The 114894-nt window shown below is 67.1% G+C and carries 104 protein-coding genes and 1 tRNA gene (2 of these 105 only partly in view); 45 read left to right on the forward strand and 60 right to left on the reverse strand.

Going from position 1 to position 114894, the window contains the following annotated elements; all coding sequences use genetic code 11:
* Positions 1 to 127, forward strand: the end of a protein-coding gene (flgE, locus tag WS96_RS30135) for a flagellar hook protein FlgE (protein WP_059837486.1). It extends 1118 nt beyond the left edge of the window; the window shows 127 of its 1245 coding nt (coding positions 1119-1245); its start codon lies beyond the left edge, outside the window; it ends in the stop codon at positions 125 to 127.
* A 99-nt stretch (positions 128 to 226) separates the two neighbouring features.
* On the opposite strand, the gene asd is transcribed toward flgE, so the two are convergent.
* From asd to WS96_RS30175, 8 genes are all read right to left on the reverse strand, one after another.
* On the reverse strand, positions 227 to 1348 hold the full coding sequence (gene asd / locus WS96_RS30140; RefSeq protein ID WP_059783982.1) for an aspartate-semialdehyde dehydrogenase: 1122 nt from the start codon (positions 1346 to 1348) through the stop codon (positions 227 to 229).
* A gap of 85 nt (positions 1349 to 1433) precedes the next feature.
* Positions 1434 to 1553 (reverse strand): hypothetical protein, encoded by a 120-nt coding sequence (locus WS96_RS30145; protein ID WP_006756675.1) that lies wholly within the window; start codon positions 1551 to 1553, stop codon positions 1434 to 1436.
* Positions 1554 to 1672: 119 nt separating this feature from the next.
* Positions 1673 to 2740 carry a 3-isopropylmalate dehydrogenase gene (gene leuB / locus WS96_RS30150; protein WP_011548096.1) on the reverse strand — a complete coding sequence of 356 codons (1068 nt, stop codon included), beginning with the start codon at positions 2738 to 2740 and terminating at the stop codon, positions 1673 to 1675.
* 75 nt (positions 2741 to 2815) lie between these two features.
* Positions 2816 to 3466 carry a 3-isopropylmalate dehydratase small subunit gene (leuD, locus tag WS96_RS30155; protein WP_059501150.1) on the reverse strand — a complete coding sequence of 217 codons (651 nt, stop codon included), beginning with the start codon at positions 3464 to 3466 and terminating at the stop codon, positions 2816 to 2818.
* 65 nt (positions 3467 to 3531) lie between these two features.
* The gene (locus WS96_RS30160) at positions 3532 to 3678 is read right to left on the reverse strand and encodes an entericidin A/B family lipoprotein (protein WP_034205173.1); all 147 of its coding nucleotides are present in this window, start codon (positions 3676 to 3678) and stop codon (positions 3532 to 3534) included.
* Between the two features lie 3 nt (positions 3679 to 3681).
* Positions 3682 to 5091, reverse strand: a complete 1410-nt coding sequence (gene leuC, locus WS96_RS30165) for a 3-isopropylmalate dehydratase large subunit (RefSeq protein ID WP_059837487.1) — start codon at positions 5089 to 5091, stop codon at positions 3682 to 3684.
* Between the two features lie 214 nt (positions 5092 to 5305).
* Positions 5306 to 6064 carry a hypothetical protein gene (locus WS96_RS30170; RefSeq protein WP_059837488.1) on the reverse strand — a complete coding sequence of 253 codons (759 nt, stop codon included), beginning with the start codon at positions 6062 to 6064 and terminating at the stop codon, positions 5306 to 5308.
* Between the two features lie 35 nt (positions 6065 to 6099).
* Positions 6100 to 6921: a hypothetical protein gene (locus WS96_RS30175; RefSeq protein ID WP_059837489.1), complete on the reverse strand. Its 822-nt coding sequence runs from the start codon at positions 6919 to 6921 to the stop codon at positions 6100 to 6102.
* A gap of 15 nt (positions 6922 to 6936) precedes the next feature.
* Between WS96_RS30175 and WS96_RS34680 the strand changes: the two genes are divergently transcribed.
* From WS96_RS34680 to WS96_RS30185, 3 genes are all read left to right on the forward strand, one after another.
* Positions 6937 to 7470, forward strand: a complete 534-nt coding sequence (locus WS96_RS34680; protein ID WP_257128081.1) for a hypothetical protein — start codon at positions 6937 to 6939, stop codon at positions 7468 to 7470.
* A complete protein-coding gene (locus tag WS96_RS34685) occupies positions 7467 to 7643 on the forward strand; it encodes a cupin domain-containing protein (protein ID WP_257128082.1) in 177 nt (58 codons plus the stop codon). Before WS96_RS34680 ends, WS96_RS34685 begins: the two co-directional genes overlap by 4 nt.
* 135 nt (positions 7644 to 7778) lie before the next feature.
* Complete coding sequence (locus WS96_RS30185) at positions 7779 to 8504, forward strand: glutathione S-transferase (protein ID WP_059837490.1); 726 nt, start codon at positions 7779 to 7781, stop codon at positions 8502 to 8504.
* A gap of 27 nt (positions 8505 to 8531) precedes the next feature.
* Here WS96_RS30185 and WS96_RS30190 read toward each other — a convergent pair whose 3' ends face one another.
* Together WS96_RS30190 and WS96_RS30195 are read right to left on the reverse strand one after the other, a co-directional pair.
* On the reverse strand, positions 8532 to 8930 hold the full coding sequence (locus WS96_RS30190; protein ID WP_059783990.1) for a hypothetical protein: 399 nt from the start codon (positions 8928 to 8930) through the stop codon (positions 8532 to 8534).
* A gap of 119 nt (positions 8931 to 9049) precedes the next feature.
* On the reverse strand, positions 9050 to 10450 hold the full coding sequence (locus WS96_RS30195) for an MFS transporter (protein WP_059837491.1): 1401 nt from the start codon (positions 10448 to 10450) through the stop codon (positions 9050 to 9052).
* A gap of 204 nt (positions 10451 to 10654) precedes the next feature.
* Here WS96_RS30195 and WS96_RS30200 point away from each other — a divergent pair, with 204 nt between their 5' ends.
* Complete coding sequence (locus tag WS96_RS30200; RefSeq protein ID WP_059837492.1) at positions 10655 to 11569, forward strand: LysR family transcriptional regulator; 915 nt, start codon at positions 10655 to 10657, stop codon at positions 11567 to 11569.
* 83 nt (positions 11570 to 11652) lie between these two features.
* On the opposite strand, the gene WS96_RS30205 is transcribed toward WS96_RS30200, so the two are convergent.
* From WS96_RS30205 to WS96_RS30225, 5 genes are all read right to left on the reverse strand, one after another.
* A complete protein-coding gene (locus tag WS96_RS30205) occupies positions 11653 to 13215 on the reverse strand; it encodes an amino acid permease (RefSeq protein ID WP_059837493.1) in 1563 nt (520 codons plus the stop codon).
* Between the two features lie 103 nt (positions 13216 to 13318).
* Positions 13319 to 13783, reverse strand: coding sequence for an Lrp/AsnC family transcriptional regulator (locus tag WS96_RS30210; protein WP_034205181.1), 465 nt, complete (start codon positions 13781 to 13783; stop codon positions 13319 to 13321).
* A gap of 97 nt (positions 13784 to 13880) precedes the next feature.
* Complete coding sequence (locus WS96_RS30215) at positions 13881 to 14639, reverse strand: dimethylarginine dimethylaminohydrolase family protein (protein WP_059837849.1); 759 nt, start codon at positions 14637 to 14639, stop codon at positions 13881 to 13883.
* A 209-nt stretch (positions 14640 to 14848) separates the two neighbouring features.
* Entirely contained in the window at positions 14849 to 16099 is a 1251-nt protein-coding gene (locus WS96_RS30220) for a DUF1479 domain-containing protein (protein ID WP_059837494.1), read from the reverse strand.
* Positions 16100 to 16209: 110 nt separating this feature from the next.
* Positions 16210 to 16599, reverse strand: a complete 390-nt coding sequence (locus WS96_RS30225; protein ID WP_059837495.1) for a VOC family protein — start codon at positions 16597 to 16599, stop codon at positions 16210 to 16212.
* A 72-nt stretch (positions 16600 to 16671) separates the two neighbouring features.
* On the opposite strand from WS96_RS30225, the gene WS96_RS30230 reads away from it, so the two are divergent.
* Positions 16672 to 17658: a helix-turn-helix domain-containing protein gene (locus WS96_RS30230; RefSeq protein ID WP_059837496.1), complete on the forward strand. Its 987-nt coding sequence runs from the start codon at positions 16672 to 16674 to the stop codon at positions 17656 to 17658.
* 90 nt (positions 17659 to 17748) lie between these two features.
* Here the strand turns inward: WS96_RS30230 and gltA are convergent, their stop codons facing one another.
* The 7 genes from gltA to WS96_RS30265 form a co-directional block, all read right to left on the reverse strand.
* Positions 17749 to 19050, reverse strand: coding sequence for a citrate synthase (gene gltA, locus WS96_RS30235; RefSeq protein WP_034205185.1), 1302 nt, complete (start codon positions 19048 to 19050; stop codon positions 17749 to 17751).
* Between the two features lie 54 nt (positions 19051 to 19104).
* Positions 19105 to 19377: an FAD assembly factor SdhE gene (locus WS96_RS30240; protein ID WP_034205186.1), complete on the reverse strand. Its 273-nt coding sequence runs from the start codon at positions 19375 to 19377 to the stop codon at positions 19105 to 19107.
* Positions 19378 to 19383: 6 nt separating this feature from the next.
* The gene (locus WS96_RS30245; RefSeq protein WP_006479352.1) at positions 19384 to 20085 is read right to left on the reverse strand and encodes a succinate dehydrogenase iron-sulfur subunit; all 702 of its coding nucleotides are present in this window, start codon (positions 20083 to 20085) and stop codon (positions 19384 to 19386) included.
* A 21-nt stretch (positions 20086 to 20106) separates the two neighbouring features.
* Positions 20107 to 21882 (reverse strand): succinate dehydrogenase flavoprotein subunit, encoded by a 1776-nt coding sequence (gene sdhA / locus WS96_RS30250; protein ID WP_034205187.1) that lies wholly within the window; start codon positions 21880 to 21882, stop codon positions 20107 to 20109.
* Positions 21883 to 21885: 3 nt separating this feature from the next.
* On the reverse strand, positions 21886 to 22254 hold the full coding sequence (gene sdhD / locus WS96_RS30255; RefSeq protein ID WP_059837497.1) for a succinate dehydrogenase, hydrophobic membrane anchor protein: 369 nt from the start codon (positions 22252 to 22254) through the stop codon (positions 21886 to 21888).
* Positions 22255 to 22258: 4 nt separating this feature from the next.
* Complete coding sequence (sdhC, locus tag WS96_RS30260) at positions 22259 to 22675, reverse strand: succinate dehydrogenase, cytochrome b556 subunit (RefSeq protein WP_034205188.1); 417 nt, start codon at positions 22673 to 22675, stop codon at positions 22259 to 22261.
* Between the two features lie 168 nt (positions 22676 to 22843).
* Positions 22844 to 23668, reverse strand: coding sequence for a GntR family transcriptional regulator (locus WS96_RS30265; protein WP_080747666.1), 825 nt, complete (start codon positions 23666 to 23668; stop codon positions 22844 to 22846).
* Between the two features lie 288 nt (positions 23669 to 23956).
* Between WS96_RS30265 and WS96_RS30270 the strand changes: the two genes are divergently transcribed.
* From WS96_RS30270 to acnA, 5 genes are all read left to right on the forward strand, one after another.
* A complete protein-coding gene (locus WS96_RS30270) occupies positions 23957 to 24943 on the forward strand; it encodes a malate dehydrogenase (protein WP_006487742.1) in 987 nt (328 codons plus the stop codon).
* A 183-nt stretch (positions 24944 to 25126) separates the two neighbouring features.
* Positions 25127 to 26134, forward strand: a complete 1008-nt coding sequence (locus WS96_RS30275; protein ID WP_059837498.1) for an HpcH/HpaI aldolase/citrate lyase family protein — start codon at positions 25127 to 25129, stop codon at positions 26132 to 26134.
* 230 nt (positions 26135 to 26364) lie between these two features.
* Positions 26365 to 26874 (forward strand): hypothetical protein, encoded by a 510-nt coding sequence (locus WS96_RS30280; RefSeq protein ID WP_034205190.1) that lies wholly within the window; start codon positions 26365 to 26367, stop codon positions 26872 to 26874.
* Between the two features lie 22 nt (positions 26875 to 26896).
* Entirely contained in the window at positions 26897 to 28348 is a 1452-nt protein-coding gene (locus WS96_RS30285) for a bifunctional 2-methylcitrate dehydratase/aconitate hydratase (RefSeq protein ID WP_059837499.1), read from the forward strand.
* Between the two features lie 45 nt (positions 28349 to 28393).
* Positions 28394 to 31111 carry an aconitate hydratase AcnA gene (gene acnA / locus WS96_RS30290; protein WP_059837501.1) on the forward strand — a complete coding sequence of 906 codons (2718 nt, stop codon included), beginning with the start codon at positions 28394 to 28396 and terminating at the stop codon, positions 31109 to 31111.
* Between the two features lie 114 nt (positions 31112 to 31225).
* Here acnA and WS96_RS30295 read toward each other — a convergent pair whose 3' ends face one another.
* From WS96_RS30295 to WS96_RS30305, 3 genes are read right to left on the reverse strand one after another with little or no spacing between them, the layout of a single operon-like run.
* Positions 31226 to 31657, reverse strand: coding sequence for a DUF1801 domain-containing protein (locus WS96_RS30295; protein WP_059837503.1), 432 nt, complete (start codon positions 31655 to 31657; stop codon positions 31226 to 31228).
* Positions 31654 to 32085, reverse strand: a complete 432-nt coding sequence (locus WS96_RS30300) for an SRPBCC family protein (protein ID WP_059837505.1) — start codon at positions 32083 to 32085, stop codon at positions 31654 to 31656. Before WS96_RS30300 ends, WS96_RS30295 begins: the two co-directional genes overlap by 4 nt.
* On the reverse strand, positions 32085 to 32408 hold the full coding sequence (locus tag WS96_RS30305) for an ArsR/SmtB family transcription factor (RefSeq protein WP_059837851.1): 324 nt from the start codon (positions 32406 to 32408) through the stop codon (positions 32085 to 32087). The genes WS96_RS30300 and WS96_RS30305 overlap by 1 nt, the downstream gene beginning before the upstream one ends.
* 649 nt (positions 32409 to 33057) lie before the next feature.
* Between WS96_RS30305 and WS96_RS30315 the strand changes: the two genes are divergently transcribed.
* Positions 33058 to 34791, forward strand: a complete 1734-nt coding sequence (locus WS96_RS30315) for a S53 family peptidase (protein WP_059837509.1) — start codon at positions 33058 to 33060, stop codon at positions 34789 to 34791.
* A 63-nt stretch (positions 34792 to 34854) separates the two neighbouring features.
* Here the strand turns inward: WS96_RS30315 and WS96_RS30320 are convergent, their stop codons facing one another.
* The 5 genes from WS96_RS30320 to WS96_RS30340 form a co-directional block, all read right to left on the reverse strand.
* A complete protein-coding gene (locus tag WS96_RS30320) occupies positions 34855 to 36273 on the reverse strand; it encodes an MFS transporter (RefSeq protein WP_082720395.1) in 1419 nt (472 codons plus the stop codon).
* Positions 36274 to 36526: 253 nt separating this feature from the next.
* Complete coding sequence (locus WS96_RS30325) at positions 36527 to 37363, reverse strand: ABC transporter permease (RefSeq protein WP_040141016.1); 837 nt, start codon at positions 37361 to 37363, stop codon at positions 36527 to 36529.
* A gap of 37 nt (positions 37364 to 37400) precedes the next feature.
* Positions 37401 to 38657: an ABC transporter permease gene (locus WS96_RS30330; protein ID WP_059837854.1), complete on the reverse strand. Its 1257-nt coding sequence runs from the start codon at positions 38655 to 38657 to the stop codon at positions 37401 to 37403.
* A 111-nt stretch (positions 38658 to 38768) separates the two neighbouring features.
* The gene (locus WS96_RS30335; protein ID WP_059837511.1) at positions 38769 to 39815 is read right to left on the reverse strand and encodes an ABC transporter substrate-binding protein; all 1047 of its coding nucleotides are present in this window, start codon (positions 39813 to 39815) and stop codon (positions 38769 to 38771) included.
* A 76-nt stretch (positions 39816 to 39891) separates the two neighbouring features.
* Entirely contained in the window at positions 39892 to 40992 is a 1101-nt protein-coding gene (locus tag WS96_RS30340; RefSeq protein ID WP_059837513.1) for an ABC transporter ATP-binding protein, read from the reverse strand.
* 108 nt (positions 40993 to 41100) lie between these two features.
* Here WS96_RS30340 and pdxR (WS96_RS30345) point away from each other — a divergent pair, with 108 nt between their 5' ends.
* Positions 41101 to 42621, forward strand: a complete 1521-nt coding sequence (gene pdxR / locus WS96_RS30345; protein WP_059837515.1) for a MocR-like pyridoxine biosynthesis transcription factor PdxR — start codon at positions 41101 to 41103, stop codon at positions 42619 to 42621.
* A gap of 30 nt (positions 42622 to 42651) precedes the next feature.
* Here the strand turns inward: pdxR (WS96_RS30345) and WS96_RS30350 are convergent, their stop codons facing one another.
* The 5 genes from WS96_RS30350 to WS96_RS30370 form a co-directional block, all read right to left on the reverse strand.
* Positions 42652 to 43686, reverse strand: coding sequence for a lipase secretion chaperone (locus tag WS96_RS30350; RefSeq protein WP_059837516.1), 1035 nt, complete (start codon positions 43684 to 43686; stop codon positions 42652 to 42654).
* A gap of 3 nt (positions 43687 to 43689) precedes the next feature.
* On the reverse strand, positions 43690 to 44784 hold the full coding sequence (locus WS96_RS30355; RefSeq protein ID WP_059837518.1) for a triacylglycerol lipase: 1095 nt from the start codon (positions 44782 to 44784) through the stop codon (positions 43690 to 43692).
* Positions 44785 to 45005: 221 nt separating this feature from the next.
* Positions 45006 to 47138 carry a TonB-dependent copper receptor gene (locus WS96_RS30360; protein ID WP_059837521.1) on the reverse strand — a complete coding sequence of 711 codons (2133 nt, stop codon included), beginning with the start codon at positions 47136 to 47138 and terminating at the stop codon, positions 45006 to 45008.
* A gap of 83 nt (positions 47139 to 47221) precedes the next feature.
* A complete protein-coding gene (locus tag WS96_RS30365) occupies positions 47222 to 47590 on the reverse strand; it encodes a DUF2946 domain-containing protein (RefSeq protein WP_059793920.1) in 369 nt (122 codons plus the stop codon).
* Between the two features lie 155 nt (positions 47591 to 47745).
* Positions 47746 to 48282, reverse strand: a complete 537-nt coding sequence (locus tag WS96_RS30370) for a cytochrome b (protein WP_059825596.1) — start codon at positions 48280 to 48282, stop codon at positions 47746 to 47748.
* A 225-nt stretch (positions 48283 to 48507) separates the two neighbouring features.
* On the opposite strand from WS96_RS30370, the gene WS96_RS30375 reads away from it, so the two are divergent.
* Positions 48508 to 49146 carry a Pr6Pr family membrane protein gene (locus tag WS96_RS30375; protein WP_059837856.1) on the forward strand — a complete coding sequence of 213 codons (639 nt, stop codon included), beginning with the start codon at positions 48508 to 48510 and terminating at the stop codon, positions 49144 to 49146.
* Between the two features lie 66 nt (positions 49147 to 49212).
* Here the strand turns inward: WS96_RS30375 and WS96_RS30380 are convergent, their stop codons facing one another.
* Positions 49213 to 49947, reverse strand: coding sequence for a peptidoglycan DD-metalloendopeptidase family protein (locus WS96_RS30380; protein ID WP_034205206.1), 735 nt, complete (start codon positions 49945 to 49947; stop codon positions 49213 to 49215).
* A 427-nt stretch (positions 49948 to 50374) separates the two neighbouring features.
* Between WS96_RS30380 and WS96_RS30385 the strand changes: the two genes are divergently transcribed.
* Complete coding sequence (locus WS96_RS30385; RefSeq protein WP_011694691.1) at positions 50375 to 50695, forward strand: hypothetical protein; 321 nt, start codon at positions 50375 to 50377, stop codon at positions 50693 to 50695.
* A 112-nt stretch (positions 50696 to 50807) separates the two neighbouring features.
* Here the strand turns inward: WS96_RS30385 and WS96_RS30390 are convergent, their stop codons facing one another.
* From WS96_RS30390 to WS96_RS30405, 4 genes are all read right to left on the reverse strand, one after another.
* Positions 50808 to 51152: a DUF4148 domain-containing protein gene (locus WS96_RS30390; RefSeq protein WP_034205207.1), complete on the reverse strand. Its 345-nt coding sequence runs from the start codon at positions 51150 to 51152 to the stop codon at positions 50808 to 50810.
* A 200-nt stretch (positions 51153 to 51352) separates the two neighbouring features.
* Entirely contained in the window at positions 51353 to 52765 is a 1413-nt protein-coding gene (gene gndA / locus WS96_RS30395) for an NADP-dependent phosphogluconate dehydrogenase (RefSeq protein WP_021160879.1), read from the reverse strand.
* Positions 52766 to 52862: 97 nt separating this feature from the next.
* Positions 52863 to 53504, reverse strand: coding sequence for a DUF938 domain-containing protein (locus tag WS96_RS30400; protein WP_059837523.1), 642 nt, complete (start codon positions 53502 to 53504; stop codon positions 52863 to 52865).
* The gene (locus tag WS96_RS30405) at positions 53501 to 54403 is read right to left on the reverse strand and encodes an NAD-dependent protein deacetylase (RefSeq protein ID WP_059837858.1); all 903 of its coding nucleotides are present in this window, start codon (positions 54401 to 54403) and stop codon (positions 53501 to 53503) included. Before WS96_RS30405 ends, WS96_RS30400 begins: the two co-directional genes overlap by 4 nt.
* Before the next feature lie 1202 nt (positions 54404 to 55605).
* On the opposite strand from WS96_RS30405, the gene WS96_RS30415 reads away from it, so the two are divergent.
* Both WS96_RS30415 and WS96_RS30420 read left to right on the forward strand, forming a co-directional pair.
* Positions 55606 to 56565 (forward strand): LLM class oxidoreductase, encoded by a 960-nt coding sequence (locus tag WS96_RS30415; protein ID WP_059837527.1) that lies wholly within the window; start codon positions 55606 to 55608, stop codon positions 56563 to 56565.
* A gap of 331 nt (positions 56566 to 56896) precedes the next feature.
* On the forward strand, positions 56897 to 59365 hold the full coding sequence (locus tag WS96_RS30420; protein ID WP_059837529.1) for a mechanosensitive ion channel family protein: 2469 nt from the start codon (positions 56897 to 56899) through the stop codon (positions 59363 to 59365).
* A 27-nt stretch (positions 59366 to 59392) separates the two neighbouring features.
* Here WS96_RS30420 and WS96_RS30425 read toward each other — a convergent pair whose 3' ends face one another.
* Positions 59393 to 60226, reverse strand: coding sequence for a CerR family C-terminal domain-containing protein (locus tag WS96_RS30425; RefSeq protein ID WP_059837531.1), 834 nt, complete (start codon positions 60224 to 60226; stop codon positions 59393 to 59395).
* Between the two features lie 91 nt (positions 60227 to 60317).
* On the opposite strand from WS96_RS30425, the gene WS96_RS30430 reads away from it, so the two are divergent.
* The 13 genes from WS96_RS30430 to WS96_RS30485 all read left to right on the forward strand — a co-directional run bounded on the left by WS96_RS30430 (position 60318) and on the right by WS96_RS30485 (position 77711).
* Entirely contained in the window at positions 60318 to 61442 is a 1125-nt protein-coding gene (locus WS96_RS30430) for an HlyD family secretion protein (RefSeq protein ID WP_059837533.1), read from the forward strand.
* A complete protein-coding gene (locus tag WS96_RS30435; RefSeq protein ID WP_059837535.1) occupies positions 61435 to 63021 on the forward strand; it encodes a DHA2 family efflux MFS transporter permease subunit in 1587 nt (528 codons plus the stop codon). Before WS96_RS30430 ends, WS96_RS30435 begins: the two co-directional genes overlap by 8 nt.
* Positions 63022 to 63034: 13 nt before the next feature.
* Positions 63035 to 64522, forward strand: coding sequence for an efflux transporter outer membrane subunit (locus WS96_RS30440; RefSeq protein ID WP_059837537.1), 1488 nt, complete (start codon positions 63035 to 63037; stop codon positions 64520 to 64522).
* A 224-nt stretch (positions 64523 to 64746) separates the two neighbouring features.
* Positions 64747 to 66282, forward strand: coding sequence for a catalase (locus tag WS96_RS30445; protein ID WP_059837539.1), 1536 nt, complete (start codon positions 64747 to 64749; stop codon positions 66280 to 66282).
* A 77-nt stretch (positions 66283 to 66359) separates the two neighbouring features.
* Positions 66360 to 66971 (forward strand): ankyrin repeat domain-containing protein, encoded by a 612-nt coding sequence (locus tag WS96_RS30450; RefSeq protein WP_059837540.1) that lies wholly within the window; start codon positions 66360 to 66362, stop codon positions 66969 to 66971.
* Positions 66972 to 67052: 81 nt separating this feature from the next.
* Entirely contained in the window at positions 67053 to 67517 is a 465-nt protein-coding gene (locus WS96_RS30455) for a VirK family protein (protein WP_059837542.1), read from the forward strand.
* Between the two features lie 559 nt (positions 67518 to 68076).
* The gene (locus tag WS96_RS30460; RefSeq protein ID WP_059837544.1) at positions 68077 to 69234 is read left to right on the forward strand and encodes an efflux RND transporter periplasmic adaptor subunit; all 1158 of its coding nucleotides are present in this window, start codon (positions 68077 to 68079) and stop codon (positions 69232 to 69234) included.
* Positions 69235 to 69254: 20 nt separating this feature from the next.
* Positions 69255 to 72398: an efflux RND transporter permease subunit gene (locus WS96_RS30465; RefSeq protein WP_059837546.1), complete on the forward strand. Its 3144-nt coding sequence runs from the start codon at positions 69255 to 69257 to the stop codon at positions 72396 to 72398.
* Between the two features lie 4 nt (positions 72399 to 72402).
* Complete coding sequence (locus WS96_RS30470; RefSeq protein ID WP_059837547.1) at positions 72403 to 73833, forward strand: efflux transporter outer membrane subunit; 1431 nt, start codon at positions 72403 to 72405, stop codon at positions 73831 to 73833.
* A gap of 101 nt (positions 73834 to 73934) precedes the next feature.
* A complete protein-coding gene (locus WS96_RS30475; protein WP_059837549.1) occupies positions 73935 to 74627 on the forward strand; it encodes a response regulator in 693 nt (230 codons plus the stop codon).
* Complete coding sequence (locus WS96_RS30480) at positions 74624 to 75247, forward strand: hypothetical protein (protein WP_059837551.1); 624 nt, start codon at positions 74624 to 74626, stop codon at positions 75245 to 75247. The genes WS96_RS30475 and WS96_RS30480 overlap by 4 nt, the downstream gene beginning before the upstream one ends.
* A 3-nt stretch (positions 75248 to 75250) precedes the next feature.
* Positions 75251 to 75640, forward strand: coding sequence for a hypothetical protein (locus WS96_RS34690; protein WP_257128085.1), 390 nt, complete (start codon positions 75251 to 75253; stop codon positions 75638 to 75640).
* Between the two features lie 235 nt (positions 75641 to 75875).
* Positions 75876 to 77711 carry a S53 family peptidase gene (locus WS96_RS30485; RefSeq protein ID WP_059837553.1) on the forward strand — a complete coding sequence of 612 codons (1836 nt, stop codon included), beginning with the start codon at positions 75876 to 75878 and terminating at the stop codon, positions 77709 to 77711.
* Between the two features lie 142 nt (positions 77712 to 77853).
* On the opposite strand, the gene WS96_RS30490 is transcribed toward WS96_RS30485, so the two are convergent.
* Entirely contained in the window at positions 77854 to 78504 is a 651-nt protein-coding gene (locus tag WS96_RS30490; RefSeq protein WP_059837554.1) for a pyridoxamine 5'-phosphate oxidase family protein, read from the reverse strand.
* A 236-nt stretch (positions 78505 to 78740) separates the two neighbouring features.
* Between WS96_RS30490 and pdxR (WS96_RS30495) the strand changes: the two genes are divergently transcribed.
* On the forward strand, positions 78741 to 80222 hold the full coding sequence (pdxR, locus tag WS96_RS30495; protein ID WP_059837556.1) for a MocR-like pyridoxine biosynthesis transcription factor PdxR: 1482 nt from the start codon (positions 78741 to 78743) through the stop codon (positions 80220 to 80222).
* A 7-nt stretch (positions 80223 to 80229) separates the two neighbouring features.
* Here the strand turns inward: pdxR (WS96_RS30495) and WS96_RS30500 are convergent, their stop codons facing one another.
* From WS96_RS30500 to WS96_RS30530, 7 genes are all read right to left on the reverse strand, one after another.
* On the reverse strand, positions 80230 to 81780 hold the full coding sequence (locus WS96_RS30500; RefSeq protein WP_059837558.1) for a phospholipase D family protein: 1551 nt from the start codon (positions 81778 to 81780) through the stop codon (positions 80230 to 80232).
* 312 nt (positions 81781 to 82092) lie between these two features.
* Positions 82093 to 82171, reverse strand: a tRNA-Ile gene (locus WS96_RS30505).
* A 138-nt stretch (positions 82172 to 82309) separates the two neighbouring features.
* Complete coding sequence (gene rpoD, locus WS96_RS30510; RefSeq protein ID WP_082720396.1) at positions 82310 to 84727, reverse strand: RNA polymerase sigma factor RpoD; 2418 nt, start codon at positions 84725 to 84727, stop codon at positions 82310 to 82312.
* Positions 84728 to 84815: 88 nt separating this feature from the next.
* Complete coding sequence (gene dnaG / locus WS96_RS30515) at positions 84816 to 86693, reverse strand: DNA primase (RefSeq protein ID WP_059837559.1); 1878 nt, start codon at positions 86691 to 86693, stop codon at positions 84816 to 84818.
* A 70-nt stretch (positions 86694 to 86763) separates the two neighbouring features.
* Positions 86764 to 87210: a GatB/YqeY domain-containing protein gene (locus tag WS96_RS30520; RefSeq protein WP_006479409.1), complete on the reverse strand. Its 447-nt coding sequence runs from the start codon at positions 87208 to 87210 to the stop codon at positions 86764 to 86766.
* 194 nt (positions 87211 to 87404) lie between these two features.
* A complete protein-coding gene (gene rpsU, locus WS96_RS30525; protein ID WP_006479415.1) occupies positions 87405 to 87617 on the reverse strand; it encodes a 30S ribosomal protein S21 in 213 nt (70 codons plus the stop codon).
* A gap of 105 nt (positions 87618 to 87722) precedes the next feature.
* A complete protein-coding gene (locus tag WS96_RS30530; protein ID WP_257128090.1) occupies positions 87723 to 88952 on the reverse strand; it encodes an NAD(P)/FAD-dependent oxidoreductase in 1230 nt (409 codons plus the stop codon).
* 121 nt (positions 88953 to 89073) lie between these two features.
* Between WS96_RS30530 and tsaD the strand changes: the two genes are divergently transcribed.
* A complete protein-coding gene (gene tsaD, locus WS96_RS30535; RefSeq protein ID WP_059837561.1) occupies positions 89074 to 90114 on the forward strand; it encodes a tRNA (adenosine(37)-N6)-threonylcarbamoyltransferase complex transferase subunit TsaD in 1041 nt (346 codons plus the stop codon).
* 91 nt (positions 90115 to 90205) lie between these two features.
* On the opposite strand, the gene folE2 is transcribed toward tsaD, so the two are convergent.
* From folE2 to WS96_RS30555, 4 genes are all read right to left on the reverse strand, one after another.
* Positions 90206 to 91015, reverse strand: coding sequence for a GTP cyclohydrolase FolE2 (gene folE2 / locus WS96_RS30540; RefSeq protein WP_006479422.1), 810 nt, complete (start codon positions 91013 to 91015; stop codon positions 90206 to 90208).
* 155 nt (positions 91016 to 91170) lie between these two features.
* Positions 91171 to 93075, reverse strand: coding sequence for a 1-deoxy-D-xylulose-5-phosphate synthase (dxs, locus tag WS96_RS30545; protein ID WP_059837563.1), 1905 nt, complete (start codon positions 93073 to 93075; stop codon positions 91171 to 91173).
* Between the two features lie 81 nt (positions 93076 to 93156).
* A complete protein-coding gene (locus WS96_RS30550; RefSeq protein ID WP_059837565.1) occupies positions 93157 to 94041 on the reverse strand; it encodes a polyprenyl synthetase family protein in 885 nt (294 codons plus the stop codon).
* Entirely contained in the window at positions 94038 to 94331 is a 294-nt protein-coding gene (locus tag WS96_RS30555; protein WP_006479428.1) for an exodeoxyribonuclease VII small subunit, read from the reverse strand. The genes WS96_RS30550 and WS96_RS30555 overlap by 4 nt, the downstream gene beginning before the upstream one ends.
* 270 nt (positions 94332 to 94601) lie before the next feature.
* Here WS96_RS30555 and WS96_RS30560 point away from each other — a divergent pair, with 270 nt between their 5' ends.
* Positions 94602 to 95708, forward strand: a complete 1107-nt coding sequence (locus WS96_RS30560; protein WP_059825459.1) for an aromatic ring-hydroxylating oxygenase subunit alpha — start codon at positions 94602 to 94604, stop codon at positions 95706 to 95708.
* Between the two features lie 116 nt (positions 95709 to 95824).
* Entirely contained in the window at positions 95825 to 96694 is an 870-nt protein-coding gene (locus tag WS96_RS30565; RefSeq protein ID WP_059837567.1) for a sulfurtransferase, read from the forward strand.
* A gap of 105 nt (positions 96695 to 96799) precedes the next feature.
* On the opposite strand, the gene WS96_RS30570 is transcribed toward WS96_RS30565, so the two are convergent.
* From WS96_RS30570 to polA, 3 genes are all read right to left on the reverse strand, one after another.
* Entirely contained in the window at positions 96800 to 97675 is an 876-nt protein-coding gene (locus WS96_RS30570; RefSeq protein ID WP_059837569.1) for a dienelactone hydrolase family protein, read from the reverse strand.
* A gap of 384 nt (positions 97676 to 98059) precedes the next feature.
* Entirely contained in the window at positions 98060 to 99394 is a 1335-nt protein-coding gene (locus WS96_RS30575) for an NAD(P)/FAD-dependent oxidoreductase (RefSeq protein WP_059837571.1), read from the reverse strand.
* Positions 99395 to 99672: 278 nt separating this feature from the next.
* Positions 99673 to 102426 (reverse strand): DNA polymerase I, encoded by a 2754-nt coding sequence (gene polA, locus WS96_RS30580; protein WP_059837573.1) that lies wholly within the window; start codon positions 102424 to 102426, stop codon positions 99673 to 99675.
* A 1-nt stretch (position 102427) separates the two neighbouring features.
* Between polA and WS96_RS30585 the strand changes: the two genes are divergently transcribed.
* Together WS96_RS30585 and WS96_RS30590 are read left to right on the forward strand one after the other, a co-directional pair.
* Positions 102428 to 103183: a TIGR00730 family Rossman fold protein gene (locus tag WS96_RS30585; RefSeq protein WP_034205239.1), complete on the forward strand. Its 756-nt coding sequence runs from the start codon at positions 102428 to 102430 to the stop codon at positions 103181 to 103183.
* 381 nt (positions 103184 to 103564) lie between these two features.
* Positions 103565 to 103852 (forward strand): hypothetical protein, encoded by a 288-nt coding sequence (locus WS96_RS30590; protein ID WP_059784081.1) that lies wholly within the window; start codon positions 103565 to 103567, stop codon positions 103850 to 103852.
* A 113-nt stretch (positions 103853 to 103965) separates the two neighbouring features.
* Here WS96_RS30590 and WS96_RS30595 read toward each other — a convergent pair whose 3' ends face one another.
* A complete protein-coding gene (locus WS96_RS30595) occupies positions 103966 to 105492 on the reverse strand; it encodes an AMP nucleosidase (protein WP_034205241.1) in 1527 nt (508 codons plus the stop codon).
* A 129-nt stretch (positions 105493 to 105621) separates the two neighbouring features.
* Here WS96_RS30595 and WS96_RS30600 point away from each other — a divergent pair, with 129 nt between their 5' ends.
* From WS96_RS30600 to WS96_RS30620, 5 genes are all read left to right on the forward strand, one after another.
* Positions 105622 to 106017 carry a hypothetical protein gene (locus WS96_RS30600; protein ID WP_006479446.1) on the forward strand — a complete coding sequence of 132 codons (396 nt, stop codon included), beginning with the start codon at positions 105622 to 105624 and terminating at the stop codon, positions 106015 to 106017.
* A gap of 99 nt (positions 106018 to 106116) precedes the next feature.
* Positions 106117 to 107115, forward strand: a complete 999-nt coding sequence (locus WS96_RS30605; protein ID WP_059837575.1) for a homoserine kinase — start codon at positions 106117 to 106119, stop codon at positions 107113 to 107115.
* On the forward strand, positions 107106 to 107915 hold the full coding sequence (locus WS96_RS30610; RefSeq protein ID WP_059837577.1) for a BPSS1780 family membrane protein: 810 nt from the start codon (positions 107106 to 107108) through the stop codon (positions 107913 to 107915). Before WS96_RS30605 ends, WS96_RS30610 begins: the two co-directional genes overlap by 10 nt.
* A 192-nt stretch (positions 107916 to 108107) precedes the next feature.
* Positions 108108 to 108560: a MarR family winged helix-turn-helix transcriptional regulator gene (locus tag WS96_RS30615; protein WP_006479449.1), complete on the forward strand. Its 453-nt coding sequence runs from the start codon at positions 108108 to 108110 to the stop codon at positions 108558 to 108560.
* A 154-nt stretch (positions 108561 to 108714) separates the two neighbouring features.
* The gene (locus WS96_RS30620; protein WP_048988685.1) at positions 108715 to 109134 is read left to right on the forward strand and encodes an organic hydroperoxide resistance protein; all 420 of its coding nucleotides are present in this window, start codon (positions 108715 to 108717) and stop codon (positions 109132 to 109134) included.
* 109 nt (positions 109135 to 109243) lie between these two features.
* Here WS96_RS30620 and WS96_RS33370 read toward each other — a convergent pair whose 3' ends face one another.
* A complete protein-coding gene (locus WS96_RS33370; protein WP_082720398.1) occupies positions 109244 to 109420 on the reverse strand; it encodes a DUF3563 family protein in 177 nt (58 codons plus the stop codon).
* Between the two features lie 74 nt (positions 109421 to 109494).
* Entirely contained in the window at positions 109495 to 110604 is a 1110-nt protein-coding gene (locus WS96_RS30625) for an extracellular catalytic domain type 1 short-chain-length polyhydroxyalkanoate depolymerase (protein ID WP_059837578.1), read from the reverse strand.
* A 259-nt stretch (positions 110605 to 110863) separates the two neighbouring features.
* Here WS96_RS30625 and WS96_RS30630 point away from each other — a divergent pair, with 259 nt between their 5' ends.
* The 4 genes from WS96_RS30630 to WS96_RS30645 all read left to right on the forward strand — a co-directional run bounded on the left by WS96_RS30630 (position 110864) and on the right by WS96_RS30645 (position 113929).
* Positions 110864 to 111562 carry a phosphatase PAP2 family protein gene (locus tag WS96_RS30630; RefSeq protein WP_059784089.1) on the forward strand — a complete coding sequence of 233 codons (699 nt, stop codon included), beginning with the start codon at positions 110864 to 110866 and terminating at the stop codon, positions 111560 to 111562.
* Positions 111563 to 111680: 118 nt separating this feature from the next.
* Positions 111681 to 112475 carry a molybdate ABC transporter substrate-binding protein gene (gene modA, locus WS96_RS30635; RefSeq protein ID WP_059837580.1) on the forward strand — a complete coding sequence of 265 codons (795 nt, stop codon included), beginning with the start codon at positions 111681 to 111683 and terminating at the stop codon, positions 112473 to 112475.
* A gap of 10 nt (positions 112476 to 112485) precedes the next feature.
* Complete coding sequence (modB, locus tag WS96_RS30640; protein ID WP_059501220.1) at positions 112486 to 113163, forward strand: molybdate ABC transporter permease subunit; 678 nt, start codon at positions 112486 to 112488, stop codon at positions 113161 to 113163.
* A gap of 64 nt (positions 113164 to 113227) precedes the next feature.
* Positions 113228 to 113929, forward strand: a complete 702-nt coding sequence (locus WS96_RS30645; protein ID WP_034205251.1) for a sulfate/molybdate ABC transporter ATP-binding protein — start codon at positions 113228 to 113230, stop codon at positions 113927 to 113929.
* Between the two features lie 159 nt (positions 113930 to 114088).
* Here the strand turns inward: WS96_RS30645 and WS96_RS30650 are convergent, their stop codons facing one another.
* Positions 114089 to 114894, reverse strand: partial view of a TOBE domain-containing protein gene (locus WS96_RS30650; protein WP_059837582.1) — the 3' portion only. 40 nt of this gene lie beyond the right edge of the window; only the last 806 of its 846 coding nucleotides appear in the window; its start codon lies beyond the right edge, outside the window; it ends in the stop codon at positions 114089 to 114091.

Below are 114894 nucleotides of genomic sequence, written 5' to 3' on the forward strand. Positions count from 1 at the left end.
AAACTCGAACGTCAACCTCACGAACGAACTCGTGAACCTGATCGCCGCGCAACGCAATTACCAAGCGAATGCGCAGACGATCAAGACCCAGCAGGCCGTCGATCAGACGCTGCTGAACCTGCGCTGAACCGCGCATGAAAAACGCGCCGCGCCGGCCCCGAATCTCGAGGCCGGCGCGGCGCGTCGTATCGTGCAGCCCGGCCTGCGGGCCGGACAGCGCGCGGGCTTACTTGTCGAGCAGGATGCGCAGCATGCGGCGCAGCGGCTCGGCCGCGCCCCACAGCAGTTGATCGCCGACCGTGAACGCCGACAGGTATTCGCCGCCCATCGCGAGCTTGCGCAGACGGCCGACCGGCACCGACAGCGTGCCGGTGATCTTCGCCGGCGACAGGTCGCGCATCGACGCTTCACGCTCGTTCGGCACGACCTTCACCCAGTCGTTCGCCGACGCGAGGATGCCGTTGATCTCGTCGAGCGGCACGTCCTTCTTCAGCTTGATCGTCAGCGCCTGCGAGTGGCAGCGCATCGCGCCGATTCGCACGCACAGGCCGTCGACCGGGATCGAACCCGGCTCGCCCATCGCCGGCTTGCCGAGGATCTTGTTGGTTTCCGCGCCGCCCTTCCACTCTTCCTTCGACATCCCGTTGCCGAGATCCTTGTCGATCCACGGAATCAGCGAACCGGCGAGCGGCACGCCGAAGTGGCTCGTCGGCATCGCATCGCTGTTCATCGCGGCCAGCACGCGGCGGTCGATGTCGAGGATCGCGGAAGCCGGATCGGCGAGCTGTTCCTGCACCGCGCCGTTCAGCGTGCCCATCTGCGACAGCAGCTCGCGCATGTTCTGCGCGCCCGCGCCCGACGCGGCCTGGTACGTCATCGCCGTCATCCAGTCGACGAGGTTCTCGCGGAACAGGCCGCCGAGCGCCATCAGCATCAGGCTGACCGTGCAGTTGCCGCCGATGAAGTTCTTCGTGCCCTTGACGAGCGCGTCCTTGATCACGTCGAGGTTGACCGGATCGAGGATGATGACCGCGTCGTCCTTCATCCGCAGCGACGATGCCGCGTCGATCCAGTAGCCGTTCCAGCCGGCCGCGCGCAGCTTCGGGAACACGTCGTTCGTGTAGTCGCCGCCCTGGCACGTGATGATCACGTCGCACTTCTTCAGCTCGTCGACGTTGGTCGCGTCCTTGAGCGTGGTCTCGTTTTTCGCGAACGACGGCGCCTTGCCGCCCGTGTTGCTGGTGCTGAAGAACACCGGTTCGATCAGGTCGAAATCGCCCTCTTCCTGCATGCGCTGCATCAGGACGCTGCCGACCATGCCGCGCCAACCTACGAGACCTACGTTCATGACTAACCCTTTGCTTTGAATGGAGCTTCCCCGCCATTTCCGTCCCCGCGTGACCGCGCGGGGAAACAGGCGGGCACGACGGCGATCAGCGTTTAATGATCGTTTTCGTGGTAATGGTTTTCGTGATGACGATGGCGCGCGCACCCGCACGGGCAGTGTTGCCGTGGAGTTTCAGGACCGGGGAGATCAGGGAAATCAGCGCCATCGTTCGAGTCTACACAAAGCCGGTGGCCCGCACAACGGCCAACCGCGCGCGAACCGGCCGATTTTGACGGCCCGTTCGCGCCCTTTTCATCTTAATTGCCGGACTTCATTTCCGTCCGCTTACAGCGCGGCGACCACCGCGTCGCCCATCGCAGCCGTGCCGACCTGCTTGCAGCCCGGCGTCGCGATGTCGCCCGTACGGTAACCCTGTTCGAGCACCGTTTTCACCGCGCGCTCGATGCGATCGGCCTGCTCCGCGCGATTCAGCGAGTAGCGCAGCAGCATCGCGGCCGACAGGATCGTCGCGAGCGGATTCGCGATGCCCTTGCCCGCGATGTCCGGCGCCGAGCCGTGCGACGGCTCGTACAGGCCCTTGTTGTGCTTGTCGAGCGACGCCGACGGCAGCATGCCGATCGAGCCCGTCAGCATCGACGCCTCATCCGACAGGATGTCGCCGAACATGTTGCCGGTGACGATCACGTCGAACTGCTTCGGCGCCTTCGCGAGCTGCATCGCCGCGTTGTCGACGTACATGTGCGACAGCTCGACGTCCGCGTACTCCTTCGACACGTCGATCATGATGTCGCGCCAGAACTGCGACGTCTCCAGCACGTTCGACTTGTCGACCGACAACAGCTTCTTCGCGCGCTTTTGCGCGGCCTGGAACGCGACGTGCGCGATGCGGCGCACTTCCGGCTCCGAATAGCGCATCGTGTCGAAGCCCTCGCGCTCGCCGGCGAACGGGCCGTCCGGCGCCGCACGCACGCCGCGCGGCTGGCCGAAGTAGATGTCGCCGTTCAGTTCGCGCACGATCAGGATGTCGAGGCCCGCGACGAGCTCGGGTTTCAGCGGCGACGCATCGACGAGCTGCGGATAGCAGATCGCCGGGCGGAAGTTCGCGAACAGCTCGAGGTGCTTGCGCAGCCCGAGGATCGCCTGCTCGGGGCGCAGCGCGCGCTCCAGCGAGTCGTACTTCCAGTCGCCGACCGCACCGAACAGGATCGCGTCGGCCTGCTTCGCGAGCGCCAGCGTCGCGTCGGGCAGCGGATGGCCGCTCGCCTCGTAGCCCGCGCCGCCGACCGGCGCCTGTTCGAGTTCGAACTTCTCGTCGAGTGCGTTCAGCACCTTCACCGCTTCATTGACGATTTCCGGACCGATGCCGTCGCCGGGCAGCACTGCAATCTTCATGCGAAATTCCTGACTGGGTAGGGTATTGGGGAAGCAGGCGGGCGAGCGCACGCGCGGCGCGCCCGCAACGCGCGATCAGCCGACCAGCTTGGTGTCGAGCCACGGCTGCTTCACGAGCCGCTCCGCTTCGAACTGGCGGATCTTGTCCGCGTAGCGCAGCGTGAGGCCGATGTCGTCGAAGCCGTTCAGCAGGCAGTACTTGCGGAACGCGGCGATCTCGAACGGATACTCGCGGCCGTCGGCCGCGCGCACGACCTGCGCGTCGAGGTCGATCGTCAGTTGATAGCCGTTGAACGCGACCGTCTCGTTGAACAGGTGATCGACCTGCTGCTCGGTCAGCACGATCGGCAGCAGACCGTTCTTGTAGCAGTTGTTGAAGAAGATGTCCGCGAAGCTCGGCGCGATGATCGCGCGGAAGCCGTACTGCTGCAGCGCCCACGGCGCGTGCTCGCGCGAGCTGCCGCAGCCGAAGTTCTTGCGTGCGAGCAGCACCGATGCGCCCTGATAGCGCGGCTGGTTCAGCACGAAATCCGGGTTCAGCGGACGCTTCGAGTTGTCCTGGCCCGGCTCGCCGTGATCGAGATAGCGCCATTCGTCGAATGCGTTCGGACCGAAGCCCGTGCGCTTGATCGACTTCAGGAACTGCTTCGGGATGATCGCGTCGGTGTCGACGTTCTCGCGATCGAGCGGCGCCACGACGCCGGTATGTACAGTGAATTTTTCCATGATCCGTCTATCCGGTTGAAGGGCCGGCACGCGGCCGGCACCCATCGACAAATTCTCGGGTGGCGTCAGTCCGCGGCGCGCTGCAGCGCGTTGCCGGCGGCATGGACGTCCTCGCCGAAGCCTCGGACGGTATTGCAGCCGGCCAGGCCGACGCCCAGCCCCGCGAGCGCCAGCGCGGCAACCAGCCGCGCGATGAGCTTCGATGCCGTCACGCGTTACCCCAGCTGGCGAATGTCGACGAAATGGCCTTCGATCGCCGCGGCTGCCGCCATCGCGGGGCTCACGAGGTGCGTGCGGCCGCCCGCGCCCTGCCGGCCCTCGAAGTTGCGGTTCGACGTCGACGCGCAGCGCTCGCCCGGATCGAGCCGGTCGGCGTTCATCGCGAGGCACATCGAGCAGCCCGGCTCGCGCCATTCGAAGCCCGCATCGGTGAACACCTTGTCGAGCCCTTCGCGCTCGGCCTGCGCCTTCACGAGCCCCGAGCCCGGCACGACCATCGCGAGCCGCACGTTCGGTGCGACGCGGCGGTTCAGCTTCTTCACGACGTACGCGGCCGCGCGGATATCCTCGATCCGCGCGTTCGTGCACGAGCCGATGAAGATCTTGTCGACCTTGATCGATGCGATCGGCGTGTTCGGCTCGAGCGCCATGTAGGCCAGCGCGCGCTCCATCGCGTCGCGCTTGACCGGATCCTTTTCGCGCTCGGGATCGGGCACGCGACCGTCGATCGACGTGACCATTTCCGGCGACGTGCCCCACGTGACCTGCGGGACGATCTCGGCCGCGTTCAGCTCGACCACGCGGTCGAACTGCGCGCCTTCGTCCGACTTGAACTGGCGCCAGTATTCGACGGCCTGATCCCATTCCGCGCCGGTCGGCACGAACGGACGGCCCTTCAGGTAATCGATCGTCGTATCGTCGACGGCGACCATGCCCGCGCGCGCGCCGGCCTCGATCGCCATGTTGCAGACGGTCATGCGGCCTTCCATCGTCAGCGCGCGAATGGTCGAGCCGCCGAATTCGATCGCATAGCCCGTGCCGCCCGCGGTGCCGATCTTGCCGATGATCGCGAGCACGATGTCCTTCGCGGTACAGCCGCGCGGCAGCGCACCCTCGACCTTCACGAGCATGTTCTTGCTCTTCTTCTGCAGGAGCGTTTGCGTCGCGAGCACGTGCTCGACTTCCGACGTGCCGATGCCGTGCGCGAGCGCGCCGAACGCGCCGTGCGTCGACGTATGCGAATCGCCGCACACGATCGTCATGCCCGGCAGCGTCGCGCCCTGCTCCGGCCCGATGATGTGGACGATGCCCTGGCGCACGTCGTTCATCTTGAACTGCGTGATGCCGAAGGCGTCGCAGTTCGCGTCGAGCGTGTCGACCTGCAGCTTCGAGACGGGATCGGCGATGCCGTGGCTGCGGTCCGTCGTCGGCACGTTGTGGTCCGACACGGCCAGGTTCGCGCTGATGCGCCACACCGGACGCTGCGCGATCTTCAGCCCTTCGAATGCCTGCGGGCTCGTGACTTCATGCAGCAGCTGACGGTCGATGTAGAGCAGGGTCGTGCCGTCTTCCTCGGTGTGGACCACGTGGGTGTTCCACAGTTTGTCGTAGAGCGTCTGTGCCATGGGTATGCGGGGTCGTTGTGACTACAAGCCTTGCGGATGCGGTCGATTATGCCACGCACAACGCGCGACGGCGCAGGCCGGACGCGAAAAAACCCATTAAAAACAGTGGTTTGGCTGGTAGTGCCAATACCTGTATCGGCATTACCAGCCAAAACGGGGCACGCACGGGCCGGCGCGCGGCGCGCGCGTGCGGTACCCGTATCCGTGCCCTCGCCTAGCCGTTCGGATATTCGCGATTGATCAGATCGAGCCGCAGCATCGCGAGCTGCATGCCGGCGTTGCTCATCAGATAAAGATCGCGCCGTCGCATCGCCGCCTGCTGCGCCGATGCGTCGTAGACGCCCGGCAGCGACAGTCCCGCCGGCACCGCCGCCTGCATCCCCGCCGCGTTCGATACGCGCACGGCAATCGACGCCTGATCGCGATGGGTGACCACGCCGACCTTGCCGAGCGCCGCGGCCGACCCGGCCTGCCTGACGATCGCGGCGGCCACGCCATCGGGCGTCGGTATCGGGCTGCCGGCGACCGCGGCGGGCGTCGCGATCGACGTCACGCCGGCCGTCAGTCCGTACTTCGACGCGAGCACGCTCGCGACTTCCTGCTGCGCGAAGATCGGCGCCGCGACTTTCTGCCGAAGCTGGAACACGGCATCGGCGATCGCCTCGTTCACGGGCCCCGACACCGGCGCGGCGGCCGATGCCCCGGCGCGATTTCCGAAGCCGAACGCGACGATCGTGTTGATCGCGGCGGCGTCGACGGTCGGCGGCGTCCATGAGAAAAACGTGTCGAGCAGGTAAGCGGTTTCGTCGGCGGCGGTCGCGCGATCGTTCAGTTCGTGGGTCAGCTTGCCGAGCATCTGGCGCTGCAGTTCCGCATCGGAAACGGGGGCGTCGCTCGCGAAGGCCGGTGCGGCGGCGGCACACGATGCGGCGAGCAACGAGGTAGAGGCCAGGAAATGGCGGCGGTTCGTCATGGTCACGGGATTTGAATGAAAAACAACGGAAAACATCAGCCCTTCGGGAAAGCCTGCGTCGTCGCGGCCATCGCGTGCGTCAGCATCTGCGCATACATGTCGTGCACGAGATAGAGGCTGCGGTTGCGCGTCCACGGCTGGCCCGACTGCGGGTCGTACGTCGTCGGCAGCGGTACCTCGGCAACCGCCGCCGCTTGCATGCCCGCCTGCTGCGAGGTCTGGATGCAGCGCTTCGCATGATCGCGATGGCCGACCACCGCTACCGTGCCCATCGCCGCCGCACCGCCCGCGCGCGATACCGCCACGGCCGCGACACCCGCGGTACTCAGGTACACGATCGACCCGTCGCTCGCGATCACCGGCTCGATCGACGACAGCACGTCGGCGCCCAGCCCGTATTTCGACACGAGAAAGCGCGCGATTTCCCACTGCGCGTAGACCTTGACGGGTTTCAACTGGCGGATGCGGTACACGGCGTCCGCGAGCGCTTCGTTCACCGGCCCCGGATCGGGCAGCGCCGACTGGTTGCCGCCGGTGCTCGACGTATTGCCGCTCGCCGCGTTCGGACGATTGCCGAAGCTGTACGCGACGATCGCGCCGATGCTTGCGGCCGGCACCGTCGGCAGCGCCCACGTGAAGCCGACATCGGTGATCGCCGGCACGATCGCATCGACCGTCGCCGCATCGCCGAGCTGGGCGTTCAGCTTCGCGGACATCTGCGCGGCGAGTGCGCCATCGGTAACGGGTGCCGACGTGACGTCGTCGCCACCGCATGCGCTCAGCAGCGGCGCTGCCGCGACGGCGGGCGCGACAGCAAGAAATTTTCTTCGTGAAGAAGCCGGCGGGTTCAGATTCATAACAGACAGGAAACGATGCGAACGACGCCGGCAGCAAGTCGCGGCGTTGCAAATCGCGGGTTCAGGGAAATGACCATCGGGCACGTCGCACGGCTGGAAAGCGGGCGACAGGATCGACGCGCGGATCGGATCGCGGCACCCCGTCGATCGACGATGCTGGATCGTAGTGGGCGTTTATTAAATGGCGGTGAACCTGTCGATCGAAGGCTGACGATCGCCATGCCGTTTCATCGGCGGGCGCGTACGTTTCATCCGTGGCGAGCGAACGCAGCCGCCGTTTCACAGGTGGCGAGCACCCGATGCGCGGGCATCGTCGCGCGTCGCACGGCCCGCTTCGGATTTCGCGATACGAGGGCGCAACGCGCGTTCCCACGATCCGATCCGGAGCACGCGACGATGGCGTTCGGCCTGAACGAATCGCTTGCTCGGCTCGATGAAGAAGGCACGCTGTTCACGACGCCGTTTCGGCCCGGCACGCACGAGCCGAGCGGTACCGGCCGCGCATCGAGGACGGGCAGAAGCCGCATACGCGCGGCGAGATTGACGTGATCGCCGCCGGCACGTCGCGCTTCGTCGTCGTCGACGGACGCGAATGCGACGTCGCGATCGGCGACGCGCTGTTCGTTCCCGCACACGCCGGGCATCGCTTCTCCGGCTTCATCGACGATTTCTCGACATGGGTGTTCTTCTACGGCCCCGAAGGCAGCGAACGCGGCACGTGACGCGTGACGCACGACGCACGACGCACACGGCACTTTTCCGGCGATCTCCTAGACTGTCTATTCGCAGCGGGCGCCGCATGGCCGCCCCACCGTCAAGCAGCCGGCAGCATCCGGTGCAACGAACAGGAGAACAGCATGCGATACGAACTCTATTACTGGCCCGAGATCCAGGGACGCGGCGAATACGTGCGGCTCGCGCTCGAGGCGGCCGAAGCCGACTATGTCGACGTCGCGCGCGAATCGGGGCGCGGCATGGGCGTGTCGGCGATGATGCGCATGATGGACAGCACGAAAGCGGAATGCGTGCCGTTCGCGCCGCCGTTCCTGAAGTCGGGCGACGTAGTCGTCGGGCAGACCGCGAACATCCTGCTGTTTCTCGGCGCGCGGCTCGGGCTCGCGCCCGACGACGAAGCCGGCCGGCTGTGGGTCCACCAGATCCAGCTGACCGCCGCCGATTTCATCACCGAGATCCACGACACGCACCATCCGATCGGCAGCGGCCTGTACTACGAGGATCAGAAAGCGGAAGCGGCCGAGCGCGCGGCCGATTTCCTCGAGAATCGGCTGCCGAAATTCCTCGGCTACTTCGATCGCTTGCTCGAACAGAATCCGCACAAGAGCGGCTATATCGCGGGTAACGCGCTCAGCTATGCGGATCTGACGATGTTCCAGTTGATCGAGGGCCTACGCTATGCGTTTCCGAAAGCGATGAAGCGCGCGGAGCGCAAGGTCGCGGCGCTCGTCGCGCTGCACGATCGCGTCGCGCAGCACCCGCCCGTCGCGCGCTACCTGGAATCGGAGCGCCGCATCCCGTTCAACGACATGGGGATCTTCCGGCACTATCCGGAGCTCGACAAGTAACGGCCCCGCGGGCGCGCAGCTCGCCGTCTACGCGGCGACCGGCGTCTCGTGCAGGTGGCGCCATACGATCACGCCGTCCGCTTCGCGCCGGAACAACGCCGTCGAGCGTCGCACCGTGCGCCGCCCTTCCATGTCGGTCTGCGTCTCGCGATAGCCGATCACCGCGCCGTCGGACCACACCGCCAGGGCGCGCAATTCGTCGATGCCGATCACGAGCCCGGGCCGCGCGCCGTGCCCGCGTGAAAACAGCGCATCGACGCCCGCGTAATCGAGCACCGTGCCGGACGTCGTGATCATCGAAAATCCCGGCGAAAAACGCGCCATCAGCATCGCGAGCCGCCCGGGCTCCGCACGGCCCGACAACCAGCGTTCGATGTCGACGTGCGTGTCGACGACTTCATTGAAAAACGGATTCGGCAGATTCATGGGTCTCTCAGGTTCTCAGGTTCTCAGGTTCTCTGGTTCTCAGGTTCTCAGGTTCTCTGGTTCTCAGGTTCTCAGGTTCTCAGGTTCTCAGGTTCTCAGGTTCTCAGGTTCTCAGGTTCTCAGGTTCTCAGGTTCTCAGGGCGGGATGAAACGGCTTGCACGGCCGGCGTGCGATGCGCGGGAAGCCGCACGACGCAGCCGAGCGGCAGCAACGTCAGCAGCACCGCCAGCCCGAAGCACCAGCGGTACGGGGCCGGCGACGGCGGGCCTGCGTCGAGTGCCAGCAACGCGTTCAGCGCGCTGCCGAGCACGGCCACGCCGACACAAAAGCTCAATTGGCGGTTGATGTTCCAGAGCGCGCTCGCATCGCCCATCCGATCGGGCGGCACGTCGGCGAATGCCGCGCTTTGCGACGCACTCGTGCACAGGCTCGCGCCGAATCCCATCGCGACGAACGCCGCGACGCGCAGGGCTTCGACGCGCGCCCACGGCGTCGCGAGCAACGCGATGCCGACACAATCGATCGTGATTCCGCACGCGAACAATGGCTTCGCGCCGTGGCGCGGAAAACAGCGGCGTGTCGTCGCGATCGCGAGGAACGCCGCGATCGCCCACGGCAGCATCAGCGCGCCGACATGCGCGGCGCTCAATGCGAGGGCGTTCTGCAGATACAGCGACGCGACGAGATTGACGCCGGTAAAGACGCCCGGCACGCAGAGATAGATCACCACGCCGGTCCGCAACCACGGTTGCGCGAGCAGACGCAGGTCGAGCAGCGGGGAAGCTGCACGGCGCGCGTGTCGCACATAACCGATGCCGGCTGCCGCCGCGGCCGCCAGCATCGCGCACGGAAATGCCGTTCCGCCGGGCTGCCCCGCCGCGGTGAGCCCCAGCAGCAGCGCGACCAGCGCCGCCGCGCTCAGGCCGAGCCCGCGCCAGTCGAGCCGCGCAGGCCGCTCGCGTGCGCCGTCGCGCGGCAGCCATGCCAGCGCGAGCGCACCGGTCGCAGCCGCAATCGGCACCATGGCGAAGAAGATCGCACGCCACGATCCGCGATCGACGATCGCGCCGCCGATCGCGGGCGACAACGCCGGCACGAGCAATGCGACCATCATCACGATCGACGTAAGCCGCGCGTGGGCGTGCGGCGGATACGCGCGATAGGCGATCGTCTGGCCGACCGGAATCAGCAGCCCGCCGCCCAGCCCCTGGACCAGCCGCCACACGAGCAGCGCGTCGATCGACGGCGCCGCACCGACGCCCGCGCTGCCGAGCCCGAACAGCAGCAACGATGCGCCGAACACGCGCCGCTCGCCGCAGCGACGCGCCAGCCACGTGCCGAACGGAATCACGACGGTCAGCCCGAGCACGTACATGTTGCCGACCCACGCGAGCTGCGCGACCGATGCGTGCAGCTCGCGCTGCAGCGCCGGATACGCGGCGTTCAGCATGAACATGTTCGCGAGATCGATCGCGAATCCGAGCAGATAGACGGCGGCGATTCTGGAGCGGTCGGGCATGGCGGCGGCCGGGGCATCACGAAACGCCGCAGTGTAGAGGCCGGCAGTCCGGCCGGTAAGCAGCCGGATGCGACCGGTCCGGTCGAAAAATTTTGACAATCGGATCGTGTGCGGCCACGCCGCAATGCGCGACGCATCGCACGCGACCGCACATTCGGGTACCCTTCGGGCGATTCCATACACCGACAGGACCGCACCCCGACCATGGTGAGCCTCGATCGTTTCGTCGTCTTCCGCGCCGTGGTCGAGGCGGGCTCGTTCACGGCCGCCGCGACCGCGCTGAACCAGGCACGCGCGGCCGTCAGCTTCAACATCAAGCAGCTCGAAGCCGAGCTCGGCGTGACGCTGCTCACGCGCACCACGCGGCGCGTCGAGCTGACCGATGCCGGCGAGCGGTTCTACCGACGCTGTCTGCGCGTGCTCGACGAAGCCGAAGGCGCGATCGACGAGGTGCGCAGCGAACATGGCGGGATGGAGGGCATCCTGCGCGTGACGTCGACGGTCGAATATGCGGCACGCATCCTCGCCCCGGCGCTGCATGCATTTACCGCGCGGCATCCGGCGTTGCGCGTCCGGCTCGAAACGCATACGTCACAGGCGGACCTCGTGCGCGACCGCTTCGACGTCGCGATCCGGCTCGGCCGCCACGAGCACTTTCGCGAGCTGCCGTATCGCGGCGTCTGCCTCGGCACGTACGACGTGCTGCCCGTGATGGCGCCCGACCTGCCGGCGCGCGCCGGCGTTCCGCAACCGGCGTCGCCGGACGCTTTGGCGCGCCTGCCGCAGCTCGGCCACAGCCGGCTCGAACGAATCGCGGAATGGACGCTCACCGATCGCGCGGGCAACGAGCATGCGTTCCGGCCGCACGCGAAACCGCGCATCGTCGTCGACAACGCGTCGGTGCTGTGCGAACTGGCGCGCCAGGGCAGCGGCGTCGCGCTGCTGCCCGAATGGCTCGTGCGCGACGATCTCGCAAGCGGTGCGCTGGTCGACGCGCTGCCCGCATACCGTTTTCCGCGGCAAAACGTCTACGCGTTGTACGTCGCGACGCGGCACGTGCCGCAGAAAGTGCGCGCGTGGGTGGATTTCATGAAGGCGCAATTGCAGCAGACGCACTGAACGCGCGGGACGGCGCGACGCGTTTCAACGGCAGCCGGCCACCCGATTCGGCCGGCTCCGCCACTGCGCGGCGCGGCTGGCGATCAGTGCGACTGCCCATGCTGCGCGGCCGCCGCGTCGACGGCCTCGACCGAGCGCGTGAGCCACGGCCCGATGTCCATCTCCTCGTAGCGCACGAGCCGGCTCTTGCGCGCGCGGCGATACGCCCACCAGATCGCGACGAACAGCGGAATCCACACATAGATCGACACCACCTCCATCCAGTCGATGCGCGTCGCGAAGAACGCCTGGTAATCCTGGCCGAGCGAAATCACGATGCAGACCGCGATCGCGAACAGCGGCCCGAACGGAAACCATTTCGCGCGATACGGCAGTTGATCGAGCCGATAGCCCTGCTTCAGAAATCCCTTGCGGAACCGGTAATGGCAGACCGCGATGCCGAGCCACGCGATGAAGCCGGTGATGCCGACCGTATTCAGCAGCCACAGATAGATGCGCTGGTTGTTGGTCAACGACGTGAGGAAACACAGCCCGCCGACGGCCATCGTCGCGTACAGCGCGTTGCGCGGCACGCCGCCTGGCGACAGCCTCGCGAACATGGCCGGCGCGCGCCCTTCCGATGCGAGGTTGTACAGCATCCGCGTCGCCGCGTAGGTGCCGGAATTGCCGGCCGACAGCACGGCCGTCAGGATCACCAGATTCATCGCGCCGGCGGCGAGCGGGAACCCCGCGTGGCTGAACACCAGCGTGAACGGGCTCACGCCGATGTCGGTCACGTCGCTCTTCAGCAGGTTCGGATCGGTGTACGGCACGAGCAGGCCGATCACGAAGATAGCGAGCACGTAGAACAGCATGATCCGCCAGAAGATCTGCTTCACCGCGCGCGGAATCGTCGTGCGCGGGTTTTCCGATTCGCCGGCCGTGATGCCGACCAGCTCGGTGCCGAGGAACGAAAAACCGGCGATCAGCGCGACGCTCATCATCGCGTGCACGCCGCCGACGAACGGCGCGTCGCCGGTCGTGAAGTTGCGCCAGCCGACCGGATGTCCGGTGCCGGTATGCCCGGTGCCGGTATGCCCGGCGCCGAGCACGCCGGCCGCGATCAACAGCCCGGCCGCGATGAACGCGATCACGGTGACGACCTTGATCAGCGAGAACCAGTATTCCGATTCGCCGAAGCCGCGCACCGACAGCGTATTGAGCAGGAAGATCAGCACGAGGAACCCCGCGCCCCACCACACGCCCGGCACCGCCGGAAACCAGTAGCGCATCACGATCTGCGCGGCGACCAGCTCGATCGCGATCGTCACCGCCCAGCTGTACCAGTAAGTCCAGCCGAGCGCGACGCCGAAACCTTCGTCGACGTACTTCTCGCCGTAGATCGCGAACGAGCCCGATACCGGCATCAGCGCGGCCATCTCGCCAAGCCCCGTGACGACGAAGTAGACCATGATCCCGATCGCGAGATACGCGGCGATCGCGCCGCCCGGCCCCGCCTGCGCGACGGACGCGCCCGACGCGACGAACAGCCCCGTGCCGATCGAGCCGCCGATCGCGATCATCGCGATGTGGCGGCCCTGCAGACGACGCTTCAGCGTCGCCTCGGACGGCGCGGCCGTCTCCGCTGCCGCTTGCATAGCATCCATAGTGTTCATCCTGATTGTGGCCAGGCCAATCCATTTTGATTTGGAATGCAAATCGATTGCCCCGGTCATTCGCGTTGAAAACGGCCCTGTCGGGCCGGTCGCCTCACACGACGCTGCGCTTGATCGCCTGCAGTTCGGCCGTCGTCACGATCTTCTCGATCCGGAACCGCGGGCTTTCCAGCCACGCGTTCGCGATTCGCCGGTATTCGTCGAGATCCTCGCACGCGAGCCGCACGAGAAAATCGAACGTGCCGCTGACGAGCCAGCAATCGAGCACGGCCGGATTCGCGCGCATTTCCTCCTCGAACGGCGCCTGCGAACGCCCATGATCGGCCAGCACGATCTGCGCGATCACGACGATCGGCTTGGTCGCGCGCGGCGCGTTGATCACCGCGCGGTACCCTTCGATCACGCCGAGCGCCTCGAGCCGCTCCACGCGCGCCTGGCAGGGGCGCGGCGTGAGGTTCACGCGTTCCGACAGCTTGCGGTAGGAAATTCGCCCGTCGGTCCGCAGGATGTCGAGGATCCGGAGATCGATCTTGTCGAGCTGCATCTTCTTGTCGGTCATCCGCGTTCGCTCCGGTCGGGTCGTGGCTCATGCGCGGAACGTCTGCCGTTCCGCGCGGGGCCACATTATCCGGCCGAAGCGCTCGCGCGCCAATCGGCTAGAACCGCAGCGACAGGCAGGTCAGGCCGCCGTCCATCTTGCGGAACTCGCTCGTGTCGATCACGTGCAGCGGCATGCCGAGCGACGCGATCGCGTCATGCACGCGCGGATAACCGGCCGGCGTGATCAGCGTGCCGTTCACGCGCAGCGTGTTGCCCGCGTATTCGTCCTCGGCCGCGATCGCGATCCGACGATAGCCGGCGAACGCCGGATGCGCGGCGAGCGCTTCCGTGACGAGCAGCGTGTCGTCGCCGAGCGCGTTGACGACCGATTTCAGGTGCAGGCCGGCGCCGACCGGCACCGCGACGACCGAGTAGCCATGGCGCGACACCAGCGCGTCGAACGCGGCGATGCCTTCCGCGTCGGTGCGGCTCGTCAGGCCGATGAAGAAGCGCTTGCCGACCTGCATCACGTCGCCGCCGTCGAGGCGGCCGGACTGCATCGGCAGCAGGTCGCGATGGGCGGCGAGCGCCGCTTCGACATGAACCGTCTCGCCGCGCCGGGCAGGCGCGCCGGGGCGCGTGATCACCGCGAATTCCGGCGTGACGACGGCGACGTCCTCGACGAAGTGCGCATCGGGAAACGCATCCAGCGGCGGCAGTTCGGTCAGCTCGACGCCGAGCCCGCGCAGCGCGTCGCAGTACGCGCGGAACTGCGTGAGCGTCTTGTCGTAGTCGGGCGCGCCGAGCGCGGCGGTGGTGAGACCCGCGCCGCAAGACGGCGCGGGACGGCGAACGATCGCTTGCGTGAATTGCATCGACTCCTCCATGGTCTGCGCCGCGTCCGTGCGGCGCACGGGCCAGCGGCGTGATGTCCGGACCATTATCGGAAGCCAAATTGCGCAATTCGCGTCGATTTCGGCGGCACCGACAGCCGATTGCGTCGAATTGCGCGCACCCCGCAGCGGATTCGGCAGACGGGCCGCTCGCCGTCTCGCGCACGGCCGTTTCGTCTGCCGCCCGCGCGTCACGCGCCGGGCTCGAATCCCATCTGCGCGCGACCGAGCGCCGTCAGCTCGCCCTCCCCCGCGCGCCCGTCGAACTCGACCTCGAAATGATCGGCCGGGAAATCGGGCGGGCTGTCGCCCCGCAGGAACGCGGTACGCTGGCGTTGCAGGTACGCGTCGTTTTTTGCGCAGCCGGGCGCGGCGGCGATGTACATCACGTTGCTGTCGCCGCTGCCGCGATGCGCATCCTCGACCGCATGCACGACGTCGCCGTGCCAGAACACCGCGTCGCCCGGCGCCATGTGCGGGATCGGCACCAGCGCGTCGAGCAGCAGCGCATGCCATTCGGGCCGGATCGACAGCGCGCGGCCGGGACGCGCACCGCACAGGTCGTCGTCGGCGACGTCGTCCTGCAGCGCACGCAGCACGACATAGGCCATCGCGTTCGCGACCGGGATCAGCTGCAGCGTGCCGTCGCCGGGCCCCTGCGGCGTCAGCGCGGTCCAGCCCTGGAACGTGCGGAACATCGAGCACACGGCCGGCGACGGAATCTCCTCGACGTCGGGACGGAACGCCGCATCGAACGGATCGTAATCGCGCCAGCGGCCGGCCAGCACGTGGCGATAGACCTGGCGAAAATTCGCGCCGAGCCAGCGCTCGACGGAGCCGCCGTCGACATGCGGCGACAGCCCGAGCGACGTCGAGCCGGGCGGCCGGCGGCGAATCCGGTCCGCATAGGCGGGCACTTGGGCGGGATCGAAATGCGTACGTGCGCCGTCCGCATGCCGCCACAGGCGATTCAGGAACACTCGCGCCTGCGTAAGCGCCGGCGACTGGCGCGCAGCGACCTGCGGCTTCGACCAGTAAACGCCGTAGATCTGCGGCTTGCTCGACGCGAGGTTGCCGAAATAGCGGTCTTCCGCGCGCGCGTGCAACCGGTCGGCGAAACGGTTCGCGTCCAGATACGCGCCGATCTCGTCGTTCCAGTCGCGCGCCTGCCGCGCATCGAACACGCCGCGGATCACGACCGCGCCATGCGTGCGGATCGCGGCAATCGCCCGCGGATCGACCTTTCCGCCCGCGATATCCGCGAACGGCACGACCGGAATCACGTCGCGGCCATGCGCGTGCGCGCGGCGGATCGCGTCGACCTGCCGCGCGATGTCGCCTTCCAGCTCGCGGAACGTGGCCGCATAACCGGGCAAGTCGGCGCGCAGCGCCCGTTTGGCCGCGCGGATCGCGGCCGGCAGATCGTCAATCGTCAGTTGCATCGTCGTCTCCTCGCTGAAGCGTGTCGTGATGTGCTGTCAGCGTACGGTCGGCGCAGGGTCGCCATCACCACTATCCGGCCAATGATCGATACAATCCTGACAATCGTGCGTCATTCGCGACGATGGCAGACCACGCAGAGCTTGTTGCCGTCCGGGTCGCGGAAATAGGCGCCGTAGTAGTCGCGGTGATAGTGCGGCCGCAGGCCCGGCGGCCCTTCGCAGACGCCGCCCTGTCGCAGCGCGAGTGCGTAACAGCGATCGACGTGGGCCCGGGTCGGCGCATCGAACGCGATCGTGTGGCCATTGCCCGGTTCGGGCGGCCGGCCATCGAGCGGCTTGCCGAAGAAGAACAGCGGCCGCTCGGCATCGGCGGGCATCCAGCCCGACCAGCCGTCCGGTTCGCGGAATTTCAGGCGCAGCCCGAGTTCGGCGAACAGCGGCGCGTAGAAATCGTAGGCGCGCGCCGTATCGCCGACGCCCACGCAAACATGTGAAAACATGGCATCGCTCCGTGGTGACGATCGCTCACGATCATGCCACGGCGCGCTGCCCGCCCCCTACCGGAGGCCGCGATGAAACCGCAATACGAGCACGTGACGTTCGCGCCCGGCTGTTCGATCCGCGTCTATCACCGTCAGCTCGCGCGCATTCCGTTCGAGTGGCATCGCCACCCCGAATACGAACTGACGCTGACGCTCAACAGCCGCGGCCGACGCTTCATCGGCGATCATGTCGCGCGCTACGCGGACGACGATCTCGTGCTCGTGCCGCCCAACCTGCCGCATACGTGGTCGTCGAACGCGCGCATCGATCGCGACGCGCCCGAGGTCGCGCTCGTCGTCTGGTTCGACGGCGACTGGGTGCGGCGGCTGGCCGACTGCTGCGTCGAATACGCGCCGCTGCGCTCGCTGCTGCGGCGCGCGGCGCCGGGCCTGCGCTTCGACGTGGAGACGGCTCGCGCGATGCGCGCGCGCCTGCCGCTGCTGCTCGATCCGTCGCCGCGCGCGAGGCTCGCGGCCACGCTCGACACGCTTGCCGATCTCGCGGAAGCCGGCGGCGAACCGCTCGCCACCGCGCACGCGTACGGCCAGCCCGACGGTGCGCCATCGCCGGCCGACCCGGCCGACCCGGCCGCGCCCGAAGCCGAACGCCTCGATCGCGTGCTCGACGCGATCGACCGGCATTTCCACGAACCGCTGCGCATCGACGCACTCGCCGCTGTCGCGCACCTGTCCGAACGCACGCTGCAACGGCTGTTCGTCCGGCATCTCGGCGAAAGCGTCGGCCGCTACGTGCAACGGTTGCGGCTCGCGCATGCCTGTCGCCATCTCGTCGGCACCGACTGGCCGATCGCGACGGTGGCCGCGCGCTGCGGCATTCCGAATGCCGCGAACTTCAATCGCCAGTTCCTCGCCGCGCGCGGCACGACGCCCGGCGCGTACCGGCAGTTCTTCAAGCAGCACGGCCACGCACCCGACGACGATGCGCTCGCGCTCGACACACGGCCGCCGTCGCTGGAGCGCCGCGCCGGATCGGGCCGGCGTCGGCCGCGCAAATGAAAACACCCCGACGGGCTGACCCGTCGGGGTGTCGTGGCGTTGCGATTGCCCGACGCGAGCGGCCTGCCGGCCGTTCGCGTCGCACACGGTTCAACGTGCGTTGAGCGGCTTCGCTTCGCGCGGCGTGTCGCCGATGAACAGCTGGCGCGGACGGCCGATCTTCTGTTCCGGATCGGCAATCATTTCGTTCCACTGTGCGATCCAGCCGACCGTGCGTGCCATCGCGAAGATACACGTGAACATCGACGTCGGGATGCCCAGCGCGCGCTGGACGATGCCCGAGTAGAAGTCGACGTTCGGGTACAGCTTGCGCGACACGAAGTATTCGTCTTCCAGCGCGATCTTCTCGAGCTGCATCGCGAGCTTGAACAGCGGGTCGTCGTGCAGGCCCAGTTCGTTCAGCACTTCGTAGCACGTTTCGCGCATCAGCTTCGCACGCGGGTCGTAGTTCTTGTACACGCGGTGACCGAAGCCCATCAGCTTCACGCCCGAATTCTTGTCCTTCACCTGCTTGATGAATTCGGGGATGTTGTCCGGCGAACCGATCTGCTCGAGCATGTTCAGCGCGGCTTCGTTCGCGCCGCCGTGCGCCGGGCCCCACAGACAGGCGATACCGGCCGCGATACACGCGAACGGGTTCGCGCCCGACGAACCGGCCAGGCGGACCGTCGACGTCGATGCGTTCTGCTCGTGATCGGCGTGCAGGATCAGGATACGGTCGAGCGCGCGGACCAGCACGTCGTTGACCTTGTACTCTTCGCACGGGTTCGAGAACATCATGTGCATGAAGTTCGCGCTGTACGACAGTTCGTTCTTCGGATAGACGAACGGCTGACCGATGCTGAACTTGTACGCCATCGCGACGAGCGTCGGCAGCTTCGCGATCATGCGGATTGCCGACACTTCGCGGTGACGCGGATCGTTGATGTCGAGCGAGTCGTGATAGAACGCCGACAGCGCGCCGACGGCCGCCACCAGCACCGCCATCGGGTGCGCGTCGCGACGGAAGCCGCGGAAGAAGAAGTGCATCTGCTCGTGCACCATCGTGTGCTTCGTGACGGTGTCGACGAATTCCTTCTTCTGAGCCGCGTTCGGCAGTTCGCCCTTCAGCAGCAGGTAGCAGCTTTCGAGGAAGTCGGCGTTTTGCGCGAGGTTGTCGATCGGGTAGCCGCGGTACAGCAGTTCGCCCTTGTCGCCGTCGATGTACGTGATCGCCGAATTGCACGAAGCCGTCGACATGAAGCCCGGGTCGTACGTGAACTTGCCGGTCTGGCCGTACAGCTTGCGGATGTCGATCACGTCCGGGCCCATCGTGCCCTTGTAGATCGGCAGTTCGACGCTCGGCGAGTTGTCGCTGAACGATAGCGTGGCTTTAACATCAGACGGAGTCATGGCACATCCTCAATCGAAATAAAGAAACGGGATTCGATAACGGGCGGAACGTGATTACACGTTGCGCAGCATCTCCAACAGCCGGTGAACATCCGGGCTGTCTAGGTCGCCTTCTGGTTCCTTGCGCGCGAGGAGCAAGTCCATCAGGTCGTTGTCGCTCAGATCGAGCAGGCGCGACAACGCGCCTACGTCTGCATCGGTGAGGTCATGCTCGTATCTGCCGAAGAAACGCTCGAACACGATGTCGTTCTCCAGCAGACCCCGCCGCGCACGCCAGCGAAGGCGTGCGCGACGGTGCGGGTCGGATTGATGCGAATCGTCGCTCATCAAACTTTATACCGCGCGGCGAACCATCAGTTCCTTGATCTTGCCGATCGCCTTCGTCGGGTTCAGGCCCTTCGGGCACACGTCGACGCAGTTCATGATCGTGTGGCAACGGAACAGACGGTACGGGTCTTCGAGGTTGTCCAGACGCTCGCCGGTGGCGGTGTCACGGCTGTCCGCGATGAAGCGGTAAGCCTGCAGCAGGCCGGCCGGGCCGACGAACTTGTCCGGGTTCCACCAGAAGCTCGGGCACGACGTCGAGCAGCTCGCGCACAGAATGCACTCGTACACGCCGTCGAGCTCGTCGCGCTCTTCCGGCGACTGCAGGCGTTCCTTCTCCGGCGGCGGCGCGTCGTTGATCAGGTACGGCTTGATCGAGTGGTACTGGTTGAAGAAGTGCGTCATGTCGACGATCAGGTCGCGCACGACGGGCAGGCCCGGCAGCGGGCGCAGCACGATCTTCTGCGGCAGGTCGTTCAGGTTCGTCAGGCACGCGAGACCGTTCTTGCCGTTGATGTTCATCGCGTCCGAGCCGCACACGCCTTCGCGGCACGAACGGCGGAACGACAGCGTCTCGTCCAGGGCCTTCAGCTTGACCAGTGCGTCGAGCAGCATGCGCTCATGCTGGATCTCGAGCTCGTACGTCTGCATGCGCGGCGCCGCGTCCTTGTCCGGATCGTAGCGGTAGACTTCAAAAATGCGTTTTGCCATTTCGGATTCCTTTGACTCGGCTTAGAACGTGCGCGGCTTCGGCGGCACGGATTCGACCGTCAGCGGCTTCATTTGTACCGGCTTGTAGTCGAGGCGATCGCCTTCGCTGTACCACAGCGTGTGGCGCAGCCAGTTCTCGTCGTCGCGGTGCTCGTAGTCGCTGTGCGCGTGCGCGCCGCGGCTTTCCTTGCGCGCTTCCGCCGACACCATCGTCGCGCGGGCGACTTCGATCAGGTTCTCCAGCTCGAGCGCTTCGACGCGCGCGGTGTTGAACACCTTCGACTTGTCCTTCAGGTGGATGTTTTCCACGCGCGCCTTCAGGCCGGCCATCTGGTCGACGCCTTCCTTCAGCAGTTCCGACGTGCGGAACACGCCTGCGTGCTTCTGCATCGTCGAGCGGATGTCGTTCGCGACGTCCTGCGTGTATTCGCCCGACGTCGACTTGTCGAGCTTCGCGAGGCGCGCCAGCGAGAATTCGCCTGCGTCGGCCGGCAGCGGCTTGTGTTCCTTCTGGTTCTTCACGTGCTCGACGATGTGGTTGCCGGCCGCACGGCCGAACACCACGAGGTCCAGCAGCGAGTTCGTGCCGAGGCGGTTCGCGCCGTGCACGGACACGCACGAGCATTCGCCCACTGCGTAGAAGCCGTTGACCGGTTCCTTGTGATCGCGCGACGTGCCGACGACCTGACCGTGGATGTTGGTCGGGATGCCGCCCATCTGGTAGTGGATCGTCGGGACGACCGGGATCGGCTCCTTGATGCAGTCGACGTTCGCGAACTTCAGCGCGATTTCGCGGATCGACGGCAGACGCTTCATGATCGTCTCGGCGCCGATGTGCGACAGGTCGAGCAGCACGTGATCCTTGTTCGGACCGACGCCGCGGCCTTCCTTGATTTCCTGGTCCATCGAACGCGACACGAAGTCACGCGGCGCCAGATCCTTCAGCGTCGGCGCGTAGCGCTCCATGAAGCGCTCGCCGTTCGAGTTGCGCAGGATGCCGCCTTCGCCGCGCACGCCTTCGGTGATCAGCACGCCCGCGCCGGCCACGCCGGTCGGGTGGAACTGCCAGAACTCCATGTCCTGCAGCGCGATGCCCGAACGCGCGGCCATGCCGAGGCCGTCGCCGGTGTTGATGAACGCGTTCGTCGACGCCGCGAAGATCCGGCCTGCGCCGCCCGTCGCGAACAGCGTCGTCTTGCCTTCCATGATGTAGACGTCGCCCGTTTCCATTTCGAGCGCCGTCACGCCGAGCACGTCGCCGTCCGCGTCGCGGATCAGGTCGAGCGCCATCCATTCGACGAAGAACTGCGTCTTCGCCTCGACGTTCTGCTGGTACAGCGTGTGCAGCAGCGCGTGACCGGTACGGTCGGCGGCCGCGCAAGCGCGCTGGACCGGCTTCTCGCCGTAGTTCGCGGTGTGGCCGCCGAACGGGCGCTGGTAGATCGTGCCGTCCGCGTTGCGGTCGAACGGCATGCCGAAGTGCTCGAGCTCGTACACGACGTTCGGCGCTTCACGGCACATGAATTCGATCGCGTCCTGGTCACCGAGCCAGTCGGAGCCCTTGATCGTGTCGTAGAAGTGGAAGTGCCAGTTGTCTTCGCTCATGTTGCCGAGCGACGCGCCGATGCCGCCTTGCGCGGCGACCGTGTGCGAACGCGTCGGGAACACCTTCGACAGCACGCCGACCGACAGGCCCGCGCGCGACAGTTGCAGCGCTGCGCGCAAGCCGGAGCCGCCTGCGCCGACGATCACGACGTCGAACTTGCGGCGCGGGAGGGAAGTTTTGATTGCAGCCATTCTTTACACTCTCCAGAGAATCTGCGCGGCATAGCCCGCACATGCGAGCAGCCAGACGATGGTCAGCGATTGCAGCAGCAGGCGCACACCGACGGGCTTCACGTAGTCCATCCAGATGTCGCGCACGCCGACCCATGCGTGGTAGAAGAGGGAGAGCAGCATCACGAAGGTCGCGAGCTTCATCCATTGCGCGGCGAAGATCGATGCCCAGCCTTCGTACGAGAAATCGTGCGCGCCGAAGAAGAGGGCGAGCAGAATGACCGTGTAGACCGCCATGATCGTGGCGGTGACGCGCTGCGCGAGCCAGTCGCGCAGGCCGTAGTGTGCGCCGACGACGAGGCGCTTCGAGCCGATTCGGTTATTGGCTGCCATTTTCTTAGAATGCTCCGAACAGTTTGAGTGCCATGGCGATCGTCAGCGCGATCGAGACGACAAAGACGACGACGGCCGTCCGCTTGCCGCCTTCCTTCGAGACGGCGTCGTGGTTGACGTCCATCAGCAGGTGGCGAATGCCGGCGCAGAAATGGTGGAAGAAGGCCCACGACAACGCGAGGACGATCAGCTTGACGACGATGTTGGAGAGGAAAGCCTTGAAGACTTCGAAGCTGAGCTCGGAGGTGAGGCTCTGGTCGAAGAGGAACAGCAGGAACGGCAGGAACAGGAACAGCAGCGCGCCGCTGATACGATGGAGAATCGACAATGTCGCCGCCAGCGGCATGCGATATTTCAACGTGATGTCGCCGATTCCGATGTTCCGGTATTCCGGCCTCGGCTTTCTTACTGCGTCAGTCATGCTAGACCCCTACTATGTTGTCACACTAATCCGCGATTTTAGCGCCTTTTTATATCGCGCTGCAGCGAAAGTCTGCTCTGGATAATTGCGCGAACAAGAACAAAGGCGGCCCGAAACGTGCTTCGCGAGCGTGGGAAACGCGAAGGCACGCGGCTGAGCCGAACGTCGTCAGCTCAAGTCATTCTGATAGTAGTACCCGGTTGTGACATACCAGCCGCGACGCACCTCCACCGGCCGGTCCCCGTACGTATAGGACACGCGCTCGACCGACAGCAGCGGGAAACCCGCCGGCACGTGCAGCAGGTCGGCCACCGCCGGATCCGCCGCCACCGCGCGGATCTTCTCCGTCGCGCGGATCATCCGCGTACCGAACTCCGTCTCGAACATCGCGTAGAGCGGCCCCTTGTACTCGCTCAGCCGCTCGAACGTGAGCCCGCGGAACATCGCGCCCGGTAGCCAGATCTCGTCGAGCACCGTCACTTCGCCGTCGAATTCCAGCAGGCGGCGCACCTGCACGACCGGATCGGCGGGCTTCAGGTCAAGCTGCCGCGCGATCTCGGCCGGCGCGCGCAGGCGCCGGCATTCGAGCAGGCGGCTCACGTGCGGGTGCTCGGCGCCGTCGTCGGCCAGCAGACGCAGGAAGCGGAATTGCGCGCGATCCTCGTTGTGCGTTGCAACAAACGTACCCTTGCCCTGCCGCCGGACCACGAGGTTTTCGGCGGCCAGCTCGTCGATCGCCTTGCGCACGGTGCCCTGGCTGACCTTGTAGCGGGCCGCGAGCTCCACTTCGCTGGGGATGATCTCGCCGGGCTTCCATTCGCCGGATTCGAGACTTTGCGTGATCAGTGACTTGATCTGCTGGTATAACGGGCTGAACGTCGGCGACGCGGACGCCGCGGGCGACGCTGCGGCATCGCCCGCGCCCGGCTGCCCTGGGCCGCCTGCGCCGGTCTGATTCGCGGTGTTCGCCTGGTTCGATGTCATGGCGCGCATTTCATCACAAACCGCACTTTTTCGTCCACTCAATTTCCGCAAAACATCTGTCTTATATAAGACATATGATACCGTTTGACTTTGCGCGTGACGGCTCCTACACTCCCGGTCGAGCAAGGGTTCGCGGGTGCAACAGCGCGTCCCCGGCTACGTGCCACGGCCGTCTCCAGGTTCACCGCGTCCGCCATCGCGAGTCCTCCGCCCTGCTTCAATGCAACGCAACGCACAACGCGCATAGAATGGCGTTTTCGCTCGCGTCCAACGCTTCACCCGTCCTGGAGATTTTCAATGGCTAAGCCCGCAAAGCGCGTTGCCGTCACCGGCGCCGCAGGTCAAATCGCTTACTCCCTGCTGTTCCGCATCGCGAACGGCGACCTGCTCGGCAAGGATCAGCCGGTCATCCTGCAACTGCTCGACCTCCCGCAAGCCCAAGCCGCCGTCAAAGGCGTCGTGATGGAACTCGACGACTGCGCGTTCCCGCTGCTCGCAGGCGTCGTGATCACCGACGATCCGAAGGTGGCATTCAAGGATGCAGACGTCGCGCTGCTGGTCGGTGCGCGTCCGCGCTCGAAGGGCATGGAGCGCAAGGACCTGCTGTCGGCGAACGCCGAGATCTTCACGGTTCAGGGCGCCGCGCTGAACGAAGTCGCCAGCCGCGACGTGAAGGTGCTGGTCGTCGGCAACCCGGCGAACACGAACGCGTACATCGCGATGAAGTCGGCGCCGGATCTGCCGAAGAAGAACTTCACGGCCATGCTGCGCCTCGACCACAACCGCGCGCTGTCGCAGCTCGCGGCGAAGTCGGGCAAGCCGGTCGCGTCGATCGAGAAGCTCGCCGTGTGGGGCAACCACTCGCCGACGATGTACCCCGACTTCCGCTTCGCGACCGCCGAAGGCGAATCGCTGCTGAAGCTGATCAACGACGACGTGTGGAACCGCGACACGTTCATCCCGACCGTCGGCAAGCGCGGCGCGGCGATCATCGAAGCGCGCGGCCTGTCGTCGGCCGCGTCGGCGGCCAACGCGGCGATCGACCACGTCCGTGACTGGGTGCTCGGCACGAACGGCAAGTGGGTCACGATGGGCATCCCGTCGGACGGCTCGTACGGCATCCCCGAAGACATCATCTACGGCGTGCCGGTCACCTGCGAAAACGGCGAGTACAAGCGTGTCGAAGGCCTGGAAATCGACGCGTTCTCGCGCGAGAAGATGGACGGCACGCTGGCCGAGCTGCTCGAAGAGCGCGACGGCGTCGCCCACCTGCTGAAGAACTAAGCCTCACGCATCGCGCCGGGCGGCCTTCGGGGCGCCCGGCTTCGGTACGGGCCGGCACGCCGCCGGCCCTGCCGATCGATCCGATTCGCGCACGTTTTGCCGCCCGCGCCCGCCGCGCGCCGGCCCAGAACCTGCCCGAATCCGATTTTCTCCACGTTGACCCGCTTCCCTGACGTAGACGAGATGGCCGCGCTCACTCCTGCACAAGTGCTGTACGACGGGGCGTCACCGCCCGCGATCCTGCCCTGCTGCGATCACTACGCGGGCAGCGAGAAGCTGATGCGCAAGTCGCTCGCGCTGCAGGCCGAGCTGGGCCCCGTGTTCGACGTCACGCTCGACTGCGAGGACGGCGCGGCCGTCGGCCAGGAAGCCGCGCACGCGGCGCTCGTCGCCGACCTGCTCGGCAGCGCCGAGAACCGCTTCGGCCGCGTCGGCGTCCGCATCCACGACTTTTCCCACCCGCACTGGCGCGACGACGTGCGCATCGTGCTGCGCGCAGCGCGCGCACCTGCCTACATCACACTGCCGAAGGTCGCGAACGCCGCCGACGCGGCCGAAATGACCGCGTTCATCGAAGGCACGCGCCGCGAGCTCGGCATCGCGCAGCCGATCGCGGTCGACGTGCTGATCGAGACGCACGGCGCGCTCGCGCAGGCGGCCGCCCTCGCCGCGCTGCCGACGGTCGGCACGCTGAGCTTCGGGCTGATGGATTTCGTCTCCGCGCACCACGGCGCGATCCCCGATACCGCGATGCGCTCGCCCGGCCAGTTCGACCACCCGCTCGTCCGCCGCGCGAAGCTGGAAATCGCCGCGGCCTGTCACGCGCACGGCAAGACGCCGTCGCACAACGTGACGACCGAGGTGCGCGACATGGGCGTCGTCGCCGGCGACGCACGCCGCGCGCGCGACGAATTCGCCTTCACGCGGATGTGGAGCATCCACCCCGCGCAGATCCGCCCGATCGTCGACGCGTTCGCACCGCGCACCGACGAAGTCACGCTGGCCGCCGAGATCCTGCTGGCCGCGCAGGCCGCCGACTGGGGCCCGACGCGCCACGGCGATACGCTGCACGATCGCGCCAGTTATCGTTATTACTGGTCGGTGTTGCGCCGCGCGCGGGCCACCGGCCAGCCCGTACCGGACGACGCCGCGCCGCTGTTCGGCCCGGCCGCCGCGGGCGCCGCGCGTTGAGTGCGCGCCGCCGGCCGATACACGAGTTTCATGCATTCGCGGTTTCGCGAACCGGACAGACGTTTGCGAAACGACAAAAAACGTAACGGAGCCCGAAAACCTGATGTATGCGCGGCCAAATAGGTGAAAATAGCGGCCGCTGCGCGCTTTCGGGGCGCGTGCAGTTTCAAACCGGCCGGCAGTTTCGATTGCCGGCCCTTGTCAACTGATTATCGAAAGGTTCTGACTCCATGAAGAAACTCCTGATCGCTACCGCCATCGGCGCCTTGTCCGCCACGATGCTGGTGTCGGCTCCGAGCGCGTTTGCCCAGGGTACGGCCACCACGAAGAAGGCCACGGCCAAGCGCCCGGCGCCGGCCAAGCGCATCATCCCGCGCAGCAAGAAGGCGCAGGCGCGCGCGGCCGCCAAGGTCGATCCGGTACCGGACGGCGCGGTCAAGTGGTCCTGCAAGGAAGGTCTGTCGTTCGACCTCGCCGGCGACATGAAGCGCGACCAGGTCGTCACGGTTCACTGGGCGAAGAAGAACTACAAGCTGCCGCGTCAGGCCACGACGACGGGCGCCGACACGTTCTACGATCCGGCAGCCGGCTTCAAGCTGGTCGTGATCCCGAGCAAGGCGATGCTGTTCTCCGACGCAAACGGCGGCGAGCGCCTCGCTGACGAATGCGTGACGCCGGAAATGGCACAAGGCGGCGCAGCGCCGACGCAGGCGAACGAGCTGAAGCCGGCAACGAACTAAGCACGTTCCTCTCGGCCCCTCGATGTCCGCCCCGGTCTCCAACGTCCGCCCTGCTCCGGATACGGTACTCGTCGACATCGTCGACTACGTGCTGAACCCCGGCATCGACAGCGCGCTCGCGCTGGAGACGGCGCGTCATTGCCTGATCGACACGCTCGGATGCGGACTCGAGGCGCTGTCCTACCCTGCCTGCACCAAGCTGCTCGGCCCGGTCGTGCCCGGCACGATCGTGCCGAACGGCGCGAAGGTGCCCGGCACGTCCTTCCAGCTCGATCCCGTCCAGGCCGCGTTCGGCATCGGCGCGATGATCCGCTGGCTGGACTTCAACGACACCTGGCTCGCCGCCGAATGGGGTCATCCGTCCGACAATCTCGGCGGGATCCTGGCGACGGCCGACTGGCTCTCCCGCACGGCCCGCGCGGCCGGCCGCAAGCCGCTCGCGATGCGCGACGTGCTGGTCGCGATGATCCAGGCCCACGAGATCCAGGGCTGCCTCGCGCTCGAGAACGCGTTCAACGCGGTCGGGCTCGACCACGTGCTGCTCGTGAAGGTCGCGTCGACGGCCGTCGTCGGCCGGCTGCTCGGGCTCACGCGCGACGAGCTGATCAACGCGGTTTCCCATGCGTTCGTCGACGGGCACGCGCTGCGTACCTATCGCCATGCGCCGAACACCGGTTCGCGCAAGTCCTGGGCGGCCGGCGACGCCACGTCCCGCGCGGTGCGCCTCGCGCTGATCGCGAAAACGGGTGAAATGGGCTATCCGTCGGCGCTCACCGCCAAGACCTGGGGCTTCTACGACGTGCTGTTCGACGGCAAGCCGTTCCGCTTCCAGCGCCCGTACGGCACGTACGTGATGGAAAACGTGCTGTTCAAGATTGCGTTCCCCGCCGAATTCCATGCGCAGACGGCCGCCGAGGCCGCGCTGCAACTGCACGCGCAGCTCGCCGCGGCGGGCCGCACGACCGACGAGATCGCCCGGATCACGATCCGCACGCATGCGGCCGCGATCCGCATCATCGACAAGCAGGGCCCGCTCGCCAATCCAGCCGACCGCGACCACTGCATCCAGTACATGGTCGCCGTGCCGCTGCTGTTCGGCCGGCTGACCGCGGCCGACTACGAAGACGCGGCCGCGGCGGACCCGCGCATCGACGCGCTGCGCGCGAAGACCGTATGCGTCGAGGATCCGCAGTTCACGAAGGATTATCACGATCCGGACAAGCGATCGATCGCGAATGCGCTGACGATCGAGTTCACGGACGGATCGAAGCTTGCCGAAGTGGCGGTCGAGTACCCGCTCGGCCATCGGCGGCGCCGTGCGGACGGCATCCCGCTGCTGGTCGACAAATTCCGCACCAACCTCGCCCGCCGCTTCCCGGCCAAGCAGCAACAAGCGATTCTCGACGTGTCGCTGGACCAGGCAAAGCTCGAAGCGATGCCGGTCGATGAGTACGTCGACTTGTATGTGATATAGCTGCAGGACACGTTGTTTCCTAGCCTCAAACCCAGGAAAATCACCATGGCCCACAATCTCCACAAGACCCTCAAGGAATTCGACAGCGGTTCCGGCAAAGGCAAGTTCTACTCGCTGCCGCAACTCGGCAAGGAACTGAAGACGAAGATCGAACGCCTGCCGGTGTCGATCCGCATCGTGCTCGAGTCCGTGCTGCGCAACTACGACGGCAAGAAGATCACCGAAGAGCACATCGAGCAGCTCGCGAACTGGAAGCCGACCGCGAAACGCGTCGACGAGATTCCGTTCGTCGTGTCGCGTGTCGTGCTGCAGGACTTCACGGGCGTGCCGCTGCTCGCGGACATCGCGGCCATGCGCGGCGTCGCCGAACGCACGGGCAAGAACCCGAAGAAGATCGAGCCGCTGGTGCCGGTCGATCTCGTCGTCGACCACTCGGTCCAGATCGACTACTTCCGCCAGAAGGACGCGCTCGACCTGAACATGAAGCTGGAATTCCAGCGCAACAACGAGCGCTACCAGTTCATGAAGTGGGGCATGCAGGCGTTCGACACGTTCAAGGTCGTGCCGCCGGGCGTCGGCATCGTGCACCAGGTGAACCTCGAATACCTCGCGCGCGGCGTCCACAAGAAGACCGACGGCGCCGACACCGTGTACTACCCGGACACGCTCGTCGGCACGGACAGCCACACGACGATGATCAACGGCATCGGCGTGGTCGGCTGGGGCGTGGGCGGCATCGAGGCGGAAGCCGGCATGCTCGGCCAGCCGGTGTACTTCCTGACGCCGGACGTCGTCGGCGTCGAGCTCAAGGGCAGGCTGCGCGAAGGCGTGACGGCCACCGACCTGGTGCTGACGATCACCGAAATGCTGCGCAAGGAGAAGGTCGTCGGCAAGTTCGTCGAATTCTTCGGCGAAGGCACGCAGTCGCTGTCGCTGCCGGACCGCGCGACGATCGGCAACATGGCGCCGGAATACGGCGCGACGATGGGCTTCTTCCCGGTCGACGAAAAGACGATCGACTACTTCGAAGGCACGGGCCGCACGAAGGCCGAGATCGCCGCGTTCGAAAACTACTTCAAGGCGCAGAACCTGTTCGGCATCCCGAAGGCCGGCGACATCGACTACACGAAGACGGTGACGCTCGACCTGGCGACGGTCGCCCCGTCGCTGGCCGGCCCGAAGCGCCCGCAGGACCGCATCGAGATCGGCAACGTCAAGTCGACGTTCACCGACCTGTTCTCGAAGCCGGTCGCGGAGAACGGCTTCGCGAAGAAGGCGGAAGACCTGAACACGCAGTACACGACGAGCAACGGCGTCGACGTGAAGAACGGCGACGTGCTGATCGCCGCGATCACGTCGTGCACGAACACGTCGAACCCGAGCGTGCTGCTGGCCGCCGGCCTGCTCGCGAAGAAGGCGGTCGAGGCCGGCCTCACGGTCGATCCGAAGATCAAGACCTCGCTCGCGCCGGGATCGCGCATCGTCACCGAATACCTGACGAAGACGGGCCTGCTGCCCTACCTGTCGAAGCTCGGCTTCGAAGTCGCGGCCTATGGCTGCACGACCTGTATCGGCAACGCGGGCGACCTGACGCCGGAACTGAACGAAGCGATCACGAAGAACGACATCGTCGCGGCGGCCGTGCTGTCGGGCAACCGTAACTTCGAAGCGCGCATTCACCCGAACATCCGCGCGAACTTCCTCGCGTCGCCGCCGCTCGTCGTCGCGTACGCGATCGCCGGCAACATCACGCGCGACCTGATGACCGAGCCGGTCGGCAAGGACAAGGGCGGCCGCGACATCTACCTCGGCGACATCTGGCCGACGAGCGACGAAATCCACGCGCTGCTCAAGTTCGCGCTCGATCCGAAGAAGTTCGAGGACAACTACTCGAAGCTGACCAAGAAGGGCGACCTCTGGAGCAAGATCGAGGGCGAATCGGGCGAAGTCTACGACTGGCCGAAGTCGACCTACATCGCCGAGCCGCCGTTCTTCGGCAACGACTTCTCGATGGAGCCGGCTGCGTCGATCCCGACGGTCAAGGGCGCGCGTGCGCTCGGCATCTTCGGCGACTCGGTCACGACCGACCACATCAGCCCGGCAGGCTCGATCAAGGAAGATTCGCCGGCCGGCAAGTGGCTGAAGGAAAACGGCGTGCAGAAGGCCGACTTCAACAGCTACGGCTCGCGCCGCGGCAACCACGACGTGATGATGCGCGGCACGTTCGCGAACGTCCGGATCAAGAACCTGATGATCCCGGCGAAGGCCGACGGCACGCGCGTCGAGGGCGGCCTGACGATCCACCAGCCGAGCGGCGAACAGCTGTCGATCTACGACGCAGCGATGAAGTACGTCGACGCCGGCACGCCGACCGTCGTGTTCGCGGGCGAGGAGTACGGCACGGGCTCGTCGCGCGACTGGGCCGCGAAGGGCACGCAGTTGCTCGGCGTGAAGGCCGTGATCGCGCGCAGCTTCGAGCGCATCCACCGCTCGAACCTCGTCGGCATGGGCGTGCTGCCGCTGCAGTTCAAGGGCGCGGACAGCGTCCAGTCGCTCGGCATCACCGGCGAAGAGACGTACGACATCGAAGGCCTCGGCGACGACTTCAAGCCGCAGCAGGACGTCACGCTCGTGATCCATCGCAAGAACGGCGAAACCCAGCGCGTGCCGGTGCTGCTGCGCATCGATACGCCGATCGAAGTCGACTACTACAAGCACGGCGGGATCCTGCCGTTCGTGCTGCGCTCGCTGCTCGCAGCGTAAGCGCACGGCTGTTGCAGGCGCCGCAGCCGCCTCGCGGGCGGTTGCGGCCGATTTGGATGCCCGACCTCGTGTCGGGCTTTTTTTCGCCCGGGCTTCACGTGGCTTTACGCGGCCTTAAGCCGCCTTGTCTGCGCGCGCTTTCGCGCCCGAGCCTCGCGCGTTCTTCTTCAGGTGCGTGCGGTTGTATTCGATCGCCGCGCGCACGAGATTCTTCAACGCCCGCCTGTCGAGCTTGTCGCCTTCGAACAGATCGATCGCGCGTCGCGCATTGCCGTCGAGGCCGTCGTTAAACAGCTTGTCCGGATCGGGGAGCTGCGCGCCGTGCATGAACGTCACTTTCACCTTGCCCTTGTGCGCGTTCGCCACCGCGATCATCCCGTCGCACGACCAGACGGGGCTGCCCATCCATTTCCATTCCTCGACGATGCCCGCTTGCGCCGCGAGGATCGTCTGGCGCACGTCGGCCAAGGTCTTGCCGCGCCAGTCGGCGATGCCTGCGATCAGCGCATCGATGCGCGCCGACGGTGTGAGCTCCGGTGCACTCATGCGCGGGCCTCCGTGCCTTCGTCGGGACGCGACAGCACCTGTTCGAGCGTGTCGAAGAACCGTACCCAGCCGTACTGCGCGCCGCGGTATGCCTGCTCCTGGTCGCGGCGAAAGCCGACCTGCTCCATGCGCAGGTGCGTGCCGGCCGGCGTCGGCGTGAGCGTCCACGTGACGATGCTGTCGAGCCCGTGGGCCGCCCACGTATAGGACAGCGTGCGGGGCGGCTCGATCGTGAGGACCGTGCAGTCGACCGAGCCCCAGTCCGCGCGGAAACGGAAGGCATGGCCCGCGACGGGCGCGAAGTCGCTCTTCATGAGCCACGCCTCGATCAGGTGCGGTTGCGTGAGCGCGCGCCAGATCTTCTCCGGCGGATGGGGCAGCTCCCGGTCGACGACGACGGAGCGCGTTTCGGTGGTGGCGTGGTTCATTACTGATCCATCCTTTTGAGCAGATCTTCGAGGGCATCGAACCGGTTCTGCCAGAAGCCTGCCATCTGACTCGTCCAGTCGATCAACGGGGCCAGCGCTTGCGGCTGCGCGCTGTAATGCGTCTGCCGGCCTTCGTGACGGTCGTTCACGAGCCCGGCCTGCTTCAGTACGCCAAGGTGCTTCGACACGGCCGGCTGCGAGACGCCCGCATGGGCCGTCAGCGCGGCAACCGTCAGCTCCCCTTCCGCGCACAGCCGCTCGAAAAGCGCGCGGCGCGTGGGATCGGCAAGCGTCCTGAAAAGCGTGTCCTGAGCGTTTTGCATATCGTCCTTCAATCCATAACCGATCGGTTATGGATTGAAGGATATCCGCTGATCGGCGTGCGTCAAGGCGGAATTTCGCGCACAACGCGGATCGATCCTGCGCGACCGGCGCGTGCGTCGCCTCGGCTCGCGCCGACGCCGGATTCGAGTCTTTCCTCTAATCCGCGATGACGACGTGCGATCCGAAAGCAGCCTGCAAGACTGGCCGATGCGCTGTTCCACAGTTCGGGAAACGTTCGGGGTCGCCCGGCTCCGTTCGCGTCCCTGCGCGAATCGGTTCCTGACGACTCGCTTCCAGTGACCACATAGTGCGATCCGACGGGCGGCCATTGACACGGAAACGCCATGCACCCGCGCGGCGCGCGCGTCCACGCTCGCGCATATTCCGATGCTGCAACGAACGACGCGTGCGTGCGAGCGACACGCATTGCCGCGCCGTCGCACCGCGAACCGGTTCCGCTCACCGGCGCTGCTGCCGCCGGCGCGCACTGCGCCGCGCACGCCCTCATGCGCCCGCGTTGTCAGAACTGACAGCTATGGAAACTGGCAGCTACCCGAACGGCACCGACGCCCTACGCTCGTCACCGCTCGCGGCCCCACAAGGGCCGGGGGTTCCAGTAACGTCGCCTCTCCTAAAAAAGGACTCCCGATGAAAAGGAACGCCTGGTTTGCCCTTCCCCTTCCGTCGTCCCGCCGCCTCGCGTGCGTGGCACCGCTCGTGTTCGCCGCCGCCGCGGCGCACGCGGCGACGGATTGGGTCGATACCCATACGAAGGCCTTTCTGACCGGCCCGCAGTTGATGGCGCAAAGCGCGGCGCCGTCGCTCGAACTCGCGGCCGGCGAGACGACCGACGTCGTCGTCAGCCTGAAGCTGCGCAACGCCGCGCAGCTCAAGCAACTGGCGCGCGACGTGAACCGGCCCGGCAGCGCGCATTACCGCCAGTACCTGACGCACGAGCAGTTCCTCGCCGACTACGCGCCGACCGACGCGCAGGTGAAGTCGGTCGTCGACTATCTGCACAAGAGCGGCTTCGTGAACGTCGAAGTCGCGCCGAACCGGCTGCTGGTCTCCGCGCACGGCACGGCCGGCACGGTGAAGACCGCGTTCAACACGTCGCTCGTGCACTTCCAGTACGCGGGCCGCTCCGGCTTCGCCAACACGTCGACCGCGCAGGTGCCGCGTGCGCTCGGCGACGTCGTCGGCTCGGTGCTCGGGCTGCAAAGTGTCGCGCGTGCGCGGCCGATGCTGCGCATCGGCAACGTCGCGAAGCCGCAGGCGCTCGCGGCCGGCACGGCGACGGGCCACTACCCGAAGGAATTTCCGGGCCTCTACAACGCGACCGGCGTGCCGACCGCGGCCGGCGTGACCGTCGGCATCATCACGATCGGCGGCGTATCGCAGACGCTGCAGGACCTGAAGCAGTTCACGTCGAGCAACGGCTACGGCACGGTCGCGACGCAGACCGTCAAGACCAACGGCACGGGCGGCAGCTACACCGACGACCAGGACGGCCAGGGCGAATGGGATCTCGACAGCCAGTCGATCGTCGGCTCGGCCGGCGGCCAGGTCGGCAAGCTGGTGTTCTACATGGCGGACCTCAACGCCGCCGGCAACACGGGGCTCACGCAGGCGTTCAACCGTGCGGTGTCGGACAACACCGCGAAGGTGATCAACGTCTCGCTCGGCTGGTGCGAAACCGATGCGAACGCGGACGGCACGCTCGACGCCGAGGAACAGATCTTCACGACGGCGGCCGCGCAGGGCCAGACGTTCTCGGTATCGTCCGGCGACGAAGGCGTGTACGAGTGCAACAACCGCGGCTACCCGGACGGCGCGAACTACACGGTGTCGTGGCCGGCTTCGTCGCCGCACGTGCTCGCGATCGGCGGCACGACGCTCTACACGACGTCGGCCGGCGCGTTCTCGAACGAGACGGTGTGGAACGAAGGGCTCGATTCGAACGGCAAGCTGTGGGCGACGGGCGGCGGCGTCAGCACGATCCTGCCCGCGCCGTCGTGGCAGTCGGGCAGCAATCGCCAGTTGCCGGACGTCGCGTTCGATGCCGCCCAAAGCACGGGCGCGTACATCTACAACTACGGCCAGTTGCAGCAGATCGGCGGCACGAGCCTCGCCGCCCCGATCTTCACGGGCTTCTGGGCGCGGCTGCTCGCGGCGAACGGCACGGGCCTCGGCTTCCCCGCCGCCAATTTCTATGCGGACATTCCGTCGCATCCGTCGCTCGTGCGCTATGACGTCGTGTCGGGCAACAACGGCTATCAGGGGTATGGCTACAAGGCCGGCACCGGGTGGGATCCGACGACCGGCTTCGGCAGCCTGAACATCGCGAACCTCAACCAGCTGATCAAGTCGGGCGGGTTCTGAGCGATGCATGAAGACCGGCGCGCGGCGATGGTTGCCGTGCGCCGGTTGCGATCGTGCCGTGCCCTATTCCGCCGCCGGTTCCTTCGCGCGCTCCGACACGACCGGTGCGCCGGCCCGATGCGACGGCGCGAACAGCCGCAGCCCGCTCGCGACGCTCGCCGCACCCGCGAAGCCCGCCCCGAGCATCAACGCAAGCGTCGGCCCGTGGCGCCCCGCGATCCCGAACGACAGTGCAACCAGCGCCGCGCCCGTCGCCTGCCCGATCAGCCGCGCGGTCGCGATGATCCCGCTCGCGCCGCCGCTGCGCTCGGGCGGCGCGCTCGACATCAGCGCTTTCAGGTTCGGCGACTGGAAGAAGCCGAAGCCCGCGCCGCACAGCATCATCCGCCAGCCGATGTCGACGACGCCCGGCGACACCGGCAGCGCGGCGAGCGACACCATGCCCGCACTCAGCAACGCCAGGCCGATCGCACCGAGCAGCCCGGGCGGATAACGATCCGACAGCCGCCCCGCGATCGGCGCGGCGAGCGCGACGATCGCCGACCACGGCGTCATCAGGAACCCCGTTTCTACCGCGTTGCGATGCAGGACGGTTTCGAAATAGAACGGCAGCGACACGAATGCGAGCCCCTGCGCGGCGAACGCGCACACGGCGGTCAGCGCGGACAGCGTGAACACGGGCCGGCGGAACAGGTCGACCGGCAGCATCGGCGCCGGATGCCCGGCCTGGCGGCGAATCAGCAGCCAGCCGAACGACAACGCCACCGCGGCCGCCGCGAACACGACCGTCAGCGGCCCGCGCTGCGCGAATTCGCCGAGCGCGAAGATCAGCGACGCAAACGTGATCACGTTGAACAGCGCGGCAACCGGATCGAACGCATGCTTGCCGCGCGCCGTCTGCGGCAGCGACGGAATCGCCACGGCGAGCGCGAACACGCCGAGCGGCACGTTCACCGCGAACAGCCACGGCCACGCGGCCACCGACAGGATCAGCGACGCGATCGTCGGCCCTACCGCGAACGACACGCCGACGACGAGCGCGTTGAAACCGACGCCGCGCCCGAGCCGGTGCGCGGGAAACAGGCCGCGGATCAGCGCGACGTTCACGCTCATGATCGCGCTCGCGCCGAAGCCCTGCACGATGCGCGCGGCCGTCAGCGTCGGCAGCGTCGACGCGAGCGAGCAGCCGAGCGACGCCAGCGTGAACACCGCGAGCCCGGCAACGTACACGCGCTTGTGGCCGACGATGTCGCCGAGCGACGCGAACGGCAGCAGCGTCGCGACCATCGCGAGCTGGTACGCGTTGATGATCCACACGGACGCGGCCGGCGATGCATGCAGGTCGGTCGCGATGGCGGGCAGCGCGGTGTTCGCGATCGCGGTGTCGAGCGTCGCGAGCGCGACGGCCAGCAGCACGGCGGACATCGCGCGCCAGTTGACGGCCGGCTCGTGCGCGCCGGCGGGGGAAGCGAATTCGGACAAGATGGGCTCGGCTGACGAGCGACGCGCGGCGTCGCGGATTAAGCGGCGCGACACCGCATCCTCCGTGCAACGGCAACGGAGCGCGCAGCGCCGCGAGCCGTATTGTTGCAGAGCCACATCGAACGTGCAGGCGGCCGCCTCGTCAGTCGGCAAAACGAAAGCTTCGCGACGCCGCGTCGGACGCGCGGCATCGTTGAAGACGCAACGATCGGCAGCCTCGCAGCCCGCCGAACGGCGTGGCCGGCGCCGCTATTTACGACACCGCGCGCCGCGCATTGCGGCCGCGCAGCCATTCGAGCGCCAGCAGCAGGCTCGTCGAGAAGATGATCAGGATCGTCGCGAGCGCGGCGATCGTCGGGCTGATGTTCTCGCGGATGCCCGTGAACATCTGGCGCGGCAGCGTCGTCTGGTCCGCGCCCGCGAGGAACAGCGTGACGACCACTTCGTCGAACGACGTCGCGAACGCGAACAGCGCGCCCGACATCACGCCCGGCGCGATCACCGGCAGCGTCACGCGGAAGAACGTCGTGACCGGATTCGCGCCGAGCGACAGGCTCGCGCGCACCAGGTTCTGGTTGAAGCCCTGCAGCGTCGCGGCCACCGTCGTCACGACGAACGGCACGCCGAGCGCCGCGTGCGCGGCGATCAGCCCCGTGTAGGTATTCGCGAGGCCGAGCGGCGCAAAAAACAGGTACATGCCGACACCGACCACGACGACCGGCACGATCATCGGCGACAGCAGCACGGCCATCAGCAACCCCTTGCCGCGGAAGTCGGCCTTCGTCAGGCCGATGGCCGCGAGCGTGCCGAGCACGGTCGCGACGACGGTCGCCGACGGCGCGACGATGAAGCTGTTCTTCGCGGCCATCCGCCACTCGTCCGATGCGATCAGGTTCTCGTACCAGCGCGTGGAGAAACCCGGAATCGGATAGACGAGGAACGTGCTCGACGAGAACGACAGCGGCACGATCGCGAGCACCGGCAGGATCAGGTACAGCAGCGTCAGCACGACGAGCACGCGCAACGCGACGTACCACGCGCGCTCGACGAACGACATGTGCGGCGCGAACAGCGGCCTGGCGAGTTTCATGGTGGGCATCCCCTTCCCGTTTCCCTGTGCCCGGCGCTCAGCCGAGGCTCACGTTGGTGCGCGTGAAGCGCCCGTACACCGCGTACAACACGAGCGTCGCCGCGAGCAGCAGCCCGCCCAGCGCACACGCCATGCCCCAGTTGATCGTCACGTTCGTGAAATACGCGACGTAGTAGCTGACCATCTGGTCGTTCGGCCCGCCGAGCAGCGCGGGCGTGATGTAGTAGCCGATCGCGAGGATGAACACGAGCAGCGCGCCCGCGCCGACGCCCGGATAGGTCTGCGGCACGTACACGCGCCAGAACGCGGCGAACGGATGACTGCCGAGCGACACGGCCGCGCGCTGGTAGGTCGGCGGAATCGACTTCATCACGCTGTAGAGCGGCAAAATCATGAACGGCAGCAGGATGTGCGTCATCGAGATGTACACGCCGACGCGGTTGAACAGCAGCGTCAGCGGATGCGAGATCAGCCCGCTGCCGAGCAGCGCCTTGTTGACGAGCCCTTCGCTCTGCAGCAGCACGATCCATGCGGCGACGCGCACGAGCACCGAGGTCCAGAACGGAATCAGCACGAGGATCATCGCGAGGTTCGCGCGCCGTTCCGACAGCGTCGAGATCCAGTATGCGAGCGGATAGCCGAGCAGCAGCGCGAACAGCGTGACGGCGATGCCGATCACGAACGTGCGCCCGAAGATCGCGAGGTAGATCGACTGATCGGGATCGGCCTGCACGATGTGGCCGAAGCCGTCCTGCTTGTGGTCGAGCGCCGCGAGCAGGTAGAACGGCGACACCTGGCTGCCGTTCTTCGCGATCGCCTGCCAGTACGCGAGCTCGCCCCAGCGCGCATCGAGGTCGACGAACTTCGCGCGCGTCTGGGCGGGCGTCAGCACCGCGTCGCCGTCGCCTTTCAGCGGCATCGCGCGCGCCGTCTTCGCGACAAGCGAGCGATAGCCGGGAATCTCGGTGTTCAGGCGCCGTGCGAGCGCGCCCATCGCCTCGCTGTCGGCCACCTTCGTCATGTCGGCCGCGAGCGCGGCATACGCGGCGTCCGCCGGCGGCGTCTTGCGGTCCCAGCCCGACAACGCGGCGACCGTGTTCGGCAACGCGGTCGCGATCTCCGGGTTCTGCACCGCGCGCGTGAGCAGCGTGCCGATCGGCACGACGAAAATCAGCAGCAGGAAAATCGCGAGCGGCGCCACCAGCAGCAGCGCCATCGTGCGCTTGCGGGCCTCGGCAGCCTTCAGCTCGCGCTTGAGTGCGGCGGTCGACGGCGAGGAAGGCGCAATCGTCATCGTATTCAACGGTTCTCTCCGGCCGGGCACGCTCCGGCGGAATGCCGCGCGACGCGATCGACGCGTCGCGCGGCCGGTTGCATCACGACATCCGTGAGGATGCCTGACCGGTTACTTCGTTGCCCACGCAGCGAAACGCTGTTCGAGCTCGTCGCTGTGGTCGGTCCAGAAGCCGATGTCCTCCAGCACCGCGTTCTTGCCGTTAGCCGGCGAGTTCGGCAGGTTCGCGAGCGTTTTCGCGTCGAGCGACTTGATCGCGGCGACGTTCGCCGGGCCGTATGCGATGTGCTGCGCATACGCCTGCTGCGGCTTCGGCGTCAGCGTGTACGCGATGTACTGCTCGGCGAGCGCCTTGTTCGGCGAGCCCTTCGGAATCGCCCAGTAGTCGAGGTCGTAGATGCTGCCGTTCCACACGACCTTCAGGTTCTTGCCTTCCTTCTGCGCGGCGTCGATGCGGCCGTTGTACGCGGTCGACATCACGACGTCGCCGGCGACGAGGAACTGCGGCGGCTGCGCACCCGCTTCCCACCACTGGATGTACGGCTTCAGCTCGTCGAGCTTCTTGAACGCGCGATCCTGGCCGGCCTTCGTGCCGAGCACCTTGTAGACGTCCTTCGTCGCGACGCCGTCGGCCATCAGCGCGAATTCGAGGTTATAGCGCGCGCCCTTGCGCATCCCGCGCTTGCCGGGGAATTTCTTCACGTTCCAGAAATCGGCCCAGCCGGTCGGCGCCGATTTCAGCTTGTCCGCGTTGTACGACAGCGCCGTCGACCACACGAAAAAGCCGACGCCGCACACCTGCGGCGATTCCGGGATCAGGTCGGATTTCTTCGCGATCTTCGACCAGTCGAGCTTCTCGTACAGCCCTTCGTCGCAGCCGCGGTTCAGGTCGCCCGATTCGACTTCGACCACGTCCCAGTTGACGTGCTTCGCCTCGACCATCGCCTTCACCTTCGCCTGCTCGCCGTTGTATTCGACGGCCGTGACCTTGTTGCCGGTGGCCTTCTCGAACGGCTGGTTGAACGCGACCTTCTGCGCGTCGCCGTTCGCGCCGCCGAAGTTGACGACCGTGAGCTCGGCAGCCGTGGCCGATGCGCCGAACGCGACCAGTGCCAGCGCGAGCGCCGTGCGGCGCGCCGTGAAGCTTGCTCGTTTCATGATGGTTCCTCTCCTCTCGTGGTGGAAGTGGGCGTTGTTGTTGACGACGTGCTGCGGAAAACCGGGTTAGCCATGCTCACGCGAATACGCGCAAATGTTCGGGCGAGAACGCAAGCGAGACGGGCGCGCCGGGCGAGAACGCGTCGAGCGCGCCGGTGCCGAGCGGCACCTTCACGAAGCATTCGTCCTGGCCCGGCAGCACGCAGCGCATGCGCACGTGATCGCCGAAATAGATGAGGCTGCGCGCCTCGCCGCTCACGCAATTGGCGGCGCCGTTCGCGCCGTTCGCGCCGTGCGCCGCGAGGCTCATGCGCTCGGGGCGGATGCACGCGACGGCCGATGCGCCCTCGGCGGCTTCGCCGATATGGCGGCCGACGAGCTTCGTGCCGTCGTCGAGCCGGAATTCGCAGAATTCGCCGTCGACGCGCGCGATGGTGCCGCGCAGCCGGTTGCTGTCGCCGATGAAGTTCGCGACGAATTCGTTGCACGGCGATTCGTACAGGCGGTCGACGGTGTCGAGCTGCTGCACGATGCCCTTGTCGAACACGGCGACGCGATCGGACATCGTCAGCGCCTCGCCCTGGTCGTGCGTCACGTACACGAAGGTCACGCCGAGCTTTTCGTGCAGCGCCTTCAGTTCGTACTGCATGTGTTCGCGCAACTGCTTGTCGAGCGCGCCGAGCGGCTCGTCCATCAGCACCAGCTTCGGCTCGAACACGAGCGCGCGCGCCAGCGCGATGCGCTGCTGCTGGCCGCCCGACAGTTGCGCCGGATAGCGTTTCGCGAAGCGCTCCATCTGCACCATCCTCAGCGCATGCGCGACGCGCTCCGCGCGCTCGGCGGCGGGCAGCTTGCGCACCGTCAACGGATACGCGACGTTCTGCTCGACCGTCAGGTGCGGAAACAGCGCGTAGTTCTGGAACACCATGCCGATGTTGCGCTTGTGCGGCGGCACGTTGTTCAGCAGCTCGCCGTCGAGGCGGATCTCCCCGCCGGTCGGGAATTCGAAGCCGGCGAGCATCATCAGACAGGTCGTCTTGCCCGAGCCGGACGGCCCGAGCAGCGTCAGGAATTCCCCGCGGCGGATGTCGAGGTCGAGCGATTTGACGACGAGCGTCTCGCCGTCGTAGGTCTTCCGCACGCCGCGAAAACTGACGATCACATCATCGGACTTCATCGTGCTGTCCCCCTGGCTCCGCGACAATTGATTTTGAGATGCGAGTCACTATACGGTGTGCACGGTTCTACAATAGGGAACCATTTCAATATTCCAAGTAGGACCACTTTGGATACCGTGATCGTCGCCGACTGGCTCTCCGCCCGCATCGACCGCAGCTCGCCCGAACCGATGTACCGGCAACTGCTGCAACTGATGCAGCAGGCCATCCTGACCGGAGAATTGGGGCCAGGAACAAAGCTGCCGAGTTCGCGCACGCTGGCGGCCGACCTGTCGATCGCGCGCAATACGGTCCTGCACGTGTACGACCAGCTGACGGCCGAAGGCTACGTGCTGACGACGACCGGCAGCGGCACCTACGTGGCCGACACGCGGCCGGACGCCGCCGCGATCCGCGTGCCGGGCGCCGCGCCGCCGTCGGTCGCGGACGAACCGCCGCCGCCCGACGCGCAGGGCAGCCTGTCGATGCGCGGGCGGCGGTTGATCGAGCATGCGGGCGTCTCGCGGCGTCAGTGGGGGGCGTTCATGCCGGGCGTGCCGGACGTGTCGGAATTCCCGAGCCGCACGTGGAGCCGCCTGCAGGCGCGGCTGTGGAAGGAAGCCAATCCGGAGTTGCTGACCTATGCGCCGGGCGGCGGCTACCGGCCGCTGCGGCGCGCGCTCGCCGATTACCTGCGCGTCGCGCGCTCGGTCAAATGCTCGCCGGACCAGGTGATCATCACGACGGGCATCCATCAATCGATCGATCTCGCGGTGCGACTGCTGTCCGACATCGGCGATCGCGCGTGGGTCGAGGAACCGTGCTACTGGGGCGTGCGCAGCGTCCTGCAGGCGGCCGGCCTCGCGCTCGCGCCGGTGCCGGTCGACCAGGAAGGGCTCGACCCGCGCGCGAGCGACATGCAGCATCCGCCGCGGCTCGTGCTCGTCACGCCGTCGCATCAGTACCCGCTCGGGATGGTGATGAGTCTCGCGCGGCGCCGCATGCTGCTCGAATATGCGCGCCAGCACCGCTGCTGGATCATCGAGGACGACTACGACAGCGAATTCCGCTACGGCAGCCGCCCGCTCGCGTCGCTGCAGGGGCTCGACGACGGCGGCCGCGTGATCTACGTCGGCAGTCTCGGCAAGATGCTGTTCCCGGGGCTGCGGATGGGCTACATGGTCGTGCCCGAGCATCTGGTCGACACCTTCCGCACCGGGCTGTCGGAGCTGTATCGCGAAGGCCAGTTGATGCAGCAGGCCGTGCTCGCCGAATTCATCATGGACGGCCATCTCACTTCGCACGTCAGACGAATGCGCACGCTGTACGGCGAGCGCCGGCAACTGATGATCGACGCGATCCGCGCGCGCTTCGGCGACGCGCTGCCGGTGATGGGCGACGAGGCCGGCCTGCATCTGGTGCTCGGCCTGCCCGGCGCGTGCGACGATCGCGCGGTCACGCAGAGCGCATTCGACGCGGGCGTGATCGTGCGCCCGCTCACCAGCTACTACAGCAACCTCGACACCGCGCGGCAGGGCCTGCTGCTCGGCTATGCATGCGTCGCGCACGAAGGCATCCGCCCCGCGTTCGACACGCTCGCCGATACCATCGAGCACCATCTGCCGCGGGACATCACGCGCGCGGCATGAAGCCCGCCGCATACGGCGGCACCCGATTCGTCAATGCGCGCTGCCCGCTCCACGATCGAGCGATGCCGCGCGCACGGCTTCGCCGGGCTTCGTGAACACGCGCTGCCGCAGCGCGGCAATCTGCGCGTCGCGATCCTGCGGCGACAGGCCGGCCGATTCGATCTGCGCACGCTGCGCCGCGTAATCCGCGTAACGGCTCTGCCACGACGCATCGTCCTGCTGCATCTGCGCGACGCGTGCCGCCGCCTCGGGGCCGAGCATCTGCGTCAGTTGCGCGCGCATCGCATCGGGCGTCGCGCCGCTCTTCTGCAATTGCGCGATCCGGTCGATCGCGGCGCGCTGCCGATCCACCCGCTGCTGCGCGTCGCGTTCGTCGGCCGGCATCTGCTGTTCGAGCGCCGCGAGCCGCTCGGCCTTCTGCGCATCCGTCAGTGAGCGATCCTGAACGATCTTCAATCGCGCCAGGTCGTAGCGCTGCCGCCACTGCTCCGCGCCGAAGAACGGCTGGCTCCAGTCGCCGAGCGTGCGGTACGCGATCGACGCGCGCTGATCCAGTGCGACCTGCAGCGCGCCGAGGTCCGACTTGTCGACCGCTCCGGCATCGCGCAACGTCGCGAGCGCATCGAGATACGCGCGATACCGGTGCCATACGTCGAGCGCCTCGGCCTGCGCGACCGTGCCGTCGAGTTGCGCGGCAATCTCGCGTACGACGAACGCATCGAGCGCGGCCGCGCTCAGGTCGCTCCGTGCGCTCAAGCAATAGTCGAAGAAATCGCGCACCGCGCGCGACTTCGCGAGATGCCCGCCCGCATCGAGCGGCAACCGTGGCGCGCTGGAACCGGCGAGCGACGGCGGCAGGGCCGCACTCGCCGGCACGGCGGGCTGCGGCGCGGCAGCCGCCACACCGCCCACCGCGGCCGTATCCGGCGTGGCGCTCGCGACGCCCGTGCCGCGATGCGATCCCGCACCGCTCCACATCGCGACGCCGGCAATCGCCGCCAGCCCCGCGACACCGTAGATCGCCACGCGCCGCGTCAGCGGCGCGCGCCCTTCACGTGCCGCCATCGATCACACGCCCGCGAGCTTCAACCGGTTCGCATGCGTGCGGATCACGGCGACCGGATCTTCCGCATACGCGCCGCGCACGCCCAACAACTGGTTGATCTCGTCGAGATGGTTCCACTTGTAGCTCGTGCTCAGCACCTTGCCGTACAGCGCGCTGCACTTCGACACGAGCCCGTCGTTCTGGCCCGAGCCGCGGTTGATCATCACCGTGCCCGTGCCATACAGCGCCAACGTCGACAGGTCGAGCGCGTTCGCCGGATCGACGACCGGAACGGTGCTCGTGTCCGTCGCCCCCGTCACGCCGAGCACGGAAAGCGTCGGCTGGATCGCCGTGCCTGCCCACGAATACAGCAGATGCGTGTTACCGCCGACGGTTTCCGTCGACGCACCGGTCTGGCAGCTTCCGGGCGCGCCGAGGCCCGCGCTCGGATAGTTCTGGTTGTAGGTGGCGGCCTGCGCGGTGGTCAGCGTCTTCAACGACGCGAGCGCGTCCTGGTTCGTGTTGTGATTGCTGCTCGTCAGGATGCCGAACACATTGACGAATGCAGCGATCACCGTCGACGACAACCCGGTCGGATCGTACGCGAGCACGCCCTGCACGAAATCGGCGAACTCGGAGCCGCGATGCGGCGTGCCGATCGTCGTCACCGACGCGACGAGATCGGGCGCGACGGCCGCGACATAGCGCGACGCCAACCCGCCCTGGCTGTGACCGACGAGATTGACCTTGGTCGCGCCGGTCGCGGCGAGCACCGTCTTCACGTACGCCAGCAACTGTTCGCCGCGCCCGTTCGGGCCGTCGTCGCTCTGGAAGCCCGACAGGTTCGCGACGTAGACGGTCGCGCCATGCTGCTGCAGGTCTTCCTGGATGCCGTACCAGTACTCGAGTACGCCCGCATACTTGTCGGTGCCGGTCAGCCCGTGCACGAGAATGATCGGATAGCGCGTCGTCGCATAGTCGTCGACGGGCGCGCTTGCCGCCATCGCCGTGCGCGTCGTCACGAGCGTCGTCAGCGCGGCCGTCCCCGCGAACGGCGCGACGCTCATCGCGCATGCCACTGCCCCTGCCATTACCCTGGAACGCATCGATCTGGCCATGCATGTTCTCCTGATTATTGTGCTGCCGGTGCGAATGACACCGGATCGACACGCATGCCGCATCGCGCGCACCGTGTGTGTCGACTGCGGGAGTGAAGCACGACTCGCGAACGTTTGCGCCCCGACTAGATACGGTTCTCTAATCGGTTGACGCGCACCGCCCGTTCGGGCGGTGCGGCGTTCATGCATGCGCATGCTGCGACGCACATGCGCGATGCGCGCTACAGCTTCGCGCTCACGCGCACCCACGCGGTACGCCCCGGCTCCATCACCGGCGCGTTCGCCGGATAGCCGAAGCCCGCGTTGCCGGCAAGGTTCAGATGCTCGGTGTAGGCCTTGTCGAGCACGTTGTCGACGCCCACCGAGATCTGCACGGTCTTGCTGACGTTGTACTGCGCATGCAGCGACAACACGCCGAATCCGGCGCTCGGGCCGAAGTCCGTGCCGACCACGTTGCCCTCGTTCAGTGCGTAGCGATGCTGCGGCGCAACGATGCGCCACAGGCCGCCCGCCGACCATGCGCCGCGCGTGTATTCGACCCCGATGCGCGCTTCGAGCGGCGGCATCTGCGGCAGCGGATCGCCGCTCGCCACGTTGCGCCCCCACGCATACGCAAGCGACGTCTCGACGCGCAGCGGCGCGACCGGCCGCCACGACACGCCCGCTTCGCCGCCCATGATCTGCGCGTTGACGTTGGTTGCCTGCGTGGTCGGCCCCATCATGCCGGTCGCATAGTTGAACAGGATGAAGTCCTGTACGTAGCCCGCGTACGCCGACACCCATGCATCGAACCGGTCGCTCCTGTATTGCGCGCCGATATCGAGCTGGGTGGTCTTCTCCGGCTGCACCGCCGAGAACGCGTTGACCGAGCCGGCCGGCCCGCGCGTCGCCGAGAACAGTTCCCAGTAGTCCGGATAACGCTCCGCGTGGCCGATCCCCGCGTACCACGTGACGGGCAGCGACGCGAGATCGCGCTCGTAGCGCACGAAGCCGCTCGGCAGCACCTTCGTCCGGTCGTCGTCGAAGGTCGGGTTCGGCTTGCTCGTCATCATGCCGCGCGTCATCGCACGCTTGTCGCGCGCGCTCGCATAGTCGACGCGCGCACCGCCGATCACGCGCGATACGTCGCTCGCATACCACGTCAACTCGCCGAACACGCCCGCGCTCCACATCGTCGCCTGCGCATCCCACGGCTGGTCGCGGTAGTTCTGCTGCCCCATCGACGAGCGCGAATCGAGCCGGTTCGATTGCGCATCGACGCCCGCGACGAGCTTGAAGTCGTCGCCGAAGCGGAACGTCGCGGCCGCCCGTGCGCCGACCGTGCGGCGTCGCACGTCCGCGGCCATCCGCATCGGCATGCTGCTCGTCGGGTCGGGTTGCCGCAACGTGTAGTTGTCCATCACATGATCGGCTTCGTTGTAGTACACGCGCGCCTCGATCCGGTCGAGCACGTCGCCGAGATGCCGCTTGTCGAACGACAGGCCGAACGTCTCGCGGCGGAAATGCGCGCCGTCCATCCCGCGGCCCGCGTAGCGCGCATAGCCGTCGCCGGTGCCGGCGGTCAGCTCGACGCGCGTATGGTCGTCGGGGGTCCAGCCGAGCGCCGCATCGGCGTTCCACTTGTCCCACTGCGACGGCACGGTGTTGCCGTTGCCGTCCTCGTAGTCCTGCGAATGCGCGTGGTTTGCGGTCACGCGGCCATAGACGTCCGGCGTGCCGGCGCTCAGGTCGAGGTTCTGGTCGTTGCGGCCGAACGACCCGCCGACGAGACTGCCGTCGAAGCGCATGCCGGGGCGCTCGAAACGCGGCGTCACGCGCTCGAACAGCACGGTGCCGGCCGACGCGCCCGGACCGTACAACACCGTCTGCGGCCCCTTCACGACGGTGACCTTGTCATAGCTTTCCGGCGCGATATACGACGTCGGCGCGTCCATCCGGTTCGGGCACGCGCCGAGCGTCGGCATCCCGTTCGCCAGGATGTTCAGTCGCGACCCGAACATCCCGCGCAGCACGGGGTCGCCGTTCGTGCCGCCGCTGCGGATCGACGTGAAGCCGGGGATCGTCTTCAGGTAATCGGCGCCGTCGCTCGCCGGCAGCGGCTGACGCGGCGCCTTCGGATCCGTGACGACGACGAGCGGCGTCGACAGCGGCGACGCGACGACTTCGACGGGCGGCAACAGCACGGCGGCGGCGTCCGCCGGCGCGCCGGCCGCATGCGGGGTGTCGGCCGCGGCGGCGCTCGCTGCCAGCGCGCTGGCAGCCAGCGCGGGAACGGTGAGTTTCAGCATGCGCGGCAAGGGCCGCGCACAGGCATTGCGTGGCGCCCGCGGCGCACGCAACTGGAAATTGGTCATGATCGAAAGCCCGAGTGACGCCCTCCGCGCGGCCTCGACGGGCCGCACGGATATCGGCGGAAGTAGGAACGGCGGGAAACGCGTCAGGCGCGCTCGGGCGGTGCGCGTGGATAGGCGCGCGGATAGCGGTCGCTGCGCGCCGCGACGGCAGGCGACGCGACGGCGGAAGCGGAAACGACGGGAATGGAGTCGACCGATGCGGCGGCAGGCGCGCCGATGGCCGGGCTATGCGCGAAGAAGCCGCAGTAGCCGCACGCGTCGAGATGCAGTGCATGACCGTGCATGCCGCCCGTATCGGACGAACGATGCGCACCATGCTCGGTACTGCAGACGATCGCATCGGGCGTGGCCGCCTGCGCGATACGCCACTGCGACACCAGCGGCGCCGCGATCGCGATCCAGATCGCGAGCAAGCCAAGCCAGGCAGTCAGGTGACGGTGTCGGTGCAGCATGCGCGGCGACGAGTAAGCGGAATGTAAAGGCAGCCGAGATGTTACAGAATGTTCGACGTGGTGAACAGTGCGGGCGACCGTAAACGAACCGGGGGCGCATGGTTGTCAACGCAACCATGCGCCCCCGCGTGCTGCGCGCGCCGGAAACGGGACGATCAGGGCGCCATGCGCCGCAGCACGTCGTCGCGCCGGATGAAGTGATGGTAGAGCGCGGCCAGCGCATGCAGGCCGATCACGAAATAGAACGCGTTGCCGATCAGCTCGTGCGCTTCCTTGATCGTCGGCCGCAGCGCCTTGTCGGGGCCGAACAGCGTGAACGACACGCCGAGCCAGTCGAGCGACACCGGCTTGCCGCCCATGTTGATCATCATGATGCCGAGCAGCGGCTGCGCGATGATGAACACGTAGAGCGCGACATGCGCGAGCTTCGACAGCCAGCGCAGCAGCGCCGCCTGCGGAATCGCTTCCGGCACGCGGCTGACGACTCGCCACAGCACGCGCAGTACCGACAGCACGAGGACGAACGTACCGGCCGTCAGATGCACATTCATCCAGAACGCACGGCTGTCGCTGCCTTTCGGGCCGCGAATCTCGATGGCCAGGTAGGCCAGCGCGACCAGCACGAAGATGGCCCAGTGGAAGAAGATCGCGGGCGAGCTGTAGCGCGTCTGTTTCGCGAGGATGTTTTTCATGCTTCGTCTCGTGTTGTATTCGGGGAAGGCGCCGGTTGCAACCGGCCGACGCCTGGCAATGCTGTGGCGATTGTAGCCGCACGGGCGTCCGGTTTTGCACGGCGCGATCAAATATCCGACGTATCGTCGACGCACGCCGCACAAGGCCGCCCTATGGAAAATCCGCATCGCGCACGCAGGCGGCTGTGGCACGATGAAGCTTTGGTGCGACGGCGCACGGGCATCATGAGCAAAGCGTTCTTCGTTGCGGCCTACCGGCTGATCGCCGCGTTGCTCGCGGTGTCCACCACGCTGCACAGCGTCGCCGACTACTGGCGCCTGCCGAACTTCCATCTCGGCAACTACCTCAGCTACTTCACGCAACTGAGCAGCCTCTACGCGGCCGCGATGCTGGCCGCGGGGCTATGGCGCATCGCACGCCCCGGCTCGGCCCGCTACGAATCGATGCGCGGCGCGGCGGTGCTGTACGTGCTGATCACCGCGATCGTCTACGAGCTCCTGCTCGCGCGGCTCGATGCGCTGCGCCACGTCACGCCAGCGTTCAACAACTGGGTACTGCACCGGATCGTGCCGCTCGTGATGCTGTGCGACTGGCTGTATGTCGAACCGCGCTCGCCGATTCCGCGCCGCAGCGCATTCGCATGGCTCGGCTTTCCGGTCGTCTATCTCGGCTATACGCTCGTGCGCGGCGCGGTGGAGAACTGGTATCCCTACCCGTTCGTCGATCCGCGGCCGCACGGCTACCTGCCCGTCGCGATCCAGTGTTCGCTGATCGCGTTCGGCGCGGCAGCGCTCGCATTGGGCATTTGCTGGCTCGGCAATCGTGCGAGACAGTCCGGCGCCGCGACGCTCGAGGAAGGATGAAGGCGGAAAAGATGAAAGGGGCGGGAACGTGTGCGCCACCCGGCGCACACGTGGCGATGCCGACGATCAGCCGCCGTTGCGCGGCAGGAAGTTCATCGGATCGACGACCTTGCCGTTCTGACGGACCTCGAACTCGAACGTCGAACGACCGCTCGCGTCGGTGCCCATTTCGGCGACCGGCTGCCCCTGGCGCACCGCGTCGCCCTCGTTGACGAGCAGCTTGCCGTTGTGCCCGTAGGCCGTGATGAGCCCGTTGTCGTGCTTCAGGATCACGAGCGGACCGTACGCCTTGACGCCGGAGCCCGCGTACACCACGCGCCCGTTTGCCGCGGCCCGCACCGAATGGTCGGGCCCGGACGCGGCAATCACGACGCCGCGCGTCTTGCCGGCCGAGAACGGTGTCGCGACGACGCCCGTGGCCGGCCATGCGAGCGAGCCCGGCTGGGCGGCCGCCGCGGGCGGCTGCCCGTACGAGGTCGCGGCCGGCGGCGGCGCGACCCGCAGCACCTGGCCCGGCGACACGGCGTCGGTGGGCGCCATGTGGTTCCAGCTGGCCACGTCCTGCACGCGCTGCCCGTAGGCGCTCGCGATGCCCGCCAGCGTGTCGCCCGGGTTCACGCGGTAATAGCCGGCAATCACGCCCGGCGTCGCCGCCGACGTGGGCGCCGGTTGACGCGTGGGTTGCCAACTGTCGGTCCACGGCGTCATCGTGCAGCCCGCAAGCGCGATGGCCGCGGCAACGAGCGCCGCCTGCGGCAGCCAGCGCGTGAGCGCGTCGTGGATGGGAATAGTTTCTCTCAAGGGTCCTCCCGGATTTGCCGTCGTTGCGCCGCCCACCGCCCCCCGGCACGCGACGCACGATGTCCGGCCGAACGGCCGGATCAACCAGTATCCGACCGCTGTCGCGGCCGTCAGTTTCCACAGCGGGACGTCGGCGCGAATGAGCTCACCGGCCCCTTTTTCGCGCGTCCCGATCGGCAAAGATACCATTTGTGGCGGTCGAGGCTCCGACAGTTGGCGGATCCGGAAACAATCTTGCGGCGTCGCGCGGGCGCGCCGGCGGGCCGCGAACCGCGCCGGGCGGGCCGCCCGGCCGGGGCTTCGGAGATTTCCCTGCGGGGTGCCGCCACCCTCGCCGCCCGTATCGGCCCCGTCATATTCTCCGCTTCGATCGCCGCCTATACTCGGTGATGCGCAGCGCGATCCAACGACAACGAGGAGCATGACAATGAATAACGCGACGTTTCTCTCCGTGCAGCTCGACGCCGACGATTTCGCCGGTTCCAGCGGTCTGGTCGAATTGCTCAACCGGCACCTGCTGTTCGCGACCGACGTCGCCGAAGCGGCCGACGCGCTCGTCCAGCTGGCGAGCGTCACGCACCTGACCGGCGCCACGCGCCACAGCGTCGAGTTGCCGGTCCTCGCGATCGAACGGCTGCGCGACGCACTCGATACGCTGAGCGGTTACGACGAAACGTGGCTGCAGGTACTGGAACCGGCCGAAGCGCTGTTTCGCGATATCGGGCGCGGCAGACGCCCGCTGCACTGAACGGCGGCGCATCGCGCGCCGCCAATGAAAACAGCCCGTCGTACCGCACTAGCGGTACGACGGGCTGTTGTACTACAGGGGGTCGGATCCGGTCGCCAGCGCGGCCGTACCATTAACGACCCTTGTAGACCGGTGCGCCGTCCGAGATGCGCTTGACTTGCCAGCCGGTCTTGGCCGCAGCCGGTGCGCCCGATTCCTGGCCGGCGGCCGGTTGCGCACCGTAGCCGGTCGTGTCGGCCGCAGCGACGTTCTGTTGCGGGTTCACACGGGCTTCGGCAGCCTGGATGCCTTCCGGGTAGTTGGTCCGGTCGCTGCCCAGCTTGTAGCCGGCCTGTTGCAGCTGGACCAGCTCGGCCTTCACCTGTGCACGGGTGACGGGCGCGTTCTGTTGGGCGAACGAGACGGCGGGAACGGCGAGGACAGCAGCAGCAGCGAACGTTGCGATCAGCGATTTCATGATTACCTCCGGGATTTTTTTGCTCCGCCGCACACACCATGTCTGCAGCGATGGAACAAAGTTTAGTCCCGTCAGCACCTAGGGAAAACCATGAAAGAGCGAAAACACTGTTTCCCCGGAGCCAACAATGTCGGCATCCGGGATAGAAAAACCCTATTCAAAGAATAGATTTTCGCAACAATGCGGCCGCCGCCGGCCGGTTACGACCAGTTCGCGTGGAAGCTGCCCGGCTTGTCGGTGCGCTCGAACGTATGCGCGCCGAAGAAGTCTCGCTGCGCCTGCACAAGGTTCGCCGGCAGCCGCTCGGAACGGTAGCTGTCGAAGTACGCGACCGCCGATGCGAACGCCGGGACCGGCACGCCGGCCTTCACCGCGGCCACCACGACGTCGCGCAGCGACGCCTGGTAGTTCGCGGCGATGTCCTTGAAGTACGGGTCGAGCAGCAGGTTCGCGAGCGCCGGATCCTTCGCGTACGCGTCGGTGATCTTCTGCAGGAAGCGCGCGCGGATGATGCAGCCGGCGCGGAAGATCTTCGCGATCGTCCCGAGATCGAGGTTCCAGCCGTACTCTTCCGACGCCGTGCGCAGTTGCGCGAAGCCCTGTGCGTACGAGATCACCTTGCTCAGGTACAGCGCGCGGCGCACCGCTTCGACGAACGCGGCACGATCGCCGTCGAACGGCGCGGCGGCCGGGCCCGACAGGATCTTGCTGGCCGCGACGCGCTCGGTCTTCAGCGACGACAGCACGCGCGCGAACACCGACTCCGTGATGAGCGGCAGCGGCACGCCGAGATCCAGCGCATTCTGGCTCGTCCACTTGCCGGTGCCCTTCTGCGCGGCGCGATCGAGGATCACGTCGACGAGATGCTTGCCGGTCTCCTCGTCCTTCTTGCCGAAGATCTTCGACGTGATCTCGATCAGGTAGCTGTCGAGCTCGCCCTGGTTCCATTCGGTGTACACCGCGCCGAGTTCGTCGTTGGTCAGGCCCGCGACGTCCTTCAGCACCGAGTAGCTTTCGGCGATCAGCTGCATGTCGCCGTATTCGATGCCGTTGTGAACCATCTTCACGTAGTGGCCCGCGCCGTCCGGCCCCATGTACGCGACGCACGGCTCGCCGTCCGACGGCGCCTTCGCGGCGATCTGCTTGAGGATCGGCTCGACGAGGTCGTACGCGTCGCGCTGGCCGCCGGGCATGATCGACGGGCCGCGCAGCGCGCCCTCTTCGCCGCCCGACACGCCGGTGCCGATGAAATGCAGGCCCGACTGCGCGAGTTCCTGGTTGCGACGGATCGTGTCGGTGAAGTGCGTGTTGCCGCCGTCGATCAGCACGTCGCCCTTCTCGAGCAGCGGCTTGAGCGATGCGATCGTCGCATCGGTCGCTTCCCCGGCCTTCACCATCATCAGGATCCGGCGCGGCGTTTCGAGCGACGCGACGAATTCCTCGAGCGTATAGGTCGGCACCAGATTGCGGCCGGGGAATTCGGCGATCAGTTCGTCGGTTTTCTCGCGGCTGCGGTTGTACACCGACACCGCGTAACCGCGGCTCTCGATATTGAGTGCGAGATTGCGGCCCATCACCGCGAGCCCGATCACACCGATTGCTTGTTTGCCCATTAGTCAATTCTCCGGAAAAAACGGGGCGCGACCCGAGCCGGGCCGCGCGCACAGGCGAAAGGATAGTGGAAACCCGGCGGCGCTGCGCGCTTGCGTGTCATTGCTCCGCGTGCGGCAGGCGCCGGAACACGACGCTCAGGTTGTTCGCCGGCATCTCGACGACCTCGATGCAGTCGAGCCCGCGATCGAGGCCGAGCGCGACCACGGTCTCGAGATCGCGCACGCCCCACGACGGGTCGCGGCTGCGCAACTGCCGGTCGAAGGCTTCGTTCGACGGCGCCGTATGCCGGCCTTCGCGACGGTACGGGCCGTACAGGAACAGCACGCCGCCCGGCCGCAGCACGCGCGACGCACCCGCGAACAGCGCGTCGGTGCAGGCCCACGGCGAGATATGAATCATGTTGATGCAGACGATCGCGTCGAGCGCCGCGACCGGCCATGGCGTGTCGCGCACGTCGAACGCCAGCGGCCCGGCGACGTTCTCGAGGCCCGCATGCGCGACCCACGCGGCGATCGAACGCCGCGCGTGCGCATCGGGATCGCTCGGCTGCCAGTGCAGGCCCGGCAACGCCTGCGCGAAGTGCACGACGTGCTGTCCGGTACCGCTCGCGATTTCGAGCACGCTGCCGCTCGCGGGCAGCACGCGGCGCAGCACGTCGAGGATCGGGCCGCGATTGCGTTCGGCCGCCGGCGCCGACAGCCGCGCGGACGGATCGGGCGAAGTCGGGGCGCCGGTCACGATGCATGCTCCTTCGTGTCGCCGTTGCGCCCGAGTCCCAGCCGCGCCACGAGTGCGTCGAGCGCGGGGGCGCAGCGCGCCTCGACCTTCAGCGTCAGCATCGGGTCGGCGCGCGTACGGCCGAGATTGAGCGCGGCGACCGGCTTGTGCTGCGCCTGCGCCCACACGCAGAAGCGGTAGCCGGAATACACCATCAGCGACGAGCCGACGACGAGCAACGCGTCGGCCGCCTCGAGCGCCTGCGACGCCAGCGCCACGCGCTCGCGCGGCACGTTCTCGCCGAAGAACACGACCGCCGGCTTCAGCAGGCCGCCGCACGCGGGGCACGCCGGGATGCGGAACGTATCGAGCGCAGCCCATTCGAGGTGCGCGTCGCCGTCCGCGGCCGGCTCGGCCTGCGCGCCCAGCAGCTCGGGATTGTCGGCTTCGAGCACGGTCTGGATCGCGGCCCGCGCATGATGCGCGCCGCAGTCGAGGCAGGTCACGCCGTCGATGCCGCCGTGCAGTTCGATCACGTCGCCGCTGCCCGCGCGCTGATGCAGGCCGTCGACGTTCTGCGTGACGAGGCGCTCGATCCGGCCCGCGCCGCCGAGCCGCGCCAGCGCGACATGCGACCCGTTCGGCCGCGCGCGGCCGACGACCGGCCAGCCGATCATGCTGCGCGCCCAGTAGCGGCGCCGCGCGGCGTCGGAGCCGAGGAATTCGTGAAGCTGAATCGGCGGCGAGCGCATCCATTGGCCATTGCGGTCGCGGTAACCGGGAATGCCGGAATCGGTGCTGATGCCCGCGCCGGTCAGCACGAGCAGGCGAGGATGACGCTCGACGAACGTCTGCAGCGCATCGAGCGCGGCCGGATCGGCGTCGGCGATGGAAGAATCGGGCAAGGCGTTATCGTTCATGTTGGCAACGTGATCGGTCGCGCCGGCAGGCCGTGCGCCCGCACGGGCCGCCACGCACGCCAGCACATGATACAGAACGCCGTGCGATCGGGCCGGCCGCCGCCACGGCACGCGGGCGCGGACAAAAAGACGCCCGTCGCCGCTCGGCGACGGGCGCTTCAACAATTGATCCATCGGGGTAGTGGATCAACTGACAGCACAATGTCGCGACGTCCGTCATGCCGCGATCGACGGACGCTCCCCTGGACTCCGCGTGTTCCGCCCGATCGCGCACGTCGGCGCGTCGCCGGCTTTCCCGACCCGATCCCGTTCGATGCGCTCGTCATGCCGGCGCAATGCGCGGCATGCAAACGCATGCGTCGCGCGACGACGTGCGTTGCGCCAAGGCATGACGATTCCGGGATCCGGGCCGGGGCCATCCGCCTGCACGCGGTTCGCCCCCGACGGCCGACCGGCACCGGTCGGACGCGTGCGTCACGCATGCACGCCGTCGTTCGGAACGAACCCGATTACCCGGATGGAACGGAAAGCCGCTCGCTCACGTCGCCGCAATCGACGGCGAAGCGAATACCCTGGCAGGTCGGCGATTCATGTTTGCAACACGACACGTTGCGTTTCGGTCTTTTTTCATTCTCTTGTCCCCGTCTTCGATATGTCCGACCCACTGAAGCGATTGCCGAGCCGACTGCACCCGCGATCGCACTCACGGCCCATACAACCATGCAAGGAGCGCACCATGCTTCATGCCGCAAGGCCTCGCGGGCCGCGGGCAGGCATCGCGCCCCGTCGGGAAGCGCGAACGTTTCGAAACTGAAACGCGTCGCCGGCATCGTCGCGTCGTCGCCGTGCGCCGCGGCCGGCGCCCTGACAATCGCCCCGCGGCCGGCGTCGCGATCGGACGCGAGCGGCCGGCCTCGCCCGTTTCCGCCCCGCCACCGGCGCCGGCTGGAACCCGCACGCGCCGCATGTCCGATACGAAGCACCGGTTCGATATCGGCTCCCGCACGCCGGCCTGCCGCTGCGGTCGCGACGGCCGCGCGCCGCAGGGCGTGGCGTCACGCCCGCGGCTCGCGCCGCAGGGCGCGACGCTGCGGGTCGGGTAGCGCGAGGCCTGGCCGTCCCGCTCGTGCATCGCGCAAACACGCTAGCATTCGGTCACTGAACGCCGCGCGTTCCCGCTGCGTCGCCGCCAAGGATTCACCATGACCACCTCCACTCCCGCCCGCCCCGACATCGCGCATCGTGTCTTCTCGGCCGGACGGCTGTCGATCGGCCTCACGCTTCCGCTGCTTCGCAGCGGCCGCATCGTCGCGGACTTCAACGAACAGCTCGAACTCGCGGCGCTGGCCGATTCGCTCGGCTTTCGCGCGCTGTGGATTCGCGACGTGCCGCTGAACAGCGCCGACTATCCCGACCCGGTCGGTCACCTCGACCCGTGGGTACTGCTCGGCGCGCTGGCGTCGCGCACCCGCCGGATCGCGCTCGCCAGCGGCGCGATCGTGCTGCCGCTGCGTCATCCGCTGCATATCGCGAAAGGCGCGCTGTCGGTCGCGACGCTGTCGGGCGGGCGCTTCATCCTCGGGCTCGGCTCGGGCGACCGGCCGCCCGAATATGCGGCGTTCGGCGTCGACGCGGACACCCGGCGCGACCGCTATCGCGCGCACTGGGAAGTCGTCGCGGCCGCGCTCGACGTGCCGTCGCGCGTGCTGCCCGACCACGCGCCGCCCGATGCGCCCGAATTCACGCTGCTGCCGCGCGGCGGCGACGCGGTGCCGATGCTCGCGGTCGGCTCGGGCGGACAGAGCGTCGACTGGATCGCCCGGCATGCGATCGGCTGGATGACGTATCACCGCGATCCGGATACGCAGCGTGCCCGCTATTCGATGTGGCGCGCGGCGGTCGACCGGCTCGGGTCGCCGGAATTTCGCGCATTCGGCGTATCGATGCGGCTCGATCTCGCCGCGCATCCCGATACGCCGGCCACCGCGCTGCCGCTCGGCTATGCGACCGGACGGCGCGCGCTGGTCGACATCCTGCATGAGATGCGTGCGGCGGGGACGCACCACGTCACGCTGAACCCTGGATCGGACCGACCCGTGCGCGACGTCATCGAGGAAATCGCCGAGCATGTCTTGCCGGTATTTCACGACGAGCCAGCATGATTCATCAGGAATCCCAATTCATATGATGCGGTGCAAGCGTCGGTCGTGGCCGGACGAACGCCCGCGCAGCGGCGCATCGCCGATCGGCACCGGCATGCACGCGTTACAGACGCCTTACGGCCACGCAAGCAGGACGTTCCCGCCGATATCGGACGGCCGGCAGCCGGCACACGGCTTGCGCACCTGCCCCGCCAACGCCCGCGCCGCCTCGTTCATGCCCGATCGAATAGCCGGCGACGGAACTATTCGGTTCCGATCGCGATCATGTTAACTTCCGTCCATCATTCAGCCTCGCGGGCCGCGTGACGAGACGCACCCGCATGCCCACGCCATGCGCCATATCCTCCTCGGCTGGCTGCTCGCCGCCGTCGTCTCGGCCGCCCACGCGGCCGCTCCTGCCCCGGCCGCCGCGTCGGCCACCTCCGACGCCGCGCCCGCGCTGACACCGCAAGAGGCGCGGCAGGCACTGAATGTGCTCGAAAACCCGCGCGAGCGCGCGCAGGTCGAAACGACGCTGCGCGCCATCGCGGCCGTCGGCGCATTGAGCGCGCCCGCCGTACCGGCAAGCGCGGCGTCCGCGGCCAGCGGCGCATCGGCTGCCGCGGCGCCGGCGGCGCTCACGTCGAACGGGCTCGCATCGATGCTCGTCCGCCAGGGATCGCGCTGGGCCGCGCAGATCGGCAACGCGCTGCAGGAATCGCTGCGCTCGCTGCTCGACATCGGTTCGGTGGGAAGCTGGTGGCACGACAAGCTCGCGCGCGCCGACCAGCGTGCGGATCTGACACGCACGCTCGGGATCCTCCTCGCGGTGCTTCTGCCTGCGCTCGTCGTCGAATGGCTCGCGAAGCGGCTGCTGCGACGCGCGCTGGCGACGGTGGCCGCGCGCCGCGCCGATGCATCGCGCGGCTCCGCGCCCGATTCCGCCGCATCGGACGAGGATCGCGCGCCGCCGTCCGACACGTCCCCCCCGCCCGACGCCGCAGCCGCCGACGCTGCGGACACCGCGCCCTCGCCCTCCCCAAGCCGGGGCCAGGCGCGCCGACACACCACGCTGCTGCACCGGATGCCGCGCGCGCTCGTCAGTCTCGCGCTGCGCGCGGTGCCGCTGCTCGTGTTCGTCGGCGTCGCGAGCCTGACGATGTCGCTGCTCGTCGAGACAGATACGCCGATCGAATCCGCGCTCGAAGCATTGATCGACACCTACGTGATTTGCCGGCTCGTCACGATCGTCAGCCGGCTGTTCTTCCAGCCCGACGCGCGGCAGTTGCGGCTGCTGCATATCAGCGATGCATGGGCCGGGTTCGCGCAACGCTCGATCGCGCGGATCGTGATCGTGGTCGGCGCGTGCACGGCGGCCGTCGAGATCGCCGCGAACTTCGGCCTGACCGAAGCCGGGCATGTCGCGCTGCTGAAGGCCGTCGCGCTCGTCGGGCACGTGATGATCTCGGTGCTGATCCTGCGGTGTCGCCGGCCGGTCGCGGCACGGATCCGTGCCGCCGGCGCGGATCGTCCGACCTTCACGGTCGTCGGCAACGCGCTCGCCGACGCATGGGCGCCCGTCTCGGTCTTCATCGTGATGGCGCTGTGGTTCGTGTGGGCGCTCGACGTCCACAACGGCTACCGCGTGCTGATCACGCTCGGCGGCCGCTCGATCGCCGCGATGATCGCGATGCGGATGGTGTCGATCGTCGTGTTCGGCGCGCTCGCGCGGCTGTTCCAGCGCCGCGAGGACGACCGCACGCTCGTTCATCTGCACGCGTACCGCTACTACCCGCTGCTGCGCCGGATCGTGTCGGGCGCGCTCGGCATCGTGACGCTCCTGCTGCTGCTGCAGATCTGGGGCGTGCCGATCTTCCGCGCGTTCGAGACGGGCACGATCGGCCACCGGCTCGCCTCCGCGCTGGTGACGATCGCGATCGCGGCGATCGTCGCGCTCGTCGTGTGGGAAGCGGCCAACATCGCGATCGAGCGCCGCCTGCAACGCTGGACGCGCGAAGGCAACCTGGTGCGGGCCGCGCGGCTGCGCACGCTGCTGCCGATGCTGCGCTCGCTGCTGTTCGTGATGATCGCGCTCGTCGTCGTGCTGACGGGCCTCAGCGAACTCGGCGTGAACGTCGGTCCGCTGCTGGCCGGCGCCAGCATCTTCGGCGTCGCGCTCGGTTTCGGCTCGCAGAAGCTCGTGCAGGATTTCATCACCGGGATCTTCCTGCTGATGGAAAACGCGATGCAGGTCGGCGACTGGGTCACGCTCGCCGGCGTGTCGGGGACGGTCGAATACCTGTCGATCCGCACCGTGCGGCTGCGCGCCGGCGACGGGTCGCTGTACACGATCCCGTTCAGCTCGGTGACGACCGTCAACAATACGAATCGAGGGCTCGGCAACGCGGCGGTCAAGGTCAGCATCGCGTACGACGAGGACATCGACCGCGCGATCGCGACGCTGAAGGAAATCGGCGCCGCGTTGCGCGACGACCCGAAGTACCACGACGGCATTCTGTCGGACTTCAGCTACTGGGGCATCGACCAGGTCGACGGCGCGGCGCTCGCGCTGGCCGGACAGATGCAATGCACGGACTCGGCGCGCTGGAGCGTGCAGCGCGAATTCAACCGGCGGATCGCGCAGACGTTCCGCGAACGCGGAATCCGGATCGCCAATCCGCAGCGCAGCGTCGTGGCCTATGCGGACGGATCGCAGCCGGTCGGCCACGACGAAAACGACCTGCGCGCCGACACGCCGAACGCCGCCGATACGGCAGCCCGGCCGCCGGCGCCCGACGCGGCCGAGCACAAGCCGGGTTGATCGTCGGGAGCAAGTGATCCGTCGCGCTCAACGCGCGGCAGGCTTCTTCACGCGGGCCGTGCTTTTCGCGGCGGGAGGCGCCGCCCGCGGCTTCGCCGCGCGTTTCGCCGCGGCACCCTGCCCGCGCTTCGGCGCGGATTGCGCATCGACGGCCCCCGCATCGCGCTGCGCATGCCATTGCTCGAGCAGCACGCGCGTCTGGTCGGCGATCGTTTCGGTCACGAGCGCCGCGCGCTCGCCGTCGAAAGCGTCCCATTCGAGCAACTGCAGCGCCGAACGCTGCGCGATGTGGAACACCGTGAGCTGCCCGAACAGGCTCAGCGCGCGCAACCGCGTGACGGAATCGTCGGCCGGCCGCCCCGTGATGCGGCCGATCAGCTCGGCGCACACGTCGTTCAGCGGCTTGCGCATGCGCGTCATCAGGATTTCGCTCGCGCTCGCCGGTTCCTGGCCGCCCTGCTCGCGTGCGAAGAACATCCGCTGGTTCATCGTCTTCGGCGCGGTGAACATCCGGTCCGACAACGCACGCAGCAGCCCGATGAACGCATCGATCAGTTCGTCGACGCTCGCGTCGGCGTCGAGCATCGCCCGCGCATGGCCGACCGCCGGCGCGAACACCTGCCAGCCGCTCTCGGCGATCGTCTCGACGCACGCGCGGTACACGCCTTCCTTGTTCTCGAAGTAGTACTGGAGCGCCGGCGCGTTCACGCCCGCCCTCGCGGCGATCTCGCGCGTCGACGCGCCCGCGAACCCGCGCTCGCCGAACAGTTCGATCGCCGCCTCGATGATCCGCTGGCGCGTTTCGTCGCCGCGTGCGTAGCCGCCCGCCGACGTGCGGCGCAGCTTCTTCGCTTCGTTCATGCCTTCCTCGTCATTCGATCGATCGACATTCTACTTGACACAATTTTATCAACTGGAATAATTCTTCCACTTGGAATAAATTGGATCCCGCATGTCGACGCCACAAGACCCGCCACAGAAAGCAGATCGTCAGGAAAACGGAACAACGCCGCGCAACGGCAACGGCGGAACGAAGCGGCGCATCCTGCTCGCGGTCGCCGTGCTCGCGGCCGTCGGCGGCGCGGTGTGGCTCGGCCGCTGGTGGACGGTCGGCCGCTTCATCGAGAGCACCAACGATGCGTACCTGCAGGCGGACAGCATGACTGCCGCGCCGAAGGTCGCCGGCTACGTGACCGACGTCTACGTGCGCGACAACCAGCCCGTCAAGGCCGGCGATCCGCTCGTGCGGCTCGACGTCCGCCAGTACCAGGTGGCGCTCGCGCAGGCGCTGGCGACCGTCGACGCCCGCCGCGCCGATATCGCGCGCGCCGAAGCCGACATCAGCCAGCAGCGCGCGAATCTCGAACAGGCCGACGCGCAGGCGAAGGTGTCGCGGATCAACGCGCAGCACGCGAGCGACGAGTACACGCGCTATGCGCCGCTCGCGGCGACCGGCGCCGAAACGCACGAACGCGTGGCCGACCTGAAAAGCACGCGCGATCAGGCGCGCGCGACGCTCGCCGCGAACAACGCGTCGATCGCCGCCGCCCGCACGCAGATCGCGTCGTTCACCGCGCAGCTCCAGCAGGCACGGGCGCAGCTCGAGGCCGCGCAGGCCAGCGCCGCCCAGGCGCAGCTCGACCTCGACAACACGATCGTGCGCAGCACGCTCGCAGGCCGCGTCGGCGACCGCACGGTGCGCGTCGGGCAATACGTGCAGCCCGGCACGCGCCTGCTGACCGTCGTGCCGGTCGACTCGATCTATCTCGTCGCGAACTTCAAGGAAACGCAGATCGGCAACATGCGCGTCGGCCAGCCCGTCGAGCTGCATGTCGACGCGCTGCCGGACGGCCCGCTGTCCGGCGTCGTCGACAGCTTCGCGCCCGGCACCGGCGCGCAGTTCGCGCTGCTGCCGCCCGAGAACGCGACCGGCAATTTCACGAAGATCGTCCAGCGCGTGCCCGTGCGCATCCGTCTCGCCGCGAATGCCCGCGCGCAACGCATGCTGTTGCCCGGGCTGTCGGTGACGGTCGACGTCGATACGCGCTCGGCCCGCGACGAGCAGCATCATGGCTGATACGCCCGCCACGATACCCACGCCGCCGCACGAAGGCCGCGCGAGCGTGACCGACTGGATCGCGGTCGCGGCCGGTGCGCTCGGCGCGCTGATGGCGACGCTCGACATCTCGATTACGAACTCCGCGCTGCCGCAGATCCAGGGCGAAATCGGCGCGACCGGCACCGAAGGCACGTGGATCTCGACCGGCTACCTGATGTCGGAAATCGTGATGATCCCGCTCGCCGCATGGCTCACGCGCGTGTTCGGGCTGCGCAATTTCCTGCTGACGAACTCCGCGCTGTTCATCGCGTTCTCGATGATGTGCGGCTGGTCGCATTCGCTGCCGATGATGATCGCCGGCCGGATCGGCCAGGGCTTCACCGGCGGCGCGCTGATCCCGACCGCGCAGACGATCATCCGCACGCGCCTGCCGCTGTCGCAGTTGCCGGTCGGGATGACGATGTTCGGCCTGATCGTGCTGCTCGGGCCGCTGTTCGGCCCCGTGCTCGGCGGCTGGCTCGCGGAGAACGTGAGCTGGAGCTGGTGCTTCTTCCTGAACCTGCCCGTCTGCCTGCTGCTGATGGCGCTGCTGGTGTTCGGCCTGCCGTCGGACCGCCCGCAATGGAGTGCGTTCTTCAACGCGGACTGGCTCGGCATCCTCGGCCTCGCGATCGGCCTGAGCTCGCTGACCGTCGTGCTCGAGGAAGGCCAGCGCGAACGCTGGTTCGAATCGCAGATGATCGTCACGCTGAGCATCGTGTCGTTGGTCGGGATGATCCTGATCGCGTTGTCGCAGCGCTTCGCGAAACGGCCGATCATGCGGCTGTCGCTGATGCGCAACCCGCGCTACGCGAGCGTGATCGTGATCGTGTCCGCGGTCGGCGCCGGGCTGTATGGCGTGTCCTACCTGCTGCCGCAGTTCCTCGCGATCGTCGCCGGCTACAACGCGGAACAGGCCGGCGCGATCATGCTGCTGTCGGGGCTGCCGGCCTTTCTCGTGATGCCGATCCTTCCGCGTCTGCTCGGCAAGGTCGATTTCCGCATTCTCGTGATCACGGGGCTGCTGCTGTTCTGCCTGAGCTGCATGCTCGACATCGGCCTGACCGCGCAGAGCGTCGGCCACGATTTCGTGTGGTCGCAACTGATCCGCGGCCTCGCGCAGATGCTCGCGATGATGCCGCTCAACCAGGCGTCGATGGCGGCCGTCGCGCGCGAAGACTCGGGCGATGCGGCCGGGCTCTACAACATGGCGCGCAATCTCGGCGGCTCGATCGGGCTCGCGATCATCGGCACCGTGATCGATCGGCGCACGACCTTCCATACGGCCGCGCTGCGCGAATCGGTGAGCGCGAACTCGCCGATCGGTCAGGATCGACTGTCGGCCTATGCGGCCAACTGGTTCGCGCACACCGGCGATCTCGCGTATTCGAACATGCGCGCGCTCGGCCAACTGGCGCAGCAGATCCAGATCCAGGCCGTCGTGATGACCTATTCCGAAACCTTCTATCTGCTGGGCCTCGCGCTGCTCGCCTGCGTGCCGCTCGCGCTGCTGCTGAGAACGCCGCGCGGGCCGCAACCGATGTCGTCCGGCCATTGACCCGTCATACGCGATGAAACCCTTCTCCCTGCCCCGCCGCCCCGCGCTCACTCTGTGCGCGGCCGCGTGCCTGCTCGCCGGCTGCACGGTCGGCCCCGACTACCGCGGCGCGCCCGCCGCACCCGATGCACCGACCTTCGTGCGTGCGCCGGCCACCGGCGTCGACACTGCCGCGCCCGCGCCGAGCGCGTGGTGGCACGCGCTGAACGATCGCCAGCTCGACGAGCTGATCACCGCGGCGCTCGTGTACAACCCCGATCTGCACGCCGCGCAGGCACGCTTGCGCGCGGCGCGCGCGCAGCTCTCGCAGCAGCGCGCGGCGCAGATGCCGAAATCGTCGGCCACCGTCGCGGCCATCCGCATGCGCGAGCCGGACGTCGGCGCGCTCGGCTCGCTGCTGCCGTCGAACGGCTCGGGCCAGTCGGGCGACACGTCGCCGTCGCTCGGCGGCACGGGGCCGCTGCAACTCTATTCGGCAGGCTTCGACGCGACCTGGGAAATCGACTTGTTCGGCGGCACGCGCCGCGCGGTCGAAGCCGCTTCCGCGCAGGCCGAAGCCGTCGATGCCGATCTCGCCGACACGCAGGTGTCGATCGCGGCCGAAGTCGCGAATGCGTATGTCGACCTGCGCGACCAGCAGCAACGGCTTGCGTTGTCGCGGCGCACGGCACAATTGCAGCAGCAGATGCTCGAACTCACGCAGCAGCGCCGCGCGCGCGGCGTCGCGGCCGATGCGGACATCGAGCGGCTGACGACGCAGGTCGAAAACACGCGCGCGTCGCTGATCCCGCTCGATGCGCAGGTGACCGAATCGCTCGACCGCCTCGCGATCCTGACGGGCCGCGCGCCGGGCGCGCTCGACGCCGTGCTGTCGACCCCGGACGCGGCGTTGCCGACGCTACCCGGCAGCGTCGCGATCGGCGATCCGGCCACGTTGCTGAAACAGCGCCCCGACATCCGCGCGGCCGAACGCCGGCTCGCGTCGAGTCATGCGCAGATCGGCGAGCACATCGCCGACTATTTCCCGAAAGTGACGTTGCTCGGCGATCTCGGTTTCAGCGCGACCGACCCCGGCCACCTGTTCCGCAAGCAGAATTTCACGTGGATCGGTGCGCCGTACCTGCAATGGAACATTCTCGACTTCGGACGCACGCGCGGCGCGGTACGCGCGGCCGAAGCGTCGCGCGACGAAGCGGAAGCGAATTATCAGAAGGCCGTGCTCGGCGCATTACAGGATGCCAACACCGCGCTGCAGCGTTACGGGCATCAGCGCGAGCACGTCGTCGCGTTGACGAAGGTGCAGACGTCGGCCGTGCATTCGCGCGCGCTGATGGACCAGCGCTATCGCGCGGGCGTCGCGTCGATGATCGACCTGCTCGATACGCAACGCGAAGCGCTGTCCGCGCAGCAGAACGTGATCGCCGGGCAAGCCGAACTGATCAAGAACTACGTGTCGATACAAAAGAGCCTCGGGCTCGGGTGGCAAACGAGCGCCGGTTGACGGCGCCGCCAGAAATCATGCACGGCCGATGCATCATGCGCGCCGCAACGACTCCTTGCGCGCGCAACGATACGGTTTCGTTTCGTACGCAACGGACGGTTCGCGCTGCATCGCCCCCACGGCTATCGAAAACATATCGAATATCAATTAGCCAATCGTCTGACGATCTCTTCTAATTCAGTCGGCTTCCCCACCACCGATCGGATTCAAGGAGTTCCATCGTCATGTCCTCATCTTCCCATCGCGTGCTGCGGCACGCAGTCGCCGCGATCTGCGTGGCGCTCTCCGCTGCTCCGCATGCCGCCGAACTCACGCGCGACACCGGCGCGCCCGTGGGCGACAACCAGAATTCGCAAACGGCCGGCCCTGCCGGCCCGGTGCTGCTGCAGGACTCCGCACTCATCGAGAAACTGCAGCGCTTCGATCGCGAGCGCATTCCGGAACGCGTCGTGCATGCACGCGGCACCGGCGCATTCGGCGAGTTCGTGCCGAGCGCCGACATCTCCGATCTGACGAAAGCGAAGGTCTTCACGCCCGGCACCCGCACGCCCGTGTTCGTGCGCTTCTCCACCGTGATGGGCTATCGCGGCTCGCCCGAGCAGGCGCGAGACCCGCGCGGCTTCGCGGTGAAGTTCTATACGCAGCAGGGCAACTGGGACATGGTCGGCATCAACTGGCCGGTGTTCTTCATTCGCGACGGCATCAAGTTCCCCGACTTCGTGCACGCGAACAAACCGAGCGCGGTGACCGGCGTGCAGGATCCGAACCTCGCGTTCGACTTCTTCGCGCACACGCCCGAAGCGACCCACATGCTGACGATGCTGTATACGGACGCCGGCATGCCCGATTCGTATCGCCGCATGGACGGCTTCGCGGTACACGCGTTCAAGTTCGTCAATGCGCAGGGCGACGTGCACTACGTGAAGTTCCACTGGAAGAGCCAGCAAGGCGTGCACGGCCTGCGCCCGCAGGAGATCCCCGCATCGATCGGCCGCGACTGGAACATGATGACGAACGACCTGTACGGCGCGCTGAAACAGGGCGATTTCCCGAAGTGGGATCTGTACGTGCAGGTGCTCGCGCCGAAGGACCTGAACCGCTTCGACTTCGACGCGCTCGACGATACGAAGGTCTGGACCGGCGTGCCTGAACGCAAGATCGGCACGATGACGCTCAACCGCGTGCCCGACAACTATTTCCAGTCGACCGAGGAATCGGCGTTCGCGCCGTCGCGGCTCGTGCCGGGCATCGAACCGTCCGAAGACCGGATGCTGCAGGATCGCCTGTTCGCGTACGCCGACACGCAAATGTACCGACTCGGTGCGAACTACATGGATCTGCCGATCAACCGCCCGGTCGTGCCGGTCGTCAACAACAACCAGGACGGCAAGATGAACGCCGGCGACCGCAAGGGCGAGGTGAATTACGAACCGTCGACGCTGAACGAGCTCGCGCAGGATCCGCAGTACAAGTCGGTCCGCATGGCGCTCGGCGGCACGACGCAGCAGGAGGCGATCCGCAAGAAGCTGCCGTTCCGTCAGGCGGGCGAGTACTACCGTAGCCTGTCGCAGCAGGACAAGGACGACCTCGTCACCGCACTGTCCGGCGATCTCGGCCAGGTGAAGAACGCGCACAACCAGTACGCGATGCTGTCGTACTTCTACAAGGCCGACGCCGATTACGGCACGCGTCTCGCGCAGGCCGTTCACGCGAACGTCCAGCAAGTGCAATCGCTCGCGGCGAAGCTGAGCGACGACTGATCCCGCGACGACGGTCGCTGCCGACGTGTGCGCTCGCACCGCGCACGTCGGCCCGGCCACCTCATCAGGACATCCTCATGCGATCCGAACGCTTCACCCACGCGATCCGCGCGGCCGCGGCGGCGCTCGCGCTGGCCGCGCTCGCCGGTTGCGCGCACCTGCCCGAGCGGCCGGCATACGGCAAGGCCGACCCTGCCGCGCTGCGCCGCTATGACGACGACTGGTTCGACGCCGCGCGCGTCGGCCGCGTCGATATCCTGCGCGCGTTGCACGACGCCGGCTATCCCCTCGACGCCACCGACAGCCACGGCTATACGGCCGTGATCCTCGCGTCGTACGACGGCCAGCCCGCGGCGCTCGACTACCTGTTGTCGGCCGGCGCCGATGCGTGCATTGGCGATCGTCACGGCAATACGGCGCTGATGGGCGCCCTCTTCAGGAACGAACCCGACATCGCGCGGCGCCTGATCGACACGCACTGCCCGATCGACCAGACGAACGGCGCCGGCGAAACCGCGCTCGGATTCGCGACGCTGTTCAACCGCTTCGAGCTGATTCCGCTGCTCGTCGCGCATGGCGCGAATCCGAACCATGTCGACCGGCGCGGCCAATCGCTGCTGCAACTCGCGCTGACGCACGACAACACGTATGCCGCGGACGCACTGCGGGATGCCGGCGCCAAACGGTAGTGCGACTACGAATCGACCGTCTGAACGATGCGGATGCACCGTGCTATCGTGCCGTTGGTTTCATCGCACGGAGACAGGAAAATGCTGAATCGCTTCGCCATTGTTCTGGTTGCCGCCGGCGCGACAACCACTCTCGCCGCCGCGAGCACCCAACCGGACAGCGCCAATTCGTATCGTCAGTTGCGCACGCGGCTCTTTGCCGGTGCGACGGTCACCGCGATCTTTTCGCCGAACCAGTGCCAGCACGCGCAGCAGGCGGCTACCCAGGCAGCGGCGCCCACCGTCTCCGGCGGCTTCGCGATACGCGACTTCATGGAAGTCGGCGGCAATACGCTCGCGTTCGCCAACCAGCACCTCACCGTCCAGCCGAGCGGCGCGACCGTACTCGAGCTGATCCAGTATCGCGTGATGCAGGACGAAAGCGCGACGGTGACGGTACGCTCGCTTTCGCCCACCACGTACCAGCCCGTCGCGCCTGCGCAGGTTTTCCAGTGCACGCTCGGCGACGGCCTTCGTTTCGCATACGCGTGGCGGGATCGCGACTGACGCCGGGACTTCGTAGCGAATGCGGAAATTCGCACGAAAACAGGAGGAGTACTACGGAATTCGGGTGACGTACGGAACAGGAAAATCGACCCGTGCGTCGTCCGAGTCCACGTTCCGATTCGACAAAACTCGTCGGGCAGACGATAGAACGCGATCCGCTCCGGATCGGGATGGTCGATCCCGTACCGCATGACGAAAGGCGCAGTCCATTCGCTGCCGGGTCCGCTTCGATATCGCGCGATGCCTGCGCCGGATCGCGATAGCGATCGGCCAAGGCCAATGGTGCGCTCGTCGCCACGCACCGCTCTCGGCAGCATCCACGCGCGCCCCGCCGGCCACACGACGTCGACACGACGTCGGGCACCCGCGCACCCGGCAGGCCCGTCGTCCCCAACGAGCGTGCCGCCAAGCGTCGTCCGCCCCCGCCGCCATCGTTTTTCGGCGCCATTCGCCGCCTCCATCGAATCTCCATCTTTCCGCATCAAAGACGCCAACTACGCGCGTCAGACTCCGGTCCGTCAAAGCAGGCAGTGGGCTGCCTGCGCTTCCTGGAGTCGCTATGAAGAATCAGAAACGATGCTGCCACGGCGCCGTATGCGCGCTGGTGGTGGCAATGCTGGCGGGTTGCGGGCCGTCCGAACAGCAGGCCGCCGCGCCGGCCACACCGGTGGCGGCCATGACCGTGGCCGCCACGCGCGTCGACGTGACCGAAGACCTGCCGGGCCGCGTCGCGGCCGTGCGCGTGGCCGAGATCCGGCCGCAGGTGAGCGGCATCGTGCAACGCCGGCTGTTCGAACAAGGCACCGAAGTCCGTCCGGGCCAGCCGCTGTTCCAGATCAACCCGGCGCCGTTCAAGGCGGAGATGGACACGGCCGCCGCATCGCTGCAGCGCGCGCAGGCCGCACTCGAACGCGCGAAGGTGCAGACCGCACGCTTCAAGCCGCTCGTCGAGGCCGATGCGATCAGCCGCCAGGTGTACGACGACGCCGTATCGCAACGCGACCAGGCCGCGGCCGACGTCGCGCAGGCCCGCGCGACGCTTGCGCGCCGCCAGCTCGACCTGAAATTCGCAACCGTGGAAGCGCCGATCGCCGGCCGCATCGACCAGGCGCTCGTGACCGAAGGCGCGCTGGTGTCGAGCGGCGACAGTCAGCCGATGGCGCGCATCCAGCAGATCGACCAGGTATACGTGGACGTGCGTCAGCCGGCCGCCTCGCTCGAGGCGTTGCGCGGCGCGCTCGCGGCTCAACCGCAAGCGTCCGACGGCAACGGCCTGCCGGTCGACGTGCTGCGCGACGACGACACGCGCTACGACGTCAAGGGCCGCATGCTGTTTTCGGGCGTCAACGTCGATCCGGGCACCGGCGACGTGCTGCTGCGCGTGCTGGTCGACAACCCGAAGCGCCAGTTGCTGCCGGGCATGTACGTGCGTGCCCGCATTCCGCGCGCCCACTACGCGAACGCCGTGATGGTGCCGCAACAGGCCGTCGTGCGCGCCGGCGGCAAGCCGCAGGTATGGGTGCTCGACGCGAAGGGCAACGCGCATCTGAAGGCCGTCGAAGTCGGCGAGCTCACGAACCGCAGCTACCGCATCAAGTCGGGCCTGCAGGCCGGCCAGAAGATCGTCGTCGAAGGCATGGAACGCCTGACCGACGGCGCGCCGGCCGCCGCAACCGACTGGAAGTCGCCTGATGCGGCCGCCGCGTCCGCGCACTGAGTCACGAGGAGCCTCCCGTCATGGCTGAATTCTTTATCCGCCGCCCGGTGTTTGCGTGGGTGATCGCCCTCTTCATCATCCTGATGGGGTTGATCGCGATTCCGCAGCTGCCGGTCGCACGCTACCCGTCGGTCGCCCCGCCGTCCGTCACGATCACCGCGAACTATCCGGGCGCCACGCCCCAGACGATGAACGACGGCGTGCTGAGCCTCATCGAGCGCGAGCTGTCCGGCGTCAAGAACCTGCTGTACTTCGAATCGTCGGCCGACACGTCCGGCAGCGCGCAGATCACCGTCACGTTCAAGCCCGGCACCGATCCGGAGATGGCGCAGGTCGACGTGCAGAACAAGATCAAGTCGATCGAGCCGCGCCTGCCTGCCGCCGTGCGCCAGAACGGGCTGATCGTCGAATCCGCGTCGTCCGGCTTCCTGATGCTGATCGGCCTGCGTTCCGACAGCGGCCGCTTCGACGAAGGCGCGCTCGCCGACTACATGGCGCGCAGCGTGTCCGAGGAATTGCGGCGCATCGACGGTGTCGGGCGTGTGCTGCAGTTCGGCTCCGAACGCGCGATGCGCATCTGGGTCGATCCTCAGAAGCTGATCAATTTCGGTCTGTCGATGAGCGATCTGACGACCGCGATCGGCCAGCAGAACGTGCAGATCGCGCCGGGCAGCCTGGGTGCGCTGCCCGCGCTGCCGGGCCAGCGCGTGACCGTGCCGCTCACCGCGCAGGGCCAGCTCACCACGCCGGAGGAATTCGCGAAGGTCGTGCTGCGCGCGAACGCGGACGGCTCGAAGGTCGTGCTCGGCGACGTCGCGCGCGTCGAACTCGGTTCGCAGAACTACATGTTCGTGAGCCGCGAGAACAACCGGCCGGCCACGCTCGCCGGCGTGCAGCTCGCGCCGGGCGCCAATGCCGTGAAGACGGCGGACGCGATCCGCACGCGCATGGCCGAACTGAGCAAGTCGATGCCGTCGGGCATGACCTACTCGATCCCGCTCGACACGTCGCCGTTCGTCAAGATCTCGATCGAGAAAGTGCTGGCCACGCTGTTCGAGGCGATGGTGCTCGTGTTCCTCGTGATGTACCTGTTCCTGCAGAACGTGCGCTATACGCTGATCCCGGCCATCGTCGCGCCGGTCGCGATGCTCGGCACCTTCTCGGTGATGCTGCTGACCGGCTTCTCGATCAACGTGCTGACGATGTTCGGCATGGTGCTCGCGATCGGCATCATCGTCGACGACGCGATCGTCGTCGTCGAGAACGTCGAGCGCCTGATGGCGGAGGAAGGACTGTCGCCGAAGGACGCGACGTCGAAGGCGATGAAGGAAATCACGGGCGCGATCGTCGGCATCACGCTGGTGCTGACCGCGGTGTTCCTGCCGATGGCGATGGCAAGCGGCTCGGTCGGCGTGATCTACAAGCAGTTCACGCTGTCGATGGCCGTGTCGATCCTGTTCTCCGCGCTGCTGGCGCTGACGCTCACGCCGGCCCTGTGCGCGACGATGCTCAAGCCGCTCGCGCCGGGCCATCACGAGAAGCGCGGCTTCTTCGGCTGGTTCAATCGCCGCTTCGATCGCCTGACGAAATGGTACGAGACGCGCGTCGGCCGCCTGGTCGGCCGCACGGGCCGCGTGATGCTGGTGTTCGTCGCGATTGCGGGCGCGCTGGTGTTCGGCTTCCGCAGCCTGCCGTCGTCGTTCCTGCCGGACGAGGATCAGGGCTACTTCATCACCAGCTTTCTGCTGCCCGCGGACGCGACCGCCGAGCGCACGCACGACGTGGTCAGGACGCTGGAGAAGCATCTTGCTTCGCGTCCGGCAATCCAGTCGAGCATTTCCGTGATCGGCTACGGCATCTCGGGCCAGGGCCCGAACGCGGCGATCAACTGGTCCGTGATGAAGGACTGGAAGAATCGCGGCGGCGCATCGACGCTCGAGGAAGGCATGCTCGCGCAGCAGGCGATGGCCGGCGTGACCGAAGGCACGGTGATGAGCCTGCTGCCGCCTGCGATCGACGAACTCGGCAACAGCTCGGGCTTCTCGATGCGCCTGGAAGACCGCGCCAACCAGGGCACGGCCGCGCTCAAGGCCGCGGAAACCAGGCTGCTCGAACTCGCCGCGCAAAGCAAGGTCGTGACCGGCGTATACCCGGACAGCCTGCCCGCCGGCACGAGCATCCGCCTCGAGATCGATCGCGCGAAGGCGCAGGCGCTCGGCGTGTCGTTCGCGACGCTCAGCGACACGCTGTCGACCGCGATGGGCTCCACCTACGTGAACGACTTCCCGAACGCCGGCCGCATGCAGCAGGTGATCATCCAGGCCGACGCGCCGGCGCGCATGCAGATCGACAACGTGATGAAGCTGTACGTGCGCAACGCGGCCGGCGGCATGGTGCCGCTGTCCGAGGTGGTGCGCCCGGTGTGGGCCGACACGCCGCTGCAGATGGTGCGCTTCAAGGGCTACCCGTCCGCGCGGATCTCGGGCACCGCCGCTCCCGGCCAGTCGAGCGGTGCGGCGATGGCCGAGATGGAACGTCTCGCCGCGCAGTTGCCGCCGGGCTTCGCGGTCGAGTGGACCGGCCAGTCGCTGCAGGAACGCCAGTCGGCGTCGCAGGCGCCGATGCTGATGGTGCTGTCGATGATCGTCGTGTTCCTCGTGCTTGCCGCGCTGTACGAGAGCTGGTCGATTCCGCTGTCGGTGATGCTGGTGGTGCCGCTCGGCCTGATCGGCGCGATCGGTGCGGTGCTGCTGCGCGGCTTGCCGAACGACGTGTTCTTCAAGGTCGGGATGATCACCGTGATCGGCCTGTCCGCGAAGAACGCGATCCTGATCGTCGAGTTCGCGAAGCAATTGCGCGAGGAAGGCAAGGGATTGATCGAGGCAGCCGTGCAGGCGTCGAAGCTGCGCCTGCGCCCGATCCTGATGACCTCGCTCGCATTCGGCCTCGGCGTCGTGCCGCTGATGATCGCGACCGGCGCCAGCGCCGAGACGCAGCACGCGATCGGCACCGGCGTGTTCGGCGGCATGGTGACCGCCACGGTGCTGGCCATTTTCTTCGTCCCTGTTTTCTTTGTGTTCGTGATGAGCATCCAGGAGCGCATCGGCGCATGGCGGGCTTCCCGCAAACAGCCGGCGGCCCCGACTCACGGACAGGAAGGTTGATGCCATGCGATTGCTTATTCTTCCCCTCGTTCTCGCGCTGTCGGCCTGCTCGCTCGCGCCGATGCTGGTCAAACCCGCGATGCCGGTGCCGACCGCCTACACGGCCGCCGCTGCCGCCGATCTCCGCGCGAACGCCGCCGATCTCGGCTGGCGCACGATGTTCGGCGACCGCCGCCTGCAGCGCCTGATCGAGCTCGCGCTCGACAACAACCGCGACCTGCGCGTGGCGGCGCTGAACGTCGAGGCCGCCGAAGCGCAGTACGGCATCCAGCGCGCCGCGCGTCTGCCGTCGATCGGCGCCGGCGCGAACTTCACGCGCCAGCGCACGTCGGACGACACCCAGTCGAATCCGCCGCTGTTCGGCACGACGCAGAACCAGTACGGCGTAAACGTCGGCATCAGCGCGTTCGAGATCGACCTGTTCGGCCGCGTGAAGTCGCAATCGGATGCCGCGTTCGCGCGCTACCTGGCAACCGATCACGGCCGCCGTGCGGTGCAGATCTCGCTCGTCGGCGGCGTGGCCAACGCGTACTTCGCCGAACGCCTCGCGCACGAGCAGCGCCAGTTGTCCGAGCGCACGCTCGCCGACTGGCGACAATCGCTCGATCTCGCGCGCCGCCTGAAGGAAGCGCACCAGGCGAGCGGCGTCGACATCGCGCAGGCCGAAGGCCAGGTCGCGAGCGCGACGGCCGATCTCGAAGCACGCACGCGCGCCGTCGAGCAGGCGCGCAACGCGCTGCGCCTGCTGGTCGGCGCCGAGCTGCCGAAAGATCTGCCCGAGCCGCTGCCGCTTCAGCAGCAACCGGTGATCACGCAATTGCCGGCGGGTCTCCCGTCCGAGCTGCTGTTTCGTCGCCCGGATATCCAGCAGGCCGAACAAAATCTCGTCGCCGCGAATGCGGACATCGGCGCCGCGCGCGCCGCGTTCTTTCCGCGCCTGTCGTTGACGTCGTCGATCGGCTTCCTCAGCCCCGCGATGGGCAGCCTGTTCGACGGCGGTCAGCGCGTGTGGAACTTCGCGCCGCAGGTCACGGTGCCGATCTTCCAGGGTGGCCGGCTGCGTTCCGAGCTGCGTCTCGCGCAAGTGCGCAAGTCCGGCGCGATCGCCGAATACGAACGTGCGATCCAGGCCGCGTTCCGCGAAGTCGCCGACGGCATCGCCGGGCGCGAAACGTTCGGCCGCCAGATCGACGCGCAGACGCGCGTGGTCGCTTCGGCCGAACGCCGCACCGACCTGTCGAACCTGCGCTATCGCGCGGGTGTCGAGGGACGGCTGGAGTTGCTCGATTCGCAGCGGCAGCTCTATGCGGCACGGCAGGCGCTGCTCGACCTGCGCCGCGACGAGCTCGGCAATGCCGTTGCGCTGTACAAGGCGCTCGGCGGCGGCCTGACGGACCAGGACGTCGCACCGTCGAAGCGCGTGGCGCAGAACTGAACGAACGACGCCGTTGCGCCCCGTGCGGCAGCGTGGCGCAACGGCGTGCCCCGGCCCGGCCACGGGCCGCCCCGACCGGTGGACATCGCACGGTACACTCCATGACCCATTCCCTGATACTGATTGCGGAAGACGAGCCCGACATCTCGGACATCCTCGACGCATACCTGAAGCGCGACGGCTTTCGCACCTACCGCGTCGCCGACGGGCAAGCGGCGCTCGACGTGCAGCCGCGCCTGAAGCCCGACCTGATCCTGCTCGACGTGAAGATGCCGCAGAAAAACGGCTGGGACGTGCTCGCCGAGCTGCGACGGCGCGACGATACGCCCGTCGTCGTCGTCACCGCGTTCGATCGCGACCTCGACCGGCTGCAGGCCCTGCACGCCGGCGCGGACGACTACATCGTCAAGCCGTTCAACCCGGCCGAAGTCGTCGCGCGGTTGCGCGCGATCCTGCGCCGCTCCGCCGCGCCGCCGACCATGCGCATACTGCGCGTCGGCGACCTCGAGATCGACACCGACAGCTATCTGGCCCGCGTGCGCACGGCGGATACCGAGGTGCCGATCACGCTGACGCTGACGGAGTTCCGGCTCCTCGCGCATCTCGCGAGATCGCCGAGCCGCGTGTTCACGCGCGGCGAGTTGCTCGACGCGTGCATGGCCGACGTGAGCGCGCTGGAGCGCACGGTCGACAGCCACATCTGCCGGCTGCGCAAGAAACTCGAACAGGCCGGCGCGCCTGGCATGCCGGAAGTGATGCGCGGCGTCGGCTACCGGCTGCGAGGCGTGCGGTGACGCTGCCGGCACGGCCCGGCCGGGAGATCGGGCGGGCGTTCGGCCTCGCCGCGAGCGTCGTCGTGCTGCTCGCCTGCACCGTCGCGTTCTTCGTCCACGCACTGCATGCGCCGGCCGCGTTGCCGCGCGACGCGACGGCCGACGCCATGCTCCGCAGTGCATCCACTTACCTGGTGCCGGCGACGGCGCTGTTCGTCTGCCTGCTGGCCGCCGCGTTCGACCTGCTCAGGCTGATCCACCGTATGCTCGCGACGCTCGACGCCATGGCGGACACCGCCGGCCGGAGCGTCGCCGGCGACCCGTCGGCGCGCACGGTTTCCCGTGCCGGCTGTCCGGCCGACCTGTCGCGCTTCATCGAGCATTTCAATGCGATGACTCATTCAATGAAACCTGCGAATCCATCCGATGCGACGGTCACCGTCGCCGGCAACAGTCGCGTCACGCGCACACGGCTCGCCGAACTCGAAACTCGGCTCGACGCCATCAGGACGCTCGCCGACAATGGCGACGCTTCCTCTCGCGACGCGCTGCTTCGGCATGTCGACGCGCTGTTCCGGATCGTCGACGACCTTCAGGTCACCGAACGACAGGCCCCGCCGATTCGAGCATTTCCTCGATAACGATTGGCCATTGCAACACGCATCGGAAAGGATCGGCGAGCCTCTTTCCGCGTTACCTGCGTTGCCGGTTTCGAACATTACAAAACACTGCCGATCTTTTCAAAATCATTGCACTTTATTAGCTTTAACTTTGTTTCATATAATCAAAAAAAGTTTGACATCATACTTTCGTTCTTGATACCGTCCGATGCAAGCAATCCGACGGATTGCCTGCCACGCAAACGATTCCGCTCCACGTTTTTCGCTTCCGCTGCACCGAAGTACGCGCCGCCGAATGATGCGTTCGCCCGCCGGCGCGTGCAGCATCCCGATGCATTTCACTGGACGGCTGCCATCCGGCAGCGGGCCGAAGGATCGAATCAAATGAGCAGGACAACGAAGCTGTTGCTCTAGCAATCCCGCCCGCGCCGAATCCGGCGCGACTGCGCTGCCCTGTGGCGCAGCCTTTCCGTTACCGCGTTTTCCGTATTTCGCCCCCGGAGAAAAACCGCTTTCCGGATCGGGCGAAAGGCCCTGTCGCGTCCGTGCCACCCGCCCGCATGCGACAGAAAGCGGCGGTGCATGACCCGCACCGCTGTCGACCATCGTTGTTCGTGCCGTTCGTTGTTCAACCGGAGGGGTAATTCAAATGAATCAGGTTGCAAACAAGAAACAAAAGCACATTCGCGCCGTCAATCTCGCACTCGCCGCCGCGGCCGCAGCCGCGTCGTTCGGCATGGCGTCCGCCCATGCCGCGCCCGCGGCCGGCTGGACGGAAACGCGCACCAAGGGCTTCCTGCCGCTCGTGCAGCAGAACGAAGCCGGCACGGCCGGCGCGCCCGCGGCGAGCACGGCTGCCGCGGCGGCCGCCGCGATCGACATGGCGCCCGGCGAATCGGTGGACATCGTGCTCGGGCTGAACCTGCGCAACGAAGCACAGCTCGACCAGTACCTGCGCGACCTGCATACGCCCGGTTCGCCGCACTACCGGCAGTTTCTGACGCCCGCGCAATTCGCCGCACAATATGCGCCGACCGACCAGCAGGTCGCGTCCGTCGTCGCGCATCTGCGCAAGGCCGGCTTCGTGAATATCGTGGTCGCGCCGAACCGGCTGCTGGTCTCCGCGTCCGGCACCGCGGGGACCGTCCAGTCCGCGTTCCGCACGACCCTCAAGCGCTTCACGCGCAACGGCCGCAGCGTTTATGCGAACACCGACGCCGCGCAAGTGCCGAACGCGATCGGCAACATCGTCGGCGCGGTGCTCGGCCTGCAGAACGTCGAGCTCATGCATACGGGCGCGGGCGGCAAGCCGCAAGGCAACACCAGCAACCTGACGATCCCGGCCGGCGCGTCGGCGGTGCCGCACAACCCGACCGAGTTCTCGTCGATCTACGGCGGCGACGGCACGCCGACGGCCTCGCAGACCACGGTCGGCATCATCTCCGAAGGCGACCTGTCGCAGACGGTGAGCGACCTCAATACGTTCGCCGCGAACAACGGCCTCGGCACGATCAGCAGCAGCATCGTGAAGACGGGCCCGGCCGGCAGTTCGTACACCGACACCGACGGCACCGTCGAATGGAACCTCGACAGCCAGTCGATCGTCGGCACGGCCGGCGGCAGCGTGAAGCAGGTCGTGTTCTACACCGCGCCGTCGATGACGCTCACCGCGATCACGGCCGCGTACAACAAGGCCGTGACCGACAACGTCGCGAAAGTGATCAACGTATCGCTCGGCGTATGCGAATCGTCCGCGTACAGCACCGGCTCGCAGGCCACCGACGACACCATCTTCAAGCAGGCGGTCGCGCAAGGGCAAACCTTCTCGGTTTCCGCCGGCGACCACGGCGCGTACGAATGCGCGAGCGGCACGCCGTCGCGTTCGACCTACACGGTGAGCGAGCCGGCCACGTCGCCGTACGTGATCGCGGTGGGCGGCACGACGCTGTTCACCAATACGTCGACCAATGCGTACAACAGCGAAATCGTCTGGAACGATCCGAGCTGGCAGCCGGGCACCGTGTGGTCGACGGGCGGCGGCTACAGCAAGTACGAGGCCGCGCCGACGTGGCAGTCGTCGACCCTGACCGGCTCGACCAAGCGCGCGCTACCCGACGTCGGCTTCGACGCCGACCTGCGCACGGGCGCGATTCTCGTCGTGAACGGCCAGACGTCCGACACGCTGTGGGGTTCGGGCTACCTGAACAACGAAGGCGGCACGAGCCTCGCTGCGCCGATCTTCACGGGCATCTGGGCGCGGCTGCAGTCGGCCAACAACAATACGCTCGGGTTCCCCGCGGCGAGCATCTACAAGTACTTCCCGAGCAACGCGGCGCTGCTGCACGACGTCACGTCCGGCAACAACGGCAGCGGCACGTACGGCTACAAGGCGAAGGCCGGCTGGGATGCGACGACGGGCTTCGGCAGCGTGAACATCTCGAAGCTGAACGCGTTCATCCAGAGCACGTCGGATTTCGCGCGCTGACGAGCCATTGACCGAACCGGATGCGCAAGCGCGACGTCTCGTCCGCAACCGCGTCCGCCGACCCGCGAAGGCTGCGCAGCCTTCGCGGGTCCTGTGCAAGCCGTGTCGTCTCACCGCTTCCGATGCGGCCTCGTCGCGCCGCTCAATCGGCCCAGTTCCGGACATAATCCGGCACCGGCACGTGACCGTCGGCATGAACCGGCGCGCCGCGCGTCGTCTTCAACGGCAAGATCCCGGCCCAGACCGCCAGCCCGAGATCCTCTTCCTTGTCGGACGGCAGCGAATCGCTGATCTTCACGGCCGCTTCCGCCATCGAAATCCGCAGCACGCCGGTCGCATTGATTTCCTTCGAATTGCCCGGCCGCGCTTCGTGCTTGCGGCCCGGCGCGATCTTGTCCATCAACGCATCCAGCGCGGCGAGTTTTTCCTCGCGGCCTTCCACCACGTCGAACTGCCCGTAGATCACCGCGGATCGATAATTCATCGAATGATTGAACGCGGACCTGGCCAGCACGAGGCCGTCCAGCAGCGTCATCGCGACGCAAGCCTGCGCGCCGGCCGACAGCGCCTTGATCATCCGGCTGCCGTTGGACCCGTGGATATAGAGCGCGTCGCCCTTTCTCCAGTGCGCGGTCGGGATGCAGTGCGTATTCTGCCCGTCGCCGAACGCGATGTGACAGACGTACGCGTCGTCCACGATGCGGTAGAGCATCGTGCGATCGCGGCTCGCCAGCTCGGGCAGGCGGCGCACCGTCGTACGTGGCGTGGAAGAGAGCGTGGTCCGTTCGTTCATAGATCTGTAGTGCGAAATGAATGGTATCGGCATCGTGCCGTATCCGGGCGTGAGTGCGCGGTTGTCCGCCCCATCGACAGTCGCTTGCCGAATCGAGCAAAATACGCGCGTATCGCCAAGCCGCGCCGATCGCCAGGCATGCGCGTGCATCGGCCTGCCCCGCGAGAACATGAACGATACGATGCGCGCGGCATCTTCGAAAGAACCAGCACAAGGAAAATTTCTGGAACCAGCCCATGGATCTCGCGCTGCTCATCTCGTCGCTTTCCAGACAGGACGGCGCGACCGCACATAGCCAGCAAGAAGCCCTCTACCGGAGCCTGCGCGACATGCTGCTGGCCGGGCACCTGCCGCCCGGCACGCGGCTCGCGTCGACGCGCGTGCTCGCGGCCGACCTGGGCATCGCGCGCAATTCCGCGGTCTATGCGTACGAGCGCCTGGCCGAGGAAGGCTTCGTGGCGGCCACGCGCAACGGCACGATCACGTTATGGGACGGATGCAGCCGGCCGAGCGCCGGCCATGAGGACGGCCCTGCACCGGTTCACCTGTCGGCGCGCGTGCAGGGGCTGGAGCACGTCGATCCGGAGCCCGAACGCATGCTGCCGTTCGTTCCCGGCCTCCCGTCCCTCGACGAATTCCCGGTTGCCCAGTGGCGCCGGTGCATCGAGCGTGCATGGAAGACCATCACGCCCGCCCGGCTCGCGTACGGGCCGGTCGAAGGACTACCCGAACTGCGGCGCGCGGTGGCCGCGTACATTCGCGTGTCGCGCGGCGTGCGCTGCGACACGGGCCAGGTATTCATCACCGACGGCACGCAGAGCAGCCTCGAACTCTGCGCGCGCATGCTCGCGAATCCCGGCGACTACGGCTGGCTCGAGAACCCGTGCTACAACGGCGCGAGGACCGCATTCCGGTCGACCGGCCTGAATCCCGTGCCGATCGAGGTCGATCGCGAAGGCATGGCGCCGACCGATGAGCAGTGGCGCACCCGCCCGCCCCGGCTGATCTACACGACACCGTCGCACCAGTACCCGCTCGGCGCGCTGATGAGCCCTCGTCGACGCGCGGCGCTCGTCGAGCGCGCCCGCACATGCGGCGCGTGGATCATCGAGGACGACTACGACAGCGAATTCCGTCACGGCGGCCAGCCGCTGCCCGCGATCCAGGGCCTGCATGCCGATGCCCCGGTGTGCTATCTCGGCACGTTCAGCAAGACGATGTTTCCCGCCCTGCGGCTCGGTTTCATGGTGGTACCGCCGGTGCTCGTCGAACGCTTCACCAGCACGCTGCGCGAACTCGTCCATCGCGGTCACTCGGCCGACCAGCTGGCGATGGCCGAATTCATCGACACCGGCCTCTTTGCGCGGCACCTGCGGAAGATGCGGGCGCTCTACGCCGATCGACGCAGCAGCCTCGAAGCGGCGCTCGCGCGCCATCTCGGCACGTCGCTGAGCGTGCGGGAAAGCCCGGGCGGCATGCATCTTTCCGCGGATCTCGCGGTGCCGCTGCGCGATACCGACGTCGCGCGTGCCGCAGCCGCCCATGGCTTGCTGCTGCAACCGTTGAGCCACTACTGCATCGGCGACGACCACCGCGGCGACGGCCGCCGATACAACGGCTTCGTCCTCGGCTATTCGGGGCTGAGCGACGCGACGATCGAGACGGCGGCAATGCAATTCGCCGACGTCATCGACCGGCACCGCCGCGCGCGGCGCTGAATGTCGCTCACAGTTGCGATTCGATCGGAAACAGCCCGAGAAACCACACTTCCATGCGCCGCGGGGCGGATACCTCCGGCTCGTGATCGATCTCGGTAATCTTCCCGTCCGCGTCCGTCTGAATCCACTTGAGCCGCCCTTTGCCGGCCGGATCGGTGCTCGCCTCGACACGCCATGCGATCCGGTCGAGCCGCGCCTCCAGATCGTCGGCGACCTGCGACGCAATCGCCGGGCTCTCGCAGTAAACGCCGATCTCCGTATTGAGGTTCAGCGAGCGCGGATCGAGATTCATCGACCCGATGAAGATGCTCGTGTGATCGAACACGTAGGTCTTCGCGTGCAGCGACGCGCGCGACGAGCCGACGATGACCTGCTTCGAAATGCTCTTGTCGCCCGATGGCCGACGCTCGTAAAGCCGCACGCCCGCGTTCACCAGATCGCTTCGATAGCGTCGGTAGCCGGCATGCACGGCCGCCACGTCGGTCGACGCGAGCGAATTGGTCAGCACCGTCACGCGCACGCCGCGCGCCGTCAGCGCGCGCAGCCGCTCGACCACCTCCTTGCCCGGCACGAAATACGGCGACACGATCAGCAGGTCGTGCCGGGGCTGCAACGCAAGCGCGCGCAACTGCGGCATCAGGTGCCCGTCGCTGTCCTTCGGCGCGTGCGCGATCTTCGACGGATCGTCGTACAGCACCGTCGCATGCCCCCACGACAGTTCCGTGCCCTGCCCGTGGACGATCCGGTCGAGCCGCTGCCGGGCCTCGAGCACGTACGGATTGTCCTCCATCGCCCTCAGGTAGTCGCGCAATCGCTCGCGTTCGCGATCGAGCCCGCCCGGCGCCGCATCGTGCCCGACCAGCGTATCGATCGGATACGCATACGGCGAATTCCAGAACGTATCGAATTCCGTCGAGATGTCCTTCACGACCGGACCGTGAACGACGACGTCGAGATCGCCGAACTCCAGCATCGACGATGCGCCGAAATATTCGTCGCCGATATTGCGGCCGCCGACGATCGCCGCCTGGTTGTCCGCGATCATCGCCTTGTTGTGCATGCGCCGGTTGACGCGCGAGAACTCGAACACGGTGCCGATCTTCTTGAAGCGGCGCGTGGCCACCGGATTGAACAACCGGATCTCGATGTTCGGATGCGAGCTGATCTCGAGCAGCTTGCGGTCGTCCGCGTTGGTGCCGAGATCGTCGAGCAGCGCGCGCACGCGCACGCCGCGATCGGCCGCGCGAATGATCGCATCGGCCAGTTCGTGCCCGGTCAGGTCGTCGTGCCAGATGTAGTACTGCAGGTCGAGCGAGCGGTCGGCACGGTCGGCGAGCAGCACGCGCGCATCCAGCGCATCGACCGGATCGGTCAGCAAATGGAACGCGTCCTGCCCCGGATGGGCGGTCGCCTGCTGCTGGAACGCGACGCCCAGCCGCGTATTGTCCGTATCGGTGAATGCATGCGTCGGCGTGCGATCGGCCAGCGGCGGCAGGCTCGCGCACGCGACGAGCATCAGCAACGACAGAATCGCACCCCACGAACGCAGCATGATCATGTTGGCCGCCCCCAAGGTCGGGCGAAGTCGGATTGTGTTTGTTCTGGCTGGCTGCCGGACGGAGCGCGGCACGGGTCCACGGTACGCGCGCGACGGACCAGCGTGCGACCGGATCGCGCTACAGCATACTTCGATTGATATCGCGGCGGCACGCTTTCGGTGTTTCCGCGGTGGCGAAGATGCGACAGGCGGCGCCGGCACGAACGCGTTCAATACGTTCGACACATTCGGGCGGCGCACCAAAGAAAAACCCGCGACGCCGTGCGGCAATCGCGGGTTTCGAGCTTCCCCGGACGACCGTGGAAGCGAATCTGGTGGGCCCCCCGGGAGTCGAACCCGGCACCAACGAATTATGAGTTCGCTGCTCTAACCAAGCATGAGCTAGGGGCCCAGACGAGAAGCAAAGCGTGCTACACGCTGCCCCGACAACGAGGTCGGGCCGGCATTGTAACAACAAAGACGACAAAGGGAACGAACGCCACCGGCATCATGCGGATACCGGCGGCGTTCGCGGCACGGATGCTGGAAATCAGTTCCCTTCGAGGAACGACTTCAGCTTGTCGGAACGGCTCGGGTGACGCAGCTTGCGCAGCGCCTTGGCTTCGATCTGACGGATGCGCTCGCGCGTGACGTCGAACTGCTTGCCGACTTCCTCGAGCGTGTGATCGGTGCTCATCTCGATACCGAAACGCATCCGCAGCACCTTCGCCTCGCGCGGCGTCAGCGAATCGAGCACGTCCTTCACGACGTCGCGCATGCTCGCATGCAGCGCGGCATCCGCCGGCGCGACCGTGTTGGTGTCCTCGATGAAGTCGCCGAGATGGGAATCGTCGTCGTCGCCGATCGGCGTTTCCATCGAGATCGGCTCCTTCGCGATCTTCATGATCTTGCGGATCTTGTCTTCCGGCATCTCCATCTTCTCGGCGAGCGTGGCCGGATCCGGCTCGAGGCCGGTTTCCTGCAGGATCTGCCGCGAGATGCGGTTCATCTTGTTGATCGTCTCGATCATGTGAACCGGAATACGGATCGTGCGCGCCTGGTCGGCGATCGAGCGCGTGATGGCCTGACGGATCCACCACGTCGCATAGGTCGAGAACTTGTAGCCGCGACGGTATTCGAACTTGTCCACCGCCTTCATCAGGCCGATGTTGCCTTCCTGGATCAGGTCGAGGAACTGCAGGCCGCGGTTCGTGTACTTCTTCGCGATCGAGATCACCAGACGCAGGTTGGCCTCGGTCATTTCGCGCTTCGCCTGACGCGCCTTCAGTTCGCCGGCCGCCATCTGGCGGTTGGTTTCCTTCAGGTCCTTCAGCGGCAGCACGACGCGCGCCTGCAGGTCGAGCAGACGCTGCTGCTGTTCGCGGATCGCCGGAACGTTACGCGACAGCACCGCGCTGTACGGATGGCCTTCCGCGGTGATCTTCTCGGCCCAGTCGAGATCCGTCTCGTTACCGGGGAAGCGCGCGATGAATTCCGAGCGCGGCATGCCGCACTTGTCGACGACGATGTGCAGGATCTGACGCTCGACCTGGCGCACTTCGTCCACCTGCGCACGCAGCGTGTCGCACAGGCGTTCGACGGTACGCGCGGTGAAGCGGATCGTCATCAGCTCGCTCTGGATCGTTTCCTGCGCCTTCAGGTAGGCCTTCGACTTGTAGCCTTCCTTCTCGAACGCGCGGCGCATCTTGTCGAACCACTCGCTGATCTGCGCGAACTTCTCGAGCGACGCGCGCTTGAGGGCTTCGAGCTGGGCGGCGTTGGCCGATGCCTGCGCGGCACCGTCGTCTTCCTCCTCTTCCTCTTCTTCCTCTTCCTCTTCGGCTTCCTCGTCCTCGTTCTCGATGGCTTCCGCTTCCTTCGCGGAGAAGCCGTCCGTATCGGTAGAGTCCGAAGCATTCGGATCGAGCAGGCCGTCGACGAGCTCGTCGACGCGGATCTCTTCGTTCGCGACGCGTTCGGCCATCGCGAGGATGTCGGCGATCGTGGTCGGGCACGCGGAGATGGCCATCACCATGTGGCGCAGGCCGTCCTCGATCCGCTTCGCGATCTCGATTTCGCCTTCGCGCGTGAGCAGCTCGACGGTGCCCATCTCGCGCATGTACATCCGGACCGGGTCGGTCGTGCGGCCGAATTCCGAATCGACGGTGGACAGCGCGACTTCCGCTTCCTCTTCGACTTCATCGTCCGACGACGCGGCGGGCGCGTTGTCGTTCAGGAGCAGCGTTTCCGCGTCCGGCGCCTGCTCGTATACCGCCACGCCCATGTCGTTGAACGTGCCGATGATGCCCTCGAGGGCTTCGGTCTCGGTGAAGTTGTCCGGCAGGTGGTCGTTGATTTCGGCGTACGTGAGGAAGCCGCGCTCCTTGCCGAGCTTGATCAGCGCGCGCAGCTTCACGCGGCGCTCTTCGAGCTCCTCGGCCGTGCCCGGCGTGCTCGTCGCGAACGCTTCCTTCAGCAGCGCCTTTTCCTTGGCGCGACGATCGCGCACCTTGGATTTGCCCGGTGCAGCCGCGGCTGCGGGCTGCTCGTCGCTCTGATTTGCGTCGTCTTCGACGGATACTTCGTTCAGCTTTTTGGTCATGGAGTTCGCCGTACCGGCTATATCGACTCGCGGCTGCTGGACGACAGCCGGTTGAACCGTGGGTGCATGAGTAGTACGTACTGCCGTTTCGTCCGCGTCGGCAGTCGTGTCCCTTGCGCTTTTCGCACTTGCCCGCTTCGCCGCCGGCTTGGCCGGCCCGGAGTCGGGTCTGGCGGCAGCCCGTGTTCTGGCTGCCGGCGCCGGCGCAGCCTGAGCAGTGCCGGCCGCGGTTTTCTTTCCCGCAGGAGCTGACGTGGCTGAAGACGTTGTCCTGGCGGAAGAAGCAGACTTGGCCGCTGTGACCTTCTTGGTCGGCTCCGTCGAGCCCTTGCCTGTTGCTTTCTTTCCGCCTGTCGTCTTTGCCATCGCGATTCTCGCCTCTGCTTGGAAAACAAACCGCTGGAAACCTTATATTATAGCACGCTGGGGAACCCTCTCTAAGCGCCCCGGCCGCCTACAGCCCGAGCCGACGTTTCATGTCGGTTCGCTGCTGGTTCAATTCCGTCAATTCGGTCAATTCCTCGGGGGTGAAGGTGGATTGCCGCGCCAGCCTGTCCAGCCGGTCGCAGCAGGCGTCATAGCGCATCTTGAGCACCGCCGCCTGCAGCTCCTCCCCCGCAATCCGCTCCTGCTCACGCTGCCGCTCGGGCACCGTCTCGTCTTCCGGATTCTGTAACAGCAAATCGCGGACGTTTTCATCATAGTCCAGAATTTCGCGGAAGATTTCCTCGTAAGTCGCCCCGTTCGAGGACGTCCTCAGGACATCCGACAGCAGCCGGAACTCCGCGCCGTCGCCCAGCGCACGCGCATGATCGACGACTTCCGCGAACAACTCGCCGATGCGCGGCAGCGCACGCAGGGTCGCAATCTGTTCGTCGTCGAGCTGCGAGGCGACGCGCGGATGCATCACCAGCGTGCGCAACGCGCGCTTTTCGCTGTCCGTCACGCGGCGCCGCTCGCTGCGCGCAGGCGCCTGGCGCGGCGCCGCCGCGATACGCGTATCGACGTCCGACAGCGCCGCGACCTCTTCGAACGGGATGTCGAGGCGATCGGCGAACATGTGCATGATCTGCGCGCGCAACGCGTTCGCGGGCAGCGCCTGCAACAGCGGCTTCGCATCGAACAGCGCCTTCGCGCGGCCTTCCGGCTGATCGAGCGCCTTGCCGGCGATTGCTTCGTTCAACAGAAATTGGGACAACGGCATCGCGCGCTCGACCTGCTCGGAGAACGCGTCCGCGCCGAACTCGCGCACGTAGCTGTCCGGATCGTGCTCGGTCGGCAGGAAAAGGAACCGGATCGTGCGGTTGTCGCCCGCATGCGGCAGGCATGCCTCGAGCGCGCGCCGGGCCGCGCGCCGCCCGGCCGCATCGCCGTCGAAACTGAAAATGACCGTGTCGGTCTGACGCAGCAGCTTCTGCACGTGAATCGGCGTGCACGCGGTGCCGAGCGTCGCGACCGCGTTCGGAAACCCGAGCTGCGCGAGCGCGACGACGTCCATGTAGCCCTCGACGACCAGCACGTACTTGCGCTCGCGAATCGCGAGCCGTGCCTCGAACAGCCCGTACAGCTCGCTGCCCTTGTTGAACAGCGGCGTTTCCGGCGAGTTCAGGTACTTCGGTTCGCCGCTGCCGAGCACGCGGCCGCCGAAACCGATCACCTGCCCCTTCACGTTGCGGATCGGAAACATGATCCGCTCGCGGAACCGGTCGTAGCGGCGCGCGACGCCCTGCGCATCGGTTTTCTCGCTGACGATCACGAGCCCCGCCTCGACGAGCGACTCGTCGCGATAGTCGGGGAACGCGGCCTCGAGGTTCTGCCAGCCGTCCGGCGCATAGCCGAGACCGAAGCGTGCGGCGATCTCGCCGGTCAGCCCGCGGTTCTTCAGGTACTGGATCGCGTCGGTCGCGCCGCGCAACTGCTTGCGGTAGTAGTCGCACGCGGCCGTCATCGCGTCGGACAGCGCGGTCGCCACCGATTTCGACACGGGCGCCGGATAGTCGCCGCCCCCGCCTGCGCCCCCACCGCCGCCGCGCATCGACGGCTCGTGCGGCACGGTCAGGCCGACGGATTGCGCGAGCTCCTGCACGGCTTCCGGGAACGTGAGCCCCGCGTGTTCCATCAGGAAGCCGATCGCGGTGCCGTGCGCGCCGCAACCGAAGCAGTGATAGAACTGCTTGGTCGGGCTGACGGTAAACGACGGGCTCTTCTCGTTATGGAACGGGCACAGCCCCATGAAATTGGCGCCGCCCTTCTTGAGCTGCACGTACCGGCCCACCACGTCGACGATATCGACGCGGTTCAGCAAATCCTGCAGGAACGAATGCGGAATCACCGTGGGATCGAGCGAAAAAAGAGGATACGGCGCCCGGCGCACGCATCGCTGGGCGCGCCGGGAACGGGTCTTACTTCGTGAGCGCGGCCTTGACCTGCGCGGAAACGGCCGTCATGTCGGCACGGCCGGCGAGCTTGCCCTTCAGCACGCCCATCACCTTGCCCATGTCCTGCGGGCCGGCTGCGCCGGTTTGCGCGACCGCCGCCTGGACTTCGGCCGCCACTTCGGCGTCCGACAGTTGCGCGGGCATGTAGCCGCCCAGCACGGTCAGCTCGGCCTGCTCCTTCGCGACGAGATCGTCGCGGCCGGCCGCCTGGAACTGGCTGATCGAATCCTTGCGCTGCTTGATCATCTTGTCGATCACGGCCGTGATGCCCGCGTCGTCGAGCGTGACCCGATCATCGACTTCGCGCTGCTTGATCGCGGCCATCAGCAGGCGAATCGTTGCCAGACGCTCGCTTTCCTTCGCGCGCATCGCGGCCTTCATGTCTTCGCTGATCTGCTCTTTCAAACTCATCTTTCACCCGGGATGGAAACGTGAATCCGACGCCCGCGAACGGGCGTCAACACAAAAACCCGCTTGGGACAGTGTCTCAAGCGGGTTGCTCGAATCCGGCATCGGCGACTCGCCGCCTGATCGGCTGCGCGATCGCACCCGATCGCGCGGAGTCGCCGGTGCGCCGCTCAGCGAACCGCGCGGCGCCCAATCGTTCAGTACAGCTTCTTCGGCAGCGTCTGGCTGCGAATACGCTTGTAGTGACGCTTCACCGCAGCGGCCTTCTTGCGCTTGCGCTCCGCGGTCGGCTTCTCGTAAAACTCGCGCGCACGAAGCTCGGTCAGCAGACCGTTCTTCTCGATCGTGCGCTTGAAGCGACGCATTGCAACTTCGAACGGCTCGTTCTCTTTAACGCGAATGATCGTCATGATCCGACACGAATAAAGGTTTGCAGGGAAAGACTACCGAGTATAGCAGAGCGACTGCCCAAAGGCACGGAGCCCGGCCCCGCCGGAACGGCGCGGGCCGGCGCGTCAGGCGCCGCGCGCATATTCGGCCGCGGCCTGCCCGGCCGCCGTGCCGGACGCCCACGCCCACTGGAAGTTGTAGCCGCCGAGCCAGCCCGTCACGTCCACCGCCTCGCCGACGAAGAACAGCCCCGGCACGCGCGCGCTCATCATCGTCGCCGACGACAGCTCGCGCGTATCGACCCCGCCTTTCGTCACTTCGGCCTTCTTGTAGCCTTCGGTGCCGTTCGGCGTGAGCGTCCAGCCGGACAGCGCGTCGCCGATCTGGCGCAGCGTCTTGTCGGGCAGGTCCGCGAGCCGCGCGTCGGCCGCGACGCGATGCGTGTCGAGCCACGCGTGCGCGAGGCGCGACGGCACCCAGTCGGCGAGCAGCGAACCGATCTGGCGCTTCGACGTACGTTTCGCGTCGAGCAGGTCGGCCACCGTGTCGCGCTGCGGCAGCAGGTCGACGCGGATCGGGTCGCCGGGCTGCCAGTAGCTCGAGATCTGCAGGATGCCCGGCCCGGAGAGCCCGCGATGGGTCAGCAGCAGATCCTCGACGAATTCGCCGCCGCGCTTTTTGTCGCCGGTCGATACGCGCACTTCGAGCGATACGCCGGACAGCGGCGCGAACGGCGCCCAGTCCTGCGGCGCGAACGTCAGCGGCACGAGGGCGGGCCGCGTATCGACGAGCTTGTGGCCGAACTGCTTCGCGAGCCGATAGCCGAAGTCGGTCGCACCGATCTTCGGGATGGACAGGCCGCCGGTCGCGACGATCAGCGCACGCGCAGCGATCGGGCCGGCCTGCTGCGTATCGAGCGTGAAGCCGTCGGACGGCGTATGGCGCACCGCGTCGACGACGACGGGCCGGCGCCACGCGATGCCGCCCGCGTCGCACTCGTGCTTCAGCACGTCGATGATCGCGTCGCTGCCGTGGTCGCAAAAGAGCTGACCCTTGTGCTTTTCGTGCCAGGTCACGCGATGGCGCTTGAGCAGCCCGAGGAAGTCGCGCGGCGTATAGCGCGCCAGCGCCGAGCGCGCGAAATGCGGATTCGACGACAGGTAGTTGTCGGGCCCGGCATACAGGTTCGTGAAGTTGCAGCGGCCGCCGCCCGAGATGCGGATTTTCTCGGCGAGCCGCGGCGCGTGATCGATCAGCACGACGCGGCGGCCGAGCTGCCCGGCGACCGCGGCGCTCATCATGCCGGCGGCGCCCGCGCCGATCACGGCGATGTCATAAGTTTCCATGGCGCGGATTGTACCTGCCCGGCATCGGGGCCGGGCCGCCGCCAGCGCCGGCCCGCCCTCGCCTGCTATACTTTCCGGCTACGTCGACCTATCTGCGGCGCGTCCGAAACGGCGCGCCCTGCCCGTACCCATGCTCGTTCTCGGCATCGAAAGCTCCTGCGACGAAACCGGCCTCGCGCTCTACGACACGCAGCGCGGCCTGCTCGCGCACGCGCTCCATTCGCAGATCGCGATGCACCGCGACTACGGCGGCGTCGTGCCCGAGCTCGCGTCGCGCGACCACATCCGCCGCGCGCTGCCGCTGCTCGAGGACGTGATGGCGCAAAGCGGCACGCGCCGCGAGGACATCGACGCGATCGCGTTCACGCAGGGCCCCGGCCTCGCCGGCGCGCTGCTGGTCGGCGCGAGCATCGCGAATGCGCTCGCGCTCGCCTGGAACAAGCCGACCGTCGGCATCCACCACCTCGAAGGCCATCTGCTGTCGCCGTTGCTGGTCGACGAGCCGCCGCCGTTCCCGTTCGTCGCACTGCTGGTTTCCGGCGGCCACACGCAACTGATGCGCGTGACCGACGTCGGCGTCTACGAGACGCTCGGCGAAACGCTCGACGACGCGGCCGGCGAAGCGTTCGACAAGACGGCGAAGCTGATCGGCCTCGGCTATCCGGGCGGCCCCGAAGTCTCGAAACTCGCGGAAACGGGCACGCCGGGCGCGGTCGTGCTGCCGCGCCCGATGCTGCATTCGGGCGATCTCGACTTCAGCTTCAGCGGCTTGAAGACGGCCGTGCTCACGCAGATGAAGAAATTCGAAGCGGCGAAGCTCGACGGCGAAGCACTCGAACGGGCGAAGGCCGACCTCGCACGCGGCTTCGTCGACGCGGCCGTCGACGTGCTCGTCGCGAAGTCGCTCGCCGCGCTGAAGAAGACGAAGCTCAAGCGCCTCGTGGTCGCGGGCGGCGTCGGCGCGAACCGCCAGTTGCGCGCGGCCCTGTCGGCGGCCGCGGCCAAGCGCGGCTTCGACGTGCACTATCCCGATCTCGCGCTCTGCACCGACAACGGCGCGATGATCGCGCTCGCGGGCGCGCTGCGGCTCGGCCGCTGGCCCGAACAGGCGAATGCCGACTACGCGTTCACGGTGAAGCCGCGCTGGGATCTCGCGTCGCTCGCACGCTGAATCGCGCAACGCGACGCCGCCAGCCGGAAAACGAAAAGGCAGCTCGATTCCGAGCTGCCTTTCTCATTGGCGCGACGAAACGTCGCGGCGTTCATGCAGCGTGCCGCTTGTCACGCTCGATCAGCGCATACGCGCTGTGATTGTGGATCGACTCGAAGTTCTCGGCTTCGAGCACGTAGGCGACCACCCGCTCGTCCGCATCGAGACGCTGCGCGACATCGCGCACGAGATCCTCGACGAACTTCGGATTCTCGTACGCACGCTCGGTGACGAACTTCTCGTCCGGACGCTTCAGCAGCCCCCACAGTTCGCACGACGCTTCTTCTTCGGCGATGCGAATCAGCGCCTCGACCGGCAGATCGGCCGCCAGCTCCGCATCGATCGTCACGTGCGAGCGCTGGTTGTGCGCGCCGTATTGCGAGATCTTCTTCGAGCACGGGCACAGGCTCGTCACCGGCACGAGCACCTTCAGGAACAGGCGCGTGTCGCCGTTGCGGCTTTCGCCCGCGAGCGTCACTTCATAGTCGAGCAGGCTCTGCACGCCCGACACCGGCGCCGTCTTGTTCACGAAATACGGGAACGTGACTTCGATGCGGCCGGCCTCGGCCTCGAGCTTCACGAGCATCGACGCGAGCATCGCGCGGAAGCGCTCGACCGTCAGCGGCGCGCGATTCTCTTCGAGCAGCGCGACGAAGCGCGACATGTGCGTGCCCTTCTGATCGGCAGGCAGACGGACGTCGAGGTTCCAGACGCCGACGGTCGGTTGCACGTCGCCGCTTTCGGTGCACACCGTCAACGGATGCCGGACCGCCTTCACGCCCACGCGCTGAATCGGGATCTGACGGGTATCCACCGTGCTCTGCACGTCGGGCATCACGAAGGCGGGGTTCATCTGGTTCATCTTGGTTCAATCCTTGTAAGCCGCGCGTCCGACGACGCGCACGCCGCGTCACGCGGCAGCCGGAAAAGCAACATGGGCCCGCAGGCCCATGTTTTCCGCATCAATGAAGACCGGTTGCGCCAGGCGCGCCGGCGCCGCCCGCAGGCGGCGCCGCCTCATGCGACGCGCTTCGCCTGATCGGCGACATCGGCCGCCGGGCTCAGAAAGCGTTCGCGAATCGATTTCGCGATGCCCGCGCCGTCGAGGCCGCATTGCGACAGCAGCTTCGCGGGGTCGCCGTGATCGATGAACTGGTCAGGGAGGCCCAATTGTATTACGGGTCGGATAACCCCACTCTCCATCAGGGCTTCGACGCAGGCCGAGCCCGCGCCGCCCATCACGCAGCCTTCCTCGACCGTGACGAGGTAGTCGTGCGTTTCGGCCAGCTCGCGCACGAGCGCCGCATCGACCGGCTTCACGAAGCGCATGTTCGCGACCGTTGCATCGAGCTCCTCGGCCGCGGCGAGCGACGGTGCGACCATCGTGCCGAACGCGAGGATCGCGACGCGCTTGCCTTCCGGCTGCGACGTCCGGCGACGCACTTCACCCTTGCCGAGCGGGATCTCGGTGAATTCCTTCACCGTCGCCACGCCCGTGCCGGCGCCGCGCGGATAACGCACCGCGGTCGGGTTCGGCTGCTGAAGCGCCGTGTGCAGCATCTGGCGGCATTCGTTTTCGTCGGATGCGGCCATGATCGTCATGTTCGGGATGCAGCGCATGAACGCGAGATCGTACGCGCCCGCATGCGTCGCACCGTCCGCGCCGACGAGGCCCGCGCGGTCGATCGCGAACACGACCGGCAGATTCTGCAGCGCGACGTCGTGGATCAGTTGGTCGTACGCACGTTGCAGGAACGTCGAGTAGATTGCGACGACGGGCTTCAGCCCCTCGGTCGCGAGCCCGCCCGCGAACGTCACCGCGTGCTGCTCGGCGATGCCGACGTCGTAGTAGCGATCCTTGAAACGCTTCTCGAATTCGACCATGCCCGAGCCTTCGCGCATCGCGGGCGTGATGCCGACGACGCGCGTATCGCGTTCGGCTTCGTCGCACAGCCACTCGCCGAACACCTGCGTGTAGGTCTTCTTCGCGGGCGTGGTCGACGGCTTGATGCCTTCGGCCGGGTTGAACTTGCCGGGGCCGTGATAGAGCACCGGATCGGCTTCGGCGAGCTTGTAGCCCTGGCCCTTCTTCGTCACCACGTGCAGGAATTGCGGGCCGCGCAGTTCGCGGATGTTCTGCAGCGTCGGGATCAGCGAATCGAGATCGTGACCGTCGATCGGGCCGATGTAGTTGAAGCCGAATTCCTCGAACAGCGTGGCCGGCACGACCATGCCCTTCGCATGCTCCTCGAGCTTGCGCGCGAGTTCGAGCACCGGGGGCGCGACGCTCAGCACGCGCTCGACGCCTGCGCGCGCAGCCGCATAGAAGCGGCCCGACATCAGGCGGGCGAGATGGCGATTCAGCGCGCCGACCGGCGGCGAGATCGACATGTCGTTGTCGTTCAGGATCACGAGCAGCTTCGCATCTTCCGACACGCCCGCGTTGTTCATCGCCTCGAACGCCATGCCGGCCGTCATCGCGCCGTCGCCGATCACCGCGATCGAGAAGCGGTCGTCGCCGTTCAGCTGGCTGCCGATCGCCATGCCGAGCGCGGCTGAGATCGACGTGCTCGAGTGCGCGGTGCCGAACGTGTCGTATTCGGATTCGCTGCGGCGCGGGAAACCCGAGATGCCGTCGTACTGACGCAGCGAATGCATCTGGTCGCGGCGACCCGTCAGGATCTTGTGCGGGTAGGTCTGGTGACCCACGTCCCAGACGATGCGATCGTTCGGCGTGTTGAACACGTAGTGCAACGCGATCGTCAGCTCGACCGTCCCGAGGTTGGACGACAAGTGGCCGCCCGTCTTCGACACGCTGTCGAGCACGAACGCGCGCAGTTCATCCGCGAGCGGTTGCAGTTGGCGACGATCGAGGCGGCGCAAATCCGCCGGGTCGTCGATGGTTTTCAGCAAGTCGTACATCGTCGTTCCATTGTAGGAAATCAAACGCGCCCGCATTCTTTTGCGCGCACCGTGGCATGTGCGCGGCGGCGGGCTTTCGCGTCAGCTGACCCGGTTCACTACCAGGTCGGCAAGTTCGGCGAGACGCTGTGCGCGTGCGCCGAACGGTTTCAGCGCGTCATGCGCTTCGGCGCGCAGCTGCGCTGCCAGCTCGCGCGACGCCTCGAGACCGAGGATCGATACATAGGTCGGCTTGTCGTTCGCCGCGTCCTTGCCGGCCGTCTTGCCGAGCGTCGCCGAATCGGTCGTGACGTCGAGAATGTCGTCGACGACCTGGAAGGCCAGACCCACGGCCCCCGCGTAAACATCCAGCGCGGCCATCGTTTCCGCCGACGGCGTCTCGCCGGCCAGCGCGCCCATCCGCACGGCCGCGCGCAGCAATGCGCCCGTCTTCATCCGATGCATCGTCTCGAGCTGCTCGCGCGTCAGCTTCAGGCCGACGCTCGCCAGATCGATCGCCTGCCCGCCGGCCATCCCGATCGAGCCGCTCGCGAGCGCCAGCTCGCGCACGAGCGCCGCCTGCTGCACCGACGACAGCGCAGCGGCGTCGGTCAGCGCCACGAACGCCTGCGACTGCAGCGCGTCGCCGACCAGCAGCGCCGTCGGCTCGTCGTACTGCACGTGCACGGTCGGCTTGCCGCGACGCAGCGCGTCGTCGTCCATGCACGGCATGTCGTCGTGCACGAGCGAGTAGACGTGGATCATCTCCAGCGCCGCCGCCGCGGCGTTGCGCGCCGCCTCCGTCGCCCCGGTCAGCTCGCCTGCTGCATGGCACAGCAGCGGGCGAACGCGTTTGCCGCCACCGAGGACCGCGTAGCGCATCGCCTCGTGAAGTTTCGCGGGCGTCGCCGTTTCAGCCGGCAGATAGTGGCCGAGTGCGTCCTCGACACGGTCAAGCACGGACCGCATCCATTGTTCGAATGTCATAGATCGTCGTCTTCGCCGTCCGTGGCGGCCGTTCCGGACGAAAGCGGCTTCAGCGTCGCGCCGTCGAGCACGCGAACCTGCTGCTCCACTTTCTCGAGCTGCTGTTGGCAAAACGCAACGAGGGTCGCACCGCGACGATACGCCGCCAGCGAATCCTCGAGGCTCAACGCGCCGCCTTCCATCCGGGCAACCAGCGTCTCGAGCTCCGCGAGCGCCATCTCGTAATTGTCCGGCAACGGTTCGGTGCCATTGCCGGGCGGCGTGGCGCCTGGGGATGCGGTTTTCGCCATGGACGAGGGTGTCAAATTTCAAAACAAGTCGGACATTCTACGGCAAAAGAGAATTTTCCGACCTGCCGTCGTGGGCGCCCGCGCACAATTCCGGCCCCATCTCCGACGCACAGTGTGCGCCTTTCGACGGCCGCCCGACAAAAAATTGACACAAATCAGGCACTTAATCCTAGCCTTGCGGGGCGAACCGGGTATAATTCTCCGTTTCCCTAAATCGATTTTTCGATGGTTGGGTTGTTCACTGCTTTCACGCTAACACCGGGAGTGGGAATGTCCAATCTGAGCGATGCGCTTCAGTTGAAGTCGGCTCACAGCCAGCTTCCAGTCACTGCATATTTCGATGAGGCGCTACTCGAGCGCGAGATCGAAACCCTCTTCAAGAAAGGACCTCGTTACGTCGGGCACGAGTTGATGGTGCCCGAGGCGGGAGACTATTTTGCGCTGCCGTCCGAGAAGGAAGGCCGCGTGCTGGTCCGTAACCAGACGAACCAGATCGAACTGCTGTCGAACGTGTGCCGCCACCGGCAGGCGATCATGCTCAACGGGCGTGGCCATGCGCAGAACATCGTGTGCCCGCTGCACCGCTGGACGTACGATCTGGAAGGCCAGTTGCTCGGCGCGCCGCACTTTCCCGACAAGCCGTGCCTGAACCTCGGCAAGAGCCCGCTGCAGAACTGGCAGGGGCTGCTGTTCGAGGCGGAGGGCCGCAACGTCGCGCGCGACCTCGCCCATCTCGGCACGAAGCATCACTTCGACTTCTCCGAGTACCAGTTCGATCACGTCGAAGTGCACGAGTGCGATTACAACTGGAAGACGTTCATCGAGGTCTACCTCGAGGATTATCACGTCGTCCCGTTCCATCCGGGCCTCGGCAGCTTCGTGTCGTGCGACGATCTCAAATGGGAGTTCGGCGACTGGTACAGCGTGCAGACGGTCGGCGTGCACAACGCCCTCGCGAAACCGGGCAGCACGACTTACCAGAAATGGCACGAGCAGGTGCTGAAGTTCCGCAACGGCGTGCCGCCGGAGTTCGGCGCGATCTGGATGGTCTACTACCCGGGCCTGATGATCGAGTGGTATCCGCACGTGCTGGTCGTGTCGTGGCTGATTCCGCGCGGGCCGCAGAAGACGACCAACATCGTCGAGTTCTATTACCCCGAGGAAATCGCGCTGTTCGAACGCGAATTCGTCGAGGCCGAGCGTGCCGCGTATATGGAAACGGCCGTCGAGGACGACGAGATCGCGATGCGGATGGATGCAGGCCGCCGTGCGCTGATGGCCCGCGGCGAGTCGCAGGTAGGCCCGTACCAGAGCCCGATGGAAGACGGCATGCAGCACTTCCACGAGTTCCTGCGCCGCCACCTCGGCGAGTTCTGACGCGGGCGCGGCGCGTCGACGCCGCGCGGCCGCCGGCAAACGAAAAGACGGGCTTCGGCCCGTCTTTTTTTGTTTAGACTTGGAGTGTCAGGCCATTTGCACTCCAGGGAGCCGTCATGCCGCACACTCACTACACCACGCTCATCTCCGCCGCCAATCTCGCCGAGCGCCTGGCCGCGGCGCCCGGCAGCGTCGCGCTGTTCGACTGCCGCTTCGATCTCGCCGATCCCGGCGCCGGCGAAGCCGCCTACGCGGCCGGCCACCTCCCCGGCGCACACTATCTTCATCTGGACCGCGACCTGTCGGGCCGCAAGACGGGCACCAACGGCCGCCATCCGCTGCCGACCCGCGACGCGCTCGCCACGCTGCTCGCCAGCCGCGGCCTCAAGCAGGGTCAGCAGGTCGTCGCGTACGACGCGCAAGGCGGCGCGTACGCGGCGCGCCTGTGGTGGCTGCTGCGCTGGCTCGGCCACGATTCGGTTGCCGTGCTCGACGGCGGCCTGCAGGCCTGGGAAGCGGCCGGCCAGCCGCTGACGACCGACGTGCCGCAACCGGCCGCCGGCGACTTCCGCTCGGCCACGCCGCTCGAATCGACGGTCGATGCAGCCGCCGTGCTCGCGAACGTGTCGTCGCCCTCGCGCGTCGTGATCGATGCGCGCGCACCGGATCGCTATCGCGGCGAAAATGAAACGATCGATCGGGTGGGTGGCCACATTCCGGGCGCGCGCAATCGCTTCTTCAAGGACAATCTGGCCGCCGACGGCCGCTTCAAGAGCGGCCACGAATTGCGAGAAGCATTCGCTGCCGTGCTGGCCGGCATCGAGCCGAATCGCGCGATCCTGCAATGCGGCTCCGGCGTCACCGCATGCCACAACGCGCTGGCGCTGGAAGTAGCGGGCCTGCACGGTGCGTCGCTGTACCCGGGCTCGTGGAGCGAATGGAGCGCCGATCCGTCGCGACCGATCGCGACCGGCCCGAATCCTTGAGCCCCCGCGCGGCGCGACGAGGATGAAGCGGCGGCCGGTGCCGCGGCGGCCGGTGCTGCGCCGACCGATGCCGATGCCGCGGAGGCAGTTGCCGCCGCTCGCCGTTTACATCACGCCGTACTTGTGGAACCACTCGATCGCGCGCTTCCAGCCGTCCTCGGCATCGCCTTTCACGTAACTCGGCCGGTAGTCGGCGAAGAACGCGTGACCGGCATCCGGATACACGACGATCTCCGATTCGCGCGCGAGCTTCGAATCGCTCGCCTGGATCGCCTTGCGCATGTCCGCGAGCGACGCCTGCGTGATGTTCTGATCCTTCTCGCCGTACAGCCCGAGCACGGGCACCTTCAGCAACGACGCGTGGTCGACCGGGTTGAACGGCGTCATCTCGTCGGTCTTGCCTTCGACGAATCCGTACCACGCCACGGCCGCCCGCACGTGCGAATTGTGTTCCGCGTACAGCCACGCCTGGCGGCCGCCCCAGCAGAACCCGGTCACGCCGAGACGCGTCAGGTCGCCGCCGTTCTTGCCGGCCCACGCGACGGTCGCATCGAGATCCTCGGTGACCTGCCGGTCCGGCACCTTGCTGATGATGTGGTCGTAAAGCTCCTTCATCGTCGGATACTTCGCCGCGTTGCCCTGCCGGGCGAACAGGTCGGGCGCGATCGCGAGATAGCCGAGCTTCGCGAAGCGCCGGCACACGTCGGCGATATGCGCGTGCACGCCGAAAATCTCGTGAATCACGATGACGACCGGCAGGTTCGTCTTGTCGACCGGCTGGGCGCGATAAGCCGGCACGCTCGCATCGCCCGAGCGGATCTCGATGGTATCGACGTCCAGCCCAGCGCTATCGGTCGTGACCGTCTGCGCCGACACGGGCAGCACGGCCGCCGCGAAGGTGCCGCCCAACGCGGCCTGCATGAACTTGCGGCGCGAGAACGGGACATGGGGGACCAGGCTGTCGACTTCGGGTTTCAACATGAATGCACTCCTCGATTGGGCGCCGCCGTCACGATCGCGGATACGCCATGACGGGGCATCGCACCGGCGCGCGGCGCGGATGTCGCGGCGGTTGGCACTCCGCCGCAAACGAAAACCCGGACAAGATGCCCAATAATCCGTTGTCGCGTCAACTGTCGGATGTGTAAGACTCGATTACGGCGCGTGGCGGCGATCGAATCGATATCGCGTGACAGCCTGCCGACGGCCCGCCGAATCACCGCGCGGTTGCGCCTATCGACGTGCATCGCGCGACCGAATCCTTGCGAATCGAAAAGAAAAACGGGCGGCGAACACGCACGACGTGCGCATTCTCCACCCGCTCCGCATGCGAGTACACGAGTACACGAGTACACGAGTACGCGATCAGTGCAGCTTCACGCGCGGCAGCGTCGTGCGCCGCAGCCAGTGCGCGACCGTGTCGAGCATCATCCGCGGATAACCGTGCAGCGCCGCGATGTGCAGCCGGTACAGCGACATGTACATGAAGCGCGCGAACAGCCCTTCGATCAGCATGTTGCCGCCGATCAGCCCGCCCATCAGATTGCCGACCGCGCTGAAGTGACCGAGCGACACGAGCGAACCGAAATCGCGATACGTGAACTCGGGCAGCGGGCGCCCCTCGAGCCGGCAACCGATCGCCTTCAGCAGGAAGCTCGCCTGCTGGTGCGCAGCCTGCGCGCGCGGCGGCACGTTACGTTCGTTGCCGGGCCATGCGCAGGCCGCGCAATCGCCGAGTGCGAACACGTTGTCGTCGGTGAAGGTCTGCAACGTGCGGCGCACGTCGAGCTGCCCGAGCTTGTTGACCTGGAGGCCGTCGAGGTGCGACAGCACGGACGGCGCCTTGATGCCGGCCGCCCAGACCGTCAGGTCCGCGCGCACCACCTTGCCGCTCGCGGTATGCACGAACCCGGGCGCCACCTCGGTCACGCGCTCGCCGAGCATCAGCCGCACGCCGAGCTTCTCGAGCAGTTCGGCCGTCGCCGCCGACACGCGCTCCTGCAGTGCCGGCAGAATCCGCGGCCCCGATTCGATCAGCACGATGCCGACGTCGTTGCGCGGATCGAGCTTGTGCAGCCCGTACGCGGACAGCACCTGCGCGGTATTGCGCAGTTCCGCCGACAGCTCGACGCCCGTCGCGCCGCCGCCGACGATCACGACCTGGATGCGCGGCTCGGCCACCCCACCCGGCGCCGTCGGCGCCGGCGTCTGGTGCTCGGCACGCATGCATGCCGCGATCAGCCGCTTGCGGAAGCGTTCGGCCTCCCCGACCGTATCGAGTGCGATCGCGTTTTCCGGTGCACCCTGCACGCCGAAGAAGTGGGTCGTGCTGCCGATCGCGATCACGAGCGTGTCGTATTCCAGCTCGCGCGCCGGCAACAGTTCCGCGCCGTCGCTGTCGTTGAGAGGCGACAGCATGAGACGCTTGGCCGCGCGGTCGAGCCCGGACAGCTCGCCCTGCTGGAACTCGAAGCCGTGCCAGCGCGCCTGCGCCGCATATTCGAGCTCCTGCGTGAACGGGTCCATGCTGCCGGCCGCGACCTCGTGCAGCAGCGGTTTCCAGATGTGCGTCGGATTGCGGTCGACGAGCGTGACAAGCGCACGCGCGGGACGATTGCCGCGCGCGCCGTAACGATCGCCGAGCCGCGTCGCCAGTTCCAGGCCGCCCGCGCCTCCGCCTACGATGATGATCCGATGCATCCGATTCCCCCTTTGCGATTCGAAACTGCTGCCGCCGGATGAAGCAAACGCGATGCATTCGCGCCGTCCGGTGGATTAACCGGTTCGGACATCATCGATGTGCAGTTCGAAGCACTACGATGCGGCCGATCCGGAACGCGGGGCGCGCCGCCCCGCGTCAATGACATGACTGACATGCATTGTCCGGGAGCTTGCGCGTTGACCACAAGCAAACCATCTCGATATTTGGCATCCCTGCAACAATATGCCGCGGGAAACGGGGAGCGCTCGGGGGTGCGTCAGTGTGCCTCTTCCCAGTTCGCGCCGGCGCCCACTTCGGCGACCAGCGGCACCTTCAGCTTCGCGACGCCACACATCATTTCCGGCAATTTCTCGCGCACCAGCGACAGCTCGCTTTCGGGCACCTCGAGCACCAGTTCATCGTGCACCTGCATGATCATCCGCGACGCGAGCCGGTCACGCGTGAGCCAGTCGTCCACCGCGATCATCGACAGCTTGATCAGGTCGGCCGCCGTGCCCTGCATCGGTGCATTGATGGCCGCGCGCTCGGCCGCCTGGCGGCGCGGGCCGTTGCCGCCGTTGATCTCGGGCAGCCACAGGCGGCGACCGAAAACGGTTTCGACGTAGCCCTTCTCCTTCGCGGTCGCGCGCGTGTCTTCCATGTACTGCGCGACGCCCGGGTAGCGGGCGAAATAGCGGTCGATATAGAGCTTCGCCGCATCGCGCGTGATGCCGAGGTTCGACGCGAGCCCGAACGCGCTCATCCCGTAGATGAGCCCGAAGTTGATCACCTTCGCGATCCGGCGCTGGTCGGAATTGACCTCCAGCGGCGTCACGCCGAACACTTCGGCGGCCGTCGCGCGGTGGATGTCCTCGCCCTGCGAGAACGCGCGCAGCAACGACGCGTCGCCCGAGATATGGGCCATGATCCGCAATTCGATCTGCGAATAGTCGGCCGACACGATCCGGTGGCCCGGCGATGCGATGAACGCCTCGCGGATGCGCCGGCCTTCGGCCGTGCGCACCGGAATGTTCTGAAGATTGGGGTCGTTCGACGCAAGACGGCCGGTCACCGCGACCGCTTGCGCATAGTTCGTGTGCACGCGGCCGGTGGTGGGGTTCACCATGCGCGGCAGCTTGTCGGTATAGGTCGACTTCAGTTTCGACAGCCCACGATGCTCGAGCAGCAGCTTCGGCAGCGGGTAGTCCTCGGCCAGCTTCTGCAGCACTTCCTCGTCGGTCGACGGCGCGCCGCTCGGCGTCTTCTTCACGACCGGCAACTGCAGCTTCTCGAAGAAGATCTGACCGATCTGCTTCGGCGACCCGAGATTGAATTCGCCGCCCGCCAGTTCGTACGCTTGCCCTTCGAGCTCGATCAGACGCGTCGCAATTTCGGTGCTCTGCGCCTGCAGACGCGCATCGTCGATCAGCACGCCCGTACGCTCCATCTTGCGCAGCACGAGCGACACCGGCATCTCGATCTCGCGATACACGCGCTCGAGGCCCGGCTCGCGCGCGACCTGCGGATACAGCGCGTGATGAAGCTGCAGCGTGATGTCGGCGTCCTCGGCTGCATATTCGGCGGCCTGCGCGAGCGCCACTTCGTCGAAACCGATCTGCTTCGCGCCCTTGCCGGCCACGTCCTCGTACTTGATCGTCTTGACGCCCAGATGGCGCAGCGCGAGGCTGTCCATGTCGTGCGTGCGGTGCGATTCGAGCACGTACGACTCGAGCAGCGTGTCGTGCTCGATGCCGTTCAGTTCGATGCCGTAGTTCGCGAGCACCTGTGCGTCGTACTTCAGGTGCTGGCCGACCTTCTTGCGATCGGCCGATTCGAGCCACGGCTTCAGGCGCGCGAGCACCTCGTCGAGCGGAAGCTGCTCGGGCATGTCGGGGCCGCGGTGCGCGACCGGCAGGTAGGCGGCCTTGCCCGGCTCGACCGAGAACGACAGGCCGACGAGCCGCGCGAGCATCGGGTCGAGCGCGGTGGTCTCGGTATCGAACGCGGTCAGCGCGGCCGCATCGATCTTCGCGAACCACGCGTCGAACTGCTCCCACGTCTGGATCGTGTCGTATTCGCGCACGACGTCGGTCGCGATCACCGGGGCCGGCTCGCCTTCCGGCGCATCGGCGCCGCCGCCTTCCACGGGTGCGCTGTCGACTTCGCGCAGCCAGGTCTTGAAGCCGTAGCGCGCGAAGATGTCGCGCAGCAGCTCGCGCGCCTCGCCGTCGCTCTTCAGCGAGGCCTCGATCGATTCGAGATGCGGCGCGAGATCGCAGGCCGTCTCGACCGTCACGAGCTTGCGACCGAGCGGCAGGAAATCGAGCGCGCGGCGCAGGTTGTCGCCGACCACGCCCTTGATCTCGGCCGCGTGTTCGATCACGCCGTCGAGGCTGTCGTATTGCGACAGCCATTTCACGGCCGTCTTCGGCCCGCATTTCTCGACGCCCGGCACGTTGTCGACGGTGTCGCCGATCAGCGCGAGGTAGTCGATGATCCGCTCGGGCGGCACGCCGAACTTCGCGATCACGCCGTCGCGATCGAGCGTCTCGTTGGTCATCGTGTTGACGAGGGTGACGCGCTCGGTCACGAGCTGCGCGAGATCCTTGTCGCCGGTCGACACGATCACGTTCATCCCGTGCTGCTCCGCTTCGCGCGCGAGCGTGCCGATCACGTCGTCGGCCTCGACGCCTTCGACCATCAGCAGCGGCCAGCCGAGCGCGCGCACGGCGCCGTGGATCGGCTCGACCTGCAATGCGAGGTCGGGCGGCATCGACGGACGGTTTGCCTTATAGTCGGCATAAAGGTCGTCGCGGAACGTCTTGCCCTTTGCATCGAACACGCAAGCGCTATACTCTGCACTGACTTCCTTGCGCATACGGCGCAGCATGTTGATGATTCCGTAGAGCGCTCCGGTCGGCTCCCCGCCAGGGCCACGCAAATCAGGCATCGCATGGTAAGCCCGATACAGATAGCTCGAACCGTCAACCAATAGCAGGGTCTTACCTTCCAGATTTCGTTCTTCAGGCATTATGAACAAGAGAAAAGTGATTCCGAGTCTGCGTTCGCTCGCAGATCAAGAACGCGCGACGGCCAAGAAGGCGCGCGCATCGTGGCAGATGTTCACGATTATGGCAGAGTTTATCGAGGCGACCGAGTACCTGTCGGAGATCCGCCCGGCCGTCAGCATCTACGGTTCTGCCCGCCTCAAACCCGACACGCCGCACTACAAGCTCGCGGTGCAGATCGCGCGCAAGCTGTCGGACGCCGGCTTCGCCGTGATCTCCGGCGGCGGCCCCGGCATCATGGAAGCCGCGAACAAGGGTGCGCACGCCGGCAAGGCGCCGTCGGTCGGCCTGAACATCGAGCTGCCGCATGAGCAGGCCGGCAATCACTATCAGGACATCTCGCTGCGCTTCCGCCATTTCTTCACGCGCAAGGTCACGTTCGTGAAGAACTCCGATGCGGTGATCGTGATGCCGGGCGGCTTCGGCACGCTCGACGAACTGTCCGAAGTGCTCACGCTGATCCAGACGAAGAAGTCGCGCCTCGTGCCGATCATTCTCGTCGGCAGCGAGTTCTGGCAGGGGCTGCTGCAATGGTTCCGCGATCAGTTGATTCCGAACGGCCTGATCAACCCGGAAGACATGGATCTGATGCAGGTGATCGACGACCCCGACCAGGTGCTCGACGCGGTGCTCGCGTTCTACGAGGACAGCGGCGAGGAAGAAGGCTCGGACGAAGATCATCCGCCGCGCCCGGAAGAAGACCGGATGTTCTATCTGTAACCGGTCAATGACGACAGCCGGCCCGATGGCCGGCTGTCGCGCTTCGACGCCATGGGTATCGCGATCCAGCGGCCCGCCGGGCGTGACTTTGTAACGCGCTGTTAATACTCGTTCGCCGCCGCGCGCGGTCGAATGTCAAATTCCCGCCGTCGGCGCTGCGCGATGTCGCGGGATCGCCCACACCGGCGGCCCGTCACTGTCAAATGGATGGCCCGTCGCGCGCCTGCGCACCGCCAATCCTCCGTAATAATCACGACTCGCCTTTTCCATTGCGCGGCAGCACACTTCATCGTGTCGGCGCGGCGATCCCCCGGTGGAACGGTCCCCCTCGCTTCCATCGCGTCGCGCCGACCCATTCATCACCACACCACGGAAAAGAACATGCAACGCTCGCTGATCGCCCTCGCCTTCGCCGGCCTCGGCCTTTCGCTGTCCGGCCTCGCTCACGCCGTCAACGTCGACGTCAACATCGGCACGCCCCCGCCGGTCGTCGTCGCGCCCGCGCCCGTCGTGGTCGCACCGGCGCCGGTGATCGTCGGCTGGCACGGCGACCGCTACTGGGACGGCCGCCGCTACTGGGAACGCCGCGAGTGGGAAGATCACGAGCGTCATCGCGGTCATGGCGGCTATCACTGCCCGCCGGGGCACGCGAAGAAGGGCGAGTGCTGAGCGCCTGAGCACGAGGCCATCCGGCCTTCGTATCGAAACGAAAAAACGAGGCCGCACGCGAACCCGGGTTCGCGTGCGGCCTTTGTCGTGACGGACGCCGTTGCGCCGTGTCGTTACTGAAACGCCACTTCCGCAAAACTCCGCAGCTTGCGGCTATGCAGCTTGTCGAGCCCGTTCGTGCGCAGGATCTCCATCGCTTTCACGCCGATCTGCAGATGCTGGTCGACCTGCCCGCGATAGAACGTGTCGGCCATGCCCGGCAGTTTCAGTTCGCCGTGCAGCGGCTTGTCCGATACGCACAGCAGCGTGCCGTACGGCACGCGGAAGCGGAAGCCGTTCGCGGCGATCGTCGCGCTTTCCATGTCGAGCGCGATCGCGCGGCTCTGCGACAGCCGCTGCACGGGCTCGCGATGGTCGCGCAGCTCCCAGTTACGGTTGTCGACGCTCGCGACCGTGCCGGTGCGCATCACGCGCTTCAGTTCCGCACCTTCGAGCCGCGTGACCTCGGCCACGCCGCGCTCGAGCGCGAGCTGCACTTCGGCCAGCGCCGGAATCGGCACCCACAGCGGCAGGTCGGCGTCGAGCACGTGATCCTCCCGCACGTAACCGTGCGCGAGCACGTAGTCGCCGAGACGCTGCGTGTTGCGCAGCCCCGCGCAGTGACCGAGCATCACCCACGCGTGCGGACGCAGCACCGCGATGTGATCGGTGATCGTCTTCGCGTTCGACGGGCCGACGCCGATGTTGACCATCGTGATCCCGCTGCCGTCCGCGCGCTTCAGGTGATACGCGGGCATCTGCGGCAGGCGCGGCGGCGCGGTGCCCTCGGCCGGTTCGCCGCCGAGGTTCGCGTTGTACGTGACGACGTCGCCCGGCTCGACGAACGCGCTGTACTCGCTGCGGTAAGCGCGCACCTCGGGATCGTCGCTTTCCGTCATCAGCGTACGGCCGAGCTTCACGAACTCGTCGATGTAGAACTGGTAGTTCGTGTACAGCACGTAGTTCTGGAAGTGCGTGGGCGACGTCGCCGTGTAGTGGCGCAGCCGGTGCAGCGAGAAGTCGACGCGTGCGGCCGTAAACAGCGCGAGCGGATGCGGCTCGCCCGGCGCCGGCTCGAACGTGCCGTTGACGATGCGATCGTCGAGATACGACAGATCGGGCGTGTCGAAGATGTCGCGCATCGCGAGCAGGCGGTCGCGATCGAGTTCGCCCTCGAGATGAATGCCTTCCGGAAACGCGAAATGAATCGGAATCGGCTGCGACGACACGCCGATCTCGATCTTCACATGGTGGTTCTTCGACAGCAGGCGCAGTTGCTCGCGGTAGTAGTTCGCGAAGAGATCGGGGCGCGTGACCGTCGTCTCGAATACGCCGGGACCCGCGACGAAGCCGTACGAGCGGCGCGAATCGACGTGCGTGTTGACGTCGGTGCGGATCCGCACGAACGGGTAGCACGCGCGCACGTGCTCGGTGATCGGTTCGTGGCGGCGATAGCGCGCAAACGCATCGCGCAGGAAGCCCGTATTCGTGTCGTAAATGGCGGACAGCCGCGCAACGGCGGCGATCGGATCGTCGAAAGCCTCGACCGACGGGCTTTCGGGCGACAGCACACGGTGCCGGCGGCTCAAATCGTTCTTCATTTTCATCACCTCGTCTGATCCGACGACATTACCACGGAACCCCGTCGCCTTTATGGCTGCCCCTGCGCGCGCAAGGGCCGGATGGCGCGCAGTATTTGCTAAAATCGGTAGGTTCACTGGAGACTCATCATGAAGCCGCTCATTTTCGTCGCCGCTGCCGTCGCGTTTGCCGCCGCCAGCGTCGCTCACGCCGCCGGCGGCACGCCCGACGCCGACGCGCAGGCCCGGGCCGAGGCCAACGAAGCCGCCGGCCTGCCCGATCTCCGCAAGATCAACCGGCCGGGCGCCGAAGTCACGTCGAAAGTGGACTTCGCCGACATCCGCCGCACGCCGAGCTTCCACGAAAAGAGCAAGAACGGCACCGAAGTCACCGAGTACCGCGACCGCGGCAAGCCGGTCGAGATCGACGTGAAGTCGAACTTCGGCACGCGCTACCAGATGAGCTCGACGCCCGACACGTCGCCGAAGCCGCACGACGCGGGCATCCCGATCACGCGCCTGCCGTCGCTGAACCTGCGCTACTGATTCCGTGGCGCCGCGCGCCGATCGCGCCGCGCCGCCCCTTCACCTGCTGTCGCGATGCACGCCGCCCGCGTGCCGACACCCTGACCTGACGCATCCCGCATGGCCGTTTTCACCGCTGTTTCCGACTCCGATCTCGCGCAATGGATGCGCCACTACGAACTGGGCGACGTGCTTGCGTTCCGCGGCATTCCGTCCGGTATCGAAAACAGCAATTTCTTCCTGACGACGACACGCGGCGAATACGTCCTCACGATCTTCGAAAAGCTCACGGCGCAGCAACTGCCGTTCTACCTCGACCTGATGCGCCATCTGGCCGCCCACGGCGTGCCGGTACCGGACCCGGTCCCGCGCGACGACGGCGCGTTGTTCGGCGAACTGCACGGCAAGCCGGCCGCGATCGTCACGAAGCTCGACGGCGCGGCCGAACTCGCGCCGGGGGTCGAACACTGCATCGAGGTCGGGCAGATGCTCGCGCGCCTGCACCTCGCCGGGCGCGACTATCCGCGCAGCCAGCCGAACCTGCGCAGCCTGCCGTGGTGGCAGGAGAACGTGCCGGCCATCGTGCCGTTCATCACGGACGCGCAACGCGCGCTGCTCGAAGGCGAGCTCGCGCACCAGGCCGGCTTCTTCGCGTCGGACGACTATGCGGCGCTGCCGGGCGGACCGTGCCATTGCGACCTGTTCCGCGACAACGTGCTGTTCGCCCATGCGGCGCCCGGCACCGGTCACGACGTGCGCCTCGGCGGCTTCTTCGACTTCTACTTCGCGGGCTGCGACAAGTGGCTGTTCGACGTCGCGGTGACCGTCAACGACTGGTGCGTCGACCTCGCGAGCGGCGTGCTCGACGTCGCGCGCGCCGATGCGCTGCTGCGTGCATACCAGACGGTCCGGCCGTTCACGGCCGAGGAACGGCGCCACTGGAGCGACATGCTGCGCGCCGGCGCGTACCGCTTCTGGGTGTCGCGCCTGTACGACTTCTACCTGCCGCGCGCGGCCGAGATGCTCAAGCCGCACGACCCCGGCCATTTCGAACGCATCCTGCGGGAGCGTATCGCGCATACGCCCGCGCTTCCCGAGATCCAAACCGCATGCAACTGATCGAAGTGCCCGCGAAAACGGGCTATGTCTGGTTCCGTCAAGGCATCTGGCTGTTCCGCCGGAATCCGCTCGCGTTCATCACGCTGTTCTTCACGTACCTGCTCGCCATTACGCTGGTGTCGATGGTGCCCGTGATCGGCCCGGCGCTGCCGCTGGTGTTCATTCCCGGCATCGCGGTCGGGTTCATGGCCGCGTGCCGCGACACGGTGGCCGGCAAGACGGTGATGCCGACGATCCTCGTCGACGGCTTTCGCTCGTACGGCACCGTCGCGACCCAGCGGCTGCTCGCGCTCGGCGCGATCTACGTCGCGTCGATGGTGCTGGTGTTCGCCGCTTCGTCGTTCGTGGACGGCGGCGCGCTGTTCCACGTGATGATGGGCGCGGCCGACGAAACGAACACGACGCCCGAGACGCTGGCCGCGCAAGGCACGCTCGGCGCGCTGTTCTTCGCGACGCTGCTCTATCTGCCGGTCGCGATGCTGTTCTGGTTCGCGCCGGTGCTGGTCGCGTGGCATGACGTCCCGCCCGCGAAGGCGCTGTTCTTCAGCGTCGTCAGTTGCTGGCGCAATCGCGGCGCGTTCGTCGTCTACGGCGCGCTGTGGTTCGGCGTCGCGCTCGGCACGTCGCTCGCGCTGTCGCTGCTGCTGCAGGCGCTCGGCGCCGGCGCGTATGCGCTGACGATCATGATGCCGGTGACGATCATCATCGTCACGATGCTGTACTGCTCGTTCTACGCGACCTATCGCGGCTGCTTCGGCGTGCAGGAACCGGGCGCGACCACGACGCTGTCGGGCCGCTGACCCTTCTCCCGGCCGGCGCATGTCGCCGGCCGTCTCGCCGTTTCCCGCGCCGGCTCGTCGCCCGGCGCGCCTTGACCTCTCCTCTTTTTCCGCTATCGACCCGGCTCCGGTCGCCCCTGTTCAATCCGGTCTTTTGCGCGCAAAATAATTTGCGTACAAATCGTTCGCGCATCCGCCGCGCTTCCCCGAATCATGGATCGCCTGCCTCCGCTGCCCCAGACGCTCGACGAGCAACTGTGCTTCGCGCTTTACTCGACTTCGCACGCGATGACGAAGGCGTACAAGCCGCTGCTCGACAAGCTGTCGCTGACCTATCCCCAATATCTCGCGATGCTCGTGCTGTGGGAACGCGACGACATGGCCGTGAAGGACATCGCCGCACGGCTCGACCTCGATCCGGCCACGGTCACGCCGCTGCTCAAGCGGCTGGAAGCGCTCGGCTACGTGGAGCGCGTGCGTAGCGCGGCCGACGAGCGCGTCGTCAACGTGCGCGTGACGCCGGAAGGCCGTGCGCTGAAGGATCGCGCGCGCTCGGTGCCCGCCGATCTCTTTTGCGCGATGCAGCAAACCCCCGAGTTCCTGATCAGGCTGCGCGCCGACCTCCAGCAATTGCGCGACGCGCTGTCGGTAGCCAACGAACGCTGACGCTCGAGCGCCGAGCGACCTGCCCGGCGCCATCGGGTTTTTCTCGCAAATTTCATTTGCACACTAATGATTTGTGTTCTATATTTTCCTCGTGGCCGGCGACACCCCGTCTCACCGGACCGCTTTTCTCCCTTTTCCCGACAGGAGCTGCACGATGAACATTCTGTACAAGACCAGCGCCACGAGCACGGGCGGCCGCGACGGCCGCGCGGTATCCGCCGACCACAAGCTGGAAGTGAAGCTGGCCGCGCCGCGCGAACTCGGCGGCACGGGTGCGGAAGGCACGAATCCGGAGCAACTGTTTGCTGCAGGTTACTCGGCCTGTTTCCTGAGCGCGATGAAATTCGTCGCGGGCCAGAACAAGCAGACGCTGCCGGCCGATACGCAAGTCACGGCGGAAGTGGGCATCGGCCCGAACGATGCCGGCGGCTTCGGGCTCGACATCGAACTGCGGGTATCGCTGCCGGGGCTCGACAAGGCCGACGCGCAGGCGCTGGTCGACAAGGCGCACCACGTGTGCCCGTATTCGAACGCCACGCGCAACAACGTACCGGTGCGCCTGACGGTCGTCTGACGCGACGCAGGTTCGGCAGAATGCAAAAAGGGCGCGTGCGGCACCATGCCGCACGCGCCCTTTTGCGCGAATCGTCGAAATGGCGGGCCGGTAGGCCCGCGCGCGCCGCTTAGCGCGCGCCGAACGAATACGGGCGGTTCATTGCCGCGTCGCGATCGATCTTGCGCATGCGGAATTCGAGATCGTAGATGTCGGTGGCTTCGGCCAGGTACGCGTCGGCGCGCTCTTTCGCGGCCTTTTCAGCATTCTTGGTCAGCATCAGGAAGAGGTGGCTCAGCAGGTACATGTTCGATCTCGCAAAGGTCTGGACTAGGGTTTTCCCGAATTATAGGGAAAACCCTAGGCTTTGGCCAGCGTCGATCAAACGGTGCGTCGTTCGGTCGCCACAGTGCGACGATGGGTTTCGAAAAAGGTCCAGATCATTGCACTTGCGTCGGGGCCGACTGCCGCGTGAAACGGCACGGCTTCGTCGCCGCCGGCCCACGCGTGATCGAGCCCTTTCACGTGGCAAAGCCGCACGACCGGCTCGCCGTCGCGGCATACGTCGGTCACTCGAGCACCCGTTTCGCGCGTCTCGACGCGCTCGCCGCCGCGCAACGCACCCCGGCTATCGGCGAGCCCGTTCAGGCGCATGAACTGCACGGCCAGTTGATCGGCATTCTTCGGCGCGACGACCCGGTCGCCATCGCCCTGGACGATCAAGGCGGGCATGCCCGGATACGCGCCGGCGTCGACCAGCGTATCGACCGCCGCAGCCGGGTTCTGCCGCAGGCCGCGCCGCATCACGTCCATCGCGGTGATGCCGGAATTCGCCTCGCCGAGCGCGGGGCCGGAGTGCAACGCGACCGCCGCGAAGCGGTCCGGATGGTGCAACGCAAGAAGCGACGCGAGGCCCGCGCCAGCCGACAGCCCCGCGACGTAGACGCGCGACGCGTCGAAGCCGTGCTCGTCGACCAGCGCGTCGACCAGCGACGCCACCGCGTCCGCCTCGCCCCGCCCCGCGCGGTCGGTGTCCTCGTACCAGTGCCAGCAGCCATGCGAATGCGCGCGCAGCGACTGCTCCGGATACAGCACCGCGAAACCGTGCTTGTCGGCCAGCAGGTTCATCCGCGTGCCCTGCGCGAATTCGTCGACCGACTGCTGGCAGCCGTGCAGCATCACGACGAGCGGTATCGCGCCACGCCGACGGCCGGGCGGCACATAAAGCCCGTACGCGAGATTCTGGACAAGGCGGCCGAGCGCCGGCGCCATCGGATGTTCGCCGCGCGTCCATTCGCCCGCCGCCCAGGCGGCCGCGCGCGGCCGCACGCGCGATTCGCGCGGCTGGGATGGATCGGGCACAGCAGGCGAGGCCACGGCCTCGAGTGCATCGCGAGTGAGGCGCTGCGCATCGCGCGCCGCTCGCTTGGCGGCCGGAGACAGCATGCGTTTCATGCCGCCCAGCCACATCTTGGTCAGACTTTTGGTCATCGATCGGGCTCGCAGTCAGGAAAAATAGGGGCGCCATCAGAGCACCGCAACGGATGCATCGTTCGACTTTGTGCAATGCACCATAGCATTGTTTCCGGGATTTTTCCTGCACGCCGATCGTTCCCGATCGTGCAAAAAACGGGCCTCATGCGGACGCGGCGCTATACTGGGGCTTCGTCGCTTGTATCCGTTGTAGTCGTTCTTCCCGGCTCGCGCGTTGATTTAAGCATTGTCCCCGCCTTCGTCCGCTCCCTTCCCGATGTTCGACCTGCCCGCTCACCTTTGGATCATGATCACCGCGTTCGGCGGCGCCGGCCTGACCTTGCCGCTCGCGATCACGATCGCCGTCTGGCTCGCGCTCGGCTACTCGTGGCAGCGTGCGGCCGCGTGGCTCGGCGTGCTCGCGGCCGCGATCGGCGTGGTGGCGCTCACGAAGATCGCGTTCCTCGGCTGGGGCATCGGCATCCGCGCGTGGGATTTCACCGGGTTCAGCGGGCATGCGATGCTGTCGACGTCGGTGTATCCGGTCGCGATCTTCCTCGCGCTGATCCGCACGCGCACGCCGGTGCGGATCGCCGGCATCGCGCTCGGGCTCGCGGCCGGCGTCGCGGTCGGCGTGTCGCGGGTCGCACTGGCCGCGCATTCGCCGTCCGAATCGATCACCGGCTGCATCGTCGGCGCGATTGCCGCGCTCGCGTTCATCGCCGGCTCGTGGCGCGCGGCGCCGCACCGCTGGTCGGTGCCGGCGGTCGTCGCGAGCCTCGCGCTCGTCACCGTGGCGCTGCACGGCCTCACGGTGCCGTCGCACCGCTGGGTCACCAAGGTCGCGCTGCAACTGTCGGGCCACGAACGCCCGTTCGTCCGCGCGCGCTGGAAGGCCAACCCGAACTACCGTCCCGCGTCGCAGCCGTCGTCGCTGCAGCGCACCGAATCGGCGCCGCATACGCTTCACGCGTGACGGCCACCCCTTTTTACGTCTGACCATTTCATGCGCACCGCCGCATGAGCAGTATGTCGAGCGTTATAACCCGCCCTATATTACGATTACGGTTTCCACCCATTCGACACGAATCCCCATGCGCTCAACCGTCCGTCCGCTTCGCCGCGCCCTGCTTCGCCTGCTGCCGATCGTCACGCTTGCCGCCGGGGTCGCGTTCAGCGCGTCCGCTTCCGCCGCCGACGAACTGGTCGTGTCGGCGGCCGCCAGCCTGACGAATGCATTCAAGGCCGTCGGCGACGCGTACGAGAAGCAGCATCCCGACACCAAGGTGCTGTTCAACTTCGGCGCGTCGGACGTGCTGATGCAGCAGATCGCCAAGGGCGCGCCGGCCGACGTGTTCGCGTCGGCCGACCAGAAGGCGATGGATCGCGCGGTCAACGAGAAGGTGATCGTGCCCGGCACGCGCCGCGATTTCGCCGCGAACTCGCTCGTGCTGATCGTGCCGGCGGACAGCCACGCGGCCGCGCCGACGTCGCTGAACGACCTGACCGCGCCCGGCGTGAAGCGCATCGCGTACGGCGACCCGGCCTCGGTGCCGGTCGGCCGCTACACCGAGGGCGCACTGCGCGCGGCCGGCGTGTGGGACGCCGTCAGCGCGAAGGGCGTGCTCGCCGCCAACGTGCGCCAGAGCCTCGACTACGTCGCGCGCGGCGAGGTCGACGCGGGCTTCGTGTTCGGCACCGACGCCGCGATCATGCCGGGTCGCGTGAAAGTCGCGCTGACGGTGCCGACCCGGACGGCCATCACCTACCCGATCGCCGTGGTCAAGGACAGTCGCCACGCCGCGCAGGCGCAGTCGTTCATCGATTTCGTCGCGTCGCCGCAGGGCCAGGCCGTGCTGTCGACGTTCGGCTTCAAGCCCGCCAAGTGAGCGTATCGCGATGCAAGACGCCTGGGTCCCGCTGCTGCTGTCGCTGAAGGTGGCCGGCTGGGCGACCGCGCTCGACATCGTGCTCGGCGTCGCGGCGGCGTTCGTGCTCGCGCGCTGGCGCTCGCCGCTGCGCGACGTCGTCGATTCCGTGCTGACGCTGCCGCTCGTGCTGCCGCCGACGGTGCTCGGCTATTACCTGCTCGTGCTGCTCGGCCGGCGCGGCGTGTTCGGCGCGTGGCTCGACACGCTCGGCATCGCGCTGGTGTTCACGTGGCAGGGTGCGGTGATCGCGTCGATGGTCGTCGCGTTTCCGCTGATCCTGAAATCGGCGCGCGCGGCGTTCGAGGGCGTCGATCCGCATCTGGAGCGCGCCGCGCGCACGCTCGGGCTCGGCGAAGGGGCGGTGTTCTTCCGCGTGACGCTGCCGCTCGCCGCGCGCGGGATCCTCGCGGGGGCGCTGCTCGCGTTCGCGCGCGCGCTCGGCGAATTCGGCGCGACGCTGATGATCGCCGGCAACCTGCCCGGCCGCACGCAGACGCTGTCGGTCGCGATCTACGCGGCCGTGCAGGCCGGCGACGACGCCACGGCCAACTTCCTCGTGCTGGTGACGTCGATCACCTGCGTGCTCGTGCTGCTCGCGACCGGCTGGCTCGTGCCGTCGCGCGCCCGGCGGAGCCAACTGACATGAAGCGCCCGTCCCGTCCGTATCGCCGGCACCGTGCGGTAGCCGGCCCGCTTCGGCGGAGGGTCGAATGAGCCTCGTCGTCGATATCCGCAAGACCTATGCGAACGCCGAGCGCCGCTTCACGCTCGACATGTCGTTCACGGCGACGACGCAGCGCGTCGTGCTGTTCGGGCCGTCCGGCGCGGGCAAGAGCATGACGCTGCAGGCGATCGCCGGACTGCTGACGCCCGACGAAGGCACGATCGCGCTGAACGGCGAGCCGCTGTTCGACGCCGCGCGCCGCATCGACGTGCCGACCCGCGAACGCCGGGTCGCGTATCTGTTCCAGGACTACGCGCTGTTTCCGCATCTGAACGTGCGGCAGAACATCGCGTTCGGGCTCACGTCCGGGCTGCGCAACCCGCGCGCGAAAACGGTGCCGCCGGAGGTCGCGTACTGGCTGCGCGCGTTCGATCTCGAATCGCTCGCCGGGCAGTATCCGTCGCAGTTGTCGGGTGGGCAAAAGCAGCGCGTGGCGCTCGCGCGCGCGCTGGTCGCGCAGCCGCGCATCCTGCTGCTCGACGAACCGTTCGCGGCGCTCGACGGCGCGATGCGCCAGCGCATGCGTCATGAGCTCGCCGAACTGCAGGCGCGGCTCGACATCCCGATGGTGCTGATCTCGCACGACCCCGACGACGTCGCCGCCTTCGGCGACCAGGTCGTGCAGTTGAGCGAAGGACGCGTGCTGGCGAGCGCGCCGCACGCCGAGTGGCCGACGCGCGTCGTCTGAACGCGCGACGCCGTGGTCGTGACCGTGGCGCTGGCCGCCACGTTGAAGCCTGAGAGACGCCGCATCGCGGCACATGCTGAAAGCGGAAACGAAGCCGGTGCGATGCAAACGGGTGCGGCGCCGGCTTCGCTCCGTCCCGCGGCGAGCCGCACTGCCCGGTCAGCCCGTCACCGCCAGTATCACGCTCGACGCCTTGAACAGCGCGATCGCGCGCCGGCCGGCGTCGAGCTGCAACGCGTCGACGCTGTCGTTGGTCACGACGGCCGTCAGCGTCCCGCCGCCGTCGAGCGCGAGCGTCACCTCGCTGTTTATCGCGCCCGCCGCGACGGCTTCGACGCTGCCGCACAGCCGGTTGCGCGCGGACACCTTCAGCTCGGCCCCGCCGTCGTCGACCGCGAGCACGACCCACGACGCCTTCACCAGCGCGCATGCGCTCGCGCCTTCCCGCAACCCCAGCGCGTCGGCGCTTTCGTGCGTCAGCACGGCGACGACGGATTGCCCGCCCGGCAGCGCAAGCGTCACCTCGTCGTTGACCGTGCCGCGCACGATCGACGCGACCTTGCCGAACCACTGGTTGCGCGCGCTCGTCTTCACCCCGATCCGGCCGATCAGCGCCCAGTCGACGTCGAAGCCGGCCACGGCCGCGCTCGCGGCCTCGATGAAGCGGCGATGCTCGCGCTCGATCGTGCGGAATGCGGCGATCAGCGACGTCGCGCGCGGCGTCAGCGTCGTGCCGCCGCCGCCCTTGCCGCCCGTCGAACGCGCGACGAGCGGCTCGCCGGCGAGATTGTTCATCGTGTCGACCGCGTCCCACGCGGCCTTGTAGCTGAGGCCGACGGCCTTCGCCGCGCGCGTGATCGAGCCGGTGTCGCCGATCGCCGCGAGCAGCGCGATGCGCGTCGCGCCGCCGAGCGTCTGTTCGCCGGCGCGCAGCCACAGCTCGCCGCCCAGTTCGAGCGGTCCGG

Origin of the sequence: Burkholderia sp. MSMB1835, assembly GCF_001526365.1 — a bacterium.
Lineage (GTDB): Bacteria > Pseudomonadota > Gammaproteobacteria > Burkholderiales > Burkholderiaceae > Burkholderia.

Bases quoted from the DNA above. Each gene is read 5' to 3' on its own strand.
- asd (WP_059783982.1), bottom strand. From the start codon at position 1,348: ATGAACGTAGGTCTCGTAGGTTGGCGCGGCATGGTCGGCAGCGTCCTG.
- WS96_RS30145 (WP_006756675.1), bottom strand. From the start codon at position 1,553: ATGGCGCTGATTTCCCTGATCTCCCCGGTCCTGAAACTCCACGGCAAC.
- leuB (WP_011548096.1), bottom strand. From the start codon at position 2,740: ATGAAGATTGCAGTGCTGCCCGGCGACGGCATCGGTCCGGAAATCGTC.
- leuD (WP_059501150.1), bottom strand. From the start codon at position 3,466: ATGGAAAAATTCACTGTACATACCGGCGTCGTGGCGCCGCTCGATCGC.
- leuC (WP_059837487.1), bottom strand. From the start codon at position 5,091: ATGGCACAGACGCTCTACGACAAACTGTGGAACACCCACGTGGTCCAC.
- WS96_RS30170 (WP_059837488.1), bottom strand. From the start codon at position 6,064: ATGACGAACCGCCGCCATTTCCTGGCCTCTACCTCGTTGCTCGCCGCA.
- WS96_RS30175 (WP_059837489.1), bottom strand. From the start codon at position 6,921: ATGAATCTGAACCCGCCGGCTTCTTCACGAAGAAAATTTCTTGCTGTC.
- WS96_RS34680 (WP_257128081.1), top strand. From the start codon at position 6,937: ATGCGAACGACGCCGGCAGCAAGTCGCGGCGTTGCAAATCGCGGGTTC.
- WS96_RS30185 (WP_059837490.1), top strand. From the start codon at position 7,779: ATGCGATACGAACTCTATTACTGGCCCGAGATCCAGGGACGCGGCGAA.
- WS96_RS30190 (WP_059783990.1), bottom strand. From the start codon at position 8,930: ATGAATCTGCCGAATCCGTTTTTCAATGAAGTCGTCGACACGCACGTC.
- WS96_RS30195 (WP_059837491.1), bottom strand. From the start codon at position 10,450: ATGCCCGACCGCTCCAGAATCGCCGCCGTCTATCTGCTCGGATTCGCG.
- WS96_RS30200 (WP_059837492.1), top strand. From the start codon at position 10,655: ATGGTGAGCCTCGATCGTTTCGTCGTCTTCCGCGCCGTGGTCGAGGCG.
- WS96_RS30205 (WP_059837493.1), bottom strand. From the start codon at position 13,215: ATGGATGCTATGCAAGCGGCAGCGGAGACGGCCGCGCCGTCCGAGGCG.
- WS96_RS30210 (WP_034205181.1), bottom strand. From the start codon at position 13,783: ATGACCGACAAGAAGATGCAGCTCGACAAGATCGATCTCCGGATCCTC.
- WS96_RS30215 (WP_059837849.1), bottom strand. From the start codon at position 14,639: ATGCAATTCACGCAAGCGATCGTTCGCCGTCCCGCGCCGTCTTGCGGC.
- WS96_RS30220 (WP_059837494.1), bottom strand. From the start codon at position 16,099: ATGCAACTGACGATTGACGATCTGCCGGCCGCGATCCGCGCGGCCAAA.
- WS96_RS30225 (WP_059837495.1), bottom strand. From the start codon at position 16,599: ATGTTTTCACATGTTTGCGTGGGCGTCGGCGATACGGCGCGCGCCTAC.
- WS96_RS30230 (WP_059837496.1), top strand. From the start codon at position 16,672: ATGAAACCGCAATACGAGCACGTGACGTTCGCGCCCGGCTGTTCGATC.
- gltA (WP_034205185.1), bottom strand. From the start codon at position 19,050: ATGACTCCGTCTGATGTTAAAGCCACGCTATCGTTCAGCGACAACTCG.
- WS96_RS30240 (WP_034205186.1), bottom strand. From the start codon at position 19,377: ATGAGCGACGATTCGCATCAATCCGACCCGCACCGTCGCGCACGCCTT.
- WS96_RS30245 (WP_006479352.1), bottom strand. From the start codon at position 20,085: ATGGCAAAACGCATTTTTGAAGTCTACCGCTACGATCCGGACAAGGAC.
- sdhA (WP_034205187.1), bottom strand. From the start codon at position 21,882: ATGGCTGCAATCAAAACTTCCCTCCCGCGCCGCAAGTTCGACGTCGTG.
- sdhD (WP_059837497.1), bottom strand. From the start codon at position 22,254: ATGGCAGCCAATAACCGAATCGGCTCGAAGCGCCTCGTCGTCGGCGCA.
- sdhC (WP_034205188.1), bottom strand. From the start codon at position 22,675: ATGACTGACGCAGTAAGAAAGCCGAGGCCGGAATACCGGAACATCGGA.
- WS96_RS30265 (WP_080747666.1), bottom strand. From the start codon at position 23,668: ATGCGCGCCATGACATCGAACCAGGCGAACACCGCGAATCAGACCGGC.
- WS96_RS30270 (WP_006487742.1), top strand. From the start codon at position 23,957: ATGGCTAAGCCCGCAAAGCGCGTTGCCGTCACCGGCGCCGCAGGTCAA.
- WS96_RS30275 (WP_059837498.1), top strand. From the start codon at position 25,127: ATGGCCGCGCTCACTCCTGCACAAGTGCTGTACGACGGGGCGTCACCG.
- WS96_RS30280 (WP_034205190.1), top strand. From the start codon at position 26,365: ATGAAGAAACTCCTGATCGCTACCGCCATCGGCGCCTTGTCCGCCACG.
- WS96_RS30285 (WP_059837499.1), top strand. From the start codon at position 26,897: ATGTCCGCCCCGGTCTCCAACGTCCGCCCTGCTCCGGATACGGTACTC.
- acnA (WP_059837501.1), top strand. From the start codon at position 28,394: ATGGCCCACAATCTCCACAAGACCCTCAAGGAATTCGACAGCGGTTCC.
- WS96_RS30295 (WP_059837503.1), bottom strand. From the start codon at position 31,657: ATGAGTGCACCGGAGCTCACACCGTCGGCGCGCATCGATGCGCTGATC.
- WS96_RS30300 (WP_059837505.1), bottom strand. From the start codon at position 32,085: ATGAACCACGCCACCACCGAAACGCGCTCCGTCGTCGTCGACCGGGAG.
- WS96_RS30305 (WP_059837851.1), bottom strand. From the start codon at position 32,408: ATGCAAAACGCTCAGGACACGCTTTTCAGGACGCTTGCCGATCCCACG.
- WS96_RS30315 (WP_059837509.1), top strand. From the start codon at position 33,058: ATGAAAAGGAACGCCTGGTTTGCCCTTCCCCTTCCGTCGTCCCGCCGC.
- WS96_RS30325 (WP_040141016.1), bottom strand. From the start codon at position 37,363: ATGAAACTCGCCAGGCCGCTGTTCGCGCCGCACATGTCGTTCGTCGAG.
- WS96_RS30330 (WP_059837854.1), bottom strand. From the start codon at position 38,657: ATGACGATTGCGCCTTCCTCGCCGTCGACCGCCGCACTCAAGCGCGAG.
- WS96_RS30335 (WP_059837511.1), bottom strand. From the start codon at position 39,815: ATGAAACGAGCAAGCTTCACGGCGCGCCGCACGGCGCTCGCGCTGGCA.
- WS96_RS30340 (WP_059837513.1), bottom strand. From the start codon at position 40,992: ATGAAGTCCGATGATGTGATCGTCAGTTTTCGCGGCGTGCGGAAGACC.
- WS96_RS30350 (WP_059837516.1), bottom strand. From the start codon at position 43,686: ATGGCGGCACGTGAAGGGCGCGCGCCGCTGACGCGGCGCGTGGCGATC.
- WS96_RS30355 (WP_059837518.1), bottom strand. From the start codon at position 44,784: ATGGCCAGATCGATGCGTTCCAGGGTAATGGCAGGGGCAGTGGCATGC.
- WS96_RS30360 (WP_059837521.1), bottom strand. From the start codon at position 47,138: ATGACCAATTTCCAGTTGCGTGCGCCGCGGGCGCCACGCAATGCCTGT.
- WS96_RS30365 (WP_059793920.1), bottom strand. From the start codon at position 47,590: ATGCTGCACCGACACCGTCACCTGACTGCCTGGCTTGGCTTGCTCGCG.
- WS96_RS30370 (WP_059825596.1), bottom strand. From the start codon at position 48,282: ATGAAAAACATCCTCGCGAAACAGACGCGCTACAGCTCGCCCGCGATC.
- WS96_RS30375 (WP_059837856.1), top strand. From the start codon at position 48,508: ATGAGCAAAGCGTTCTTCGTTGCGGCCTACCGGCTGATCGCCGCGTTG.
- WS96_RS30385 (WP_011694691.1), top strand. From the start codon at position 50,375: ATGAATAACGCGACGTTTCTCTCCGTGCAGCTCGACGCCGACGATTTC.
- WS96_RS30390 (WP_034205207.1), bottom strand. From the start codon at position 51,152: ATGAAATCGCTGATCGCAACGTTCGCTGCTGCTGCTGTCCTCGCCGTT.
- gndA (WP_021160879.1), bottom strand. From the start codon at position 52,765: ATGGGCAAACAAGCAATCGGTGTGATCGGGCTCGCGGTGATGGGCCGC.
- WS96_RS30405 (WP_059837858.1), bottom strand. From the start codon at position 54,403: ATGAACGATAACGCCTTGCCCGATTCTTCCATCGCCGACGCCGATCCG.
- WS96_RS30415 (WP_059837527.1), top strand. From the start codon at position 55,606: ATGACCACCTCCACTCCCGCCCGCCCCGACATCGCGCATCGTGTCTTC.
- WS96_RS30420 (WP_059837529.1), top strand. From the start codon at position 56,897: ATGCGCCATATCCTCCTCGGCTGGCTGCTCGCCGCCGTCGTCTCGGCC.
- WS96_RS30425 (WP_059837531.1), bottom strand. From the start codon at position 60,226: ATGAACGAAGCGAAGAAGCTGCGCCGCACGTCGGCGGGCGGCTACGCA.
- WS96_RS30430 (WP_059837533.1), top strand. From the start codon at position 60,318: ATGTCGACGCCACAAGACCCGCCACAGAAAGCAGATCGTCAGGAAAAC.
- WS96_RS30435 (WP_059837535.1), top strand. From the start codon at position 61,435: ATGGCTGATACGCCCGCCACGATACCCACGCCGCCGCACGAAGGCCGC.
- WS96_RS30440 (WP_059837537.1), top strand. From the start codon at position 63,035: ATGAAACCCTTCTCCCTGCCCCGCCGCCCCGCGCTCACTCTGTGCGCG.
- WS96_RS30445 (WP_059837539.1), top strand. From the start codon at position 64,747: ATGTCCTCATCTTCCCATCGCGTGCTGCGGCACGCAGTCGCCGCGATC.
- WS96_RS30450 (WP_059837540.1), top strand. From the start codon at position 66,360: ATGCGATCCGAACGCTTCACCCACGCGATCCGCGCGGCCGCGGCGGCG.
- WS96_RS30455 (WP_059837542.1), top strand. From the start codon at position 67,053: ATGCTGAATCGCTTCGCCATTGTTCTGGTTGCCGCCGGCGCGACAACC.
- WS96_RS30460 (WP_059837544.1), top strand. From the start codon at position 68,077: ATGAAGAATCAGAAACGATGCTGCCACGGCGCCGTATGCGCGCTGGTG.
- WS96_RS30465 (WP_059837546.1), top strand. From the start codon at position 69,255: ATGGCTGAATTCTTTATCCGCCGCCCGGTGTTTGCGTGGGTGATCGCC.
- WS96_RS30470 (WP_059837547.1), top strand. From the start codon at position 72,403: ATGCGATTGCTTATTCTTCCCCTCGTTCTCGCGCTGTCGGCCTGCTCG.
- WS96_RS30475 (WP_059837549.1), top strand. From the start codon at position 73,935: ATGACCCATTCCCTGATACTGATTGCGGAAGACGAGCCCGACATCTCG.
- WS96_RS30485 (WP_059837553.1), top strand. From the start codon at position 75,876: ATGAATCAGGTTGCAAACAAGAAACAAAAGCACATTCGCGCCGTCAAT.
- WS96_RS30490 (WP_059837554.1), bottom strand. From the start codon at position 78,504: ATGAACGAACGGACCACGCTCTCTTCCACGCCACGTACGACGGTGCGC.
- pdxR (WP_059837556.1), top strand. From the start codon at position 78,741: ATGGATCTCGCGCTGCTCATCTCGTCGCTTTCCAGACAGGACGGCGCG.
- WS96_RS30500 (WP_059837558.1), bottom strand. From the start codon at position 81,780: ATGATCATGCTGCGTTCGTGGGGTGCGATTCTGTCGTTGCTGATGCTC.
- rpoD (WP_082720396.1), bottom strand. From the start codon at position 84,727: ATGGCAAAGACGACAGGCGGAAAGAAAGCAACAGGCAAGGGCTCGACG.
- WS96_RS30520 (WP_006479409.1), bottom strand. From the start codon at position 87,210: ATGAGTTTGAAAGAGCAGATCAGCGAAGACATGAAGGCCGCGATGCGC.
- rpsU (WP_006479415.1), bottom strand. From the start codon at position 87,617: ATGACGATCATTCGCGTTAAAGAGAACGAGCCGTTCGAAGTTGCAATG.
- tsaD (WP_059837561.1), top strand. From the start codon at position 89,074: ATGCTCGTTCTCGGCATCGAAAGCTCCTGCGACGAAACCGGCCTCGCG.
- folE2 (WP_006479422.1), bottom strand. From the start codon at position 91,015: ATGAACCAGATGAACCCCGCCTTCGTGATGCCCGACGTGCAGAGCACG.
- dxs (WP_059837563.1), bottom strand. From the start codon at position 93,075: ATGTACGACTTGCTGAAAACCATCGACGACCCGGCGGATTTGCGCCGC.
- WS96_RS30550 (WP_059837565.1), bottom strand. From the start codon at position 94,041: ATGACATTCGAACAATGGATGCGGTCCGTGCTTGACCGTGTCGAGGAC.
- WS96_RS30555 (WP_006479428.1), bottom strand. From the start codon at position 94,331: ATGGCGAAAACCGCATCCCCAGGCGCCACGCCGCCCGGCAATGGCACC.
- WS96_RS30560 (WP_059825459.1), top strand. From the start codon at position 94,602: ATGTCCAATCTGAGCGATGCGCTTCAGTTGAAGTCGGCTCACAGCCAG.
- WS96_RS30565 (WP_059837567.1), top strand. From the start codon at position 95,825: ATGCCGCACACTCACTACACCACGCTCATCTCCGCCGCCAATCTCGCC.
- WS96_RS30570 (WP_059837569.1), bottom strand. From the start codon at position 97,675: ATGTTGAAACCCGAAGTCGACAGCCTGGTCCCCCATGTCCCGTTCTCG.
- WS96_RS30575 (WP_059837571.1), bottom strand. From the start codon at position 99,394: ATGCATCGGATCATCATCGTAGGCGGAGGCGCGGGCGGCCTGGAACTG.
- polA (WP_059837573.1), bottom strand. From the start codon at position 102,426: ATGCCTGAAGAACGAAATCTGGAAGGTAAGACCCTGCTATTGGTTGAC.
- WS96_RS30585 (WP_034205239.1), top strand. From the start codon at position 102,428: ATGAACAAGAGAAAAGTGATTCCGAGTCTGCGTTCGCTCGCAGATCAA.
- WS96_RS30590 (WP_059784081.1), top strand. From the start codon at position 103,565: ATGCAACGCTCGCTGATCGCCCTCGCCTTCGCCGGCCTCGGCCTTTCG.
- WS96_RS30595 (WP_034205241.1), bottom strand. From the start codon at position 105,492: ATGAAGAACGATTTGAGCCGCCGGCACCGTGTGCTGTCGCCCGAAAGC.
- WS96_RS30600 (WP_006479446.1), top strand. From the start codon at position 105,622: ATGAAGCCGCTCATTTTCGTCGCCGCTGCCGTCGCGTTTGCCGCCGCC.
- WS96_RS30605 (WP_059837575.1), top strand. From the start codon at position 106,117: ATGGCCGTTTTCACCGCTGTTTCCGACTCCGATCTCGCGCAATGGATG.
- WS96_RS30610 (WP_059837577.1), top strand. From the start codon at position 107,106: ATGCAACTGATCGAAGTGCCCGCGAAAACGGGCTATGTCTGGTTCCGT.
- WS96_RS30615 (WP_006479449.1), top strand. From the start codon at position 108,108: ATGGATCGCCTGCCTCCGCTGCCCCAGACGCTCGACGAGCAACTGTGC.
- WS96_RS30620 (WP_048988685.1), top strand. From the start codon at position 108,715: ATGAACATTCTGTACAAGACCAGCGCCACGAGCACGGGCGGCCGCGAC.
- WS96_RS33370 (WP_082720398.1), bottom strand. From the start codon at position 109,420: ATGTACCTGCTGAGCCACCTCTTCCTGATGCTGACCAAGAATGCTGAA.
- WS96_RS30625 (WP_059837578.1), bottom strand. From the start codon at position 110,604: ATGACCAAAAGTCTGACCAAGATGTGGCTGGGCGGCATGAAACGCATG.
- WS96_RS30630 (WP_059784089.1), top strand. From the start codon at position 110,864: ATGTTCGACCTGCCCGCTCACCTTTGGATCATGATCACCGCGTTCGGC.
- modA (WP_059837580.1), top strand. From the start codon at position 111,681: ATGCGCTCAACCGTCCGTCCGCTTCGCCGCGCCCTGCTTCGCCTGCTG.
- modB (WP_059501220.1), top strand. From the start codon at position 112,486: ATGCAAGACGCCTGGGTCCCGCTGCTGCTGTCGCTGAAGGTGGCCGGC.
- WS96_RS30645 (WP_034205251.1), top strand. From the start codon at position 113,228: ATGAGCCTCGTCGTCGATATCCGCAAGACCTATGCGAACGCCGAGCGC.